This is a genomic window from Hymenobacter norwichensis DSM 15439 (assembly GCF_000420705.1).
GTDB lineage: Bacteria > Bacteroidota > Bacteroidia > Cytophagales > Hymenobacteraceae > Hymenobacter > Hymenobacter norwichensis.
The window spans coordinates 1-115,343 of the sequence record NZ_ATVL01000011.1; the positions used below are offsets into that span (position 1 = coordinate 1).

The 115,343-nt window shown below is 56.7% G+C and carries 93 protein-coding genes, 1 rRNA gene and 1 riboswitch; of the genes, 37 read left to right on the plus strand and 57 right to left on the minus strand.

Annotation, left to right across the window (positions count from 1 at the left end):
- Nucleotides 1-302, minus strand: a 16S ribosomal RNA gene (locus tag G536_RS0120665); the annotation flags it as partial.
- A gap of 104 nt (nt 303-406) precedes the next feature.
- On the opposite strand from G536_RS0120665, the gene G536_RS32520 reads away from it, so the two are divergent.
- Nucleotides 407-727 carry a hypothetical protein gene (locus G536_RS32520; RefSeq protein WP_169515136.1) on the plus strand — a complete coding sequence of 107 codons (321 nt, stop codon included), beginning with the start codon at nt 407-409 and terminating at the stop codon, nt 725-727.
- A 298-nt stretch (nt 728-1,025) separates the two neighbouring features.
- On the opposite strand, the gene G536_RS0120670 is transcribed toward G536_RS32520, so the two are convergent.
- From G536_RS0120670 to fdhD, 3 genes are read right to left on the minus strand one after another with little or no spacing between them, the layout of a single operon-like run.
- Nucleotides 1,026-3,602 carry an FdhF/YdeP family oxidoreductase gene (locus tag G536_RS0120670; protein WP_022825510.1) on the minus strand — a complete coding sequence of 859 codons (2,577 nt, stop codon included), beginning with the start codon at nt 3,600-3,602 and terminating at the stop codon, nt 1,026-1,028.
- A gap of 53 nt (nt 3,603-3,655) precedes the next feature.
- Nucleotides 3,656-3,988, minus strand: coding sequence for a DUF7009 family protein (locus G536_RS0120675; RefSeq protein ID WP_022825511.1), 333 nt, complete (start codon nt 3,986-3,988; stop codon nt 3,656-3,658).
- 45 nt (nt 3,989-4,033) lie between these two features.
- Complete coding sequence (fdhD, locus tag G536_RS29160) at nt 4,034-4,912, minus strand: formate dehydrogenase accessory sulfurtransferase FdhD (RefSeq protein ID WP_022825512.1); 879 nt, start codon at nt 4,910-4,912, stop codon at nt 4,034-4,036.
- A gap of 187 nt (nt 4,913-5,099) precedes the next feature.
- Here fdhD and moeB point away from each other — a divergent pair, with 187 nt between their 5' ends.
- Both moeB and G536_RS0120690 read left to right on the plus strand, forming a co-directional pair.
- Nucleotides 5,100-6,206, plus strand: a complete 1,107-nt coding sequence (gene moeB, locus G536_RS29165) for a molybdopterin-synthase adenylyltransferase MoeB (protein WP_033370665.1) — start codon at nt 5,100-5,102, stop codon at nt 6,204-6,206.
- A gap of 40 nt (nt 6,207-6,246) precedes the next feature.
- On the plus strand, nt 6,247-7,413 hold the full coding sequence (locus G536_RS0120690) for a putative sulfate/molybdate transporter (RefSeq protein WP_022825514.1): 1,167 nt from the start codon (nt 6,247-6,249) through the stop codon (nt 7,411-7,413).
- 26 nt (nt 7,414-7,439) lie between these two features.
- Here G536_RS0120690 and moaA read toward each other — a convergent pair whose 3' ends face one another.
- A complete protein-coding gene (gene moaA, locus G536_RS0120695) occupies nt 7,440-8,450 on the minus strand; it encodes a GTP 3',8-cyclase MoaA (RefSeq protein WP_022825515.1) in 1,011 nt (336 codons plus the stop codon).
- A 197-nt stretch (nt 8,451-8,647) separates the two neighbouring features.
- On the opposite strand from moaA, the gene G536_RS0120700 reads away from it, so the two are divergent.
- Entirely contained in the window at nt 8,648-8,890 is a 243-nt protein-coding gene (locus G536_RS0120700; protein ID WP_022825516.1) for a MoaD/ThiS family protein, read from the plus strand.
- Nucleotides 8,891-8,917: 27 nt separating this feature from the next.
- Nucleotides 8,918-9,373 (plus strand): molybdenum cofactor biosynthesis protein MoaE, encoded by a 456-nt coding sequence (locus tag G536_RS0120705; RefSeq protein ID WP_245575871.1) that lies wholly within the window; start codon nt 8,918-8,920, stop codon nt 9,371-9,373.
- Between the two features lie 27 nt (nt 9,374-9,400).
- Here the strand turns inward: G536_RS0120705 and G536_RS32620 are convergent, their stop codons facing one another.
- Together G536_RS32620 and moaC are read right to left on the minus strand one after the other, a co-directional pair.
- On the minus strand, nt 9,401-10,579 hold the full coding sequence (locus G536_RS32620; RefSeq protein WP_022825518.1) for an NTP transferase domain-containing protein: 1,179 nt from the start codon (nt 10,577-10,579) through the stop codon (nt 9,401-9,403).
- Complete coding sequence (gene moaC, locus G536_RS0120715) at nt 10,569-11,057, minus strand: cyclic pyranopterin monophosphate synthase MoaC (RefSeq protein ID WP_022825519.1); 489 nt, start codon at nt 11,055-11,057, stop codon at nt 10,569-10,571. Before moaC ends, G536_RS32620 begins: the two co-directional genes overlap by 11 nt.
- 179 nt (nt 11,058-11,236) lie before the next feature.
- On the opposite strand from moaC, the gene G536_RS0120720 reads away from it, so the two are divergent.
- Complete coding sequence (locus tag G536_RS0120720) at nt 11,237-12,466, plus strand: molybdopterin molybdotransferase MoeA (RefSeq protein WP_022825520.1); 1,230 nt, start codon at nt 11,237-11,239, stop codon at nt 12,464-12,466.
- A gap of 318 nt (nt 12,467-12,784) precedes the next feature.
- Here the strand turns inward: G536_RS0120720 and G536_RS0120725 are convergent, their stop codons facing one another.
- Nucleotides 12,785-13,261, minus strand: a complete 477-nt coding sequence (locus G536_RS0120725) for a hypothetical protein (protein WP_157530823.1) — start codon at nt 13,259-13,261, stop codon at nt 12,785-12,787.
- Nucleotides 13,262-13,738: 477 nt separating this feature from the next.
- Between G536_RS0120725 and G536_RS0120730 the strand changes: the two genes are divergently transcribed.
- From G536_RS0120730 to G536_RS29170, 3 genes are all read left to right on the plus strand, one after another.
- The gene (locus G536_RS0120730) at nt 13,739-16,090 is read left to right on the plus strand and encodes a PQQ-dependent sugar dehydrogenase (RefSeq protein ID WP_084708745.1); all 2,352 of its coding nucleotides are present in this window, start codon (nt 13,739-13,741) and stop codon (nt 16,088-16,090) included.
- Between the two features lie 247 nt (nt 16,091-16,337).
- Nucleotides 16,338-17,417, plus strand: a complete 1,080-nt coding sequence (locus tag G536_RS0120735) for an acyltransferase family protein (RefSeq protein ID WP_022825523.1) — start codon at nt 16,338-16,340, stop codon at nt 17,415-17,417.
- 222 nt (nt 17,418-17,639) lie between these two features.
- Nucleotides 17,640-21,413 carry a LamG-like jellyroll fold domain-containing protein gene (locus G536_RS29170; RefSeq protein WP_084708746.1) on the plus strand — a complete coding sequence of 1,258 codons (3,774 nt, stop codon included), beginning with the start codon at nt 17,640-17,642 and terminating at the stop codon, nt 21,411-21,413.
- Nucleotides 21,414-21,523: 110 nt separating this feature from the next.
- Here G536_RS29170 and G536_RS0120745 read toward each other — a convergent pair whose 3' ends face one another.
- From G536_RS0120745 to metH, 9 genes are all read right to left on the minus strand, one after another.
- A complete protein-coding gene (locus G536_RS0120745; RefSeq protein ID WP_022825525.1) occupies nt 21,524-21,937 on the minus strand; it encodes a putative signal transducing protein in 414 nt (137 codons plus the stop codon).
- 99 nt (nt 21,938-22,036) lie between these two features.
- A complete protein-coding gene (locus G536_RS32525; RefSeq protein WP_022825526.1) occupies nt 22,037-22,180 on the minus strand; it encodes an MFS transporter small subunit in 144 nt (47 codons plus the stop codon).
- 35 nt (nt 22,181-22,215) lie between these two features.
- Entirely contained in the window at nt 22,216-23,619 is a 1,404-nt protein-coding gene (locus G536_RS0120755; RefSeq protein WP_022825527.1) for an L-lactate MFS transporter, read from the minus strand.
- A 284-nt stretch (nt 23,620-23,903) separates the two neighbouring features.
- Nucleotides 23,904-25,433, minus strand: a complete 1,530-nt coding sequence (locus G536_RS29175) for an N-acetylmuramoyl-L-alanine amidase (protein WP_022825528.1) — start codon at nt 25,431-25,433, stop codon at nt 23,904-23,906.
- 78 nt (nt 25,434-25,511) lie between these two features.
- Complete coding sequence (locus G536_RS31015; RefSeq protein ID WP_022825529.1) at nt 25,512-26,051, minus strand: hypothetical protein; 540 nt, start codon at nt 26,049-26,051, stop codon at nt 25,512-25,514.
- A gap of 74 nt (nt 26,052-26,125) precedes the next feature.
- Nucleotides 26,126-26,710 carry an energy transducer TonB gene (locus tag G536_RS31020; RefSeq protein ID WP_022825530.1) on the minus strand — a complete coding sequence of 195 codons (585 nt, stop codon included), beginning with the start codon at nt 26,708-26,710 and terminating at the stop codon, nt 26,126-26,128.
- A gap of 247 nt (nt 26,711-26,957) precedes the next feature.
- On the minus strand, nt 26,958-27,437 hold the full coding sequence (locus G536_RS31025) for a tetratricopeptide repeat protein (RefSeq protein WP_071837793.1): 480 nt from the start codon (nt 27,435-27,437) through the stop codon (nt 26,958-26,960).
- Between the two features lie 149 nt (nt 27,438-27,586).
- Nucleotides 27,587-28,543 (minus strand): methylenetetrahydrofolate reductase [NAD(P)H], encoded by a 957-nt coding sequence (metF, locus tag G536_RS0120780; RefSeq protein ID WP_022825532.1) that lies wholly within the window; start codon nt 28,541-28,543, stop codon nt 27,587-27,589.
- Nucleotides 28,544-28,634: 91 nt separating this feature from the next.
- Nucleotides 28,635-32,348 (minus strand): methionine synthase, encoded by a 3,714-nt coding sequence (gene metH, locus G536_RS0120785; RefSeq protein ID WP_026880436.1) that lies wholly within the window; start codon nt 32,346-32,348, stop codon nt 28,635-28,637.
- Between the two features lie 70 nt (nt 32,349-32,418).
- A riboswitch (SAM riboswitch) is annotated at nt 32,419-32,529 on the minus strand.
- A gap of 413 nt (nt 32,530-32,942) precedes the next feature.
- Here metH and G536_RS31030 point away from each other — a divergent pair.
- The 4 genes from G536_RS31030 to G536_RS0120805 all read left to right on the plus strand — a co-directional run bounded on the left by G536_RS31030 (nt 32,943) and on the right by G536_RS0120805 (nt 38,626).
- Nucleotides 32,943-34,649, plus strand: a complete 1,707-nt coding sequence (locus tag G536_RS31030) for a PA14 domain-containing protein (protein ID WP_084708748.1) — start codon at nt 32,943-32,945, stop codon at nt 34,647-34,649.
- 214 nt (nt 34,650-34,863) lie between these two features.
- Complete coding sequence (locus G536_RS0120795; protein ID WP_051167062.1) at nt 34,864-37,341, plus strand: DUF5686 and carboxypeptidase-like regulatory domain-containing protein; 2,478 nt, start codon at nt 34,864-34,866, stop codon at nt 37,339-37,341.
- Between the two features lie 156 nt (nt 37,342-37,497).
- Entirely contained in the window at nt 37,498-37,770 is a 273-nt protein-coding gene (locus G536_RS0120800; RefSeq protein WP_157530825.1) for a hypothetical protein, read from the plus strand.
- A 283-nt stretch (nt 37,771-38,053) separates the two neighbouring features.
- Nucleotides 38,054-38,626, plus strand: coding sequence for a fasciclin domain-containing protein (locus G536_RS0120805; protein WP_022825536.1), 573 nt, complete (start codon nt 38,054-38,056; stop codon nt 38,624-38,626).
- A 107-nt stretch (nt 38,627-38,733) separates the two neighbouring features.
- Here G536_RS0120805 and G536_RS0120810 read toward each other — a convergent pair whose 3' ends face one another.
- Nucleotides 38,734-39,927 carry a J domain-containing protein gene (locus G536_RS0120810; protein WP_071837790.1) on the minus strand — a complete coding sequence of 398 codons (1,194 nt, stop codon included), beginning with the start codon at nt 39,925-39,927 and terminating at the stop codon, nt 38,734-38,736.
- A 148-nt stretch (nt 39,928-40,075) separates the two neighbouring features.
- Between G536_RS0120810 and G536_RS0120815 the strand changes: the two genes are divergently transcribed.
- From G536_RS0120815 to G536_RS29205, 3 genes are read left to right on the plus strand one after another with little or no spacing between them, the layout of a single operon-like run.
- Nucleotides 40,076-40,462 carry a phage holin family protein gene (locus G536_RS0120815; RefSeq protein WP_022825538.1) on the plus strand — a complete coding sequence of 129 codons (387 nt, stop codon included), beginning with the start codon at nt 40,076-40,078 and terminating at the stop codon, nt 40,460-40,462.
- Between the two features lie 6 nt (nt 40,463-40,468).
- Entirely contained in the window at nt 40,469-41,224 is a 756-nt protein-coding gene (locus tag G536_RS31035; protein WP_022825539.1) for a hypothetical protein, read from the plus strand.
- Nucleotides 41,202-41,966, plus strand: a complete 765-nt coding sequence (locus G536_RS29205) for a phosphoglycerol geranylgeranyltransferase (RefSeq protein ID WP_022825540.1) — start codon at nt 41,202-41,204, stop codon at nt 41,964-41,966. Before G536_RS31035 ends, G536_RS29205 begins: the two co-directional genes overlap by 23 nt.
- Nucleotides 41,967-42,066: 100 nt before the next feature.
- Here the strand turns inward: G536_RS29205 and G536_RS0120830 are convergent, their stop codons facing one another.
- The 7 genes from G536_RS0120830 to panC all read right to left on the minus strand — a co-directional run bounded on the left by G536_RS0120830 (nt 42,067) and on the right by panC (nt 48,274).
- Complete coding sequence (locus G536_RS0120830; RefSeq protein WP_022825541.1) at nt 42,067-42,990, minus strand: helix-turn-helix domain-containing protein; 924 nt, start codon at nt 42,988-42,990, stop codon at nt 42,067-42,069.
- 156 nt (nt 42,991-43,146) lie between these two features.
- Complete coding sequence (locus G536_RS0120835) at nt 43,147-44,307, minus strand: acyl-CoA dehydrogenase (protein WP_022825542.1); 1,161 nt, start codon at nt 44,305-44,307, stop codon at nt 43,147-43,149.
- Nucleotides 44,308-44,553: 246 nt separating this feature from the next.
- Complete coding sequence (locus tag G536_RS0120840; protein ID WP_022825543.1) at nt 44,554-45,252, minus strand: zinc metallopeptidase; 699 nt, start codon at nt 45,250-45,252, stop codon at nt 44,554-44,556.
- Between the two features lie 87 nt (nt 45,253-45,339).
- Nucleotides 45,340-45,822, minus strand: coding sequence for a D-glycero-beta-D-manno-heptose 1-phosphate adenylyltransferase (gene rfaE2, locus G536_RS0120845; protein ID WP_022825544.1), 483 nt, complete (start codon nt 45,820-45,822; stop codon nt 45,340-45,342).
- A complete protein-coding gene (locus tag G536_RS0120850; RefSeq protein WP_022825545.1) occupies nt 45,809-46,861 on the minus strand; it encodes a lysylphosphatidylglycerol synthase transmembrane domain-containing protein in 1,053 nt (350 codons plus the stop codon). Before G536_RS0120850 ends, rfaE2 begins: the two co-directional genes overlap by 14 nt.
- Nucleotides 46,862-46,963: 102 nt before the next feature.
- Nucleotides 46,964-47,311 carry an aspartate 1-decarboxylase gene (gene panD / locus G536_RS0120855; RefSeq protein WP_022825546.1) on the minus strand — a complete coding sequence of 116 codons (348 nt, stop codon included), beginning with the start codon at nt 47,309-47,311 and terminating at the stop codon, nt 46,964-46,966.
- Nucleotides 47,312-47,425: 114 nt separating this feature from the next.
- Nucleotides 47,426-48,274 carry a pantoate--beta-alanine ligase gene (gene panC / locus G536_RS0120860; RefSeq protein ID WP_022825547.1) on the minus strand — a complete coding sequence of 283 codons (849 nt, stop codon included), beginning with the start codon at nt 48,272-48,274 and terminating at the stop codon, nt 47,426-47,428.
- A 121-nt stretch (nt 48,275-48,395) separates the two neighbouring features.
- Here panC and G536_RS0120865 point away from each other — a divergent pair, with 121 nt between their 5' ends.
- The 4 genes from G536_RS0120865 (at nt 48,396) to G536_RS0120880 (ending at nt 54,300) form a co-directional block, all read left to right on the plus strand.
- On the plus strand, nt 48,396-49,214 hold the full coding sequence (locus G536_RS0120865; protein WP_022825548.1) for a glycogen/starch synthase: 819 nt from the start codon (nt 48,396-48,398) through the stop codon (nt 49,212-49,214).
- Nucleotides 49,198-50,772, plus strand: coding sequence for a DUF4270 family protein (locus tag G536_RS0120870; protein WP_084708754.1), 1,575 nt, complete (start codon nt 49,198-49,200; stop codon nt 50,770-50,772). Before G536_RS0120865 ends, G536_RS0120870 begins: the two co-directional genes overlap by 17 nt.
- Nucleotides 50,773-50,879: 107 nt before the next feature.
- Complete coding sequence (gene glmS / locus G536_RS0120875; protein WP_022825550.1) at nt 50,880-52,715, plus strand: glutamine--fructose-6-phosphate transaminase (isomerizing); 1,836 nt, start codon at nt 50,880-50,882, stop codon at nt 52,713-52,715.
- Between the two features lie 208 nt (nt 52,716-52,923).
- Nucleotides 52,924-54,300: a hypothetical protein gene (locus G536_RS0120880; protein ID WP_022825551.1), complete on the plus strand. Its 1,377-nt coding sequence runs from the start codon at nt 52,924-52,926 to the stop codon at nt 54,298-54,300.
- Between the two features lie 5 nt (nt 54,301-54,305).
- Here G536_RS0120880 and G536_RS0120885 read toward each other — a convergent pair whose 3' ends face one another.
- Entirely contained in the window at nt 54,306-54,977 is a 672-nt protein-coding gene (locus G536_RS0120885) for a 3-hydroxyacyl-CoA dehydrogenase family protein (protein ID WP_022825552.1), read from the minus strand.
- A gap of 58 nt (nt 54,978-55,035) precedes the next feature.
- On the opposite strand from G536_RS0120885, the gene G536_RS0120890 reads away from it, so the two are divergent.
- From G536_RS0120890 to G536_RS0120920, 7 genes are all read left to right on the plus strand, one after another.
- Nucleotides 55,036-55,422 carry a RidA family protein gene (locus G536_RS0120890; protein WP_022825553.1) on the plus strand — a complete coding sequence of 129 codons (387 nt, stop codon included), beginning with the start codon at nt 55,036-55,038 and terminating at the stop codon, nt 55,420-55,422.
- An 83-nt stretch (nt 55,423-55,505) separates the two neighbouring features.
- The gene (locus G536_RS0120895) at nt 55,506-55,691 is read left to right on the plus strand and encodes a hypothetical protein (RefSeq protein ID WP_022825554.1); all 186 of its coding nucleotides are present in this window, start codon (nt 55,506-55,508) and stop codon (nt 55,689-55,691) included.
- Entirely contained in the window at nt 55,692-56,306 is a 615-nt protein-coding gene (locus tag G536_RS29210; RefSeq protein ID WP_022825555.1) for a pentapeptide repeat-containing protein, read from the plus strand.
- A gap of 156 nt (nt 56,307-56,462) precedes the next feature.
- Nucleotides 56,463-58,004: a glutamate--tRNA ligase gene (gene gltX / locus G536_RS0120905; RefSeq protein ID WP_022825556.1), complete on the plus strand. Its 1,542-nt coding sequence runs from the start codon at nt 56,463-56,465 to the stop codon at nt 58,002-58,004.
- Nucleotides 58,005-58,184: 180 nt separating this feature from the next.
- On the plus strand, nt 58,185-60,515 hold the full coding sequence (locus G536_RS29215) for a S41 family peptidase (RefSeq protein WP_022825557.1): 2,331 nt from the start codon (nt 58,185-58,187) through the stop codon (nt 60,513-60,515).
- A 136-nt stretch (nt 60,516-60,651) separates the two neighbouring features.
- Nucleotides 60,652-61,029, plus strand: a complete 378-nt coding sequence (locus G536_RS31040; RefSeq protein ID WP_022825558.1) for a hypothetical protein — start codon at nt 60,652-60,654, stop codon at nt 61,027-61,029.
- Between the two features lie 173 nt (nt 61,030-61,202).
- Nucleotides 61,203-61,985 carry a TIGR00266 family protein gene (locus G536_RS0120920; RefSeq protein ID WP_022825559.1) on the plus strand — a complete coding sequence of 261 codons (783 nt, stop codon included), beginning with the start codon at nt 61,203-61,205 and terminating at the stop codon, nt 61,983-61,985.
- Between the two features lie 42 nt (nt 61,986-62,027).
- On the opposite strand, the gene G536_RS29225 is transcribed toward G536_RS0120920, so the two are convergent.
- The 3 genes from G536_RS29225 to lptB all read right to left on the minus strand — a co-directional run bounded on the left by G536_RS29225 (nt 62,028) and on the right by lptB (nt 65,424).
- A complete protein-coding gene (locus G536_RS29225) occupies nt 62,028-62,504 on the minus strand; it encodes a toxin-antitoxin system YwqK family antitoxin (RefSeq protein WP_022825560.1) in 477 nt (158 codons plus the stop codon).
- Between the two features lie 499 nt (nt 62,505-63,003).
- The gene (locus tag G536_RS0120930) at nt 63,004-64,524 is read right to left on the minus strand and encodes a GH3 auxin-responsive promoter family protein (RefSeq protein WP_026880440.1); all 1,521 of its coding nucleotides are present in this window, start codon (nt 64,522-64,524) and stop codon (nt 63,004-63,006) included.
- A 168-nt stretch (nt 64,525-64,692) separates the two neighbouring features.
- Nucleotides 64,693-65,424, minus strand: a complete 732-nt coding sequence (lptB, locus tag G536_RS0120935) for an LPS export ABC transporter ATP-binding protein (protein WP_022825561.1) — start codon at nt 65,422-65,424, stop codon at nt 64,693-64,695.
- A gap of 239 nt (nt 65,425-65,663) precedes the next feature.
- Between lptB and G536_RS0120940 the strand changes: the two genes are divergently transcribed.
- Together G536_RS0120940 and G536_RS0120945 are read left to right on the plus strand one after the other, a co-directional pair.
- Nucleotides 65,664-67,799, plus strand: a complete 2,136-nt coding sequence (locus G536_RS0120940) for a T9SS type B sorting domain-containing protein (protein WP_022825562.1) — start codon at nt 65,664-65,666, stop codon at nt 67,797-67,799.
- 279 nt (nt 67,800-68,078) lie between these two features.
- Nucleotides 68,079-68,450, plus strand: coding sequence for a DoxX family protein (locus G536_RS0120945; RefSeq protein WP_022825563.1), 372 nt, complete (start codon nt 68,079-68,081; stop codon nt 68,448-68,450).
- Nucleotides 68,451-68,530: 80 nt separating this feature from the next.
- Here G536_RS0120945 and recJ read toward each other — a convergent pair whose 3' ends face one another.
- The 12 genes from recJ to pdhA all read right to left on the minus strand — a co-directional run bounded on the left by recJ (nt 68,531) and on the right by pdhA (nt 83,209).
- The gene (gene recJ / locus G536_RS0120950) at nt 68,531-70,252 is read right to left on the minus strand and encodes a single-stranded-DNA-specific exonuclease RecJ (RefSeq protein ID WP_022825564.1); all 1,722 of its coding nucleotides are present in this window, start codon (nt 70,250-70,252) and stop codon (nt 68,531-68,533) included.
- 264 nt (nt 70,253-70,516) lie between these two features.
- Nucleotides 70,517-72,325 carry a tetratricopeptide repeat protein gene (locus G536_RS0120960; protein ID WP_022825566.1) on the minus strand — a complete coding sequence of 603 codons (1,809 nt, stop codon included), beginning with the start codon at nt 72,323-72,325 and terminating at the stop codon, nt 70,517-70,519.
- Between the two features lie 271 nt (nt 72,326-72,596).
- Nucleotides 72,597-74,717, minus strand: a complete 2,121-nt coding sequence (locus G536_RS0120965; RefSeq protein ID WP_022825567.1) for a peptidylprolyl isomerase — start codon at nt 74,715-74,717, stop codon at nt 72,597-72,599.
- Nucleotides 74,718-74,879: 162 nt separating this feature from the next.
- Nucleotides 74,880-75,143, minus strand: a complete 264-nt coding sequence (locus tag G536_RS0120970) for a hypothetical protein (RefSeq protein WP_022825568.1) — start codon at nt 75,141-75,143, stop codon at nt 74,880-74,882.
- Nucleotides 75,143-75,727, minus strand: coding sequence for an LPS export ABC transporter periplasmic protein LptC (gene lptC / locus G536_RS29230; protein ID WP_084708758.1), 585 nt, complete (start codon nt 75,725-75,727; stop codon nt 75,143-75,145). The genes G536_RS0120970 and lptC overlap by 1 nt, the downstream gene beginning before the upstream one ends.
- Before the next feature lie 15 nt (nt 75,728-75,742).
- Nucleotides 75,743-77,068 (minus strand): BamG family beta-barrel-assembly machinery protein, encoded by a 1,326-nt coding sequence (bamG, locus tag G536_RS0120980; RefSeq protein WP_026880441.1) that lies wholly within the window; start codon nt 77,066-77,068, stop codon nt 75,743-75,745.
- Entirely contained in the window at nt 77,055-77,795 is a 741-nt protein-coding gene (locus G536_RS0120985) for a type III pantothenate kinase (protein ID WP_026880442.1), read from the minus strand. The genes bamG and G536_RS0120985 overlap by 14 nt, the downstream gene beginning before the upstream one ends.
- A 107-nt stretch (nt 77,796-77,902) precedes the next feature.
- The gene (locus G536_RS31045; protein WP_022825571.1) at nt 77,903-79,798 is read right to left on the minus strand and encodes a pseudouridine synthase; all 1,896 of its coding nucleotides are present in this window, start codon (nt 79,796-79,798) and stop codon (nt 77,903-77,905) included.
- Between the two features lie 166 nt (nt 79,799-79,964).
- On the minus strand, nt 79,965-80,348 hold the full coding sequence (locus tag G536_RS0120995; RefSeq protein ID WP_026880443.1) for a TraR/DksA family transcriptional regulator: 384 nt from the start codon (nt 80,346-80,348) through the stop codon (nt 79,965-79,967).
- Between the two features lie 246 nt (nt 80,349-80,594).
- Entirely contained in the window at nt 80,595-81,071 is a 477-nt protein-coding gene (gene ribH / locus G536_RS0121000; RefSeq protein ID WP_022825573.1) for a 6,7-dimethyl-8-ribityllumazine synthase, read from the minus strand.
- 123 nt (nt 81,072-81,194) lie between these two features.
- On the minus strand, nt 81,195-81,971 hold the full coding sequence (locus G536_RS0121005; RefSeq protein ID WP_022825574.1) for a tetratricopeptide repeat protein: 777 nt from the start codon (nt 81,969-81,971) through the stop codon (nt 81,195-81,197).
- 59 nt (nt 81,972-82,030) lie between these two features.
- Nucleotides 82,031-83,209: a pyruvate dehydrogenase (acetyl-transferring) E1 component subunit alpha gene (gene pdhA / locus G536_RS0121010; protein WP_022825575.1), complete on the minus strand. Its 1,179-nt coding sequence runs from the start codon at nt 83,207-83,209 to the stop codon at nt 82,031-82,033.
- Nucleotides 83,210-83,275: 66 nt separating this feature from the next.
- On the opposite strand from pdhA, the gene recF reads away from it, so the two are divergent.
- The 3 genes from recF (at nt 83,276) to G536_RS0121025 (ending at nt 85,897) form a co-directional block, all read left to right on the plus strand.
- The gene (recF, locus tag G536_RS0121015) at nt 83,276-84,412 is read left to right on the plus strand and encodes a DNA replication/repair protein RecF (RefSeq protein ID WP_022825576.1); all 1,137 of its coding nucleotides are present in this window, start codon (nt 83,276-83,278) and stop codon (nt 84,410-84,412) included.
- A gap of 71 nt (nt 84,413-84,483) precedes the next feature.
- On the plus strand, nt 84,484-84,801 hold the full coding sequence (locus G536_RS0121020) for a DciA family protein (RefSeq protein ID WP_022825577.1): 318 nt from the start codon (nt 84,484-84,486) through the stop codon (nt 84,799-84,801).
- Between the two features lie 532 nt (nt 84,802-85,333).
- Complete coding sequence (locus G536_RS0121025; protein WP_022825578.1) at nt 85,334-85,897, plus strand: acyl-CoA thioesterase; 564 nt, start codon at nt 85,334-85,336, stop codon at nt 85,895-85,897.
- 179 nt (nt 85,898-86,076) lie between these two features.
- Here the strand turns inward: G536_RS0121025 and G536_RS0121030 are convergent, their stop codons facing one another.
- Nucleotides 86,077-86,463 (minus strand): helix-turn-helix domain-containing protein, encoded by a 387-nt coding sequence (locus G536_RS0121030; RefSeq protein WP_022825579.1) that lies wholly within the window; start codon nt 86,461-86,463, stop codon nt 86,077-86,079.
- A gap of 837 nt (nt 86,464-87,300) precedes the next feature.
- Here G536_RS0121030 and G536_RS0121035 point away from each other — a divergent pair.
- Nucleotides 87,301-87,921: a DUF2939 domain-containing protein gene (locus tag G536_RS0121035; RefSeq protein ID WP_022825580.1), complete on the plus strand. Its 621-nt coding sequence runs from the start codon at nt 87,301-87,303 to the stop codon at nt 87,919-87,921.
- Between the two features lie 81 nt (nt 87,922-88,002).
- Here the strand turns inward: G536_RS0121035 and G536_RS31860 are convergent, their stop codons facing one another.
- The 3 genes from G536_RS31860 to G536_RS0121050 form a co-directional block, all read right to left on the minus strand.
- Nucleotides 88,003-88,293, minus strand: coding sequence for a PLD nuclease N-terminal domain-containing protein (locus G536_RS31860; protein ID WP_022825581.1), 291 nt, complete (start codon nt 88,291-88,293; stop codon nt 88,003-88,005).
- A gap of 93 nt (nt 88,294-88,386) precedes the next feature.
- Entirely contained in the window at nt 88,387-89,040 is a 654-nt protein-coding gene (locus G536_RS0121045) for a rhomboid family intramembrane serine protease (RefSeq protein WP_022825582.1), read from the minus strand.
- 121 nt (nt 89,041-89,161) lie between these two features.
- Entirely contained in the window at nt 89,162-90,133 is a 972-nt protein-coding gene (locus G536_RS0121050; protein WP_022825583.1) for a polyprenyl synthetase family protein, read from the minus strand.
- A gap of 144 nt (nt 90,134-90,277) precedes the next feature.
- On the opposite strand from G536_RS0121050, the gene G536_RS31055 reads away from it, so the two are divergent.
- A complete protein-coding gene (locus G536_RS31055; RefSeq protein WP_084708762.1) occupies nt 90,278-90,784 on the plus strand; it encodes an energy transducer TonB family protein in 507 nt (168 codons plus the stop codon).
- A gap of 94 nt (nt 90,785-90,878) precedes the next feature.
- Here G536_RS31055 and rnr read toward each other — a convergent pair whose 3' ends face one another.
- The 6 genes from rnr to G536_RS0121085 all read right to left on the minus strand — a co-directional run bounded on the left by rnr (nt 90,879) and on the right by G536_RS0121085 (nt 103,526).
- Nucleotides 90,879-93,383, minus strand: coding sequence for a ribonuclease R (gene rnr, locus G536_RS29245; RefSeq protein ID WP_022825585.1), 2,505 nt, complete (start codon nt 93,381-93,383; stop codon nt 90,879-90,881).
- 195 nt (nt 93,384-93,578) lie between these two features.
- The gene (locus tag G536_RS31060; protein ID WP_022825586.1) at nt 93,579-94,325 is read right to left on the minus strand and encodes an ATP-grasp domain-containing protein; all 747 of its coding nucleotides are present in this window, start codon (nt 94,323-94,325) and stop codon (nt 93,579-93,581) included.
- A 43-nt stretch (nt 94,326-94,368) separates the two neighbouring features.
- Nucleotides 94,369-96,375: an ABC transporter ATP-binding protein gene (locus G536_RS0121070; protein WP_022825587.1), complete on the minus strand. Its 2,007-nt coding sequence runs from the start codon at nt 96,373-96,375 to the stop codon at nt 94,369-94,371.
- 237 nt (nt 96,376-96,612) lie between these two features.
- Nucleotides 96,613-97,278, minus strand: a complete 666-nt coding sequence (locus tag G536_RS0121075) for a lipoprotein signal peptidase (RefSeq protein WP_022825588.1) — start codon at nt 97,276-97,278, stop codon at nt 96,613-96,615.
- 260 nt (nt 97,279-97,538) lie between these two features.
- Complete coding sequence (gene ileS / locus G536_RS0121080) at nt 97,539-100,946, minus strand: isoleucine--tRNA ligase (protein WP_022825589.1); 3,408 nt, start codon at nt 100,944-100,946, stop codon at nt 97,539-97,541.
- Between the two features lie 141 nt (nt 100,947-101,087).
- The gene (locus G536_RS0121085) at nt 101,088-103,526 is read right to left on the minus strand and encodes an efflux RND transporter permease subunit (protein WP_022825590.1); all 2,439 of its coding nucleotides are present in this window, start codon (nt 103,524-103,526) and stop codon (nt 101,088-101,090) included.
- A gap of 208 nt (nt 103,527-103,734) precedes the next feature.
- On the opposite strand from G536_RS0121085, the gene G536_RS0121090 reads away from it, so the two are divergent.
- The gene (locus tag G536_RS0121090) at nt 103,735-104,163 is read left to right on the plus strand and encodes a hypothetical protein (protein ID WP_022825591.1); all 429 of its coding nucleotides are present in this window, start codon (nt 103,735-103,737) and stop codon (nt 104,161-104,163) included.
- Between the two features lie 82 nt (nt 104,164-104,245).
- Here the strand turns inward: G536_RS0121090 and G536_RS0121095 are convergent, their stop codons facing one another.
- Nucleotides 104,246-105,766: a glycine--tRNA ligase gene (locus tag G536_RS0121095; RefSeq protein ID WP_022825592.1), complete on the minus strand. Its 1,521-nt coding sequence runs from the start codon at nt 105,764-105,766 to the stop codon at nt 104,246-104,248.
- A 366-nt stretch (nt 105,767-106,132) separates the two neighbouring features.
- On the opposite strand from G536_RS0121095, the gene G536_RS0121100 reads away from it, so the two are divergent.
- A complete protein-coding gene (locus tag G536_RS0121100) occupies nt 106,133-107,536 on the plus strand; it encodes an inorganic phosphate transporter (protein WP_022825593.1) in 1,404 nt (467 codons plus the stop codon).
- Nucleotides 107,537-107,740: 204 nt separating this feature from the next.
- On the opposite strand, the gene G536_RS0121105 is transcribed toward G536_RS0121100, so the two are convergent.
- Together G536_RS0121105 and G536_RS0121110 are read right to left on the minus strand one after the other, a co-directional pair.
- Nucleotides 107,741-108,223, minus strand: a complete 483-nt coding sequence (locus G536_RS0121105) for a hypothetical protein (RefSeq protein WP_022825594.1) — start codon at nt 108,221-108,223, stop codon at nt 107,741-107,743.
- Between the two features lie 146 nt (nt 108,224-108,369).
- The gene (locus G536_RS0121110) at nt 108,370-108,861 is read right to left on the minus strand and encodes a DUF4385 domain-containing protein (protein ID WP_022825595.1); all 492 of its coding nucleotides are present in this window, start codon (nt 108,859-108,861) and stop codon (nt 108,370-108,372) included.
- 1,131 nt (nt 108,862-109,992) lie between these two features.
- On the opposite strand from G536_RS0121110, the gene G536_RS29255 reads away from it, so the two are divergent.
- Nucleotides 109,993-112,488, plus strand: a complete 2,496-nt coding sequence (locus G536_RS29255) for a TonB-dependent receptor (RefSeq protein ID WP_022825596.1) — start codon at nt 109,993-109,995, stop codon at nt 112,486-112,488.
- Nucleotides 112,489-112,530: 42 nt separating this feature from the next.
- Here G536_RS29255 and G536_RS0121120 read toward each other — a convergent pair whose 3' ends face one another.
- The 3 genes from G536_RS0121120 to G536_RS0121130 are packed head-to-tail and all read right to left on the minus strand — an operon-like array spanning nt 112,531 to nt 115,319.
- Nucleotides 112,531-114,153 carry an Ig-like domain-containing domain gene (locus G536_RS0121120; protein WP_022825597.1) on the minus strand — a complete coding sequence of 541 codons (1,623 nt, stop codon included), beginning with the start codon at nt 114,151-114,153 and terminating at the stop codon, nt 112,531-112,533.
- A gap of 35 nt (nt 114,154-114,188) precedes the next feature.
- Nucleotides 114,189-114,419 (minus strand): hypothetical protein, encoded by a 231-nt coding sequence (locus G536_RS0121125; RefSeq protein ID WP_022825598.1) that lies wholly within the window; start codon nt 114,417-114,419, stop codon nt 114,189-114,191.
- A 6-nt stretch (nt 114,420-114,425) separates the two neighbouring features.
- Complete coding sequence (locus tag G536_RS0121130) at nt 114,426-115,319, minus strand: class I SAM-dependent methyltransferase (protein WP_022825599.1); 894 nt, start codon at nt 115,317-115,319, stop codon at nt 114,426-114,428.
- Between the last annotated feature and the right edge of the window lie 24 nt (nt 115,320-115,343).

Here is a 115,343-nt window from a genome sequence, read left to right on the forward strand (position 1 = left end):
TGTGGGGGATCACCCTCTCAGGTCCCCTAAGCATCGTCGCCATGGTGGGCCGTTACCCCGCCATCTAGCTAATGCTACGCAACCCCATCTACAACCAATAAATCTTTCCCAGTTCCCTGATGCCAGGCTGCCGGTATATGCGGTATTAATCCGCCTTTCGGCGGGCTATCCCCCAGTTGTAGGTAGGTTGGTTACGCGTTACGCACCCGTGCGCCACTAATGTATTGCTACACCCGTTCGACTTGCATGTATTAGGCCTGCCGCTAGCGTTCATCCTGAGCCAGGATCAAACTCTCCATTGTATAAATTTTCTAAACCTTGGCGAACCAAGGTCGATGTCGAGTGCTGACCTTGCTCACTATTTGACGTTGCCGTCTTTTAATTCGTGTGCTTGGTTTCTTTGCATTTGCTTGTTGCTCTAGCTAAAGAACACCTCACAAATACTTACCATTTGTTTGTCTCAAACATTCAAAGAACGTATGCCCTTCCCGTTGGAAGAACCGTGTGGCTACTTATTTCAGCGGCCTTTCTTACTGTATTACCGAGCGGCGCTTCGTTCGGGGTTGCAAAGGTAAGAAGCTTTTTTCAGTTTGCAAGAAGCGAGGCAAATATTTTTTTTGATTTCCTACTTCTTGTTTCAATCTCTGTTCCTTTTCTTTTGAAGCGGGGTGCAAAGGTAGCAAACTCTTTTATTGTTTGTCAAGACTTTTTTGAAACTTTTTTTTGAAGACGTTTCTTTCTCGGTTTTGACATCCCCTTCCTTCTGAAGCGGGGTGCAAATATACCTGACGGTTTTCTATCCGCAAGAGTCATTCTTACTTTTTCTGAATATTTTTTAACATAATAAAGCTATTCTACTCTCAGGGAAGAGCTTATCAGCTCATTCTCAGACACTCTTCTAGGATGGACCATATGTAAGGAAGCCTGATACCTTACTTCACTTAGTGAAACGAGCATCAGGCTTCTTATTTGGCTGCTCAGCAGCTACCGGAGGTTACTATACGGACTGTTTATAAGCTGGTACGCTATACTTCAGCGGCTACCAGTTCGGAGCGGCGGACGCTGGGTTGCGTTTTCGCGGCGACTACAGTTACTACTACATACTTGGACGTAGGGGTGTTACTGACTTCTGCTACGCTGGAAATAGGTACCAGCGGGTTGGCTTCAGGGAAATAAGCAGCTACGTTGCCTTTAGGAATGTCGTAGGGAACGGCTATGAACTTCTCGATGGTACGCTGTTCGCCTTCGAAATGGCTGGTTATATCTATGAGGTCTTTGGCCTTGAGACCACGGTCGGCAATATCCTCGGCATTCATGAACAGGACGCGCCGCTCATTATGGATGCCGCGGTACCGGTCGTTGTACTCATAAATAGTGGTATTGAACTGGTCGTGGCTGCGAACGGTCATGAGCACGAGCTGGCCAGGTTCGAGAGTATGCTTGGTTAGGGATGTGGCGGTGAAGTTGGCTTTGCCGGTTTTGGTGGTGAACTTCCGTTCCCGTGGGCCGTTGGGCAAATAGAAGCCCCCAGGACGCCGCAGCTTTTCGTTGAAATGCTCGAAACCGGGGATAACTCGGCTGATATGGTCGCGGATGACGTCGTAATTTTCCGTCATGGCCACCCAATCAGTGGTGGTACGGTCGCCGAGGGTGGTAATGGCAACACCGCTGATGATGGCAACTTCGCTGAGCATCTCGCCGGCCAAAGGAACCAAGGTGCCTTTGTTTTGGCTGACAACCCCCATTGAGTTTTCGCAGGAGGTCATTTGGTGCCCGGCGCGCTGCATATCAATATCCACATGGGTGAAGCACGGGAGCAGCAAGCTGGTTTTGCCGGTGACGAGGTGGCCGCGGTTGAGCTTAGTGCCCACGAATACTGTGAGGTTCTGCTTGCGCATGCCTTCAGCAATCAGTTCGGTGTCGGGGCCGGCGGCCAGTAGGTTGCCGCCAAGGCTGAAGTAGACTTTGGTTTTGCCTTCAACCATAGCCTTGATGCTTTCTACTACATCAAAACCGTCTTCGCGGGGAGCCGAGAACTTAAACTCCTTCTCCAGCGAGTCGAGGAATTCCGCGCTTACTCGCTCCCAGATGCCCATGGTCCGGTCGCCTTGCACGTTGGAGTGGCCACGGACGGGGCAGGTGCCGGCGCCAGGCTTACCGATGGCGCCTTTCATCAATTGCAGATTGACGATTTCCTGAATGGTTTGAACGCCGTTTTTCTGCTGCGTAACGCCCATTGCCCAGCAGGTAACAATTTTCTGCTTGGTGGCTAGCATATTGGCCGCTTCCAGAAGCTGCGCCTGTGAAATGCCGCTTAACTCCTCGATGTCCTCCCAGCTGGTGGCACGGATGTTTTGCTCGAACTCCTCGAAACCAGTGGTGTATTTATCAATAAAGGGCCGGTCTACTACTTGACCGGGGTTGAGATCCTCGGCTTCGAAGAGGTGCTTCATAATGCCACGAAGCAGCGCCATGTCGCCATTCACGCGCACTTGCAGGTACAAATCCGTGATGGGTGTACCGTCGCCCATCAGGGCCCCGAGGGCCCGGAGCGGATTCATGAAGTCTTGGGGGTTCTTGAAGTGGTTGAGGCCGGCTTCAATCAGAGGGTTGATGCTGATGATTTTGGCACCGTTGCGCTTGGCCTTTTGTAGGGCCGTAAGCATGCGCGGATGGTTGGTGCCGGGGTTCTGCCCCATGATGAGGATAACCTCGGCCTCGTGAATATCATTGAGCGTGACGGAGCCTTTACCCAAACCCAAAGTGGGACTGAGCGCGGATCCGCTGCTTTCGTGGCACATATTGGAGCAATCGGGCAGGTTGTTGGTGCCGAACTGCCGGGCGAAAAGCTGGAACAGGAAGGCCGGTTCGTTGGGTACCTTGCCAGAGGTATAGAAAACGGCTTCGTCGGGCGAGGCCAGCGCATTCAGCTCATCGGCCACGATCTGGAAAACCTCGGGCCACTCGATGCGGGTGTAGTAGTCGGAGCCGGGGCGCTTTACCAGGGGGTGCGTGAGGCGGCCGGTGTTGTTTTGGTCCCGGTCGGTGAGGCGGGAAAGCTCGGCCAAGGTGTGCTTGGCAAAGAACTCGGGGCCAGCCGAACGGTCGTCGACATCGGAGGCGGTGGCTTTGGCGCCGTTTTCACAGAACTCGGCTACGGAGCGGTGGTCATCAGGGTCGGGCCAGGCGCAGCTAGAGCAGTCGAAACCATCCTTTTGGTTCATGCCTAGCAACGCCTTAGTGCCCCGGGCCATGCCGCCTTCCGTCCAACTGAACTGCATGGATTTGATAACAGCCGTAACGCCAGCCGCCACTTTGGCTCGGCCTTCCAGCCGCAAACCGGTTAGTTCTTCGGGTGGCTGGGCCAGAATGGGGTGCAGGTATTTGGCGTTGGCCGTATCGGGAGCAGGAATGTGCTGCTTGGGCGCATCGGCGCTGGCTTCGTGCTCGGCCATGGTGGGGTTGTCGGAATTGGTGTGGTAATGGTCGGGAGCAGGCGCCTCGCCTTGGCTGGGCCGCTCACCGCTTTTAGGAGCGTGGCTGGCCTTTTGGGCGTGCTGGTCGTTGGCTTTGCTGGGGTCGGTAACGGGAGAATCTTCCATGGCTTGGTGGGAATAGGGCGGTGGGATTTACAGTACAACAGCAAACCACACAGTTAGTGCTTACAGCCGAGGTCTTTCTCTACTAGGATATGCACAACTTGGTTGTCGGCGACGGGGAATGTGCCGCTCAAACTCACTTCGTTGGAGGTGGTCCAGTCGTCGGCTACTTGGGGCGGGAGGCGCACTACCACTCGGCCAGAGGTATAAGCAACGCTCAACCCGGAATCGGTAGCCGTTTCGTCGCGCTGGAGGGCGTACACCAGCCGGTCGGAGACGGACGGCCCCAGCGGCACTACGGTTTCGAGGCGCCCTTGCTGTTGGAACGCCTCCACTTCTTCGGCGGACAGACGAAGGCGGACGGTGTTGTCTTCGATACGGAGCTTCATAGCACGTATTGGTTTTTATGAACTGACTTTCAGACTACTATTCACTCAGGAAGCCTGGGGTTGAAGGCCTTGCAGGCGCCATTCGTGGCAGTAGACGTTGTAACGATTCTGGCGCACGAAGCCGCAAACCGTCATGCCGAAGCTGCGGGCGGCGGAAACGGCCAGGGAGCTAGGCGCACCAACCGCGGCCAGAATGGGGATGCCCGCCACGGCGGCTTTCTGCACCAGCTCGAAGCTAGCCCGGCCACTGACCAGAATAATGTGCTGGTGCAGCGGCAGCCACTCCTGCAGCAGCGCGGCCCCAATTACTTTGTCTAGCGCGTTGTGCCGGCCTACATCTTCGCGGAGCAGCAGCAGTTCGCCGGTTGGCGAAAACAGGGCCGCTGCGTGCAGGCCGCCGGTTTGCTCGAACAAGGCTTGGGCCGCCCGCTGCTTGGCGGGTAACTGATGAATCAGGTCGGCGGAAACGTAGGGGCCATCGGTAGGCAGCACGGGGCAGGCCGCGGCATTCACGGCCTCGATGCTGGTTTTGCCACACACGCCGCAGCTACTACTAGTATAGAAGTGGCGCTCCAGGCGGGGCAAGTCAGGGGTGGCGGTGGGGGCTAGCTCAGCCCGCACCACGTTTTCGCGCTCCTCTTCTTTCTTCACATCAGGGCAATAAATGACGCCGTGCAGCTCTTGCCGGTTGCGGATGATGCCTTCGGTGAGCAGGAAACCCGCCGCCAGTTCGAAGTCGTGGCCAGGCGTGCGCATGGTGATGGACAATGTGCGGTGCTCACGCTGGCCGCTGGCCCCGTAGCCCACCCTGATTTCCAGGGGTTCTTCTACGGCCAGCACATCCGAGGCGGTGCTGGCCTCGTCGCCCTGCACTTTGTGCACGGTGGTATACTCGTAGCTGGTGGGAGGAAGGAAAACTTTCAAGTCAATTAAATTTTATCAATTGGAAATTGAAAGTGGAGGCCGGTGTTGTTTGTTGAGCGCTTTCGACTTTCATAGGGATGGTTGTTTAACCTTGTGCTATAGATAGAAGTTCTAGCATCAGAATCGGGCGCCTTCTGCTTTCGGGCCCAATTTATTGGTTTTTGCTCCCTCCTTTTCACTTACGCCCGTGCTTACTTCCGAAGAACGCAACCGCTACCGCCGCCATTTGCAGCTCCCCGAAATTGGGGAAGCTGGGCAGCTCCGCCTCAAAAATGCCCGGGTATTGGTGGTAGGCGCCGGCGGGCTGGGGTGCCCGGTGTTGCAATACCTGGCCGCCGCCGGGGTGGGCACGCTGGGCATCGTGGACGCCGACAAGGTGGAAATCAGCAACCTCCAGCGCCAGATTTTGTACGGACCCAGCGACTTAGGCCACTTTAAGGCGGAAGTGGCAGGTCGCGCCGTACGGAAAATCAACCCGCTGGTGCACACCGAAGTACATACCTGCCGCGCCACTCTCGGCAATATCCGGGAGTTGATAACCACTTACGATATAGTGGTGGATGGCTCCGACAATTTCCCGACGCGCTACCTCCTCAACGATGCCTGCGTGAGCTTCAATAAGCCGTTGATATCGGGGGCCATTTACAAGTTTGAGGGGCAGGTTTCGGTGTTCAACTATCAAGGCGGGCCTACGTATCGGTGCTTGTTTCCGCAGCCGCCATCAGCCAAAGAGGCACCCAATTGTGATGCTACCGGCGTGCTGGGCGTATTGCCAGGCCTAGTGGGCACTGCACAGGCGGCCGAAACGCTGAAAGTGGTGCTGGGTATTGGCGAGGTACTCAGTGGCCGGCTTTGGGTGCTTGATGTCTTGTCTTTTCAAACGCGCATTATGAAATTTGCCCGCCGACCCGAGCAAGCTACCATCAATCTATTGAGCGCTGACCCTACCGACTACGCTGACCTGTGCGGAGTGGGCATCAATGCCATTTCAGCGGCTGATTTGTACCAGCAACTCGACTCAGAGCATGCTCCTTTCTTGCTGGACGTGCGCGAACCACACGAGTTTACGGCCGGGCATCTGCCAGGCGCTACGCTGTTGCCGCTGGGTAGCCTGGAGAAAGGAGTAGCCTCTATTCCGCGGCACCATCCGGTGGTGGTGTATTGTCGCTCGGGCCGGCGGAGCGCGCAGGCTATTGAGCGGCTACAAACCGAGTTCGGCTTTGCCAACCTGCTTAACCTGGATGGCGGCATTGAAGCCTGGGACATGCTGAGCGTACGGGAAAACGTAAACTAGCTCCGCCCCTACTTTACTGCCCGCCTGATTTCTTCTTACTATGCCCCTTACTGCCCCGCCCCTACCCCGCCGCCCCCGCCTACGCTTCGACCGGAACGAACTAGCCGGAGCGCTGGGTGACTTAGGCACCGACCTGCCGCTGCTTATTGGGGTGCTGGCCGCGTCGGGCGCTGATAGTGCCGGGGTGCTGGTGATGTTTGGGCTGATGCAGGTGTTTTCGGGAGTGTGGTACGGTATGCCGATGCCGGTGCAACCACTCAAAGCGTTTGCCGCGCTGGTTATTGCCCAGAAAATTCCGGGCCGGGTGATTTATGGTGGCGGTTTGGCTATTGGGGTCAGCATGTTTGTGCTTTCCATCACCGGGCTGATTGATGCGCTGGCCCGGCTGGTGCCCAAGCCCGTAGTGCGCGGCATTCAGTTCGGGCTAGCGTTGCAATTGGCCACGCTGGCGCTCAAAGAGTACGTGCCTTCCGATGGACTACCAGGGTACGTCTTGGCAGTTGTGGGCTTTATTGTAACGGTGGTGCTACTTGGTAACCGCCGGTGGCCGGCCGCGCTGGTAGTTATTGTGCTGGGGGTTAGCTACGGGTTGCTGTTCAAGTTCGATTTCACTACCGCGCAGCAGGCGCTAGGGCTGCACTTTCCTACCTGGCATACGCCTGCCTCAGCCGATATCCTGACGGGCGCCGTACTCTTGGCCCTACCCCAGATTCCGTTGTCGCTCGGCAACTCCATCCTGGCCACCCGCCAAATAGCCCAGGACTATTTCCCAGAGCGCAACCTGACGGTAAAGCAAATCAGCTTCACCTACGCCCTCATGAACTTGGTGAATCCGTTTTTGGGCGGTTTTCCGGTGTGCCACGGTTCGGGCGGCATGGTGGGACACTATGCGTTTGGGGCCCGCACAGGCGGCTCGGTAGTGCTGTATGGACTGCTGTTTCTGGTGCTGGGTCTATTTTTCAGTCAGGGCTTTCAGCAAGTAGTGCAGATATTCCCGCTGCCTATTTTGGGCGTATTACTGCTCTTCGAGTCCCTTACTTTGGCGGCGCTGCTACGCGACATAGCCGCAACTCGTTCCAGCTTGCTACTGGCGCTACTAACGGGCCTACTTTGCGCGGGCTTGCCTTACGGCTACTTAGTAGGTTTGATTACGGGTACGGCGCTGTACTATGCCGTGGAGCGTGGCTGGGTCGGCATTGGCAAATAGTAGCTTACAACGTCGGCAAGCAGCCATTACCCCCCTATCGTGCTCATCGACTCGAAGCTGAGCTGATGCAATGGGCGCTGCTGCTCGGCCTCGAAGCCGTTGGCGGCCCGGTACCGGAAAGCGGAAGTCAAGGCCGCTACGATGTCGGCGTCGGAGGAGCCGCCACGGAGTAGAGCGCGCACGTCAAGCACGCCTTGGTCGTAGAGGCAGGTTTTGAGGCCGCCCTCAGCCGTAAGGCGAATTCGGTTGCAGGTACCGCAGAACGTGCGCGAGTAAGCGGCAATGATGCCAATGTGACCCACGTGCCCGGCTACGGCGTACTCAGAGGCCGTGGCACCGGCCGGCACCGGCAGCGGCATCAGCGCCCCAAAATGCTCTTCCAGGTGCTCCCGAATACGGCGGTGGTTCCAGGGCAGCGTCGCCGGCGTGGCGATGTGGCTGCCGCCGTTGAAGGGCATCTCCTCGATGAAGCGTACTTCCACCGGCAAGTCGCGCGTCAGTTCGGCCAGTGGAATAATGTCCTCGGTGTTCTGGCCGTCCATTACCACCGCATTGATTTTCACTTGTATATCGGCGGCCAGCAGCGCATGAAAAGTGTCCATGACGCGGGGTAGCTCGTCGCGGCGGGTGATACGCGCGAAACGCTCTTGGTCGAGGGTATCGAGGCTGAGGTTGACGGCTTTCACGCCGATGCGGGCCAGTTCCGGCACATAGGGCGCCGTGAGCACACCATTGGTGGTCAGGCTGATATCATCGATACCGGGAATGTCGGCTAAGCGGGCCATGAACGGCACTAGGTCGCGCCGCACGAATGGTTCACCACCGGTAAGGCGCACTTTACGCACGCCTAAGCCAGCCATCAGGGCTACTAGCCGCTCCATTTCCTCGTAGGTTAGGAGCTGCTGCTTGGGCATGTACTTGATGCCTTCTTCGGGCATGCAATAAAAGCAGCGCAGGTTGCAACGGTCCGTCACGGCCAGCCGCACGTACTCTAGCGGACGACCATGGTTATCAAACAAAACAGACGGAGCAGCCATACAAATCAGACAATACGCAAAAGCCAGCGTCAGCGACGCCCGGCTATCCTTAATTTCGTAAAAACAGCCTTTTTTTTGAAGGCTGCGTAATCGAGGCCGAGACCATTCATCTGCTTCGGATCTAAATAACCAGATGCGGACGCCTGCGGTTTCAGAGTTGAACGCTTCAACTCGCAATCCAGCTAAATAGTGGTGATATGAACTTGAAAATAGCTCTTTTTGGCATTGCCAAAGAAATAGTAGGCCAGCCCATGCTGGAAATAACCGCCCCCGCCGACCAGCCCGTGCAGGAATTGCTGGAACAGCTCCGTACGCAGTACCCAGCGCTACGAGGCCTGAGCAGCCTGGCCGTGGCCGTGAACAACGAATATGCCGAGGGCTCTCAGCTGCTCCACGAGCGAGACGAAATTGCCCTCATTCCGCCCGTGGCTGGCGGCTAGGCTATGCCGTAGTTTTTACCGCCGGTTTTGCTTTCTGCTTGTGTACCCCCTGAACTCATTGCTTTGATTACCATCGACCTGACCGACCAGCCCATTGACGTAGCCGCCACCCTAGAACTGGTGCAGTCTGATGGGGCAGGCGCCGTTAACACGTTTATTGGCACGGTGCGCAACAAAAGCACCGGCCGCCCGGTGGTGCGCCTAGAATACGAAGCTTACGACAGCATGGCGCTGCACCAGCTGCGTAAAGTGGCCGACCAAGCCAAAGAACAGTGGCCGATGCTGGAAAAAGTGGCCGTCATTCACCGCAAAGGTACCCTGCAAATCGGCGACGTGGCGGTGGTAGTAGCCGTATCCACGCCGCACCGCGCCGAGAGTTTTGCCGCCTGCCAGTACATTATCGACACGCTGAAGCAAGTGGTAACTATCTGGAAAAAGGAGTTTTATGAGGATGGCGACGTATGGGTAGCCGCCCACCCGTAGGATGTCCGTAGCCCCAAGCCGCAAGTGCTAGGACGACAGTTCTTGCGCCGCGGCGTCGCGCTGCTCGGGAGTATTGATGTTGCGCAGTTCGGCCGGAGAGGGTGCGTGTAGCAACTCGATATCAGAGTTGATGAGCGCCTTACGCGGACATGAGTAGCCATTACCTAAAAAACGCAGCAGTGTACCGTAGCTACTTGGCTCCCAAATGGTAATGAGCGGCTCAGGCCATTCAGTTGAGGGGCTTTGATAGGCGGTTGCCATACGGCCGGCGTGACGGTGCTGCACCAAGTGGGTTAATGTAGTTTCCGACAGAAACGGCAAGTCACAGGCTACTACCAGCCAAGCGGAGTCGGGGTCGAGCTGGAATGCGGAGAGGATGCCGCTCATCGGACCGAGGCCCACAAACACGTCAGGCAAGGGGGCCAGGCCGACGGCTTCCAACTCGAACACCTGCTCGGGCCGACATGATACCAGTACATCTTCGCAAAATGGAGCCAGCAACTCGGCAGCGTAGGCGCGCTGTTCCTGGCCGTGGTAGGCTAGCCGGCCTTTGTCCTGGCCCATACGTTGGCTTTGGCCACCAGCCAGCACCAAGCCCCGGATGGGTGGGCGTTGCTGGCGCCACTCTTGCAGCACCAATGCAGCAATAGCCTCGGTATCAGCTAGTGGCACTATGGGTACATTGGCAGTGGCTAGGTGCTCTTGCAGGTAGTCGGGTACTTCAGTTACGCCGTCGGGCAGCAGCAGCAGGCGGACATCAGTGAGCCGGTCCAGCTTTTTTTGCAGAGGCTTGGCCGGATCAAGGATGGCAATTTGCTGGCGGGCCCGGAAGTGGTTGCCATTTACCAGCACCAAGCTTTGGTGGTGCAGCCACTCCTGCTGCGCAAACTTGTCGAAGCCGCGTTTCAAATCCAGCCGGGTGAACGTGATTTTGTCGGTTAGCTCGGCGCTGGCTCCGGCTTGTAGAATGGCATCTTGGCCACCAGCGCCCCCCTGGGCCGCATCGTCACCGGCAGCGTGGTCGGCATCTACGTAGGCCACGCGCAATACGGGCTCCAGGTGGGGCAACAGGCGCGCTACCAGTTCCTTGATTTTGCCGCAGGGCGCCCCCAAAATAGCCAGCTCGTGGCGGTGAAACTCACCTACGGCGGGGCGGGCCAGTTGAGCGTGCTTGCGGTGCGGGGTGGCGGGAATATTAGTCGGCATGGTGGAAGTCTTGTTTGCCACCCGTTTTGCTGAGCAGCCGGGTTTCCTGAATAACAATGTTGTGCGAGAGGGCCTTACACATGTCATAGATGGTGAGGGCCGCTACCGAAGCGCCAGTCAGGGCCTCCATTTCCACGCCGGTTTTGCCGGTTACGCTGGCGGTGCACTCAATCAACACAGCGTCGGGGGCCTGCACGTCAATGCGTACCTGGCAGTCGTCGAGGCCGAGTGGGTGGCACAAGGGTATCAGTTCAGAAGTACGCTTGGCTCCCATAATGCCCGCCAGAATAGCCGTCTGGAACACGGGACCTTTGCGAGTTGGCAGGTCGCCGTCCTGCACCAAGGCCAGAATTTCGGCCCCGAGTACCACGCGGCTGCGCGCCCGGGCCACGCGGCGGGTGGAGGTTTTGGCACCCACATCCACCATGGCGGGTTGGCCCGCAGCGTTGAGGTGGGTAAGTTTAGAAGAATCAGACATGAGAAGAGAAGATTGCAAGGCTGTAGAGACGCATATTTGCGCCGGGTTGTTGCCGCTCCCCAACAAACCAATAGGTTGCAACTTTGCTTTCTTGGTGGCGGCTTTGCTTGTTGCGTGTGCCACTGAACACCTACCCCGCGCCGCAAGATAGGCGTTGCTTTCCCTGACTTTTCCGCTCTATGCTTTCCGTTGAAGAAGCCACCCGCCGCGTAGCGGCCACTGTCCGCCCGTTGCCCCCCGAGTTTCTGGCGCTGCCGCTGGCAGCAGGCCGTATTCTGCGCGAAAACCTACACGCCGACCGGGATTTTCCGCCTTTCAATAGGGTAGCTATGGATGGTATGGCGGTGTGCTTTGGCGCGCTAGAAGCTGGCCAACGAGAGTTTGCCATTGCCCACACCCAATTTGCCGGCCAGGCCCCTATAGAACTTACCAACCCGCAGGCCGCCGTGGAAATCATGACCGGGGCCATGCTGCCGCCCGGCACCGATACCGTCATCCGCTACGAAGACCTAACCTTCCGCACCGACGACACCACCGGCCAGCGCCTGGCCACGGTGCAGGTAGCGCCGCCGCAAGCCGGTTTCAACGTGCACTCCCGCGCCGCCGACCGGCAACAGGGCGACCTGCTACTCCCGGCCGGCACTCACTTGGGCGCCGCCGAATTGGCCGTAGCAGCCACCGTGGGGGCCAGCACCGTAGCCGTCACGCGCCGCCCGCGGGTGGCCGTAGTTAGCACCGGCGACGAGCTGGTACCCATCAGCCAGCAGCCTCTCCCCCACCAGATTCGGCGCTCCAACGCCTTGATGCTGCAAGCCGCCGCCGATGCCACCGGCGCCACCACCCAGGCGTTTCACTTCAACGACGACGTGGAAGTGCTCCGCCGAGGGCTGCTGCCGCTGCTCACTGACTTCGACGCCGTTATTCTGAGTGGGGGCGTCTCGAAGGGTAAAGCCGACTTTTTGCCGGAGGTGCTGCGCGAATTAGGCGTGGAGCAGGTGTTTCATGAGGTACAGCAGCGGCCGGGCAAGCCGTTTTGGTTTGGGCAGCTGGCGGGCGGCGCGGTGGTGTTTGCGCTGCCCGGCAACCCGGTTTCCACGTTTGTCAACTTCCAGCGCTACGCCCGGCCGTGGCTGCTAGCCGTGCAACACCCTACTGGCACCGCTTTGCTCGAGGCTGGCCCTGTGGCTGCGGCGCTTGCCACTGAAGTCAATTTTCGGCCCAAGCTCACGCATTTCTTGTTGGTGCGCCTGGAGCATTCCGCTGACGGGCAATTGCTGGCGCATCCCGAGCGGGCCGGTGGCTCCGGCGACCTAGCCAGCCTACTGACCAGCAATGCCTTTCTGGAGCTTCCCGCCGAAACCGAGGTTTTCCCGGCTGGGTCGGTGCTGCCCGCTTGGCGGTTTCGGTAGCATTTACACTTATACATACCATAGCCCGGAAGTCGCAGGAAATTCTTGCCGCAATTTGCTCCGCAAGTATCTACTCCAAGTTGCAGATTGCTTGGCAGAGGTCCGCCCGTCAGCCCGTTTTTTCGCGGGCTGACGGGTTGCTGTGTGTTGCCGTTGTTACCCGCTGCTGTTTAGCCATGCAGTGCTGGCAACGACCGATCAACTGGCAAAAAAGTCAGCAGACCGGCAAGAGTTCCGCAAATCGGTATATCTGGTATTGCGCCAACGCGCAGGAACTCGCTTTGCTTGTCTCTTTAGCTCTACCGGGAACGATAGCAGCTAATAGCTCGAAGCGTAGAAAGCAGGCGTGGCCTCGTGCCGATTCGCCCATTCCTTTTCCAAAACCGGCAGCCGTTCTGATCCGTCGGTGAGCCAGTCCATTGCCGAGACTGAGTCGGAGAAGTACTGCGAATCGAATTGGATAGCGGGCTGCACTAAGTCGTGGAGGGCATCGATGGCTAGTTGGTTGTGCACTTGGCTACTAGCAATAACCAGCACCAACCGCTCCAGTGGCAACGCCACTAGCTGAGGCATCCAGTACTCGCCCAGCCACCATTGGTCGGCTACTACCAGCTCGGGTACACTGTTCATATCAATGAGCAGATGACGGACGCGCAGCTCTTTGATGAGCGCCATGAGTTGGGCGGCACTGATACGGAGCCGGTGCATGTCGGTAGCAGCCACCCACTCCACGCGGAGTACGGCCAACGGTTCGTCATACTGCAAGCAGAAATCGGGAATGGTGCGAAAAATCACGGCTGAAAAAGCCAAGGTGTGGTTGGCCAGCAAACCTGAAAAGACAGCTTGTTGGCTGAGGTAGGATAGAACGGTACAGCGTGCTTACATACGACAATAGCGGAGCTTCTGATTTAAGGTATTGCGCTATTCTGCCAGCAGCCAAAGCTGCTTTCAAGTGCCAGGGTAATTCGTACGCTACGTAAGCTGCATATAGCAAATGTACGGGCTGGCAGGCTGCTTTGCCACGAATACTGTTCAGCTTGCTACCTGCATAGGTAGGTCACGGTTTGAAGATATCTTCAAGTGCTTCGGAGTACTTCGGAAATAATCTTGCAGCTGATGCTGTGCTGTAAAATACAGTGTGCCCTCTGCGCTGCCATCAATCAAATTGGTTGGTTAAAACCAATTAATTAATATATAACTATACAAACAAATAATTTACTTTTGCCCATCATTCACATTTATTCTTCTGCTCCCTATTTATCATCTCTGCTCATGAAAACAATCTGTACTTTCCTGTTACTCTTCTGGCTAAGCTTGCCCAGTGGCGCCCAGTCCTTCCAGCGTTCTGAGCTACCAACTACCCTTTCCACTCCGTGGGAAATGACGTATGGCCCCGATGGTTACCTATGGCTTACTGAGTCGGGGGGACGCGTATCCAGGGTGAACCCAACAACTGGAATTAAATCGGTGGTATACACGGCACCCGACTATTTTGGGGGCGCGCCTAGCGAATCTTCTCAGCTGTGCTTTCAGCCAGGCATTGGTGCTGGCACGCTAGGCCTAGCCCTGCATCCCGATTTTTTGAACAGCGCCACGTCGTATATCTACTATGTGTACTCGTACAACCAAGGTACAGTAGCGGCACCAGCTACCCAGTTCAAAATTGTGCGCCTGACTTGGAACGCTACGCAGGAAGCTGTGGTGTCCAGCACTACCCTTGTTGGCAGCCTACCTACTGGCTACGACCATTTGGGGGGCCGCTTGCTGGCCGTTCGGCAGCAGGGCAATGTGTACTTGTACTTCACTACCGGCGACAACGGAATATCTGAAACCAACAGCCCCGACTGCTACAACCCACAAACCACCAATCCCAACAATTTTGCCCAAGATCCTACCACCAAAAACGGAAAGGTCCACCGGTTTAATATCGATGGTAGTGTACCAGCCGATAACCCGCTGCCGGGTAACTCCTTCTTCACTCGGGGGCACCGAAATCCGCAGGGACTGGCATTCAACCCTACCAACGGAGTAGTATACGAAATAGAGCACGGCGACCGGACCGATGATGAAATCAACATACTCACGAAAGGCTTGAACTACGGCTGGAAAAACGTGCGTGGCTACCACGACGGCAACTATCCCGGTGAGTTAGCTTACATTCAGAACTACGTTCCTAATCCTAGCATCCGGTTCGACCGGTTGGAACCTGCCTGGTACGCTTGGGCCACGACTCCGCCACCGAGCACCGCCAACCAGAACGATTGGGAATCGATAGCGCCTTCAGATGGGATCTATTATGGCAGCGCCGGCATTCCAGCTTGGACTAACAGCTTGCTAGTGGTTACGCTCAAAAACGGCACTACCACCGACCAAGAGCTGTATCAGTTCAAGCTAACACCCAACGGGTTGGGCATCGTCAACGGGGCCCCTCAACGCTTTTTTGGCACCGACCAAGCCTTAAATGGACGGCTGCGAGATGTAGCCGTGTCACCGGATGGCACAAAGATTTATGTGGTGAACAACGGTGGCGCTGACCGAGACAAGATTACTGTGTACACCTACGTGCCGTCGTCGGTGGCCTTGAACCTTACCACGCAGATCACCAATGCTTCCTGCGGCCAAGGCGGCGCCATCAACCTAACAGTAAGTGGAGGTACGCCTCCTTACCGCTACGCTTGGACGGGACCGAACAACTTTGCTGCTAGCACCGAAGATATTAGCAGCCTCAGCGCCGGTACCTATTCTGTTACAGTTACGGATGCCGGGCAGAACAGTGCCACCCAACAGGCCACCGTACTGTTAAACGGCCTCGATACCACACCCCCTACTGTTTTGGCGGCGGGCTTTGTAGTTGAGCTGAACAGCAGTGGTATGCGCACTATTGAGGCCGGAGACGTAGACTATGGTAGTACCGATGAGTGCAGCGGCTTGGCCTCAATGACACTGGACAAGGCCACCTTCACCTGCGCCAACGTGGGGCCCAATAATGTGACACTCACTGTTACCGACAACGCTGGTAATTCAGCTTCGCAAACCGTCACAATAATTGTCGTTGACAATACGGCACCGACGGTGCGAGCAGCTGGCTTGGCAGTTGCGTTGATAAATGGCACGCGCACCATTGAGGCGGCCGACATAGATTATGGCAGCTACGATGACTGTGGCAGCATTGCTTCTTTAAGCATCAGCCCCCGCACTTTCACTTGCGCCAATGTGGGCCCCAACCAAGTGACCCTAACAGTAACTGATAATGCTGGCAATGTGGCCACCCAGACCGTAACGGTACTGATAACAGCAGACGCAAGCTGCAACAATACCGCCAGCAGCCTACAACCCGGTACGAGAGTATCAGCCATGAACAGCGGCCAGCTGTTAGAAGCCTATCCAAACCCAGTAACCGAGCAGGCAACCATAGTATTCCGGCCTCTTCGCAATGGCAACGGACAGGTAAAACTATACAACCAACTAGGCACTTTGGTAGCCACGCTATACGAAGCAGTTGTAGAAGGCGGCCGCATGTACAGTGTATCACTTGACAGTCGGCTCCTGCCTAGCGGGGTTTATAATTGCCAGTTTATATCCAACGGCAAAATCAGCAACAAGCGGATACTCGTTACTAAATAGAGCATCAATACCGTTGAAAGCGGGCGGCAGGGCTTTTCCTGCCGCCCGCTTTTGTATGAATGATTGGGAGTAAATTCTGACATGAAGCCGAACCCAAGGCGCTAGACCTTCTTTAGAAATTAATACCTAATGCATAGGTCTGTAAGCTAGCAGCCCTGCTTTGTCTTGATAAATTAAACTGTATCCAAGCCTTAAATTCCTTTCTATCTTCGGCGGCTATATACGGCCAGCAAGACCAGCTATTTCTATGAAAAATGAGTTGCTTGCCCTAACCGGCCTGCGCGGTGTGGCGGCGCTGCTGGTTTTCTGGTTTCACGTTGACTTACGGACCCCGCTCACTTTCCTGTGGCAGTTCGGGCCGCTTTATAACGTGTTTTCCCACGGCGCTTTCGGGGTTACTATCTTCTTCGTGCTATCAGGTTTTGTGCTCACCTACAGCCAGTTGCGCACTAGTACGGCGACTGATTATCCCAGCGCTGGTTCTTATGCAGCGTTTATGCGCAAGCGTTTTGCCCGCATCTATCCGGTGTACTTGGTAGGCATGCTGCTCACGGCGCTGGTATGCACGGTGCAGCACAGCTGGCCCCCGGATATGGGCGTACTGGCCATTACCAACCTCACCATGACGCAGGTGCTTTTCCCCTCCATTTCAATGCTGTGGTACAGCAATGGAGCTTGGTCGGTGGCGGTGGAAGTGTTTTTCTACTTGGTATTTCCTTTCCTACTGCCAAGCCTGCTGCGCATTAAACGCCAAGCAATACTATGGATGGTGCTGGCCGTGGTAGTAGTGGTGGGCGCGCTGGGCGGGGCGGCTTACACCATCTGGCCTCAACACGTTTCGTACGTGCTGATGTACAGCCACCCATTGTTCCGGGTGTCGGAGTTTATCAGTGGTGTGGCGGCAGGCGTATTGGTGTTTCAATTTAACTGGCGGCCCGCGGAATGGAAAGTACTGGTGCTAGTAACGGCGGCCGTGGGGTACATCGTGTTTTTTGGGTCGCAGCTGTTAGGGTTTGTGGTGCACAATTGGTTGGTGGTGCCCGCCATTATAGCGCTGCTGGCTGTGGCCGTACAGCCCGAAAAAACCAAGGTAGTGAAGCTGTTGGCGCATCCGTGGCTGGTGTACGCTGGCCGTATCAGCTACTGCTTTTACGTGGTGCAGCTGCCGTTATTCATGGCCGAAGAGACCTTGCTGGAACGCCACCAGATTGCACCTGGCCATCAATGGTATGGCTTCCCCATTTTCTGCATGGCATTGCTGCTGGCCGTGGCGGTACATAAGTGGGTGGAGCAGCCCGCCTACCGTTTCCTGACGCGTGCCCGCTAGCAGAAACCAGATGGAAGCTTGATAGCAACGAGTCTTATCTACTGCTAACCAATAAGCATACTTGTTAGCTCAGACAGTGCGTTTTCACTTATCCACGAAGTTAGCACTAAGCCTATAAACAACTCATTAACAGGAACAAAGCAGTACGCTACAGGAGAGTAAAGAGTAAGTGAGCCGTTACTTTCAACGTATTACTTCGACTTTCCACCCTTCTATTCCTTTATGAGAACTTTTACTTCTGGTATGGCCCGCCGGCTTGCGGCAGGCCTCGCAGTAAGCCTGGGGCTGCTAACGGCCGCTCACACGCAGGCCCAAACCGTGGCCTTTCCGGGGGCCGGAGGCTTCGGCCGCTTTGCCACCGGGGCCCGCGGAGCCAATGCCCCGCAGGTGTACGTGGTAACCAACCTCAACGACGCCGGCCCCGGCTCGTTCCGCGACGCGGTAAGCCAGCCCGGCCGGTTCGTGACGTTTGCGGTGGGCGGCATCATAACGCTGCAAAGCAACGTGCAGGTAGCACCCAACATCACCATAGCCGGCCAAACTGCCCCCGGCGACGGGGTGGTGTTCTTCAACAAGCGCATCACGTTCACGGGCTCCAACAACACCATCTGCCGCTACCTGCGGGTGCGGCTAGGTGCCACCGGCAACCAAGGCAACGACGCCTCAGGCTTATCTAATGGCTCGAACATCATCATCGACCACATGTCGGTTTCCTGGGGTATGGATGAGGTGTTTTCCATCAACTGGGACGGCAAAGGCACCGCGCCCGACAACATAACGGTACAAAACTCCATTATCGGGCAGGGGCTGCACCGCGCCAACCACTCGGCGGGCGGCCTGATTCAGACGCCCGATGGGGGCAAGGTAAGCTTGGTGGGCAACCTGTACATCAGCAACAAAACGCGCAACCCTAAGGTGAAGGGCGTGAACGAGTTTGTGAACAACGTGGTGTACGACTGGGGCAACGGCAACCGCCTGGGCGACCAAATGAACTACGGCTGGTCGGGCGACGCCTATATCATGGGCGGCTCGGCAGGCGTGTCGGAAGTGAACATCATCAACAACTATTTCGTGGGTGGCCCGCTCACGCCACCCGACAAAACCACCCCGTTTTCGCGCGGCACCGGCACGTTCAACCTGTTCGGCAGCGGCAACTACTTTGACAACAACCGCAACGGCGTGCTCGATGGCACCCTGGTCCCCTACGACACCGTGGGCTACCCTGGCATTGTGGGGCCCGGCTTCCGCAGCCAGCCATTTGCCTACCCCAACGCCGCGCCAGTTCGCACCGCCCTGCAAGCTTACCAACACGTAATCGATAGTGTGGGAGCCGCTTACCCGCGCCGCGACCAGGTGGACGGGTTGATGATTGACGAGGTTGTTTCGCGTGGTACGCAGGGTTATTACGTATTCAACGAGTCGGATTTGCCGTTCACCAACGGTGGCCTCGGCAACGTATTCGGCGCCCCTGCTCCCACCGATACCGACCAGGACGGTATCCCCGACGCTTGGGAAGACGCCCACGGCCTCAATAAAAACAGCCGCGCCGATGCCGTAGCCTATAGCACCACCGCCCCAGCCTACCTGAACATCGAGGTGTATATTAACTCGTTGATGAAGACCCCGCCGCCAGCCTTCGTGAAGCCGCCTTCCAGCGTGTTGCTGTCGGCTACCACCGTGGAGCTACCCACGCCGGCCAGCACCGTGGTACTGAACTGGACTGATAATTCCACCAACGAAACGTATTTCGTGTTGGAGCGCTCCGCCGATGGCGTGGCGTACAGCGCTATTGCCCAGCCGGTTGCCAACGCCACCACCTACACCGACAACGCCGGCCTGCAACCCAATACCACGTACTACTACCGCCTCAAGGCCGTAACGGGCACCGAGGAATCGTCGTTCAGCCAGCCAGTTTCCGTCAAGACGCCAGCCCTGCCCTCGGCTCCGGCGGTGGTAGCCACGCCCACGCCTACCGACGGCCTGCAATACGCCGAGTTGACGGCCGGTGCCCTAACCCTAAAGTGGACGGGCAGCGCCAACACCACCACGTACGGCGTGTATTTTGGCACTTCGCCCACCACGCTCACCAAACGGGCCGATGTACCGTATTCCGCCGCGCCTTCGTACCAGATAACCGGCCTAACCGACACCACTACGTATTACTGGCGCGTGGTTGCCCTCAACAACCGCGGTACTTCCGACGGCCCGGTGTGGTCGTTCCGAACGGCAGGCAACATTCCGCCACAGCTAGTGGGCTACTGGGGCTTCGATGAAACCGTAGCCGACGGCACCCAGATTATCGACCAATCAACGTACGCCAACCACGGGGTGCTGGGCCTCGACGACGACGACCAGAGCATTCGGGTGGTGGGCAAGCTCAACAACGCCCTCGACTTCGCCACCGCCGACCAAAACCGCTACGTGGTGAGCATTCCGCACCAGGACCAGCTCTACCTCGACCAAAGCTCTTTCTCGCTGTCTTTCTGGATGAAAGCCGGGGCCGCGCTGCTGCCGCAAGACAACAACACCAGCGCCTACCTGCTTTGCAAAGGCTCTATCACCCGCAACCCCACCACAGGGGCTACGGGCAAGCGCTTCAACATTGAGTTCAAGAACAAGCAGTTCCGCTTTGCTATTGACGATGACAAGACCAAAGACGAGCTGCAAATTGGCGGCACGCCCTTCTTCACCGGCCAATGGGTGCATGTAGTAGCCCTGCGCAACGTGACTACCAAGAAAATTCAGGTGTACCTGAACGGGGTGATGACCAAGGAAATGGGTACCAAAGCCCTGGGCATCGGCGAAGCCAGTGACCTGATAGTAGGCAACATTGGGGAGCTGGAATTCCTGACTTCCACCAACGCCCCGGCTCCGTACCGCGGTGCCCTCGATGAGCTACGGGTGTACAACTACGCCCTGACTCCAGACGAAATAACCGCCCTGATGAACACCAGCCCGCGGCTCCAGCTCACGGCCGACGTAACCAATACAGCTTGTGGCATCTCTGGCGCTATCAACCTGGCGGTGCAAGGCGGCACCGCCCCCTACCGCTACGCCTGGACTGGCCCGAACAGCTTCACGGCCAGCACCGAAGACCTCAGCAACCTAGCCGCCGGCTCCTACTCGGTAACCGTTACCGACGCTAATCAGGTGACGGCCACGCAGCAATTCACCGTTACGGCCAACACCACCGATACTACGCCGCCAACTGTTCTGGCCGCCGGGTTCATGGTGGGCCTGGAAGCCAACGGCACCCGCACGATTGAAGCCGCCGACGTGGACTATGGCAGCACCGATGCATGCAGTGGCGTGGCCTCCATGACCCTCGACAAAACCCTTTTCACCTGCGCCAACATCGGCCCGAACCAGGTAACGCTAACCGTAACCGACAACGCCGGCAACGTAGCCACCCAAACCGTGACGGTGCTGGTGCTCGACAACACGGCCCCTACTATTCTGGCCAGCGGCTTTGCGGTAAGCTTGGTGAATGGTGCCCGCACGATTGAGGCCAATGACGTAGACTACGGCAGCACCGACAACTGCGGCATTGCGTCCATGACCATCAGCCCCCGCAGCTTCACCTGCGCCAACATAGGCCCCAACCAAGTAACCCTGCGCTGCGTGGACAATTCCGGCAACGTAAGCACCCAAACCGTGACGGTACTGGTAACCGGAGATGCTAGCTGTCAGCCCGCTGCGCGCCAGGCAGCCGGCAGTTCGGTTGCTTCCAGCGACGCAAAAGAGTTGCAGGTGTACCCGAATCCCGCCACCGAACAAGCTACGCTAACCTTTGAAGCCGAGAAAACGGGCCCGACTAAAGTACTGGTCTACAACACCCTGGGCCGCGTGGTAGCCACGCTCTACGAAGGACCAGTGCAGGCCAAGCAGCGCTACCAGTTCACACTCGACAGCCATGCTCTGCCTAGCGGCGTGTATTCGTGCCAGCTACGTGCAGCCGGCGTCACCAAAACCACCCGCCTGCTAATTGTTAAGTAATAAGTCTGTTTGTTGACTTTGAAACCGGAAACGGCCGCTGCACCAATGGTGCAGCGGCCGTTCTATTTAGTCCCTGTGGCTTTTTCGCTATAAGTCATTTGTGCGTTACTCTATCCCTCGAAATCAAGGCCGCAGTGAAAGCAGTGGCACTGAGGCTTTTCGGGGGCTAGCAGCCAGAGGCGGAGTTTGGTAAGGAGCGTGTCGTTAGGCTGGGGCAGCTGGCGGCAGACGATATCAGTGTGGTGGCAGCGGGGGCAGCGCGCTGTGGCAGCAGCTTCTTCGTCGGTGGGTAGGGCCTGCATGGATATCTGGCTGGCGTGCAGCACCTCATGTGCCGCCGCTAAATCCTGTTGCCGTACGTGCAGGCGCACCCCGCCGGAAATTGGGCCGTAGGGTCGGTTCTCGTTGCTCAGAAAGCAGGGAATACCCGCGGCTTCCACCTGGTTTTTGGCCAGATGCGCCGAAATGGAGTTGGCAAAGGAAGCCAGTTGCACAATGGCTTCGTCGGCAGATTCGTGGGACATGGGGCGGCTTGGTTTCCAACCAAACAAAAGAAGCACCTAAATAGGTGCTTCTTTCAAGTAGCAGCAAATTAAAAACCTGTGTTTGTCCAGCTATGGATGCTATTTGAACAAAGCCAACGCCTTGATGAAAGTTTGAGAAACACCCCAGGCCAGCGGAATACCAACGTATAGCCAAGCCAGAACGGTGGAGCCGCCGGTAGTGGGCTCGGGGGCGGGAGTTGCGGAAGTGGGTTTAGTACTCATATATAAGGTGCAGATTTGGAGGTAATAGCCAGCGCCTAATGGCCACCAGCTTCGACGGTTACGAGGCCTTTTTCGTAGTACTGCTCTTTCACCGGTCGCACGGCCAGGTTGGCCAGCAGCCCCAGTACCAGCACGCCGGCCATGGTGTAGAACACGTTCTGGTAGGCTGCCGCCCCGGTGAGGCCTTGCTCTTTGGCGTGCTCGTGCAGGGTGTGCACAATCAGCGGACCCAGCACGCCAGCTGTGCTCCAAGCCGTAAGCAGGCGGCCATGAATAGCGCCCACCTGGTACTTGCCAAACATGTCAGACAGGTAAGCGGGCACGGTAGCAAAACCGCCGCCGTACATGCTGATAATCACGCAGGCCACTACCACAAACAAGGTTAGTTGCAGGCTTTGGCCGAGCGTAGGAATCAGGGCGTACAGCAGAATGCCCAGCCCGAAATAAATAGCATACGTCACCTTGCGGCCCAACTTGTCGGAAGCCGACGACCAGAAAAAGCGGCCTAGCAAGTTGAACAGGCTCAGCAGCCCCACAAAACCCGCCGCCGCCGCCGCCGTTACGCCGCGGCCCGCGCCCATGGCCCCATCCGAGAAGGTTTCCTGAATCAGCGGCGAGGCAGTTTCAAGTACCCCGATACCGGCCGTCACGTTGGTAAGTAGCACCACCCACAACAGCCAAAACTGCGGCGTTTTGATGGCGTTGTCGGCCGATACGTTGGCGGTGGTTATCATATCGTTCTGCACGGTGCTAGGCACGTAGCCGGCTGGTTTCCAATCATCGGCTGGCACCCGGATGGTCCACACGCCAAATTGCATGAATAGCAGATAAATAATGCCCATCACAATGAAGGTAGGCGCTACGCCCAGCGGGGCCGAATCCTTGAATTGACCCATCAGGTTGTTGGCCAGCGGCGAGCCAATCATGGCGCCACCGCCAAAGCCCATGATGGCCATGCCGGTAGCCACGCCTTTGCGGTCAGGAAACCACTTGATGAGCGTACTCACCGGCGAAATGTACCCGATACCCAGCCCAATACCCCCCACGAAACCGTAGCCGAAATACAGCAGGTATATGTTATGCAGGTGAATCCCGAGTGAGCCAATCAGGAAGCCGCCCCCGAAACACAACGACGCGGCTAACATGGCCTTGCGCGGTCCCACCCGTTCCAGCCACTTCCCAAAAATAGCCGCCGACAACCCCAGCAGCACAATGGCAATGGAGAAGGTGATGCCGATTTGGGTGGGCGTCCAGTCTTCGGGGGCCGGGTTGTTTACGTCGCCGCTGATGAGGGCGCCTAGGGGTTTGTTGAACACGCTGAATGCGTAGGCCTGGCCAATGGCCAAGTGAATGGCCAGCGCCGCGGGCGGTACCAGCCAGCGGTTGTAGCCCGGACCAGCAACGGTGCGGCTGCGGTCGAGAAAGGAGTTGTTTGCCATGCGTAAACGGGGAATTGGGTAGGAAAAAGAGCGAAGCAGCCAATTACGTTGCCTGAACCGTACTAATTGGCTGCCAGTAAGGTAGAAGCCTGTCCAATGCTTTCAAGAACCGGCGACAACTATTTTTTGCTAACATGCTATAGCTTGAAAGCCAGCAGCTACTACCCCATAAACGTTACTTCCAGAATAAAGGCTGTAGGTACATTCCTTTTCCTGTTCTGGCCTTATCATCGCTAGGGCGTGTAGATAGCAGAAGGGTTTCCAACAGCACAGCCGCAACCAGCCTAGTCTTGCGCCGGCTGTTTCAGTAGCCAGCCCCGCGGCCCTTTGGCACGGGTGGCTTTCAGGAAATCCCTGATGCCCCGGGTCATGGCCTGGGCCATTTGCTGCTGTGCAGCCGGGCTGGTGAGGCGCTGCTCGTCTTGGAGGTTGGACACAAAGGCCGTTTCCACCAAGGCATTCGGGAATTCCGTGGGCCCATTCAGGCCGAAGTTGAAGCTGCCCACTAGGCCCCAGCCAGCCAGGCCGGTGCCCTGCATCTGCTGATACAGCGCCTCCGCCAGGGGCCGAAACGCCACGTACCGGTAAAAGGCACTGGTACCCTGCACTGCGGTATTACCCGCCGAATTGACGTGGATACTCACCAACAGCGCCGGCCGACGCTGCCGCAGCAGATTTACCCGCTCACTAATTTCTAGGGTGGCATCGGTTTCCCGGGTCATCACTACGCGGGCCCCAGCTTTCTTCAGTTCCTGTTGCAGCTTTTGGGCAATGGCTAGGGTCAAGTCTTTTTCGCGGGCGCCGCTGGCCCCGGCGGCTCCCACGTTGGTACCGCCGTGCCCGGCATCCACGGCTACCAACAGGCCCCGCAGCCGTAGCTTGGCCGGTGGCCGTGCCACTTGCACTATCAGCGTATTGCCTTGGTAGCGTATGTGGTACCCCCAGCTTTGGCGGTGACGCAGCGGCAGCACCAGCCGGAATATGTCAGGCTGGGGCTGCTCGTAGTACACGGCGCCCAGCTCTTGCAGTCCGGTGCGCTGAGTTATCCAATTGGTGTTGGATGTGGCCCCGAAAACGTCTACCACCAGCCGCGCCGGATTCTGTAATAACTGGGAGCAGTACGGCAGCCGCTCGGTCAGGGGCACGCGCACATAGTCGTAAAGCGAGTCGCCGGATACGCTCCAGGAGCCAGTGAGCGAGGTAGGCACGAAGCCCCCGGGCGGCAGCATCCGAATTACTTCCTGCGGCACCCAGGCCACTTGCCCGGCTGCCAACTGCACTCGGTACTTATCCCCTACCCGGCCCGTGAGGTGCAGCACCACCAACGAGTCGAGGTAGCCGAGCTTGGCCCCACCCAGCCGGTCTTCGCCTAGCCCGTAGTTGAGGTAGGCCAGCGCAGTGCGTGTGCGAGCCAACTCGGGCTGGTTAGGGTTCAGAAAGCGCACTTTGTTTTGGGTAAAGCCCACCGACAATACACTATCAGCGGAGAGCAGCTGCACCTCAACGGGCCGGTTGTTGAGCGTGTCGCCGGGCTGCACTACGTAGGTGCCTTGGTACACGCCCTCCTGCCCCTTAGCCTGGGCAGGGGCCAGTTCAGTTAAGGGTTGTCCATTCAGAAACGTAACCCGGGAGTTGGGCTGCCCCACCATCCGTACTTGCAGCCGGTCGCCGGGGCTTAGCCACTGATCAGCGGTGGGCACGGTTTCCACGGCGGAAATGAGCGGCGTGGTTTGGGCATGGGCATCCAGCGCCAGCAAACTCAGGATAGTACTTGTCAGCCCCACCAGTACTAAGTTCTGCAACCGTTTCAGCATAGCATCAGCAAATTTGCCTTCTTAACGCAAAAGCCCCGCACGAAGGCGGGGCTGACAACCAAACGTGTATTGCTGGTACTACTGCTTTTTCATAGCCTGGCCGAGGTCCTTCACGTCGCGGCTGGTTTCCAGGGTCGTGAATTCGGTTTGCAGGGCTCGGATGTGTAGCTCGTCGCGGCCTTTAATGTCCAGGCGCAGGGCACGGAACTGCGCGTTGAGGCGGCGGCTGATGGCAGTGGCGTAGTCCCAGTCGCGCTGGGTCCACGCGCGACGTTTGGCCCGCACTTGCTGCATAAACTGCACAAAGGCTGGCTCGATGGTGGTCGGCGTTAGCTTTTCCACGTCGGCATAGGTGCCGAGCAGTTGGCTAGTGAAAGTGGCGGTAGCAGCTTCATCAAGCGGCTGGCGGGTACGGGCCCGCGAAACCGAATCGAAGCGGGCGGCGCGGCGACCAGCTACGCGTAGCTTGGCAGCCGCCCGGCTGGCAGCAGTATCGAGCTTGCGGGCTTCTTCGCGCACAATTTCCTGCCGCTCACGCGGCGTAGAGTCGCAAGAAGTTAGTAGAAAGGCTGTTAGCGAAGTGACAACCAAGGAGCGGAAAACAAAAGTCGGTTTCATGCCCCCAATGTACGCAACCCCTGCAAGTTGAGGGTACTAGGAAACCCGCCTCGCTTTAAGCGTAGCTGGTGAGCTTAGTTTGGTTTCTGCAACCGGAACGTGAACGGCAGCTCGTACATCACCGGTACGGCCCGGCTACCCAGCCGGGCGGGCACCCATTGCGCCGGGATACCCTGGCAGACTCTCATCGCTTCTTCGTCGCAGCCGCCCCCAATGCTGTTGAGCACTTTGTGCTTGGAAGCCTGACCCAGTGTATCAATCATGAACGTAATCAGCACCTTACCCTGAATGTTGCGGTTCTGGGCGGCCTCCGGGTAGTTCATCTTGCCCATATACCCGGCTAGTAGCGCCTCGCCGCCGATATAGAGCGGAGGCTGCTGCACATTGGTGCGGGTCCATTGGCCGGGCGTCACCTCCACATTGTAAGGCACATCTTCGATGGGCCGGTAATACACCAGCTTGTTGGTGGTGTGGTCGTAGCGCTGCACAAGTACCTGCCGGCCGTCGCGGGTGTGGCTGAAGTATTCCCAAACACCTACTTTCTTGCCTTTCTCCATCATCCCGCTTTCGGTGTCGGTGGTGCGTTGCTTTTGCGCTTGCGCCGCCGGACTCAGCCCCAGCATGGCGCCAAGCACCAGTATTGTATATAAGTGTTTCATAGAAGGTGGGGCCTCTTCTCAGCAACCGTGGGGGGAAACGGACAACGTTACAAAGAGAATTTTTTATTAATTAAATACAATTCTTCCATAATTAGTCTTGATCTGAAAAATCCTGCCTTACAGCATCTTTTTAGCCCTAAAATGACACAAATAAACAAATCAGCGCATTTTTAAGCAGCCAAATCAACGACTAATCTTCGGAAATATACAAATAAGCTATTAAAGTAAAAATATAAATCTCAGCCTGTTAGTCGTCTAACTCGCCCAATTGGTCGCGCACCTCGCGCAACTGCCCCTGTAAACCCGGCCAATGCGGACACAAGGCTTCCAGCCGGAGCAACACGCGCAGCGTACCCCGGTCGTCGGCAATGGCACGGAGCATGTTGGCCCAGCCGGCCAGCGCGCCAAAATGGCGCGGCTCGCGGCGCAAGGTTTCGCGCACATCATCAAGGGAGGCGCGGTACTCACCGCGCAGGTAATAGGCCGTGGCCCGCTTGTTCCAGCCTTCAGCGTAGGTGGGGCGCAGCTCAATCAAGGTAGTGAAATCGGCAATGGCCTGGGTGTAGTTGCCGGCGGCCAGGGCGCGCATACCAGCTTCCAAGTGCTTATCTAGCAGCAAATCATCAGTGGTCAGCCAGATTTGCCAAATACCGTTTTGCAGCGTTTCTATTTCGGTGGGTGTGGTGGCTTCGCGCAGGCGCACGAACAGCTCATCGAGGGTGGTCATATGCAGGTAAATGAAGTGCTTGTAAAACAACAGCATCCGGACTCTGGCAGACCTTTTACGGAAGCGCGGCGGTTTCTTTCGATTTCCGCCTGCTCAATAAAGATCTTACCAGAATCCGGATGCTGCTCAACCTTCCTAGGGGTACTGCCCTAAAACAGCTCTGATGCTACCCGCCGGATAGATTCGGACTTGCCCATACTATAATAATGCAGGCTAGGCACGCCGTGGGCCATCAACTCCTTGCTCTGGTTGATGCACCACTCAATGCCCACTTGCCGGGCGGCTTCGTTGTCGCGGCACTGGCTGATGGCTTCCACCAGCGGCTCGGGCAGGTCCAGGAAGAACGTGCGCGGCAGCATGGTGAGCTGGCTTTTGGTGGTCAGTGGCTTGAGGCCCGGAATGATGGGCACGGTGATGCCCGCATCGCGGCAGCTTTTCTCGAACTTGAAGAAGTGCTCGTTGTCGAAAAACATCTGGGTTACGATGTAGTCGGCGCCGCGGTCCACTTTGTGTTTGAGGTAACGAATATCGGCGCCGTAGTTGGGCGCTTCGAAGTGCTTTTCGGGGTAGCCGGCCGTGCCAATGCAGAAGTTGGTAGCCCAGGTGTCATCCTGCTTCTCATCGAGGTATTCGCCCTTGTTCAAGGACTTCACCTGCCCAATCAAGTCAGAGGCAAAAGCGTGGCCGTCCTCGTGCGGCTTGAACGTACCCTCTGACTTAATAGGGTCGCCGCGCAACGCCAGCACCGAGTCGATGCCCAGGAAGTGCAGGTCGATGAGGGCGTTTTCGGTTTCCTCTTTCGAGAAGCCACCGCAAATCAAGTGGGGCACGGTGTCCACATCGAAGCGGTTTTTGATGGCCGCGCAAATACCTACCGTGCCGGGCCGCTTGCGCACCGTTTTCTTTTCCAGGAACCCGTTGGGATGCTGGCGGTACACGTACTCCTCGCGGTGGTAGGTCACGTCGATAAACGGCGGCTTGAACTCCATCAGCGGCTCGATATTGCTGAACAGGTTCTGGATATTCTCCCCCTTGCGGGGTGGCAGCACCTCGAAGGAAAACAAGGTTTTCCCCTTGGCGTGCTCTATATGTTCGGTTACTTTCATCAGTGGCGCCAACTGTTAATTGGCGAGTCGTTGAAATTGAAAGGGATACAGCTATAACAAATTGCGTTGGCAAACCGCTGAAACTTGAGCCTTATAACGCCGTGACGGGCACGCTGCTAGGCTCGTAATTTAGGTTGGGCATCAGCCAGCGCTCCAGCTCCGGCAGCGGCATGTGCTTGCGCTCGGCCATGTCAGCTACCTGGTCCTGGCCGATGCGGCCGAGCCCGAAGTAGCGCGAATCGGGGTGGGCGTAGTACAGGCCACTCACCGACGAGGCTGGGTACATGGCCAAGTTTTCGGTGAGGCGGATGCCGGTTTGGTTTTCGGCGTCGAGCAATTCGAACAGGGTGATTTTCTCGGTGTGGTCGGGGCAGCCGGGGTAGCCGGGTGCGGGCCGTACGCCTTTGTATTTCTCCTGAATGAGGTCTTCGTTGGACAGGTTTTCGGCTGGGTCGTAGCCCCAGAACTCCTCCCGTACCCGTTGGTGCAGGCGCTCGGCAAAGGCTTCGGCAAGGCGGTCAGCCAAGGCCTTCATCATGATGCTGGAGTAGTCATCATGCTCAGCCTCAAACTTTTCCAGGTGCTTCTCGATACCAATACCGGCCGTTACGGCAAAGCCCCCGATGTAGTCCTGGCGGCCGGTTTCCAGCGGCGCCACGAAATCGGAGAAGGCGAGGTTAGGCACGCCGGCCGCCTTTTCGCTCTGCTGGCGTAGCGTGAAGAATTCAGTGGCTACTTCTTGGCGGGTGTCGTCTTTGAACACCTGCACGGTGTCGTAGCCGACGGTGTTGGCGGGCCAGAAGCCGATGACAGCACGAGCCGTGAGCAGCTTCTCGTCGATGATGCGCTTGAGCATGGCTTGCGCGTCGTTGAAGAGCTGGGTGGCGGCTTCGCCCACGTTTTCGTCGGTGAGAATGCGCGGGTAGCGGCCTTTCAGCTCCCAGGTCTGGAAGAACGGCGTCCAGTCGATGTAGGCAGCCAGCTCGGCCAAGTCGTAGTCTTCCAGCGCCTTGGTACCCAGGAAGGTTGGCTTCACGATGGGCGTGGTTTCCCAGTTGGCCTTGAACCCATTCTCGCGGGCGGCTTCAATGGTTAGATAGTTTTTGTCGCGTTGGCGGCCGGCGTAGTCCTCGCGGAGCTGGCGGTATTCCTCGCGCACCGTGCGGGCGTATTCCACATCGGCCGAGCCGAGCAGGGCGGCGGCCACCCCTACCGAGCGGGAAGCGTCGTTGACGTGCACGATGGGGCCGCTGTAGTTGGGCGCAATCTTCACGGCGGCGTGCAGGCGCGAGGTGGTAGCCCCGCCGATAAGCAGCGGCGTTTTGAGGCCGCGCTTCTCCATTTCCTGCGCCACGTACACCATTTCGTCCAGACTCGGCGTAATCAGGCCGCTTAGCCCGATGACGTCCACCTGCTGCTTGGCGGCTTCGTCGAGAATACGCTCCAGCGGCACCATCACACCCAGGTCCACAATGTCGAAGTTGTTGCAGGCCAGCACCACGCCCACGATGTTCTTGCCGATGTCGTGCACGTCGCCTTTCACGGTGGCCAGCAGGATTTTGCCAGCGGTTTGCCGGTCGCCGCTCTGCTTGTCAGCCAGCAGGTAAGGCTCCAGGTAGGCCACGGCTTTCTTCATCACCCGCGCCGACTTCACCACTTGAGGCAGGAACATCTTGCCCGCGCCAAACAGGTCACCCACCACGTTCATGCCGGCCATCAGCGGGCCTTCAATCACCTCCAGCGGCCGGCCCACTTGCTGCCGAACCTCCTCGGTATCCTGGTCGATAAACTCAGTGAGGCCTTTTATCAGAGCGTGTTGCAGGCGCTCCTTCACCGGGAGGCTGCGCCAGGCATCAGCCACCACTTCCACCTTGTCTTTCTGCTTCACCGTGTCGGCAAAGTCCACGAGGCGCTCGGTGGCATCGGGGCGGCGGTTGAGCAGCACGTCTTCCACCAGTTCCAGCAAGTCCTTGGGCACCTCGTCGTACACGGCCAGTTGGCTGGGGTTCACGATGCCCATATCCAGGCCGGCCCGGATGGCGTGATAGAGGAACGACGAGTGCATGGCCTCGCGCACCACGTCATTGCCGCGGTACGAGAAGCTGATGTTGCTGACGCCGCCGCTGGTGAGGGCGCCGGGCAGGTTCTGCTTGATCCAGCGGACGGCCTCGATGAAGTCCAGCGCATAGTTGCGGTGTTCTTCCATGCCGGTGCCCACGGTTAGGATGTTGGGGTCGAAGATGATGTCCTCGGCCGGGAAACCGACTTCATTCACCAGAATGTCGTAGCTGCGCTGGCAGATTTCGATGCGCTTCTCGTAGCTGTCGGCCTGGCCGTTTTCGTCGAAGGCCATGACCACCATGGCCGCACCGTACTGGCGCACGGTGCGGGCGCGCTGCTTGAACACTTCCTCGCCTTCCTTGAGGGAAATCGAGTTGACGATGCTCTTGCCTTGCACGCATTTCAGGCCGGCTTCGAGCACGCTCCACTTCGAGGAGTCAATCATAATCGGCACCCGCGAAATGTCGGGTTCCGAAGCAATGAGGTTGAGGAACGTAGTCATGGCCTGCTCCGAGTCGAGCATGCCTTCGTCCATGTTCACGTCAATCACCTGGGCGCCACCTTCCACCTGGTCGCGGGCCACTTGCAGGGCTTGCTCGTAGGCACCAGTGCGGATGAGGCGGGCGAAGGCGCGGCTGCCGGTTACGTTGCACCGCTCGCCTACGTTCACGAATAGGCTTTCCCCAGTAATTCCGAACGGCTCCAAACCGCTCAAGCGAGTGGCCTGGGGTACTGCTGGCAACGGGCGCGGCTCATATTTCTCGGCCAGCCGACTCAGCTCGGCAATGTGCTGGGGCGTGGTGCCGCAACAGCCGCCTACCACCGTCACGAGGCGGTCGGAGAGGTAGCCTTCCACCAGCGCGGCAAATTCCTGCGCCGACTCGTCGTAGCCACCGAAAGCGTTGGGCAAACCGGCGTTGGGATAGGCCGAAATGTGCACGTCGGCAATGCGGCTCAGCTCCTTCACGTATACCTTGAGCTGGTCGGCCCCGAGGGCGCAGTTCAGGCCCACGCTCAGCAGCGGCAGGTGGCGGATGGAGTTCCAGAAGGCCTCCACCGTCTGCCCCGAAAGCGTACGGCCCGAAGCATCGGTAATAGTACCCGAAATCATAACGGGCACCACCCGGCCGCCTTCGTCGAAGAACTTCTGCACTGCGTACAGCGCGGCTTTGGCGTTGAGCGTGTCGAAGATGGTTTCGATGAGCAGCGCGTCGGAGCCGCCGTCAATCAGGCCGCGCACCTGCTCGTGGTAGGCAGTGGCGAGTTCATCGAAGGTCACGGCGCGAAAGCCGGGCCGGTTCACGTCGGGTGAGAGGGAAGCCGTGCGGTTGGTAGGCCCAATGGCACCGGCTACGAAGCGCGGCTTGGCCGGATTCTGGGTGGTAAACTCGTCAGCAGCTTCCTTGGCCAGGCGCGCCGACTCGTAGTTCAGCTCATACACCACGTGCTCCAGGGCGTAGTCGGCCTGGGCAATGGTGGTGCCGCTGAACGTGTTGGTTTCCACCATGTCGGCCCCGGCGGCGAAGTACTCGGCGTGGATGCCCTTGATGATGTCGGGACGGGTGAGGCTGAGTAGGTCGTTGTTGCCGCGCAAGGGGTGCGAGTGGTCGGCGAAACGGGTGCCCCGGAAGTCTTCCTCGGTCAGCGGGTGCCGCTGAATCATGGTGCCCATGGCGCCATCCAGGATGAGCAGGCGGCGGTCCAGAATATCGTAGAGGGGCGAGTCGGGGCGGTGCGTTTTCATGGTTTCTCCTTCGGAATGCGGGCGTTGAACTAGCTCATCCAGAAAGAGAAAACTGCGGGCGCAGGTTCCGTACTTATCTTCTTTCGCGGCTGCATTAGCGGCGAAATGGGAGTTGGCACCTGTTTTACTCAGGTTGCCAAGACGTCGTAGGGCCCAATCCCTCGGTCTTTCTGGATAAGTAACAGCGAAGATACAGCAGGAAACTCCGAATTTCAATTCCATCCTTGAATGCTACCATATAGTCAGTACAGATTCCCGCCTTGCTGCTTGACTGCATGGTAAGCATTAGGCTATGTGGAGAGTAAATAAACTACAGCAGATTATAACGAAGGGCCGTCATGCAGAGCGCAGCGAAGCATCTCGCGTGCTGACGTAGGATTACTAACCTAGTATCAGCACGCGAGATGCTTCGCTGCGCTCTGCATGACGCGCTTGGTTAGGCTGCTGTCCACACAGCCTAAGTGAGTTTCACTTATATAGCCGGCGCAGAATAGTTCGTTGAAGCATAGCCGCCTGCTCGTTGAATAAAGTTTGTGTAGTGCTTATTCGCTTTGATCTTGCAGCAAGCAACGTGAATGATTCTTGCCTACTCCTATGAAAACGCCTGCTACTTATAGAACTTTCTGCCTCATGTGCTTGCTGCTGCTCACCCACCTAGCTGGAGCGCAGCAGAAGCCCGTTACGCTCGGCACGGGCTTGCGGGCGCAGTATTATGAAGATGTATACCTCAAGAAGCTGGTGCTGACCCGCACCGACCCGACCATTGATTTCAACTGGACTATTGGGCCGGATGGCAACCACTTTGTGTCGCCGGGGCCAGGTGTGCCGGGCGAGTATTTCTCGGTGCGCTGGTCGGGCCACATCTACGCCCCGGTGACGGGCGCTTACAAATTTCAGATTACCACCGACGATGGTATGCGGGTGTGGGTGGGCGGTCAGCGCATCTTGAATTCCTGGCAGGACCAACAGGTCAGTCAGTCCACGGCACATATAGTCCTGACGGCGGGGCGCTACTACCCCATCCGGGTGGAGTATTATCAGGCTAGCCGGGACACCAAAGCCCTGCTGACGTGGCAGATGCCTGAAACCAGCGACGAACTAGCACCCATTCCTACGTCGTACCTCTACACCAGCTTGCCAGCTACAGCCAAGCCGCTACCCGTCGCTGCCAAGCCCGCAGCAGCTCCGAAGCAGGCTGCCGCCTCGATAGGCATTGTGCCGGGAACTGCTCCTCCCAAACCGGTGCCGATGCGCATCAAGTTGCCCGATAACGTGAAGGAAGCCGTAGCCGCCTCGGCCGTAGCAACCACCGAACCCGGCATAGGCTTGCGGGCCACCTACTTCGCAGGACTTGATAAAGGCGCGGGAGTGCTGACCCGCATTGAGCCCGTGGTGCAGGTAACGTGGCAGCAGAAGCCACCCGTACCGCAAGTACCTGCGCAAGGCTTCAGCGTGCGGTGGACGGGCTACGTGCAGGCTCCAGAAAGCGGGGTGTATGTGTTCCACACCGAGTTTGACGATGCCCACGACGTGACCTTTGCCAGCGACAATGTGCTGAGCGTAGCCGAGTTCGATAAAGAATTCTTCAACGTGACGCCCGTACCGCTCGACTTCGCGCAGCGCCTAACGGCCGGCCGCTGGTACAAAGTGAGCATCACCTACCGCCAGATTGAAGGCCCTTCCCGCGCCGTGTTTTCCTGGACGATTCCCGGCGCCACCAACCGCAACCCAGTGGTAGTACCCCAGCGCTATTTGCGCCCTGACTTGCCTACGCCGCCCCCTGCCGTGGTAGTGGCGCCACCAGTAGCCACCGTTCGTACCCAGCCAGCGGCAGCCCGGCCCGTCACTCCCCGACCAGCCACAGTGCGCCCCGTAGCCCCAGCCACCCGGCGCCCCACCCCAGCACCACCCACCGCCCCCGACACGGCACCTGCTCTGCCGGATTTCCGGGCGCTGGCCCGTGGGGCGGCTGTCACGCTGCCCAACCTATATTTCACCCAGAGCACTGCTAGTTTGCTGCCCACCTCACGCCCCGTGCTGAACTCCCTGGCCCAGACGCTCCGCCAGCAGCCCACTCTGCGCCTGGAAATAGCCGGCCACACCGACAACATCGGCGACGCCGCTCTGAACCTGCGCCTCTCCGAGCAACGGGCCCGCGTGGTGCGGCAATACCTGGTACAGCAGGGTATCGACTCGGTGCGGCTGGTAGCGCGCGGCTACGGCGGCACCCGGCCCGTGGCCGACAACCGCGACTTGCAACAACGGGCCCGCAACCGCCGGGTGGAAGTGGTGGTGCAGTAGAACAAAGGAGGCAATCTGCCGGGCCGTTGGCAACCTTCCGAGAGCTTCTTGAACTCTCCGGATTAAATTAGGCTTATCGGCTCAACCTGTTGCCGGGGCCCGCTCGTATGCTGTATCTTACGGCTTCGCGCTCTGCTTTCCTCTGATTTTTACGTGCTTATCCATTTCTGAACTCTTGCAATTTCCGCTCAGATATCTACTGTTACCTATCTTATTGCTGGTTGCTACGCAGCTGAGTCAGGCGCAACAACTGCTGGTAAAGGGCCAGGTCACGGCGGCGGCTAGTGGCAAGCCTGTGCCGTTTGCGTCCATCTTTGTGCCGGGCACCACGGCCGGTACCACCGCCGACGATGCCGGCCGCTACACCCTCAGCACTGCCCCCGCCGACTCCATTGTGGCGTCGGCTATGGGGTTCAAGCCCATCAAAAAAGCTCTGAACCGCCAGCCCCCGCAGCAGACTCTCAACTTTGCGCTGGGTGCTGGCGGCGTAGCGCTGAGCGAAGTGGTGGTGCGCCCCACCGAAAACCCGGCCTACGCCATTATGCGCCGGGTGCAGCAGAACAAGCCCCGCAACGACAAGCAGCGCCTCGATTCCTTCGAGTTCGATAGTTACAACCGTACCGAAATCAGCCTCAACAACTTACCCGCGCAGGTAAGCAACCGCAAAGTACTGCGCCAGATGACGGCCGTGGCTGACAGCCTGGGCCTAGAACGCGGAGCCGATGGCAAGCCCGTGGTGCCCATTTTCGCCTCCGAAATGCTGTCGAGGTACTACGCGCACCATCGGCCCTTGCGCCGCCGGGAGGAAATCAAGCGCAACCAAATGCGCGGTATGGCCCCCCGTGAGGGCTCGGTGGTGTCGCAGATTATGGGCTCCTCGTTTCAGGATTGGGACTTCTACCCGAACTGGCAACAGCTGTTGGGCAAAGACTTCATTTCGCCTATTGCCGACGGCTGGAAGTTCACCTACGAGTATGAGTTGCAGGATTCGGTGTACATCGGCAAGGATTTCTGCTACCAACTGGCCGTTACGCCGCGCCGCCCGCAGGATCTGGCCTTCACTGGCACCATCTGGATTACCAAGGACGGGTACGCCCTGCGCCGCCTCGACCTAGCCGTTAGCCCCGAAGCCAACCTTAACTTCGTGGACAAGATTAAGGTGTGGCAGGAACTAACGCCGACTGCCGCCGGGCCGTGGCTGCCGCTGCGCACCCGCGTGATGGTGAGCGTGCGGCCGAGCGCCAAAAGTACCGGTGTAGTAGCCCGCTTCACTACCGTCAACTCCAACTTCGAGCCCGGCAAGTATCACCCGCTGGAGTTCTACGACGTGCCCATGGAAACGGCCGCCGATGCCTTCAAGGGCGACGCGGACTATTTCGATAAAAACCGCCCCGATTCGCTGTCGGTGCAGGAGCAAACCACCCTCGCGGTACTCGATTCGGTGCGGCAGCTGCCTTCCGTGCGCTCGTTGCTCGAGGTGGCTGACGTGCTGGTGAATGGCTATTACCGGGTGGGCAAGATTGATGTGGGGCCGGTACTGGCGACGTTGGGCTACAACAACATTGAAGGGTTGCGGCCGCGCATTGGCTTCCGAACCACCCCCGAAATCAGCCGCAACTGGACGGCGCGGGTATACCTGGCCTATGGGCTGCGTGATGGCCGCTTCAAGTATGGCCTGCGCGGCACCCGCATCCTGGACCGCCGTACTTGGACCACCATCGGCGTCGAGCACCGCCACGACATCGACCAAGTGGCCCTGCTCGACAACGACTACGCGCTGGAAAACCCGCTGTTCGAGGCCTCGGCCCGCATTGGCAACATTACCAGCGGCCGGCCTCTTATGCGGGATTTAACGTCGGTATCATTCCAAACCGACTTCTTCCGGGGCTTCACCCAGCGCGTAACCGTGCGGCAGCAGCAGTTCCGGCCGCTCTACGACTTTGCCTACTACACCGACCAGCCCCAACCCGGCGCCCCCACCGACGATAATTTCAGCGTATCGGAAGTGGTGCTAGAGTCGCGCTACGCGCCCGATGAGGTGCTGGTGCAAAGCCAAAACCAGAACTACCGCTCGGCTATCGGCCTGAAGCGGCTGCCTGTGTTTACGGTGCGCTACACGCTGGGCCTCAACAAGTTTCTGGGCGGCGACTTTCAGTACCACAAGTTCAACCTGCTGATTACGCAGAGCGTGCGCCTAGGCCAGTTCGGCCGCACCGACTATACGCTAGATGCCGGCTACATCCCGAGTACGGTGCCCTATCCGGTGCTCAAGGCTCACCTCGGTAACCAGTCGCCGTTCTACAACGGCGGGGCGTATAATTTGATGCGCTACTTCGAGTTTGTGAGTGACCGGTACGTGGGCTTGCGCTTCGACCATCATTTCGAAGGCTTTCTGCTGAACTCGGTACCGGCCCTGAAGAAGCTGAACTGGCGCTTAGTAGCCACTGGCAATGTGCTCTACGGCAGCGTTGCGCAAGCCAACGACGCTATTATTCCGGAGTTGGACCCCGAGAGTGGGGAGCCGCTGCCCCGCTTTCAGCCCTTGGGCCGGCGACCTTACGCTGAGGTTGGCTATGGCGTGGAAAATATCTTCCGGATAGTACGGGTCGATTTTCTGCACCGGCTCACGTATCGCAACTCGCCAGGAGCCAGCAACTTCGGCGTGAAATTTAGTTTTCAATTTAAACTTTGATTTCGTAAACTGCCAACTTGTGAGTGCTCGGCTGGCCCCAGAAGTTCACCTATCCAGGCACATTTCCACGGCCTACTTGGTTTACTTGTTGCAACTACCCGGTAGCTTTCCGGCTCGTTCCTGAATCAAATCTTGTCGCTTTTTGTAGAAGAGACTATGGCATACGAAGTAGATAACCTGACCCTCGCCGAAGCCACTCGGCACGCCCCATTCGTTGATTACGCCCGCTGCGTAGACAACAGCCAGCGCCCGTTCAACCACGTAGGCGACTGGCCCGAGCAAGACCAGCTCTACCCCGTGCGCGTGGTTGACTCGCGCACCGAAGGCATTGCCTTGGTACACGTGCTGGGCTTTCAGGGTGAAGCGCCCTTTTACAACGCCTTCGCGCCGCACCGTTTTGAAGTGCTGCTTACTGTTTGGCTGAACTAGTCTCCCGAATTTCAAGGTTGAAAGCTGAAAGCGCCCGGTCTGACATGAGCAGACCGGGCGCTTTTGCTTCAACTGATTTACAGCTATAAGCTGCTAGGTTAGCGGAGGAAGTCGTTGACGGTCAGTGGCCCTTTCTACCTCGTCTGTATGGTATTCAGGCCAGTGGCATATTGTTTAGAATGGCTAACACAAAATATTTTTTAGGTACAATAAATCCAGTTGAGTGAGTGGCGGCGTAGATGCCATCAAATAACTTCACTACCCTCCTCCTCTCAACTTAGTCATGAAGAAAAACCTGCTTTCTTTCGCCCTGATGGCCCTTTTGGGTGCAGCTTCTGTTTCTACTGCTTCGGCTCAGGCCAAAATGACGCCCGGCACGGTGCAAGTAGGTGGCCAAGCCATGTACCCGAATAAGAATATTGTGGAAAATGCTATTAACTCGGCCGACCACACTACACTGGTAGCCGCCGTGAAAGCTGCTGGCCTCGTAGAAACCTTGCAAGGCAAAGGTCCCTTCACGGTATTCGCTCCTACCAATGCTGCTTTCAATGCCCTACCAGCTGGCACCGTTGACAACTTGGTGAAGCCCGAAAACAAAGCCACGCTCACCAAAATTCTGACCTACCACGTGGTAGCCGGCAACATGACTGCCGACAAAATTATGGCTGCCATTAAAGCCGGCAAAGGCACCGCTACCCTGAAAACCGTAAGTGGCGGCACTTTGAAAGCCATGATGAACGGCCCGAAAAACGTGGTGCTCGTGGATGAGAAAGGCGGCGTATCGACCATCTCCACTTACGATGTCATCCAGAGCAACGGTGTGATTCACGTAATCGACAAAGTATTGATGCCATAGTTGGCATCTGCACTCTAACCCTGTACTACTTCACCACGGCCAAAAAGCGCCTTCCCAAATGGGAAGGCGCTTTTTCTTTCTCTGGAGGCTACTATATAGCCTCCCCGTTATTTCAGTAATTTCTCTTCTGGGCGAAGCTCTACTACGGGTGGCTCTACGGTAGGCGGGCAGTTCTGCTGTTGGGCGGCGGCGGCGTATAAGTACCCAAACCGCAACGCACGCTGAAAAAACTCACAGGCGGCGGGGGCGTTGCCTTCCCGCTGCGCTATTCGCCCCAGCAGAAAGTGCACTTGCCCGTTATTCGGGCTTGCTTCCAGTACCTGCCGATAGTCTTGGCGGGCTAACAGCAGTTCATCGAGCTTGTAGTACGCCAGCCCCCGATACGTGAGGTATTTCACCGGCAGCGGCTTGCCGGCGGTGGTGCGTTGGCGCAGCCCCACCGAAAGATCGTGAATGGCCTTCTCAAACTGCTGCTGCTCAAACAGCCGCAGGGCCCCGCGCGTCAGCCAGGCACCGCTTTGTGTGGAGTCTATTGTGACCGAGGAAGTTAGGCTCCGCTCGGCATTGGCAATCTGCCCCATTTCCGACTGACATTGTCCTAGTCGATACAGCAAGGTGGCTTGGTCTGGTTTCGACTCGGTTTCGCGCAGGGCGGCGGTGTAATCGAGGGTAGCTTGCTCGTAGTTGCGGTTGACTAGCTGCTCAATCTCGCCGCGCCGCGTTAGGGCTTCTTTGTACGTGGCTTTGAAATGCAGGGCTTCCGAGAAATAGGCGTGGGCCGTTTCCCACTTTCGGCGGCTGTAGGCCCGTAGGCCATCCTCATAGTTGCTTACGGCCGTTACGTGGTCCATCACCACTTTTACGGTTCCCATGAAGAGCAGCAGCGCCGCCAAGAACCCAAAGGTCAGCAGGTAGTCGCGCCGCGTAAACCGGCGTTGTTTCGGGATATTGCGGTAGTACCGCTCGGCCGAGCCAGCAGGGCGACGGGTGCGTAGCGGAGCCGGGGGCGGCATGGGCACGCCGTAGATGTGCTGGCCCTGGGGCCGGTACTCCTGTTGCCGCTGCGCCTCGGCGGCACGCTGCTCGGCTTGCCGCAGCTGGTAGTCGTAGGCGGCGCGCCGGGCCGGGTCGCCGAGAATCTGATAGGCTACAGCTACGGCTTTGAACCGCTCTTCATATATAGGGCTACCGCCGTGCTTATCCGGATGCAACTGCACCGCCAACTTCTTATATGCTAGCTTGATAGCAAGAGCCGTGGCAGTAGTCGGTACTCCAAGAACTTGATAATGATTCTGACTCAAGGGACGATGATAGTACGTAAAAGTACGGCAGATTTCAGACAAGAAGCTGCCTTTCCCGTATGAATGTGCTAGCCGAAAACTGGGCTCCGGCAGCTGTTTTCGAAACTTACTTTGCTAACACGATTTTCCGCAAATCTTCTCTTTCCATATGAGCCTTTTCAACGACGAAGACGACTCAACGAAAACATCCCGCACCGATAATATCTTCGGCAACCTGAAAGGCTACCTCGATACGCGTATCGATTTGGTGCGCCTGGAGGCCCAGGAAAAAGTGAAAGCCGGCTTCATTGGTACGCTGCACGGCGTGTCGATGGCTGCCATCGGGCTGATGTTTTTTATCTTCCTGAACCTGTTCGTGGCGTTACTGCTCAACGATGTGCTCGACAGCGCGTATTGGGGCTTCGGCATTGTAGCGGCGTTTTATCTGGTGCTGCTTATCATCTTTGCAGTAGGCGTTGATAAGAAGCTGTTCCAAGGCCTGGCCGACAAGATGCTGAACAACACGATTTACAAATCCGATAAACGTCAAGCCTAATCCGACATGGCCGAACCAACGAATCCTTTGTTCGAGGACGAGAAAGAGTTTCTGGAGCGCCAGAAGCTGGAATATGAGCGCGCTTTGCTGGGCGAGGTAGAAGAAATAAAAGAGAAAACCCAGCAGATTGGCAAATACGTGGCCATCGGCGCAGGTGTACTCACTGGGGTCTGGGCCCTGTCCAAACTGTTTGGCGGCAAAAAGAAATACCAGCCCCAACACGACCGAGAATTAGGTCCACGTCGCCGCCGTGCGGCGCGGGCGTTGCGCAAAACCACCGCGCCTGATGCTGACTTAGCCGTGGGCGACGACTTGGGCTTGGGTAGCCACGGCCACCATAACGACCGGGGCGCGCAAGCTGCCGCATCAGAGCGGGCTCATATTGCCCCCGACGTATACCACACCGAAAGTGCCGACCTGGACACCGACCCGTTCCGCCCGCTTGGCTTCGATTCGCCGCGGCCAGTACCGGCCCGTAGCTACCAAAACCAGCAGCAATATGCCCCCAGCGACGATTCCGACAATGCTTCGTCTATCGTAGCTGATGCCTTTCGCTCGTTTTTGCAGTCTGATACTGGCAAGATGCTAGTAGCACAAGCCACGGCTGTATTGATGGCAGTGGTGGCTAAAAAAGTGGGAGAGTATTTGCCGATGTTCAAAAATCCCGACCTTGCAACCACTCCTTCGCAGGAGCCGGAAACCCGGGACATCGACTTCACTTACCACCACGACGACGCGCATGCGCCTCACCAGCCTCTATGATGCTCTAACCGAACGCCGTAAGCACGGGCACAAGTCCTTGGCGGTTCTTCTGGACCCCGATAATCTGGATGAAGCCAGCTGCCAGCACATCGTTGAGTTGAGTGCGCAGCACGTAGTGGATTACTTTTTCGTGGGTGGCAGCTTGGTGATGACTTCTCATCAGGCTGCCCTCATTCGTTTATTGAAGAGCCGTTCGGCGGTGCCAGTGCTGCTTTTCCCGAGCCACAGTTTGCACCTCGATTCGCAGGCTGATGGTATCTTGCTCCTGTCCCTGATTTCGGGTCGCAACCCCGATTTCCTGATTGGTCAGCACGTAGTGGCCGCACCGCTGTTGCGCCAAAGCAACCTGGAGATTCTGCCTACCGGCTACATGCTGGTGGATACTGGCCGCCAGACCACCGCCAGCTACATGAGCGGTACCACACCCCTCCCTCACGACAAGCCTACTATTGCCGCCTGCACGGCTATGGCCGGCGAAATGCTGGGCCTCCGCCTTATGTACCTTGATGGTGGCAGCGGCGCCCAGCACCCCGTTTCACCCGCCATGATTCAGGCCGTGCGGCAAGCCGTAGAAACGCCCATCATCGTCGGCGGCGGCATCAACACCATAGAGAAAGCACACAACGCCCTCATAGCCGGAGCCGACGTAGTGGTTATCGGCAACCAGATTGAAAAAGACCCTGACTTTCTAGGACAGATTTCGAAAGCCGTGCAAAGCTTCAATCAGGTCGGCGTGTTATAAGCCTGTACCCGTAGTAGCACCCGAAAGCAAAAGCCCCGTGCCGCCAGTTAAGGCAGCACGGGGCTTTTCAGTAAGCTGAAGCTAACCCAGCCGAAGCGGATTAGATGTTCATGGCCGACTCACGGCGGCGCATTTTACCAGCCGGAATACCGAACATCATCTTGAAGCGGCGGCAGAAATAAGCGGTGTCTTTGTAGCCCACTTCTTTCCCGATGTCGCGGATGCTTTTCTTGGTGGTGCGCAACAGGAACACGGCGCGCTCCATCCGCTGGTATTCGATGTAGTCTTGGGGGTTGATGCCGGTCAGCATCTTGAAGTACTGACCTACATAGTCCTCGCTCACGTTGGCCACGTTGCTGAGTACTTTGTTGGACAAGTCGCCACCGATGTTCTCCTTAATGTAGTTGAACAGATCGATGAGGCGCGGATCTTTGAAGTAAGTGCTGTTGGTAGCCAGTTGCTCCACGAACATCTTGTTCTTGAGGATATAGCGCACGATTTCCACCACAATATTTTCGGTGTAAATCGTAATCAGCCGCTCGCGGCCGGGCAACTCCTGCAAGCTCTCCTCTACCACCTTAATGATGAGGTTACCCAGCTTGGAGTTGTTGGCAATCAGGAACGCCGGCACGTCCAACGACGCGAAGAAGTTCACCGAATCGAACACTTTAGCTTCGAAGCTCACGAAAGAGTGGCTCTCCTCAGCATCGCCAATTAGGTCGAGGTCGGAGTTGGAATGGAAAAACTTGTCTTTATTACTAATCAGGTCGTCATTGGTGATGACCTTACCTGTTGATCCTCCGTAGTTTACCTTAGTTGCGCGGCCACCAGGAATGAAGAGCATTTCGCCTTCTTCCACTACCTGCTCTTCTTCGCCGAAGGTGATACGGCCCTTGTGCAACAGGATAAGATTGTTGCCTACGTCATAGTTATTGCGAACTGTAAAGGGCTGTTGTAGCACCAGATTCTTCGCTTTGATGTATCTCACACCAAGCGATTCTATCACTTTATTATAATCTTCCATTGGACTAGGGGTGGTTGTGGTCTTAGATTATCCAAGGACGCGGAGCGGCCTAGCTGATGTAATGCAAATTAAGATATAAAAATTCACAAAAACGAAAACCCAGCCAAATATTGACTGGGTTTTGTGCAACAAATCCATCTTTTAGGCTACTCGCGTCTATTTTAGGATTTCCCGCGAGATTACAATTTTCTGAATTTCAGAGGTTCCCTCGTAAATCTGCGTGATTTTGGCGTCACGCATCATGCGCTCCACGTGGTACTCCTTTACAAAGCCGTAGCCCCCATGAATCTGGACGGCTTCTACGGCGGTATCCATGGCTACTTTGGAAGCAAACAGCTTGGCCATGGCGCCTGATTTGGCATAATCCTGGTGCATGTCTTTATCATACGCGGCTTGCAGGCATAGCAAGCGGGCGGCGTCAATGTTAGTTGCCATATCGGCCAGCTTGAACTGGATGGCCTGATGCTGCGAAATCGGCACCCCAAACGCCTTGCGCTCTTTGGCGTACTTCAACGACAACTCATAGGCGCCGGAGGCAATACCTAGCGCCTGCGAGGCAATACCAATGCGGCCACCGGCCAGCACCTGCATAGCAAACTTGAACCCGAAGCCGTCTTCGCCGATGCGGTTCTCTTTGGGCACCTTCACATCGTTGAACATCAACGAGCAAGTATCAGAACCCCGAATGCCTAGCTTGTTTTCCTTGGGGCCAGTCTGGAAACCATCCATGCCTTTCTCTACAATCAGCACGTTGATGCCGCGGTGCTTAAGTTCGGGGTTGGTTTGGGCAATAACTAGGTACACCGAAGCCGTAGTACCGTTAGTAATCCAGTTTTTGGTACCATTCAGCAGGTAATAGTCGCCTTTGTCTTCGGCGGTGGTGCGCTGGCTGGTAGCATCCGAACCGGCTTCCGGCTCCGACAGGGCAAAAGCGCCGATAATGGCTCCCGACGTCAGGCCGGGCAGATACTTCTGCTTCTGCTCTTCGGTGCCGTACTTCTCCAGGCCCCAGCAAACCAACGAGTTGTTTACTGACATAATAACCGAGCAGGAAGCATCTACCTTGGAAATTTCTTCCATAGCCAGCACGTAGCTTACGGTGTCCATGCCGCCGCCACCATATTCGGGGCTCACCATCATGCCCATAAAGCCCAGCTCGCCCATCTTCTTAACCTGCTCGGCTGGAAACTTCTGGTGTTCGTCCCGCTCGATTACACCAGCCCAAAGTTCGGACTGCGCAAAGTCGCGCGCGGCGGCCTGCACGGCCAGTTGCTCTTCAGTGAGCTGGAAAATAGAGGATTGGGTGGTAGTGAGCATGAGAGTGGGAATTTGCCAGTTGCCTGGGATGGAACGGTGGTAATTTTTGCACGAATTTACGCGGCATACAGCATAGATTCGTGGAAGCCATTATTTTTTATCGGAACCTGTAATTGCAGATTTACCTATCAGCAGGTTAAGCGAAAAAGTGGCCGGAACGTTTCAAACAATGCGCAGTACCCAACAAAAAAGCCGCCGCTCCAACTTGAAGCGGCGGCTTTTCTGAGAAAGTACTTGCAGAGACTACTAGCGCCGGTCGCGGCTACCCATGAAGATGCTCACATAGTACAGCAGCGTGGCCAAGGAGCTAAGCGCCGCTACAACATACGTCATGGCAGCCCACCACAGTGCGTCTTTGGCCATGGCGTGCTCCTGCGGCGTTACAATACCACGCTTGTCTATCCAGGCTAGAGCGCGCTTGGAGGCATCAAACTCAACGGGCAGCGTGACGAATGAGAAAATAGTAGTGAGCGAGAACAGCACGATACCAACTCCCAGTGGAATCAGAGTGGTTTTAATCATCAGCACACCCGCCAGCAGAATCCAGGGCATGAAGCGCGACACGTTGCTCAAGGCCGGCACCATAGCCGACCGGAATTGCAGCGCGGCATAGGCCGTGGCGTGCTGCACAGCGTGGCCGCACTCGTGAGCGGCCACAGCAGCAGCTGAAGCACTGCGCTCGGCATACACCGATTCGCTGAGATTCACGGTTTTGTCGGCGGGGTTGTAGTGGTCGGTCAGGCGGCCTTCGGTGCTGATAACCCGCACGTCGGTAATTCCGTGGTCGGCCAGCATTAGCTCAGCAATCTGCTTGCCCGACAGGTTGGACTGCAAGCCGATCTGCGAATACTTCTCGAACTTGCTGCGCAAGCGCCACTGAATGAACCAACTAACCAGCATCGCCAAGATGACGATGAAGTAAATGGGACTCGAATTGTAGTACATGGACGTTTCTGGTTTTTAGTTTCTGGCGGCTGCTTGTCCTGCCTCCGGAAGTGCGGCCTTTGCAGGCAACAAACCAGAAACAGGTAGCTAGCCTCCCTTGAGAATACGCTCGACGATGCGCGTGGTGCTGTAGCCGGTCACCAATGGTACGGTTAGCACCTGCCCACCGTTCTGTAACACCACTTCGTGGCCCACAATTCCACTGATTGCGTAGTCGTCGCCTTTCACTAGGATGTCGGGCACGGTGACTTCAATCAGTGCGAGCGGGGTTTGTTCATCGAAGAGCACTACGGCATCCACAAACAAAAGAGAGGCCAGAATTCGGGTGCGTGACACTTCGTCCTGCAAGGGTCGGCCGGGCTTGAGGCAGCTCACCGAAGCGTCAGTATTCACACCTACCACCAGCACGTCGCCGAGGTGCCGGGCCTTCTCTAGGTAGTCTACGTGGCCAAGGTGTAGCAAATCAAAGCAGCCGTTGGTGAACACCACTTTGCGGCCCTCGGCTTTCCAGGCGGCTACCTGCGTCACCAAGGCAGGCCGGTCGTAAATCTTGTCTTTACTCCACTGCATCGTTGGACATCGAAACGGCCATCGGGCTTAGGTCCAGCTGGCCTTTGCGGCCCGAGTTGGCCATGCTTACTAGAAAGCTGATGCCGCCCATCAGCACGACCAGCAGGGTTTGGGCGCCATGCACCACCAGCGCGTAGGCAATACCGGCTTCCATACTCACTCCATATGCCAGCAGCGTGGCCTGCACCATCACGTGAAACGGCCCAATGCCGCCAGCTACCGGCGCGGCCATACCAAAGGCCCCAAAGGTGAGTACAGCCAGCGCGGCCCGCAGGCCTAAGTCGTAGGTTTCAGGGAAGCAAAAGAAGGCTAGGTAATCCATGAGGTAGTATACCAGCCACGTGAAGAACGTGTGGAACAGGAACAAGCCCTTGTTTTCCATTTTCAGCACGCTGAACACGCCTGCCAGCAAGCCTTTCACCAGCGCCACAAACTTGTTGAACAGCTCGTTTTGCCGCAGCCGCTCCAGGTTGCGAAAAATCGTGTAGGCCACGCCCAGCAGTAGCAGCAACGCAATACCACCAGCAATAAGTAGCGGCGTGCGGTTGCGGGCCAGTGCGTCGTATTGCCCGCCTAGCATCTTGTCGGTCACGAACGTCCAAAACCGGTTGAAGTCGAGCAGCAGCGTAGCGCTTAGTACGCTTAGCAGCACCAGCACGTCAATCACACGCTCGGTTACCACCGTGCCCAATGCTACTTGCACCGGCACTTTACTGCTGCGCTGGAGTACCGAGCACCGGATTACTTCACCCATACGCGGCAACACCAGGTTGGCGAGGTAGCCTACCATCATGGCGTGGTACACGGCCCAATAACTAGGATTGTAGCCAGTAGGAGTAATCTGCATCCGCCAGCGGTAGGCCCGGCTGAAGTAGCCCATGGCCGAAATCAGCACGGTGAGGCCCAGCCACCAATAGTTGGCACTGCGCATGTACTGTCCTACCCGGCTCAGATCCTGTCCCCGCAAGGCATACCACATCAGGAGCCCCGATACAGCAAGCAGCAGGGCGTACTTCAAAACGGTTAGAAGGTGCTTCACGAACGGTAATAATCAGCTGTCTATCGACGGTTGTAAATCCTATTTTTTCCTGAATAGAGGCAATATACAGGCATCAACCGAGAATGACCGCCAAAATGTAAGTTATACCAGGCGGTTGTGCTGGTCGGGGAAAACCAGCGTAGGCTTGTGTGCCCGCGCTTCCGCAAAGTCGATGAGGGCGTAGGAAAAGATGATAACGATGTCGCCGACGGCTACCCGCCGGGCTGCCGGACCGTTCAGGCAGATCATGCCCGAGCCCCGCTCTCCCCGAATGGTGTAGGTTTCGAAACGCTCCCCATTGTTCACGTTCACAATCGTCACCTTCTCGTTTTCCACCATGTTGGCCGCGTCCAGCAGGTCCTCGTCGATGGTGACGCTCCCTACGTAGTGCAGTTCAGCCTGCGTGACCTTCGCCCGGTGAATCTTAGACTTTAAAACCTCGATGTGCATTACAAAAGGGTAGGTTAGATAAGGGCACGAAGATACGTAAGGTGAAATGGTGAGTTGACGTTTTGGTTGCGTGAATAGTCACGTTGGAACGTAAACCCACCATTTCGTACCTCACTATTTCACTACTATATTGTCAATCAGACGCACGCCGTCCAGGTACGCGGCCAGGCACAGCACCACGGCGCGGCTAGGTTGCCAGGCGGCCAGCGACTGAAGCGTGTAAGCATCGGCTACTTCAAAATACTCCAGTTGGAAAGCTGGCTCAGCGGCAATATGCGCTTCGGTGGCTTGCTGCACCTCGGCCGGCGAGTGAGTGCCTTGCCGCACTAACTGGGCAGCCAGGGTCAAGGCTTCGTGTAGACGCGGCGCCACTGCCCGCGCCGCCGCCGACAGCCGCCGGTTCCGCGACGACATAGCCAGCCCGTCCGCTTCGCGCACCGTTGGGAAGGACACCAGCTCCAGGTCGAACGACAAGTCGGCTACCAATTGCCGAACTACCGCTACCTGCTGCCAGTCTTTTTGCCCAAAATAGGCCTGATGCGGCCGGCTCAGGTGAAACAGCTTACTAACTACAACAGCCACCCCGTTGAAATGACCGGGCCGGTGTGCACCTTCCATCACGCGCTCCAACTCCCCAAAATCAAAGCGCAGCACCGCCGGCTGCGGGTACATGGTTTCCACCGTGGGCAGGAAAAGCACCGTGCAACCTGCCGGCTCTAGCAGGGCGGCATCCTCTTCTGGCAGGCGTGGGTACAGCCGAAAATCCTCGGCGTTGTTGAACTGCGTGGGATTAACAAAGATGCTTACTATCACTACGTCGCAGGCCGTAGCGGCGGCGCGTACCAATTGCAGATGCCCTTCGTGCAAGGCGCCCATGGTGGGCACTAGTGCAATGCGCTGGCCAGCGCGACGACAATTTTCTACATACGCTTGCAACGCAGCTGCCGTGTGCAGTATCTCCATAGGTGTATTGGCCCGGCTTAAAGGGGGTTCAGGCGAGTTGGATTGAATTTTCCCTCAAATTTGTTTAATTTTGTGCACCCCAACGCATTGCCTTATCCTAACCACCCTTTTTCCGAGCACTATGTCCTCCTCTAAGTTGAGAATCCTCTACGCGGCCACGGAAATAGATCCGTTTTTGCAAACCACCAAAGTAGCGGAATTTTTGCGGCGCCTGCCGCAGGGCATGCAGGAGATGGGGATGGAAATTCGCATTTTCGTTCCTCGCTTCGGCATCATCAACGAGCGCAAAAACCGCTTGCACGAAGTGGTGCGCCTGTCTGGTATCAACATTGCTGTTGGCGAAGACGAAAAGCCCCTTATCATTAAAGTAGCATCCATTCCCAACGCGAAACTACAAGTTTACTTCATTGATAACGAAGATTACTTCCACCGCAAATCGGTGCTGGTAGATAAAAACGACAAGTTTCACGCCGACAACGACGAGCGCGCCATCTTCTTCTGCAAGGGCGTGCTGGAAACGGTGAAGAAGCTGGGCTGGGCGCCCGACATCGTTCACTGCAACGATTGGATGACCGGCCTGATTCCGATGTACTTGAAAACGACCTACAAAAAGGACCCGATTTTCAAGGATGCCAAATCGGTGTTCACCATCTACAACAACGAGTTCGACTTCAAATTTCAGGGCGACATCATTGAGAAGGCCAAGATGCTGGACATTGATGACGACATGCTGGCCTGCTTGAAAACGGCCGACTTTGGGGGCTTTATCAAAGTGGGCATGGAATATGCCGACGCCGTAGTGAAATCCGACGAAGACTTCAGCGACAACCTGAATCTGTTGTTCACGGAGTATTCGCGCAGCAAACAACTCGGGCAAGTAGGCGCCGACGAAAACCTACTGACTTCTTACTACGCGCTCTATAATGAATTGGCCAACTAGCGCCCGCCGACTGGCTTCGGCTTCTTTGCTTTCTACCGTTCTTCTCGTAGCTACTAGCTGTGATGTGGATGATGCCAGCGACCTAGGGGTAGAACTGCCCGGCACTACCGCTACCAGCACCGAGTACCGCGACTTTCCGGTAACGGCTTCCACGGTGTTGCAGGACTCGATAAGCACTCTGAAAGCCAGCAGCTACCTAGTGGGCCGGGTGCGCGACAATGCCCTGGGTACCACCACAGCCAAAGGGTATTTCAACCTGAAAATCAGTCCCAGTGCCGCTGATACGTTACCAGCAAATGTAAAGGGCACGACTCCCAATCCGCAGTTAGATTCGGTGGTGTTGGTGATGCCGTTTGCGGCGGTGTACGGCTCAGCGGCCAGCCCCCTGCGCGTTGATGTATATCCGCTGACCACCCGGCTCGACGATCAGGCCGTTTACAACTCGGCTTCCACTGCCGCCACCGATGTGGCAGGCGTGCTGGGTGCGGGATTAACGGCTCGGCTCAATGGGACTAGGACGGTACGGCAGCGTAACGACCCAACTAGCAGCACCGATACCACTACCTTCAAACGGTCGGAGCCGAACCGGACCGTGCGTCTTAAGCTGAATGCCAGCAACAGCTTGCTGACCACCATGTTCGGGCTATTGAAAGCTACTACTTTCAGCCAGTCGCAGTTGGATGCCACTTGGAAAGGCTTGGTTATCCAGCCGACCAGCAGCTTCAACGGCGCCGTAGTAAATTTCTCTGCCAATAGCGTATCGAGTGCGGTATTCTACTATCACTACAACAAGAAAGTAGGCACCGGCACTTTGAAAGGCACCTATAGCATTCCGTTTGGTACATTGGCACAGACTGTATATGGCCCCAACCCGGTTAATGCACCACGCTACTTTACAAGCATCGTTACGGAGGCCGCCGCGCCATTCAACCAGCTTCAGGGAGCCAGTAATTCGGCCCGTTCCATCCCCTCTAGTGCCACCGGGGATGTAGCATACATGCAGGCCGGTACGGGCTTCGTTACCAAGCTGGAAATTCCGGGTTTGGCGGAACTGAAGCAGCAAGCTCAGCCACAGGCCGCGGGCGGCAGCCCATCCATTGCCATCAACCGCGCAGAATTGCAAATTCCAGTTCAGGCTTCCTCCAACCTGCTGTTTGCCACTCCTGGCAATGGGTATCTGTATGAAGCAAATGCCAGCAACGAGCCATTAAAACGTGTCTTGTTCAATAGCCGCGTAGAAAGTATTATACTCAAGGATGGAGTGAGTCAGTTGGGTGTAGGACTGACATCTATTGAGGATGATCTTCAGCGGGGAACAGGCTACTATCAAAATGCAGCTAATGCAACGCGTCTGGCTTTATCTGATGTCAATCAGTACTACGGGCTGCTGATGACCGGCTACACGCAAGCCTATGTGTACGACAAGTTAAGCGGTCCTACGCCAGCTGCCTTTCTATTCTCTCCAACCCTCCGCAATTCGGGGGCATTAGGCTTGGAAAGAGCCGCACTCGACGGTAAAAACATCCGGCTGCGCGTTTACTATTCCAAGTTGCGTTAAACTTGCATTTCCATTAAGTCATTGCGTCGAAAGCCGCGGTACGGCATTTGCCATAGCCGCGGCTTATCGGTTTTTTCACGAAATTCATTTTTGCCTTCCTTACTACTATGTGCGGAATTGTTGCTTATATCGGTTACCGGGAAGCTTGTCCCATCATTCTTAAGGGCCTGCACCGGCTGGAGTACCGAGGTTACGACTCGGCAGGAGTAGCGCTGCTCAACGGCGACCTGAACGTATACAAGAAGAAGGGCAAGGTTTCTGAACTGGAAAACTTCATTGCCGAAAAAGACACCCACGCCCACGTAGGCATGGGTCACACCCGCTGGGCCACCCACGGTGAGCCCAACGATACCAACGCCCACCCGCACTATTCCACCTCTGAGCGGATTGCCATTATTCACAATGGCATCATCGAGAACTACGCGGCGCTGAAGCAGCACCTCACCCAGCAGGGCCACGTATTTCACTCCGATACGGACACGGAAGTATTCGTGAACCTGATTGAGGAAATCCAGAAGCAGAACCATTGCACGCTGGAAGAAGCCGTGCGGCTAGCCTTGCACGAAGTGGTAGGTGCCTACGCCATTGTGGTGCTAAGCCGCGACGAGCCCAACCAACTGATTGCTGCTCGCAAAGGTTCGCCGATGGTAATTGGTGTAGGCAAAGACGAGTTTTTTATTGCCTCCGATGCTACGCCCATCATTGAGTATACCAACGAAGTGGTGTACGTGAATGACTACGAAATTGCTATTATCCGCGACGGTAAGCTCGACATTCGCAGCAAAGAAGACGTGCACCAGACCCCTTACATTCAGCACCTGGAAATGGAGCTGGACAGCATCGAGAAAGGTGGCTACGAACACTTCATGCTCAAGGAGATTTTCGAGCAGCCTCGCTCCATCCTCGACTCCATGCGCGGCCGTTTGGAGCTGGAAGCCGGCCACCTCAACATGGGCGGTATCCGGGCCTATGAGCGGAAGTTTATGAATGCCGACCGGATTGTGATTGTAGCCTGCGGCACCTCCTGGCACGCTGGTCTGGTGGCTGAGTACCTGCTGGAAGACCTAGCCCGTATTCCGGTGGAAGTGGAGTACGCCTCGGAATTCCGCTACCGCAACCCGGTAATCACGGAGCGCGACATTGTAATTGCTATTTCGCAGAGTGGCGAAACGGCTGATACGCTGGCCGCTATTGAGTTGGCTAAGAGTAAGGGCGCTACTATTTTCGGTATCTGCAACGTGGTAGGCAGCAGCATTGCGCGGGCTACTGATGCGGGTGCTTACACCCACGCCGGCCCCGAAATTGGGGTGGCTAGCACCAAAGCCTTCACCGCTCAGGTAACTGTCCTAACCATTCTGGCCATGATTGTAGGCCATAAGCGCGGCACCCTTTCCGATACCCGCCTGCGTGAACTGATGGTGGAGCTAAACAGCATTCCAGCAAAAGTGGAAAAAGCGTTGCTGCTCAACGACGAAATAGAGGTAATTGCCCAAACGTTCAAAGACGTACCAAACTTCCTGTATTTGGGCCGGGGCTACAATTTCCCAGTGGCCTTGGAAGGCGCGTTGAAGCTTAAGGAAATCAGCTACATCCACGCCGAAGGCTACCCCGCGGCTGAAATGAAGCACGGTCCTATTGCCCTCATCGATGAGAACATGCCGGTGGTGGTTATTGCCACCAAAGACAGCTCGTACGAAAAAGTGGTGAGCAATATTCAGGAGGTGAAAGCCCGCAAAGGCCGCATCATTGCCGTAGTAACGGAAGGAGACACGGTGATTCCACAAATGGCTGAATTTGTAATTGAAGTGCCTGCTACCTCAGAAGTATTGGTGCCACTGGTATCGGTGGTGCCGTTGCAGCTGCTTTCCTACCACATTGCCGTCCTGCGTGGCTGCAACGTCGACCAGCCCCGGAACTTGGCTAAGTCAGTGACGGTGGAGTAAGCTGCGCGCCGTGTAATAGTCTATTTTATAAGAAGCGCCATGCAGGTCATGGCGCTTCTTTTTGTTTAGTGTTACGTCGTTTCTTCGATTTCATTGCTACCAACTAGCCCCGGCAACTATTTTCCATTCAAGGCCTATGCTCAACCGTCGTGTTATTTGGCTTGCAGTTATACTACGGCTAGGACTGTATGTGTTTCTGCATTTCTCAATGGGTATTGCAACCAGTGGCACCGGTCTGATTGGCAAACGTGGTGGAGACACCGTTGCTTACTTTCAAGCAATTGAAAACCTACTGACGCATGGACACTACACACACATTCTGAACTACCTGCCGGCCTACGCCGGTCGAATGCCGGGCTATGGTGCTGTCTATGGTTTATTTCGGCTATTTCTCTCCCCTACTCTGGCCTATGATGCGGTAATACTAGCCCAAATGGTGCTGGCGTTGGTAGCCCTATACTACTTGGGGCTTCTAACGTACCAACTAACCAAACGTCGGTTAGTGGCTTACGCAATAATGCTGCTGCATGCTATAAGTCCGTACGGGGCACAAGCCGACCTATTTCTGCTAACCGAAAGCTTTGCGGCCAGCGCCTTGGTTATCGGCACTTACTATTGCTTGCTAGGAGTCATGGCACCCACCCGCCAAAACATGCTACTAGCGGGTAGCTGGCTGGCTTGGGTGGTATTTTTGAGGCCGTACATGGCGCCGTTGCTAGGGCTATGGCCGTCGGTACATATCTACCACAGCTATCGGCAACAGTCGTGGCGCCAGTTACTGCAACCTAGTGTTCTGCTGATCTTACCTTTTCTGGTGGTTGACTGCGCTTGGACTGCCCGCAACTGGTTGGTTAGTCAGCAGTTCGTTCCGCTTCAGACAGCGTATGCGGGCATTCCTTTTCCCGACGACTATTTGGCCGCCCGGCGCTTTGCGGCGGCCTTGGGCGAAGACCCGGTGGAATGGAATTCCACTTCCCTAATGTCATGGCTGATTCGGCCGATTACTGCACCGCAAACAGCTCCCCAGTCGTGGCAACTCACTCAGCACGGTACCTACGATTCGTTGCGGTGGGTGCGGCAACAGCTACAAGCCCCCCCCCCCAAGGTACTGCTCTCCACTGATCCGCATATTAGAGGCAACCAGCAGGCGGCGGCAGCGTTGCGGCGGTTTCACGATGCTGTAGTGAGGGAGAAGCCGTGGCTGTATTACGTTGTAGCGCCGGTGCGCTTAACATATTATCTGGTGCTAACCGGCGGTGGCAACTCTATTTTTGCTTGGCCATTCAGTGAGTTAGCAATCTGGCAGAAGGTCATTCGGTTACTATTCACATGCACGCATTGGCTGCTCATGGGCGCCAGTTTGTGCAGTTATATATGGTGGCCCCAACGAGCTTCAACTGGCTGGCTATTGGTTCGGGTGCCACCTATCTTTCTAATTTTGCTCTTTGTGGTGATTCTTCGGTATGTGGAGGCGCGCTATTTTATCGTGGTTTATCCGTTGGCATTATTGAGCGGCACGGTGTGGCTTATCCACTTAGCTGAACATATTGCCCCTCGATTGTTCATGGCACAGAAACCGGAATAGCACACCTACACCAGAAATTTCTCACCGCGCAAATACATAGCTTTCAGCAACGGACAGGCTTTGTACCGTGCTTCATGCGTGTCCTGCCACATAGCTTCCAGCGTTTCATAGATACGCGCTATACCAATTTGGTTTGCCCATCCGAATGGCCCATAGGCGTGCTGGGCGTTCAACCGCAAAGTAACATCAAGCTCCCGAGCGGAGGCGCTGCCTTCCTGTAGAGCATAGCAGGCCTCGTTGATTAGCACACAGATAAGGCGTGGCGTTACCAACCCTACCCGGTCCGGCACGATACCATACTTGGTGCCCAGCGCGGCGCATACGGTGGCTAATGCCTCGGCGTCCTTGGGGTGGTTGAGGCTGGTTTCCAGCACCTCCCGTTCCAGCAACGTTGGGAAGGCGCAGAGCCCGAATACGGGGCCGAAAGGGGCCGCTTCGTTGTGAAACAGGGCCGCTAGGGAAACACGGGTGGTATCGTAGAACAGGGGCTGGCGGGGCTGCTCGTAGTGCAGCTCGGGCCAGGCGCGCAGGTCGAAGGCAACGTCGGCCGCTCCGAGGCGGGTGAGGAGGTCGGGAGCGGTGGCGGTGGCGGGGCAGAAGTCGTAGGTGTGCGTGGGGCCGAATTTGCGGCGTAGTTCCGCTTCTGTGTGGGCGCCTCCAACGATGAGCAAGTGCATAAATTCCGCTTACTTTAGCCTAAAGATAGATTTACCGCTCACACTTCGCTGTTCTTCCATGCCCAATTCCGTCGTTTATTCAGCCCAGGCCCCCGCTCCTATCGGCCCTTACAGCCAAGCCATCCAGGCCGGCAATACTCTGTACGTTTCCGGCCAGATTGCCCTTGATTCTCAGACCGGCCAACTTGTCGGTAACGGGGATGTGGCGCAGGAAACCCACCAGGTGATGCGCAACCTGCAAGCGGTACTGGAAGCAGCGGGCCTCACGCTGCGCGACGTAGTGAAGTGCAGCATCTTCGTGAAAGACCTCGGCAACTTCAGTGTTATCAACGACATCTATGGCAGCTACTTCACCGCCGATTATGCTCCGGCCCGCGAAACAGTGGAAGTCAGCCGCCTCCCCAAGGATGTACAGGTGGAAATTTCCTGCATTGCCGTGAAGTAACGAATCGTGCACTGGTGAAATATAGATTCTATTGAATCGTTATCAAGCCATTTCACAACTCTACCACTTCATTATTCCGCTTTATGAAAGAACTTGGACTCGGCCTACTCATCCTTGGGCTCCTATCGTTGGTGCTGCCTTTCGTGGGCATGAAATCGATGCTATTGACCTGGATTGACCAGTGGGGCCCTACCGTGGCGTGGCTGATTCGAGGGGGTATTACGTTGCTGGGGCTGGTGCTCTGGCTGAGTTTCCGCAACCGAGACTAGATGCGCCGACCTACTGCTGCTCGCAAACCACCCAAAGCCCTGGCGAAACCCACGTATTTCCCGGCGGAAAACGTGCTGGAACGCTCCCTACCGCCTACTTTGGTTGGGCAGTTGGAATTCGAGAACTACCACTTCCGCAACTTCGACCTCACCCAGGCCAACCTAACTAGCCGCGTGTTCCGGGAGTGTCTGTTCGAGAACTGCAACTTGGCCGGGGCTACTATTCAGAACGCCGCGTTGCAGAATGTGGCCTTTGACGGCTGTAAGCTGCTAGGTCTCCAGTTCTACTCGTGCCGCGACATGCTATTCGACGTGCACTTCGACCGGTGCCAACTCGATTATGCGTCCTTCTCAGGCCGCCGCATGCCTAACACCCGCTTCGTGGGTTGTTCTTTGCAGGAGGTTGATTTCCGGCAAGCCGACCTCACGGCCGCCGTATTCGAGGACTGCAACCTGCTGCGCGCCCTGTTTGCCGATACCCGCCTCGTGGGTGCCGACTTCACCACCGCTCTAGGCGTAGAACTAGACCCCGAGTTGAACGAGCTGCAACAAGCCCGCTTCACCAAAGAAAGCTTGCCCGGCCTGCTCACCAAGTATAACCTGATTATACAGTGAGATGGTGAGCTTGTGAAATAGTGAGTTTGCTGTGCTGATGGGACAAGTGGCGCAAACAGCACAGCAAACTCACCATTTCACAAATTCACCATCTCACCTTTCGTATCTTTGCGGCGCGTTTTTCCCTCCTGAGAGGCGCTGCGAACCGACTGACTTATGGAAAGAGAAGTACGGGTGCGTTTTGCGCCCAGCCCCACGGGGCCGCTGCACATCGGCGGCGTGCGCACAGCGCTGTATAACTATCTGCTGGCCCGCAAGTTGGGCGGCAAAATGCTGCTCCGCATCGAAGACACCGATCAAAACCGCTTCGTGCCCGGTGCCGAGCAGTACATCATGGACTCGTTGCGCTGGTGCGGTATCGTGATTGACGAAGGCATTGAGCAGGGCGGTCCACACGCGCCATACCGGCAGAGCGAGCGGAAGCCTATGTACCGCCAATATGCCCAGCAGCTCATCGACAGCGGCCACGCCTACTACGCCTTCGATACGCCTGAGGAGTTGGACGCTATGCGTGCCCGCTTGCAGGCCGCCAAAGTGCCCAACCCGCAATACAACAGCATCACCCGCGCCCAGATGCGCAACTCCCTCACCCTCCCCGAGGACGAGGTGAAGCAACTGCTGGACAGCGACACGCCCTACGTAATCCGGTTGAAGGTGCCGCGCAAAGAGGAAATCCGCTTCAACGACCTGATTCGGGGTTGGGTGGTGGTGCACTCCTCGGCCGTGGATGACAAGGTGCTGATGAAGTCGGATGGCATGCCGACTTACCACCTAGCCAACATCGTGGACGACCACCTCATGGAAATCACCCACGTAATTCGGGGTGAGGAATGGCTGCCGTCGGCGCCGCTGCACGTGCTGCTCTACCGCTATTTGGGCTGGGAAAGCACCATGCCGCAGTTTGCCCACTTGCCCCTGCTGCTCAAGCCCGATGGCACCGGCAAGCTCAGCAAGCGCGACGGCGACAAGCTTGGTTTCCCGGTGTTCCCGCTGGAATTCCACGGCACCGATGCCGATGGTCAGCCGACGGTGAGCAGCGGCTACCGCGAAAGTGGCTACCTGCCCGAGGCGTTCATCAACTTCCTGGCTTTCCTGGGCTGGAACCCCGGCACCCAGCAGGAGTTGTTCACGATGGACGAGCTGATTGAGCACTTCTCGATTGACCGGGTAAGCAAGTCGCCGGCCCGCTTCGACCAGAACAAGGTGCGCTGGTACAACGAGCAGTACCTGCGTGCCAAGCCCGACGCCGAGCTGGCCCAGTACCTCATCCACGACCTCGAAGCGCAAGGCCTGAACGTGCCGACCGATAAGGCGGTACAGATTGCTGGCCTCGTGAAAGAGCGTGCCACCTTCCCCGCCGATTTGGCTAAGGAAGCGCAGCTATTCTTTGAGCGCCCTACCTCCTACGACGAGCAGGTAATCAGCAAGAAGTGGAACGCCCAGGTAGCCACTGGCCTAGCCGCTTTTGCGCAGGAATTGCCCACCTCTTCCGACGTTACGCCCGATGGCATCAAGGCGCTGCTGACCCGCGTGATGGAGCAGCAGGGCATCAAGCTCGGGCAGGTGTTGCAGGCGCTGCGTGTAGCTGTAACTGGCGCCGCCGCTGGCCCCGACCTGATGGCTATTATTAGCATTCTGGGCCCGCAGGAAACGGCGGAGCGCATTGAAGCCGCCGTTAGTAAGCTGGCCGTGGCATAGTTGCGGCGGCAAATAGCCGATTACTAGAACTTTCTTTGAGAAGCGCCCGGCAGTGATGCCGGGCGCTTTTTTGTTTCAGCGCAGATAAACGCCATAGCAAGAGTGCAACCTATTCCCTAAAAAACAGCATCTTCATTGCAGTTAATGGCATAGCATTCCCCTCTTATCTAGCTGATTTATATGCGTCTACCTCACCTTGTAGCTCCGCTCCTGCTGGCTACGCTTACCGCCACTGCCCAAGCACCCACGCCCCGCACGGTGCAGAACCTGGAAACCTTTGCCCGGCTCTACGGCTATGTGCGCTATTTCCACCCTTCTGATGAGGCGGCTGCCACCAACTGGGACAAGTTTGCCGTCTTGGGCGTGGAGCAGGTGGCAACGGCCCAAACCGATGCCGAGTTGCAGAAGACGCTGTTGGCCCTATTCCAGCCGATTGCGCCTACGTTGCAGCTAGTGCCCGCCAGCAAATCGGTGGTATTCAAGGTGAAGACTATTACACCGCCCAACCCCAAAAACTACGAGGTAATCAGTTGGCAGCACCAAGGCATGGGGCAAGGCAACAAGCAGAGCCCCTACTATAGCTACCGCCTCAATAGGGCGGTGCCGGAGGTTGTGGATGAGGTGCGCGGAGCGGCTTTTGGCTCCCTGACTCGGGCGGTAGATGCTAAGCCGTACCGGGGCCAGGAGTTTCGCTATACGGCATTCGTGCGCAACGCCAAGCCTACGCACGGCCACGGCGCGCTCTGGGCCCGCGTAGACTGCGAGAATCAAAAAATGGGGTTCTTCGACAACATGGGCGACCGGCCCATCGTGAGCGGCAAGTGGCAGGAGTATGAAATTCAAGGCCGCATTGATGCCAAAGCCACCCAGTTGTTCTTCGGGACCATGCTGCTCGACAGTGGCCAAGTGCAGGTAGATGAAATGCGAGTAGCCGTGCGGGAAAACGACACTTGGAAAACCGTGTTTACTACCGGCTTCGAAGACGATAAGCCCGGCCACTTTCCTAGCAGCATCAGCGCCAAAGCCAACCCTGGCACTGCCACCAGCCGATATTCCTACCTGGTGAGTGAAACCGATGCTGCCGCCGGCAGCCGGTACGTAAACATCAACTACACTCGACCCCAATCCAAGGCGCCTGCTTCAACGTCTGTACGGGCCCCACTATTTGCCAAGCAGGCGGCCATTGGGGAAGTGGTGCAGGAAGACATTGGCAGTAACCTCCGTTGCGTGCTGCCGCTGGCGCTCTACGGCACTAAAACCGCCACCTACCCTGCTGCCGACACCGCAGTTCACAGAGCCTTGCAACGGCAGATACGGCAGCTCCCAATGGGCGACGTTTTGTCGAGCGACAGCCGCGCGGCGCACCTAGCCGCCGTGGTTATCACTTGGAACATCTTCCAGCATTTCTACCCCTACTTTGCCGTCACGAATTCCAACTGGGCGGCGGCTCTGCCCGAAGCCTTACGCTCGGCCTACCCTGAGCAATCGGGCACCGATTTTCTGCTGACACTACAGCGCCTCACCGCCCAGCTTCACGATGGGCATGTGCGAGTAGGCAGCTATAGGAACCCGCTGGTTGGCGCGTACCGCCTGCCCATAGAATGGGAGTGGGTGCAGAACCAACTGGTTGTTACGCGGATAGCCGGCGACACGCTGGCCATAAAGCGCGGCGACATTGTAACGACCATCAACGGGCAGCCGGCCGCCGCTCACTTCCGCAACGCCGAGCAGTACATTTCGGCCGCTACGCCGGGTTGGCTGCACTACCGCTCGGCCACCGAAACGACGATGGGCCCCCGAGGCCAGGCAATGCAGTTACAAGTACAGGACGCCGCGGGCCAGAGCCGGGCCGTTACGCTACGCCACAGTTTGCAGTACAATCAGTTCAACACCAGTGAGCCTACGCCGGAAACGTTTCGACTTCTTTCGCCGGGGGTGTACTATCTGAATCTGGACCAGCTGCCGATGGAGGAAGTGAACAAGCACATGGCCGAGCTAACCCAGGCCAAAACCATCATCTGCGACCTGCGCGGCTACCCCAAAAGCAACCACATGCTTATCAGCCACTTACTTTCCAAACCCGACACAGCCGGGCACTGGATGCGGGTTCCGCAGTTCATCTACCCCGATCAGAAGAACGTGGCGGGTTACGCCAACATGGGTTGGAATATGAAGCCCAGCAAGCCGCACCTCACGGCTCGTGTTATCTTCATCACCGATGGCCGGGCCATCAGCTACGCCGAAAGCTATATGGGCTTTATCGAAGGCTACAAGCTGGCCACCATCATCGGGCAGCCCACAGCCGGCACTAACGGCAACATCAACCCCTTCACGGTACCCGGTAGCTACCGTATTTCTTGGACCGGAATGGAAGTACGCAAGCACGACGGCAGCCAGCACCACGGCGTGGGCATCAAGCCGAATATCTACCTGGAAAAAACCATTCAGGGTGTACGAGAAGGGCGCGACGAGTTTCTGGAAAAAGCTATTGAGCTAGCCAAGGCACCTTGAGGTAGCCTATTTAGTCCGGCAGTTTACTAAGGCAGCGGCGCTATATTCGGCTAACCCCCTGTGCCGCCGCTTCGTACTACGGGGCTACGGGTGCCTTGCGCGGCTCCCGCTTCTATCCGGCCTTAGCAGTTAGATCATGGCGAAGAAACCCGTTAACCCCAAAAAGAAAAACGACCCCGAAAAGAAAGCTCGTGTGCATAAAGAGCTGGAAGGGTTTGAAATAAAAGTGAATCCGTTGGGCGAAATCACATCCAACTATTCCATCGAGGACATCAACACCTTCCTGAATCGCCACGTGCGCGACAAGAAATTGGTGAACCGCGACGGACAGTTTGGGGAGAAAGACGACGAAGATTTCCCATTGGAAGAAGGTGCTCAGGAACCCGAAGAGTCCGACGAGGATTTCATGCGTCGCACCAGCCGTGAAACCAAGAAGAAAGGCACCAAAGCCGACGACCCTGATGCCGCTTCTGAAGCCGCTGATACCCGCGCCGAACTACCCGACGAAGGCTAGCTAACTATTTCGTTTCGAGAAATATAGCCATTATCGCTCTATTTCTGTAAGCCTCTGATGCTCGCGCATCGGGGGCTTATTGTATTTATAGCTTGGCAACCAAGACCCCATATTTGGGGCAATAAGTGCGCTTTTGCTATACTTGGGGCCTTTCACCTTCATTACATAAGCACATGCAGTCCCACGACGTTGATTACAAGATTCTCGGCAATGATATTCAGGTATTAGAGGTCGAGCTGGACCCCAACGAAACTGTTATTGCCGAAGCTGGCGCCATGGTGTACATGGACGAGGCTATAGCTTTTGAAACCAAAATGGGCGACGGCTCGGAGCCCGACCAAGGCCTGATGGGCAAACTGTTTTCGGCGGGTACCCGCTTGATTACTGGCGAGTCATTGTTTATGACGCACTTCACCCACCGCGGCGGCTACGGCAAGAGCCGGGTAGCGTTTTCGGCGCCTTATCCGGGTACCATTATCCCGCTTGATTTGGGAGTGCTGCCCAACGGCCTGATTGTGCAGAAAGACGGGTTTCTGGCGGCGGCCCGCGGCACCAAAATCAGCATTCATTTCAACCAGAAGCTAGGCGCCGGCTTTTTTGGCGGCGAAGGCTTTATTCTGCAAAAGCTAACCGGCGACGGCAAGGCATTTATTCACGCGGGCGGCACCGTCATTGAGAAGCGCCTCAACAATGAGTTGCTGCGCGTTGATACCGGCTGCGTAGTTGCCTTCGAGCCAGGCATCGACTTCAGTATTGCGCGGGCGGGCGGCCTCAAATCCATGATTTTTGGCGGTGAGGGACTATTACTGGCCACCTTGCGCGGCACTGGCCGCGTGTGGCTCCAATCGATGCCGGTGAAGAAGCTGATTCAGGCGCTGGCACCCACGGGCGGCAATGCGGGTAAGGAAAGTGGCAGCGTGCTAGGCAAGCTGGCCGGCGGCCTCTTCGACGAGTAAAGCAATACCCCAACGTGTACTATAGTGTGCGTTGGGGTACTACTACCGGTTGGTGAGGTTGACTTTAAGGAGTTCCGTACCGCGCAACACTCCATTCTCGTAGTGTTCTGTGGCAACTGGCCGGCCTTCTGCGTCAAACACCTGCCAGTCGCCAAACCAGTAGAAGTGAATTTCGTGAGGCTCATCTACAATGCGGGCCTGGCCTTGGCGCTTCTTCTTACCACTACTCTGGTACTCAGTCATGGTGATGAGCCCATACGGACGGCGGGCAAATCGTTCGGTGCGCTCTAATTCGCCTGTGGGAGCATAATACCGCCAACGGCCGGTGTAGCGGCCGTGCCGGTAGCGCCCAAGAGCCATTGGGTGCTTCTTGGCATCGTCGTAGTAGGTAGGCCAAGGACCGTGCTGGCGCAACTGCGCATCATAGCGCTTACTCGACCAGAAGCCGATGGGACCGTGCTTGGCAGTCGAGCAACTCATTAGCACCAGCAAAGCGGGCAGGTATAGAATAAGGCGCATACAGGCAATAGAATAAGAAGGGTAGCTGCTGCTCAAGTAGCATAAGGTAGCCAAGAAGAAGCCATTTCCTTGGAAAAGCTGGCCTTTTCTTTATCCCAATCATTATCTGCTGAAGCCTCACCGGCGCACACCTACGGCAGCCAAGCTAACCTCATCGACTGACTTGCGCCTGCGTTACAACCGGCTGTGTGGAAGTATTAGCCAAGCTTGTAGGCTCGGCACCCAGCAACTGCGAGGCAATAACACCGAGGCTAACTACCAAAGTCACAACCAGCAATCCAATCAAAACAAATAAAGAACGGTCGGTGAGGGCCGAATCATTGGAGAATAGGCGACGTTTCCGGCGAGAAACGTAGGGGCGGGAGGGAGAGGGAGCAATAGGAGGCACGGAGGGGGCGGCTGAGCGTCAAACAATCCTCCAATATAAAAATTAACTTTTCAATATCATTTAAATTTTACCTGATTTTTCAGAAAATTATCCTATCCAAAATTCTAATAATTACGTGACTGTTAGTATTTCATCCAGCATGTCACGCGAGTTGCTAAGCCGGGGTACTTTATGTTGTCCGCCTAGCTTACCGCGCCGTGCCAGCCACCGTTCAAACTGCCCTGGCGCGGCCACCGTTAGCACAGGCGGCAGCAACGCTAGGTCGCGGTGGCGCTTGGCATCGTAGTCGGAGTTCAGTTGGCGCAAGGTATCATCAAGCACTGCCGTGAAATGGGCCGGATCTTGGGGCGGCTGCGTGAACTCAATCAGCCACTGGTGCCCGCCACGAGAATTGTCGGCGGCCCCGGTGAAGTAGATGGGTGCTGCTGTGAAATCACGCACGGTAGTATTGGTGGCTTGGCAAGCAGCCGCCACAGCCGCTTCGGCATTTTCAATTACCACTTCCTCCCCGAAGGCATTAAGGAAATGCTTGGTGCGGCCCGTAATTCGGATGCGGTACGGCGCTAGGCTAGTGAAGCGCACCGTATCGCCAATTTTGTAGCGCCACAAGCCGGCATTGGTGCTGATGACCACAGCGTAGCGCTTGCCCAATTCCACCGCTTCGAGCGGCACGGCACGGGGCGCGGGCACATCCCACTGGTCGGCGGGCAGAAACTCATAGTAGATACCGTGGTCGAGTAGCAGCAGCAAGTCCTCGGAATTGGGTTCGTCCTGGAGGGCCAGGTAGCCTTCGGAGGCATTATAAACCTCCTGGTAGTGCATGTGGGCCGACGGAATCAGCTGCCGAAACAGTGCCCGGTATGGCCCAAAGGCCACTGCTCCGTGCAGAAATAGCCCTAGCCGGGGCCACACGTCCAGGATGTTGTCAGTGCCGGCCAGTTCCATTACGCGGCGCAATAGCACAATCATCCAGGTGGGTACGCCAGCCAATACGCGCACGTCGGCATGCAGCACGTGGCGGGCAATACGCTCAATCTTTTCTTCCCACTCGTCCAGCAACGCTAGTTCCAGCGGCGGGGTCCGCACGTATTCGGCCCAGGCGGGCAGGTTCTGCATGATAACCGCTGATACATCCCCAACCCGGGAAGCGGCATCGTGCGGCCGCAAGGGGTTGGGACCGTGCGTACCACCCAACGACAGGGTTTTGCCAGCCAGTATTTGCACCTCGGGGTAGTGCATCGTGGCCAGGGCCGTCATGTCGCGACCGGCGCGGTAGTGGCCGTCGTGCAAGGATTCGCGCGTGACCGGAATGAACTTACTGCGGGCGTTGGTGGTGCCACTGCTCTTGGCAAACCACTGCACCCGGCCCGGCCATAGCACATCGGCCTCGCCTTGCAGCACCCGTTCCAGCAACGGATACAGCTCTTCGTAGCTGCTCACCGGCACCCGCTCGGCAAATTCGCGGCCGGAGATATTATCAGCAAACCCGTACTGCCGACCTACTTCTGTGTGGCGGGCCGTATGCAGCAAGCTTTGGTGCAGGCGGCGCTGCACCTCATGCGGGTGCTGCCGAAAATGCTCGATAGAAGCTAGACGCCGCTGTACGGCCCACGTAAGAATACTGTCAAGCACAGAAACGGGAATTATAGAAGCAGAACGAGGAAACCTATAAGCAGCCTTGTTATCGTTGGCAACTTATAAAAGTTGCCGCAAACCCGAATCTAGGCGCTTACCTGGCTCCTATTTGTGTGCGTAGAACCGCTACCAAATTGCCGCCTTTTCAGCTTTTGGCCCCTGCCTTTACAGCTTCCGTTTCAGCTCGAAGTTCTTGCCCAGATACACGCGGCGGACCATCTCATCGGCGGCTAGCTCCTCGGCGGTACCGGCTTTCAGCAGCTTGCCCTCGAAGAGCAAGTAGGCCCGGTCTACGATGGCCAGGGTGGAATTTACGTCGTGGTCGGTGATGAGGATGCCGATGTTCTTGTGCTTGAGCTTGGCCACAATTCCCTGAATTTCTTCGGTGGCAATGGGGTCGACGCCTGCAAACGGCTCATCGAGCAGCACGAATTTGGGGTCGACGGCCAGGGCGCGGGCAATTTCGGTGCGCCGCCGCTCGCCGCCGCTCAGCACCCGGCCCAGGTTTTTGCGCACGTGCGTGAGGCTGAACTCATTGAGCAGTTCCTCCACTTTGTCGAGCTGCGCCTGCTTGGACATGTCGGTCATTTCTAGCACCGCCAGAATGTTTTCTTCCACGCTCAGGTCGCGGAACACGCTGGCTTCCTGCGCCAGATACCCGATACCGAGGCGCGCGCGCTGGTAAATGGGCATCTTAGTGATTTCCCGGTCGTCGAGGTACACACGGCCCCCGTCGGGCTTCACCATGCCCACTGTCATGTAGAACGAGGTGGTTTTGCCGGCCCCGTTCGGCCCCAGCAACCCCACAATTTCGCCCTGCTCCACCAGCAACGACATGTCGTTGACGACAGTGCGGGATTTGTATTTCTTGACTAGGTTATCGGCTCGAAGAATCATACGGCGCAAAGGTAACGGAACGAGCGGGGATAGTAGGATCTGACAGCTAACGCGCCGCTTGGCGGTCTAGTACGGAGCCAAGTGGGTACGAAGTCACCTTTTCCTTAGTAAGTTAGCCAGCTACCGCGCTATCTGCGCGGCAGAGCTATAACCCTACTCCTATTCGATTCCTATCCTGCTACTGCATGCGACAACCTTTACAAATACAACAACTGCTTCCTCGCCTGGTGGTCTTGCTTATGGGAGCAGTACTGCCCATTCTGGCACATGCCCAGAGCGAAACCAACAATTGGTATTTCGGCAACCGATGCGCCTTGCACTTCACGACGGGGCAACCTCAGCGCCTGTTAAGCAATCCAGCCCACTCGGAAGACGGGTGGGCCACCATTTCGGATAGTACTGGCCAACTGCTGTTCTACTTCAACAACTCGTTTGTATACGACCGTACGCATACGGTCATGCCACAAAGCCAAATACGGGCATTCGGGGGCACTGGTGTGGTTATAGGAGGCATCGGTACGCTTGGCAACAGCAACTATGCTGCCGACTGCATCGTGTTGCCTTGGCCGCAGCGCCCGGGCCAGTATTTTGTTTTTTCTTCCAATATCTATTCGGGTACGGGAGGGTTAAGTGATTCAGCAGACGTTGTCTTTTCGCGGGTGGACCTAAGCTTGCGTGGTGGGCTCGGCGACGTGGATGCGGGCAGCCGACGGCAGGTATTGCACGAAAATGCCCTGACGATGGTACAAGCGGCCCGGCACCCCAATGGCCGCGACTATTGGGTTATCACCCACGAAGCCGAAACAGCCAACTACCGGGCCTACGCCGTCACTCCGGCCGGCGTTAGTGCCACCCCCGTCATTAGCACGGCGGGCAACGTTACGTACCGCACCTCCGGTGGCACCGCCACGCTAGCGCCCACCAGCCGCCTGATTGCCTACAGCAATAATTTCAACCTACCCGATGGTACCGTGGTAGAAGATGTGGACCTAGTGCGGTTCAACCCAGCCACCGGCCAATGCAGCTCTTACCTGACGCTACCTGGCGCCGGCGGCACATATCTTGCCTTTTCGCTCGATAGTAAGTTGCTCTACGTATCGGGGCAATTCAATAGAGCAGCCTCACGCATTCAGCTGAAGCAGTATGACTTAGTAGCTGGCTCCGTAGCGGCTATTCAGGCGTCGGGGCAGTGGCTGGGGCCAGTCCGGCCCCGCAATGACATGGTGTTCATGGGCCAGATGCAGTTTGGGCCCGATGGCCGCTTGTATATAGGCCGCCAGGATACCGACACGCTAGCCTACATTGAACGGCCGAACCGCCGCGGCCTGGCCTGCGACCTGCGCCTGAGTGGCTTATGGACGGGACCTCCGACACTCGGCCCCTCCGGAAACAGGATTCCGCGCACTTGCTTTCGCCTGCCAACTTTCGTGAGCAGCTTTCTGTACTTGGCCGACTTCACGGCCGCTGGCAGTTGCTTGGGCGACAGTGTGCACCTGCGGCTGCGCAACCCCCAACGCCTTGACTCTGTGCGCTGGCGCTTCAACGACCCGGCGGTGCGCGGCGGGGGCACCAGCACCCGCAAACCCAGTGTAGCCTACCAGTACGCCCAGCCTGGTACCTACCGTGTGCACGCTCAAGTATACTACGACGATTTCTCTACCGACACGCTTTCCCAACTCGTTACAGTCCGGCCCCGGCCCACCGTACGCTTGCCTGCCGATACTATTATATGTGGTGCGGCCACAGTGCTGGTACCACACGGCTTGAGCGCGGGCATCAGTGCCTACCGCTGGAATACGGGCGCCACTACCCCCACACTCACCGTCACACAGCCTGGTTCCTACTCCCTTACCGTCACGGCTGGCGGCTGCACAAGTACGGCTACCACCCAGGTGCGCACCGCCGCTCTACCCATCCTGCGCCTACCCGCCGATACCTTGCTGTGCTTAGATACGGAGCTGCGCCTGAACGGGGCCGCTCCTGGGGTGGCGGCCGTGCGCTGGCCCGACGGCAGCACCGGCCCCAGCTATGTGGTACGCCAGCCGGGCCCCGTACGTGTGCAATTCACTACCACCGCGGGTTGCCAGCTCACACGCACCGTGCAGGTATATAGCCAAGAGTGCCCCAACCAGTTCATTATTCCCAACATCATCACCCCCAACGCCGACGGCAAAAACGACGGCTTCCAGATTACGGGCCTCGAGCCCGGTGCGTGGCGGCTGGAGGTCTACAACCGCTGGGGCCGGCAGGTATATAACCGGGCAAGCTACCACAGCGGCGAGTGGAGGGCTTTAGAGCAGCCTGCTGGCGTGTATTATTACCGCCTTTCTCGTTCTGGGCAGCAGTTCAAGGGTTGGGTAGAAGTAGTGCGTTGAAGACTATGAACCACCGTATCCGAGGCGTCAGGTAGAGGATAAATAGGCTCAATTGCTTAAAATAATGGCAGGAAGTAACAGGGCTGTAGATGGCAGCACCCTACTCTACACCGTTGCGAAGGGCCCAACGCAGATCATGTTGCTAACAGCCCGAAGCCTTCACTTCTCGTATCATAAGCAAGATTTCTACTTATCGTCGCCGGTACGCGCAGCAAAGGATTCGCGCTACTGCTTACACCGCCCTCATAGTCAGGCCGACCTTCCCTTTTACTCTAGCCTATGCTTCGCAGCTTTAGCCGGGGCCTGCTCGCCTTACTGTTTATTGGGGCTGGGGTGCTGCATTTCGTAGCACCTGCAACGTATATACGCATTATGCCACCTTACTTGCCCGAGCCATTGCTGCTGGTGTACGTGAGTGGAGTTGCCGAAATAGTGGGCGGCGTAGGGTTACTGTTGCCAGCTACGCGGAGACTAGCCGGTTTGGGGCTTATCCTGCTGTTACTAGCGGTGTTTCCGGCCAACGTGTACATGCTGCAAACTCATGGCGCAGGAATGGCAGTGCCATTGTGGGCGCTATGGATCCGGCTGCCATTGCAAGCGGTGCTGATAGTTTGGGTGTGGTGGAGCGCGCGGGGTGAGAAGGTGAACTAGTGAACTGGTGAGTTTGACGTTCTACTTGCGCGGACTACACCGTATGCACCGACAAAATATCAAATTCACTGGTTCACCATTTATTCCCAGCGGATATCTTTCACGCGCAGCTGCAAGGTTTTCACGCCGCGGTACTCGTTGATTTCTACCGTGTAGCACACGCTGAACGGCTGGCCCTGCTGAATCTGCGGCAGGTGTTCACCCAGCCCGAATCCAATGGCATCGAGCACGTGGTGGCCGTCTTGGGTGAGGGCCAGCTTGAGGTGCGACTGACCGACCACCCGCGCCGAGTTGGGCGCCGCGTACACGTTGCGCGCCATAAAGGTAGGGTTGGCATTGCCCGGCCCGAACGGCTCCATCTGCCGGAGCAGGCTATAGAAGCCATTGGTAATGTCGCTCAGGTTGAGTTCGGTGTCGATATCAACCGGCGGAATCATCTGCTCGGGTAGGATGCGGCCTGCCACCACCTGCTCGAACTTTGCCCGAAACGCCGGTAGGTTTTCCACGGGCAGCGTGAGACCAGCCGCGTACATGTGGCCGCCGTACTGGTCCAGCAAATCGGCGCATTCCTCAATGGCTTGGTGCACATCGAAGCCCGCCACCGAACGGGCCGAGCCGGTGGCTTTGCCGTTGCTGTGCGTCAGGATGATGGTGGGGCGGTAGTACTTGTCGAGGCAACGCGAGGCCACAATGCCTACCACGCCTTTGTGCCAGTCTTCCTTGTAGAGCACCGTGGTATGCGCGTCCTGAAACAGCGCGTCAGCCTCAATCATGTCCAGGGCTTCCTTGGTGATGCTGGTATCGAAGCCGCGACGCTCCTGGTTGGTTTTGTCTACCACTGAGGCCTTCTCGAAAGCTTCCTCCTTGGTGGCGGCCAGCAGCATAGCCACCGAGCGTTTAGCGTCGCCCATGCGGCCAGCGGCGTTGATGCGCGGCGAGAAGCCAAACACCAGGCTGCTGATGTTCAGTTCAGTTACCTGCATACCCGCCAGCTCGCGCAAGGCCACAATACCGGCGCGCTGGGGCCGAGCGGGGTCGTTGAGCAGGCGCAGGCCGTGGTAAGCCAGCGTGCGGTTCTCCCCCATAATGGGCACGATGTCGGCGGCAATGCTCACGGCTACTAAATCCAGCAAATCGTAGAGCGGCGCTTCGTTAAGGCCCTGGTCTTCGGTGAAAGCCTGCATCAGCTTGAAACCTACGCCGCAGCCGCTCAATTCTTTGAATGGGTACGGGCAACCGGGCCGCTTGGGGTCGAGAACGGCTACGGCAGCGGGCAGTTCGGTGCCGGGTAAGTGGTGGTCACAGATGATGAAGTCCACGCCCCGCTCATTGGCGTACTCCACCTTGTCCACCGATTTCACGCCGCAGTCGAGGGCAATAATGAGGGCAAAGCCGTTGTCCGCCGCGAAGTCGATGCCGGCCTCCGATACGCCGTAACCCTCCTTATAGCGGTCCGGAATGTAGTAGTCGATTCGCTCCTCCCCGAAAAAGCGCAGCAGATAGCTGTACACCAGCGCCACCGACGTGGTACCGTCCACGTCGTAGTCGCCGAAGACCAGCACCTTTTGGCCGGCATGCAGGGCCAGAGTGAGGCGGGCTACGGCGCGGTCCATGTCCAGCATGAGCAGCGGGTTGGGCAGCTCACCCAGGCTGGGCCGGAAGTAGGCGCGGGCCTCCTCGAAGGTACATACGTCGCGCTGGCAGAGCAAAGCCACGATGGTTTCCTTAACGCGTAATGCGTCGGCCAAAAGCCGGACTTTTTCAGGGTCGGGCGCGGGCTTGCGAATCCATCGTTTTTCCATAACTATAGCTAAAGGCGGGTCAGCGGTATCTTCAAAAGTACGAAGAAAAGCCTGCGTAGCCAGCCGTTATTCCGGCCGCACGCTCCGAAATGCGTAGGTTTGCCGCATGTCCAACGTTCGGGAGTTTCTGCGCAAATACGGTCAGTACATCATCTCCGACGGCCTGATGTACCTGGTTTTCATCGTGGTGCTGGGGCTGATGTTTCTGTTCTTCAGGTAGCAGTATAGCGCGGAGTAGAAACCACAGAATTTTCGTGCTTCCCCTTACAGATTGTCGCCGCGGAGCTTACGGAACCGCTTGCGGGCTTCAGCTACATAAATGCTGCCGGGATATTTCACCAGGAACTGGTTGTAGAGCGTTTTGGCTTGTTCTTTATCCTGTATATTTTCTTCCTGAATGCTAGCTAGCAGAAACATAGCGTCGTCGCTGAGCACGTCGTACTTGGGGTTGCTGGTGATTTTCTCGAGCGTGGCTACAGCACCGCGGTAGTCGGCGGTGCGGCGCTGAAGCTGGGCTTTTAGGTACCACGCATCATCTTGCAAGGCGTGGCCGGGGTATTTTTGCAGCAGCGCATCAAGACCCTTCAAGGCTTCCGGCAGCTTGTTCTGGAACACCAGTTGCTCCACGGCGGCGTAGTCGCGCAGGGCTACGCCGGCGGTGTCCATCGCCGTGTTGTCGGTTATCAGCAAGCTGAGCTGCATGGCGTCGTTGGCAATTTCGCGGGTGGTAGCTTCTTTCAGAATGTCCAGGTGACTTTTGGCCAGCTTGAAGTCGCCAGCAAAATAGCTGAGGCGGGCGTTGCGCAGCTTGGCCTCGTAGCCCAGCGGAGAGTCCTTGTGCGACTTCTCCACCTGCGAGTACAGCAGCGTAGCTTCCCAGGGCTCCCCGCGCAGCAGATAAATATCGGCCAGGTTGATTTTGGCTTCATCCACTACATCAAGGCTGGCACGAGGCATGTCAATCACCTGCTGAAGCAGCTTCATGGCCTGGGGCTTCTCATCGAGTTGGAAGGCGTGCAGCACGGCCATGTTGCGCAGGATGGAAGCCGTTTGGGGTGTGGTACCTAGCTCGGTCAGCACCTGCTGATACTCGGTGATGAGGCCCCGGATTTTGGCGGGGTCTACGGGGTAGGTTTCGCGCACCTGCGCCTCGCGGGTTTGCACCAGCCGCTGCCGAGCCGCCGCGTAGAATGGACCGCCCTTGTACTCGCGCAAAATGTACTCGTAGCCGCTGATGGCGCTTTCGTAGTCTTTGTTGTACTGTGCAATGCCGGCAATGTCCATCACCCGGCTGCCTTCGGTGCGGCCTCGCCTGTCCAGAGCCTTAGCCTGCACCAGCGCCCCGGTAAAGTCGCGGCGCTGCACTTGCAGCCACAGCAACAGTTCGCTATACACGCCTCGCTCCGGGTATTTCTGCACATTAGTGAGCAGCTGGCGCTCCAGCGTATCAAAGTCCTTTTCGTCGTGCAGGCTGTTTTGCAGCATGTTACGCACGAAGGGCAGCTGCTGCTCGTCTTCCACTAGCCGTAGCGTTTCAGCCAGCAGCCGTTCGGTGTTGCCACTTTGGGTGTAGAGTTGCACCAACTGCGGGCTGAAGTCGGTTTCGCTTTTCGAGAGTTGCCGGCCGCGCAGGTAGGTTTTCTCGGCCCAGTCGGGCAGGTTGCGGCCAATGAACTCGGCGGCTACGGGCAGAACCTGAGCAGTGGTGAGCTGGCTAAGGAGCTTGTCGTATTGCTTGGTGGCGGCAGCTTGGTCGCCGGCGGTGGTGTATAGGCTGCCCAGCGCCACCCCGTAGCCAGCTTCTTCGGGGTGCTGCCTGATGGCGCGTTTCAGCAGCTTTTCGGCGTCCTTGTAGCGCTTCAGCCCCTGCAATGCTGTTAGGTAGTCGGGCAAGATGTTGGGAGCCGTTTGGGCGTCAGTAGATAATTTGCTGAATAGGAACGCCGCCTTTTCATGCTCGCCTTTGCGGGTGTACTCTTTGGCCAAGGTCACATTGCTGACCTCCTGCTGCGCCTGAAGCGGAGCAGCCGAGAGCAGCAGAAAAGAGAACAGCAGCGGACGAACGTAGCGCATAGAGGATGATTGCTTGATTGTTGTTAGCTGATTGTTGGCTGCTCATGAAAAGAACAAGCTCATCAACCGCTACAAGTAAGTGTACCAACGCAAACGGCGCTGCCAACAGATTCATTTCAAGATAAGCAAGAAATCCGGGGGCTCGGAAATCTGGTTAAAGCACTTGTCGGTCTGAGTTTGCATAGAACAGCAGGTGTCAGGCAACAGAACTTCACTGGCACAAAAAAAGCCGCTCCCAGAGAAGCGGCTTTCTGTTCAATGAAATTTGCTCTTAGAAGAACTTGTTCCGCTCGTCTTTCACGTTGGCGTTGTTTTTCACGGCTTCGTAAATCAGGCCATCGGTGCGGCCGGTGCGCTGGGTGGTTAGCTGCTTGCGTACAGCAGCTAAATCGGTGGGGGTGGTTGGCTTCTGCACACTCACTGGCTCCACAATCAACACGCCCTGCTCACCCTGAATCGGGGCCGACTTCTGACCAGGCTTCAGCCCGAAAGCTTTACCCAAAGCCAGCGGCTCGGTACCCAACCCTGGAATTGAACCGGTTCCCAGCACGGCGCCATCCGCCGTTTTCACTTGCGCAGTAGAACCATAGGCAGCGGCAATCTGCTCCAGCGTGCCAGTTTTGCCGTTCAGCTTGGCTATAATCTGCTTGGCTTTCTCTTCGTTACGCACGGCGGCGGTCAGTTCGGGCTTGAGACCGGCTACGTCGGCTACGCCTTTGCTCCGCTCACCGGTCAGGACGGCTACCACGTACTGGTCGTTCACATCAAACACTTCCGACACGTCACCTACTTTGGTGGTTTTGCCACCCGTACCGTAAGCCCACCGCACGATTTCGCGGGCGCCTTGCAGGTTGTTCACAGCTTGGTCGCCTCGGCCAAGGCCACGGGCTTCTTGCTTTTGTAGGGTCTTGTCTTTGGCTACAGCTTTGCGCAACGATTCCAGATCCGTTATCTGTCCTTTCAGCTCCTGCGCTTTGGCATATGCCGCGTCGCGGGTGGCATCGGATGGCTCAATCTTCTTCTGCACGGCCGCCAGCTGGTAGGTCTGGTTGGTTTTAGGTGCCGTGATTTTGATGATGTGGTAGCCGAATGACGTTTTCACGGGAGCGGGCAGCAAACCAGTAGCCGAAGCGCCGAAGATGGCCTTCTCGAACTCCGGCACCATACGGCCTTGCTGGAACCAACCCAGGTCGCCGCCGGTGCTTACCGTACCGTCGGTGCCGTACTGACGGGCCATAGCCGCGAAGTCGGCGCCGCCTTTGATTTTGTTGAGTACCTCGGTGGCTTTTGCTTTAGCAGCAGCATCTGCTTCCGGCGTGGTGCCCTCGGGCTTGATGAGGATATGGCTGGCGCGGGCCGCGTAAGCGGTACCGGCTTTCTGGCCGGTCACTTTGAACAGGCTAGTGGTGCCATTCTCGGCATACGGGCCGTACACTTTGCCTACCGTGAGGGGCAGTTGCTGGCGCAGCTTCTCGGGCATATCAGCCGGCGACAGATACGCGCCATTGTAAGGCTGATCGGAATTAAGCTTCACGAATAGCGAGTCGTTGGGAGCCGATGCGAACTGCACGGCCAGCTGAGCCACATTCTGGCGCACGGCGGCGCTGTCTTCCTTGGAGGCTACCACTGGCACGGTCACGTACTCAATAGAGCGGCCATCTTCCACTTTGTAGCGGCCCTTGTTCTTGTCGAGGTAAGCTTGCAACTGGTCATCGGTTACTTTCACCGCCGAATCGGAGATGGAGAAGTATGGGATGAATAGGTAGCGCAGGCTAGCCTTGGTGTTCTGGTCCTCGTCGAAGCGCTTAGCCTCGGCGGTGGTTACGTAGGTGCTGAGCTTGATGAGGTTGTTGTACTTCTGGCCCGCGCGCTCGGGCGCGAGATTGGCTTCGAAGTTCAACCAAGCAGCCTGAGCGTCAGGTGGCAGCTTGTCGAGGCCTTGCAGGTACTGGATAATCTTGCTCCGGTCGAATTGGCCGGTTTGCTGATCGGTGAAGGCCTGCCGGATGCTGGGGTGAATGTTCTTACCCTGCACCATGTCGGTCAGTTCGTTTTCCGAAACGGTGAGGCCCAGCTTATCAAACTCCTTCTGAAAGGCAATCTTGTAAATGGTCTGGTTCCAAGCTTGGTCGCGCAGGTAACCCATGGCTTGCTCATCGGGGGCGCGGCCCTGCTGCTGCTGAAACGACTGCTTGGCTTGCTCCAAGGCGGCGTTGAAATCGTTTAGCTCGATCTTCTGGCCGGCTACTTCGCCCACCACATTCTCGTTGCCGCCGAACAGCTTGTTCTTCCCTCCTATCAGGTCGCCGCCCACGATGAAGAGCAGCATGCCGATGGCCACGGTGCCCACGGCCCAGCCTGATTTTTCCCGAATCGTGTTGATTAATGCCATTTACTTGAAAAAAAGCTCAGTAGGTAAGTCGTAAAGAGTCGCAAAATAATCAGAAAAAGCGAGGCAGTGGCAGTAGTGAAATGGTGAAGTGGTGAAATTGTGAGTTTGCGTTCTGCCAGCGCCTTCACATGACGCAAGCAGAACGCAAACTCACAATTTCACCTATCCGCGGCGCTTGTTGCGGGGTACGGGCTTGGTGTTGCTAGCGGGCTGCTTAGGCTTAGGAGCGGGTTTCACTTCCTCTTCCGGCTTGAGGTACCGAAACAGCAGCACGCACACAAACGAAATCATGAACAGCCAGTAATTATCGCGCAGAGCATTTTCGTTGTTTTGCAGCACCGTCTGGTAGGTACCAATCACAAAGGATACCACGGCCACAGAAAACAAGATGGTGCGAAACAGCGACTTATCGAACTGTAGCTTCATTAGGGCGTACCAACTGATTTTTCAACAATGAAGACGCCAGTGGGCTTTCTAAACTTATAGTGGCCGGTCGTCATATTATAGTTCAGGCCGTAGCCCGTCAGCGAATCGGTGGGCGTTACGAGTTGCGCAAACATGGCCGAATCGGTGTACACCACGCTGCGCTGCTTGTCGTAGAACAGCTCCTCGGTGTACATACGCTGCTGCTTTTCCTGGTTGCGCACCCGCACGTCGCCCCGCATAGTGTAGAGGTTTTTCACTTTATCGTAGCGGGCAAACTTGCCGGTTAGTGTGTTCACCACCTGCTGGCCGCTCTTGTCGTAGAACTGCACCTTCACGCCTTTCGAGTATAGCTGGTCACCGTTTTCGAACTGCTGTTCCAGCGGGGCCGTATACCGCACTTGCAGCTTGGCCGAGTCGCTGTACAGAGTCAGCACGTTGGTGGTTTCCAGCAACGGCCCTTTGTACTGCACAGGCTTCACAGCTTCGGGGCCCGACTTTTTGCAGCCAAAGGCCAACGTGCCCGCCAGCAACCACAGAAGCGTGGTACGGGTGGGCAAGAAGGATGACAACGAAATACGATTCATGATACGCACAACCGCTTACTCAATCCGGCGCTTGATAAACCACCGATTGTTGAGCGAAATTCCCAACTGGGCCCGGATGTATTCCTCTTTGATGTTACGCTCTGTGCTGGTACCAACTGTGCGCACATCGGTGTTGCCCCGCTGCCCATAGGTGAAGGATAGGTTGACAGTGGACGACTCCAGCGGCGAAGCCGACACTGGCAATGAGAAGCCCCAGCTCACTGACCGGTCGTAGAGGGCCTGCCCGCCGGGACGGTAGGGCATTTGGGCCACGGCCACCCCAGCCCGGTAGCTTACCCGCTTGAAGTAGTTGTCAACCGAAGTAGGGTCGGGCACGAACTCACCGCCTGCCGACACGCGCAGCGTGTTGCTGAGCGGTATGCCAACTAATCCACCCCGTTCACTGAAAGACTGAAACTTCGACCATTGCTGCTGCGAGGCATCGATGTTGAAAGACCAGTTCTTGTTGTTGTCGATGCTAATACCAACCTGCGCTAAAGAGGGCACCACCGCGTAGCCCGTTTCGTCGGCTAGGGTGTCGCTGGCCACGCCACCTACTGTGCTACCATTGGCTGCCTGGGTTTCTTGGGTAAGCAGCCGCTCGCCGTTCAGCTTGGTTTGAAAGCCGTATACGCCACCGATGTTGTAGTTCAGCTTATCGCTAAACTTACCCCGGTAGTGAAGACCTGCCCGAAATTTGAAGTCTGAATAGTGAGTATGGTCGAGCAGCACCAACTGGTTTTGAGTGCTGTTGCTTAGCTGCGTCCGGCTGGTAAAGTCGTTGCTTCCGAAGATGTATGATGCCGTAAGGCCAACCGACAATCCTTTGGCCAGGCGAATACCTTGCGCGAAGTACGCTTCTGATAAATCCCCCTGGCCCTGGTAGCGGTTTATCACCGGGGTGGTGGGGTCGTTCTGAACTGTTCCGGTTTCAACCGATTCAAAATCAACGGCGCTATATGGCTTCAAACCAATAGCAGCTCCCCAGCGGGTGGAAAGTGGTACGGCCAGCGCGAAGTAGCCCAGGGTGGCGCTACCCGTTTTCTGCGACTGTACGTTGTTCTGCACCGTCTTGTACTGCCCATTCACCGCCACTTCCCACGTAGTACGGTTCATGTAGTAAAGCAGTGCTGGGTTCAGGTCGTTTACCTGCACACCATTGGGCGCGGCTATACCAGTACCGCCCATACCGGCCTGCCGGATGCCGCCCGTGTTAGCGTAAGTGTCGCCGAGGCCTAACCGGGAATAAGGCGAGTTGCCGAGTCGTTGCGCTTGGCTGTGGGTAGCGGCCCCGAGGCTCAGTAGGGTCAGCCCCAGCCCGGCGTATTTAGAGTTCAACATTGTAGGCTAATATGCGGTGGAGCCCTAATAAAACGAGTTCCGGTATGGCAAAGATAGCGCCTTTCAACCGGGGTTGGAAAAATGCCGCGTCGCCTCCGGCTAATACCACTCCTAGTTCCGGAAATTGCTCCCGATATCTGTCAATCAAGCCGTTCACTTCGGCAGCCGCGCCGTTCAGTACGCCGCTCTCAATGGCGGTCTGGGTACTGTCGCCGGTGAGCGGCACGGCGGCTTCCAAATCGGTGGGCAACTCCACCAACGGCAGGCGGCCCGTAAACGTATGCAGCGCCTGAAACCGCAGCCGCAGCCCCGGCGCGATACTACCACCCCGGAACGTGTGCCCGCCCTCCACTAAGTCGCACTTAATGGCGGTGCCAGCATCCACAATTAAGGTATCCTGATTGGGCCGTTGCCAGGCCGCCCCCACAGCCGCAGCCAACCGGTCGGCGCCTAGGGTGTGCGGGGTAGCGTAGGTGTTCTGGATTGGCAGTGGCGTAATAGCAGCTTTGAATTCCAGTACCAACCCCGGTACGTTGTGCAAAACTGCCAGCCATGCTTCCGCCGACACTATCACCGAAGCCACAATAGCGTGCTGGGGCTTCAGTTGCCGCACTACTCCCTGTAGCTGTTCCGGCGTACCCACGGAATCCATTTCCAGTAGTTCGTCGTTTTCAAAGCAGCCGTATTTCACAGCCGTGTTGCCAATATCAAGAGCGAGCGTACGCACAAGCGGAATGAGAGTAGGTTGGCGGTGGCGAAGGTGGATAAACCAGAACGTCATCCCGCCTGCGGTGTCTTGCAGGTAGGATGACGTTCCGATAGATAAGGTTGCGTCTACATAAAATACTTCAAGCGAATCACTTCCTTCTCATTAAGGAAGCGCCACTTGCCACGCGGCAAATCCTTCTTGGTGAGGCCCGCATACTGCACCCGGTCCAGCGACACGACATCGTAGCCTAAGTGCTCGAAAATGCGGCGCACAATCCGGTTGCGGCCAATATGAATCTCAATACCTACAAAATGTGCGTTGCCGGCTACCACTGCTACATCGTCTACTTCGGCTTTACCATCTTCCAAGTCGAGGCCAGCAGCAATCTGCTTGAGGTGCTCTTCCGTTAGCGGCTTGTCCAGTTCTACCTGGTAGATTTTCTTGTTGCGGTGCGACGGGTGCGAGAGTTTTTGAGCCACTTCACCATCGTTGGTGAACAGCAGCAGGCCAGTGGTATTCCGGTCTAGGCGGCCCACTGGGAATACCCGCTCCTTCGATGCTTCTTTGATAAGCTCCATCACCGTACGACGACCTTCCGGGTCATCGGTTGTCGTGATAAAGTCTTTGGGCTTATTGAGCAGCACGTACACTAGCTTCTCGCGGTTGAGGTTGGTTTTCCCGTACTGCACCGTGTCGTTGGGCTGCACTTTGTAGCCCATTTCCGTCACTACCTGGCCATTCACCTTTATTTCGCCGGCGGCAATCAGCGCATCGGCATCCCGGCGCGAGCAAATACCTGCATTGGCGATGTAGCGGTTCAAGCGTACTTCGCCGCCAGCTTCCTCTTCTTCTTCTCGGCGGCGCTTGTTGCCACGGGTTTTGTCGGCTTCGTAGTGTTTAAGGTTTTTGTAGTCGGGCGCCTGACCGGCCACTTCGCCACGCTTCAGCTTATCAGCGCGGTTTGGGGTCGAGGCATCCCGCCCTTTGCGCGTATCGGGGCGCAAAGTACGCTCGGTACGCTCCGGCCGGTCGCCGTACGGGCGAGCGGGGCGCTCTTCCCGCTCGCCATATGGGCGGGGGGCTGGGCGGCTACCGAAGCTACGCTCTTGAGAAGCACCCCCAGTGCGGTTGCCCCCAAAGTTACCTTCCCGACGCTCACCAAAATTACGGCTACCGAAGCCGCTCCGTTCGCCGGCGCTGCTGCCAAAGCTGGCGTCGCGCCGCTCACCGTAGTTGCTACGCGGCCGTTCGGTTTGGTTTTCCTCACGCTGAGCTGGACGTGGGCTAGCTTCTTCGTTGAAACCCTCAGGGCGGCCACGGAAATCAAATGGGCGGGCCGGCCGAATAGCGCGGTCTGGTCCTAGGTTTTCGTCGGCACTAGGCATGGGGGCGCTGTATGGTTGCGGTGCAGGCGTCTCCTTGAAATTCGGGTCAGCCTTCACAAACTTCCGGTTCCGCTCTCCGGCCCCACCACGCGGTACAGCAGGCTTGCCTTCCTGGCGGTACGGCTGTCCCTGCCAAGTTTTCTTGGGCTCAAACGGACGAGCCGGACGCTCATCGTTGCCGCGTGAGGTGAAACCTCCGGAACGACGGTCATCATCGCGGCGTGGCGCGGCGCGGTCGAATGAGCGGTTGCCTTCCCCTTGGCGGTTACCATAAGGCCGGCTGTTGCTGTCATTGTCGCGGTTCCGGTAGCCACCACCAAAGCCACTGTCGCCGCCCCGGTTGAAGCTGCTGCCAGCTGGCTTGTTGAAACCACCTGAACTGGCTCCAAATTTCTTTGGCCCCCCAAAGCTGGTTGGCCGGTCGCCGGTGCTGCGGCCAAAGCCTGAACGCGGCGCTGAACTGCCTTCGCGACCACTGCCACCACCAAAGCGAGGCGATTCGTCGCGGCCGCCCCGGTCGGTGCTTGGCCTTGGGGCATTGAACTTTTGATAAAAGCCCGATCCGCTTGCGCTAGAAGGACGGTCTGTGCGGCCTTTGCGGCCTGGCGTATCGCCGGAGTTATGCTTCTTGCCCATGGTTGCAAGGATGCGTGCCGTATCGCTACGGTACAGGTTGAAATTCAGAATTACTGGTAACTGGCCCCAACAAATAGCGCCAGAAAACAGTGCCCGGACTAGCAGCCTGTCCTCCACTGGTGGAGAAGCCGGCCGGTAGTCCGGGCATCGTGTATGTTGTTAGGTGTTAGTCGCGACGCGCCATTTTGGCTTCGATGGAGTGCTGGGTGTGCGGCACAGCCCGTAGACGCTCCTTCGGAATCAGCTTGCCGGTGCCAATGCATACGCCGTAGGTGCTATTCTTGATGCGAACAAGCGCGTTTTCGAGCTGCTGGATGAACTTCATTTGGCGCGAGGCCAACTGGTTCAGGCTTTCCTTCTCGGCAGTATCAGCACCATCTTCCAATACCTTCGACGACGAGGCGGTGTTGTCGGTGCCAGAATCATTTTTGCGGCTTAGCGTCTCTTTAATGAATGCCACTTCTTTACGGGCGGCAGTCAGCTTGTCCTGGATGATTTGCTCGAATTCAGCCAAATCTTCCCTGGAATAGCGTATGGTTTCGTCACTCATGTCGGGTAAGAAAAAGTAAACTTGGATTAATAGAGAAGAGGCTGCCGGCATGGCCCATCAGATTCTTCAGGATGAGGCCTCAACAGCATTACGGCCAAATTAGTTTAGGCCTTTCAGCTGTCATAACCTCCTTTCATCCAAACCCGACCTGATTGGCGCGGCTTTTCCGGGCGCAAAGCTACGCTTTTGTGCGAGAATTACCTGCGTTGCCTATAAGCATAACACGTCTTATCCTAAGGTTGAGCTTTAAAAACCAAGCATTTGAATGGCAGCCACTGCGCCTTCCACTCCCTTGTTGCCATGCTTACCACCGGCCCGGTCCCAGGCTTGCTCCAGCGTGTTGGTAGTAACCAGCCCAAAGATGACCGGCTTGTTGAACTTCAAGCCTACGTTGGTAATACCATTGGCCACAGCATTGCAGATGTAGTCGTCGTGCTTGGTTTCGCCTTTAATGACCACCCCGAGGCAGATTACGGCATCTATTTCCTCGTGCTGGGCCAGCAGTTGTGCACCCAAGGTTAGCTCAAAGCTACCGGGTACTGTGTTACGGAAGATGTTCTCTTCCTTGGCGCCGTGCTTGAGCAACGTGTCGTAAGCACCTTTAGCCAGGGTGTCGGTTATCTCGCGGTTCCATTCAGCTACCACTAGCCCAAAGCGTTTTTCGGAAATGTCGATGAACTGGTCGGAGGTGTAGTCGCTCAGGTTTTTGAGGGAGGTTGCCATATAAGTTGGTACGGATGAGTTGAGAGACAATAACAGGCGCGGATACATTTATGCCAACGCCTCTAAAAGCAAGTGGCACTCCCCTGCTTAGGAGAGTGCCACTTGTTGCAATGGAAACAGCATCTATTTGCTAGCTGTCATCCCTTCGGCGCGCGACTTGTACTGGCGCGCCTCCCCTGATTCAAAAGAATTGGGATAGTCATTTATGATCCGGTCGTAGGCCTTCACGGCTCCATCGTAATCTTTGCTCAGCTCGAGTGCCGTAGCTTGCTTCATCAAGTAGCCGGGCGTGAACTGCTCGTTGGCGTTGTGGTCGGCAGCTTTAGCGTAGAACTCGGCAGCTTCCTTGTATTTGTTCTGCTCCAAGTTGGCATCTCCTAGCAGCGCATAGGCCCGAGCCTGCACCAGCAAATCATCCGAAGAGAAATCCTCTAGGTAATCGGCGGCGGCTTTGTATTGGCCTTGCTTGAGGGCTGCTACCCCGGCGTAGAAGTTGGCTAGGTTGCCAGCCTTCGTGCCGCTGTACTCATTGGCAATTGATTCCAGACCCACGTACTGTCCGTCGCCCTTCATGGCCTTCTTCAAGGAGTCGGCTTCCCAATAATTCACTGCCTGAAACATGGCAGCCTGGGCTTTCTCATCCTGCGAAGAACGCCACGTATAGAAGGCAAAAGCTCCTACAACGGCGGCCACCACTACGGCCAGTAAGCCTAGCAGAATACCCTTCTTACGACGCAGGAAATCCTCCGTCTCCACTAGGCGAGTAGCCAGCGCATCGGGGTCTTCCAGCAACGGATGCTCTGGGCTGTAGCTTTCAGTGGCTTGTAGCGGGTCGGCCGAAACAGGTTGTTGAGGCTGACGGGCGCCAGGGGTTTTGCCCGTATATGGAATCTTTGACATGATGTACTTTCTGGGAAATCAGCGGCCGAAACCGGATGAGGTTCCGCGTGGGGATAAAGCTAGTCGCGGATGTAAGGATAGTCCTGCTGCACGTAAACGTCCTTGTACAGCTCGTCGGCAGTTGGGTACGGAGACGACTCCGCGAAATCAACTGACTCTTGCACCCGTGCCTTGATGTTCTCATCAATGGCAGTCAACTCCTCCTCGGTAGCCATGTTGTGGGTGAGGATGGTGTGACGCACCGATTCGATGGAGTCGCGGGAACGGTAGTCTTCCAGTTCTTCCTTGGTGCGGTACTTAGCCGGGTCGCTCATCGAGTGTCCCTTGTAGCGATAGGTTTTAAACTCCAAGAACGTTGGGCCTTCGCCAGCACGAGCACGCTCGGCAGCGCGAGCTACGGCGTTGTGTACGTCCTCTACGTTCATAGCATTCACTGGCTCCGAAGGCATGTCGTACGACTCACCCATGGTGTAGAGCTCCGTTACGTTGGAAGTACGCTGCACCGAGGTACCCATGGCGTAGCCGTTGTTCTCCACTACGAAGATGACGGGTAGCTTCCACAGCATGGCCATGTTGAAGGCTTCGTGCAAGGCACCTTGGCGAACAGCACCGTCGCCCATGTAGCAGATGCACAGGTTGCCGGTCTTGTTGTACTTCTCGGCAAATGCTAGGCCGGCACCCATTGGCACCTGCCCACCCACGATGCCGTGGCCACCTACGAAGTTCACTTCCTTATCGAAGATGTGCATCGAACCACCTTTGCCTTTCGAGCAGCCGGTAGCTTTAGCAAACAGCTCGGCCATGATGGCGTTAGGCGACGTACCGAGAGCCAGGGGGTGCGCATGGTCACGGTACGCGGTGATATACTTGTCGCCCTTTTGGAGGGCCGACACGGCACCAGCTACGCAGGCTTCTTGCCCAATGTAGAGGTGACAGAAACCCTTAATCTTCTGCTGACCGTACAGCTGACCAGCCTTCTCTTCAAACTTGCGCATGAGCTGCATTTGCTCATACCAGGTCAGATAAGTCTCCTTCGGAAACTCCGGCTGGGCTGGGCTGCTAGCCTTCGGAGCCCCGGTGGCTTCTTTGGCCTCGGGGTTGGAAGGGGGCAACATTGAATCGGGCTGCCGTACCGGCTCGGCCGCAGCTTCTTTGGGCTTGGATGCGGCCTTCGTCGTCGACGATTTCTTCGCCGAATTGGAAGCCTTAGGGGCAGCCTTTACTTTCGTCTCCGCCATCTTACTTTCAGTTGTTCGCGTTTGGGATGCGAAAGTACGTAAAAGGATTTCAATTACGAACCTCGCATGATTCTAGAAACCTTGCATTTATTGTTCTTCAAAAACTATAGCGAGGCGAACCTGCGCCTATCGCCGCGCATCAATTGCTTTGTGGGCGACAATGGCAGCGGCAAGACTAATTTACTGGATGCAATCCATTACCTCTCGTTAACGAAGAGTGCTTTTACCACTTCTGATGCTCAAAGCATCAAGCAGGAGGAAGAATTCTTTGTGGTCAAGGGCCGCTTTCAGTCGGAACAGACCTCCTTGGAAGAACCCGAGCCAGCAGCTGCTTCCGAGGTTATTCAGGTGAGCTTGCGCGCAGGTCAGAAGAAAGCAGTCACTCATGATAAGCAGGCTTACGAGCGAATATCCGATCATATTGGTCGCTACCCGGCTGTGCTTATCTCGCCCTACGATACCGACCTTATCCGGCATGGCAGCGAAGAGCGGCGGCGGTATTTCGACAGCCTCATCTCGCAGCTCGACCACGACTATCTGGAACTGCTTATTACGTACAACCATGTGTTGCGCCAGCGCAACTCTCTGCTGAAGCTGGCCGCCGAGCGCCAGGGGGGCTACGACCGGGACTACCTCTTAGTATTGGATGAGCAACTGGTGCCGGCCGGGCAAAAGATTATGGAAGCACGGCAGCAGTTCCTAGAGGAATTCACGCCGGTGTTCCAGCGCCATTACCAACAGCTAGCGGATAGCCGGGAAGTGGTTACCCTCGACTACAAGACGCAACTCTTGGAAGCTGACTTCGCGAAACTATTGCGCGTGAACGAGCGGAAGGACCTGACCTTGCAGCGAACTACCACCGGTCCGCACAAAGACGACTTCGTTTTCCTGATGGATGGCTTGCCAGTCAAAGGCTACGGCTCCCAGGGCCAGCAGAAGTCGTATGTAATTTCCTTGAAGCTGGCGCAGTTCGAGATGCTAGCCACCCGCAAGCAGCACAAGCCCCTACTCCTGCTTGATGACATCTTTGACCGGCTTGATGAGAAGCGCATCACCCGCCTACTCCAACTCGTAGCTGACCATACCTTCGGGCAAGTATTCCTTACCGACACTCACCTAGACCGTACCGACCGAGCCCTAGCGGATCTGTCGGAACAAGTGAGCCGTTTCCGAGTGGAAAAAGGAACGGTAGTGGAGTTGTAGCGGGTATCTTTGTACGCACTGTTAACGCGTCTCTTGCGCTGTTGACTCGCGCGCTATTTTACTTTATTGCCTTGAAAAAACCTAGCACCTCCGCAAACTCACGTCAGGGCGATATAGTATCCTTGAAGGACAGCATTACGGCATTGCTGAAAGCGTATAGATTGCAAGGCAAGCTCAACGAGGTAACTGTAGTAGCTAGCTGGGAGAAGGTAATGGGCAAGGCCGTAGCATTGAAGACTAAGGAAGTTTATGTGAGCAACAGTAAGCTATTTGTTCGCCTGACCTCAGCGCCTCTGAAACACGAGCTGGTAATGGCCAAGACGCGAGTAATGGAACTCATCAATTCCGAGGTGGGTGAGGCAATCATAAAAGAGGTAGTGTTCCTATAGTCTCCGGTCTACAAGCTTCTCTGTAGAGCCACAACTAATTTATCTAGTTAGGGCAGCAAGCAACAGATAAAGCATCCATTGCGACGTTACCTATTGCCGTTCCTACTTTGCTTTTTGCAGAAGGCATTCTCTTTATAGGCAACAATCGTTGAGCAAGCAACAGATGGTACTATTCTGTAGTAGCAGCTGCAGCGCTATTTATAAATTAATCAGCGGCAGCGGTAGTTATTGTTTTGTCTGCCTAAGCCAATGCGCTCTGCCTTGTATCTAGAACAGGAAGTGTGGTGCTAACCATTCTGCTGTCTTTAGTCTAGTAGTACTTGAGTGACGATTAAATGGAGAGTCCATCAAGGGATTCTCCACCTAATCGACCTTCCAAGTTCACTATTGATTCTACACTCAGGTAGAAACACGATTATTGTCCTGCCCCAAGCTTGTCTGCAATTCTATTGTGAGATGGTTGCTAGGCTGTGCCATATTGCCGAAGCTGAGTACCTATTCTGCTTTCTTTCTTCGACACGCATCCTACTCTATGACCTCCTCTCCCCTACCCGACTTTCGGCCGGTATCGTATTCACGCGTCACTCTTACTGAACTCATGATACCGTCGTACGCCAACTTCGGAGGCAAGATCCACGGCGGGATCTTGCTTTCTCTGATGGACAAGGTGGCCTACGCTGCGGCCTCTAAACATGCTGGCAATTACTGCGTGACGGTCAGTGTCGATGGTGTGAACTTTCTGCAACCAGTGGAAGTGGGTGAACTGGTGTCCTTGTTGGCCTCGGTCAATTACGTGGGTCGTACCTCCCTGCTAGTCGGCATCAAGGTCATTGCCGAAGATGTTCGTACCGGAACCGTCAAGCACACCAACACCTCTTACTTCACGATGGTGGCCAAGGACGACGACGGCAAACCGACATTGGTACCAGGCCTTCAACTAGACACCCCCGAAGATGCCCGCCGTTTTCTGGAGGCCATTAAGCGCCGAGAATTCAACGCCCAACACAGACGCGAATTCGACAATGCACTTACCTCGCTGGCAGTCGAACATCAGCTCCCGTTACTAAAGAAAGAACGGTGCCAGATAACGTATTAAAGCTAGCAAGTAACTTACCTCGTCTAGCAAGTTGTACAACGCAAAGCGGCCTCCCTCCTACCCTTATCTGGTAGTGGGGAGGCCACTCTATTTAAGTCAAATCACATGCGCTTGGCAAGCTGATTGGAACGACGCGTATTAGCTCAGTGAACAAAAATGTTTCACGTGGAACGTTTTTGTTACCTGGGGCCGTACACTTTCAATAGCAATTCATTGTAGGCCTCTAGAAGCGCAATATACTTCGTCTGGAGCGCCATTAGCTGCTTTGCATAATCCTGTTCGGCAATAGGCGGTGTTACACTTTTAGATGTTACAGGCTGCAAATGCGTGGGTGTAACAGCTGGTATTACAAATGGAAGAACAGATTGTTGTAACGACGTAAAATCGTTGGAAAAATCATGTCCTATTATTTCTCCAACACGTGTTACAAATGCGTAATCAAGTGTCTCATCCTTGAATTTACGATATATGGTAGGGCGTGTAATACCTAGTTCATCCACGATACGAGTGATGGAAATACCGCTGTTTTTGATGGCTTCTTGCAGTATTTGACCCTGGTGTGGCATAGGGATGCTTATGTAAAACGATAGTGTAAATATGACACTTGTGTACGGAACAACAAAACACTTTCTGTAAATAACACCATGTAACGTAACATTGTAAATTAACACGTTGTGTTACATTGTTACACCTTTTACAAAACGTACAAACATTACACATGATACACATAGGTAGCATACGCCTGTATCATATGTTGTAATAAACACTAGTTTACACCACTAGAGGCCTTTTTAACTGTTTACGACGCTGTAGAGGATTGTAGCATGACTAAGGTTCAGGATAAAGCACGCAGTACGTAGAGTGCGGAGTGTCGGCGCGTTTCAGAACTCACAGCGTTGCTGCCACTGTTACGCAGGCATCGGATTAGCCAGTGGAACAATTACGAGCCTTATGTAGTGGCTGGGATATTCTCTCACTCTCATAATAGCCCAGTCCTCCGGCCATCAGTCTATCACGAAGGGTACAAGGCGTAGGCTTTGCTGGCACTCTCGGAAGCAGCAGGTTTTAGGATTTGCTACTTGTCTACGTGCATGCGTAAGTGTACCTCCTCCGAGAAGGCAGAGGATGTGGGTCAAGTTGAATTGGTGCTTTGAAGAACCGCGTGTCTTGGCTGCCAGATGGTGCAGGTCTTAACTTTCTACACATCACCTAAGCCATCAGATTCTTTTCAAGTGGTGATAATCTCAAGCCTTGACAGCTACTGTTCACGACATGTGCAGGTGTGTACTTGCAGCTTAAAGTGGTGCAGTTCATACGTAATGAAAATGTGGCTCTCCCCGAATCAGAGAACGACAGCAACTGGTATTTTAGGGCCACTAACATTTCAACCTTCATCCATTACAATGAAACGAATCATTTTGCTGCTGTTGCTGGCAGCGGTAACTGTAGGGGGCTATTTCTATTATCAGAGTCTGAAAGCCGGGCCGAAGTATGCGCTGGTGCAAGCCGCCAACGCTGCCCGCACCCACGACATGCCTACGTTTGAGCGGTACGTTGACGTGAGCAGTGTAACAGGTAACCTGGTAGATCAGGTAACCAGCCAAGGTTCGACGCTGGGCTTACTGAATCCAGGAGGCTTTGCCTTTAAAGGCGCGTTGCGTATGCTGAAACCGCAGCTAGCACAGGTAGCGCGCAAAGAAGTGCAGCAGTACATCGAAACCGGTTCATTGGAGGGCGCTGCCACTGCTGCCCGTTCCAAAGGAGTAATGAACATCTCGCTGGCCGGCCTAGTAGGCAAAGTGGCCAGTGCTGACAGTAAGTTCAAGGATGTGAAATATGTGAACGAAGAAGGGGAGCAGGCTTTGGTTGGTCTGGAGTTTACCCAACCGAAATACGATACTACCATGGTAGTGGAATTAAAGATGCTCAACCGCGGCGACCATTGGCAGGTAACGGAAATTACCAACACCGGCGACTTACTCAAGCACGTAGCACGGCTGGAAAAGCAACGACTGCTCAAGTAGATTTCACAAGCACCCTTTCAACAATAAAAAGCCCTGACACCACGAGGTGTCAGGGCTTTTTATTGTTAGGCTAGCAGTTGGCTACACGATACCTGTGTTGGATTTGCCACGGCCCGCAAATAGCCAGTATATGATCAGACCGACGAAGGGAAAGAAGAAAATAATGGCTGTCCACAGGATCTTCTTACCAATAGTCCAGGGCTGACGGAATACATCGAAGAGAGCCAAAACATCAAGAGCTAGCAGCACATAGCCCCAGGTAGCCAAGCTGCCATCGGCGTTGAAGCGGGCACAAGACGAAACAAGAAGCGTAAGTACCAGCAGAGACATAGCAGCCGGTAGGCGGTTGGCGAAAGTGTGAAGTTTGCTCATGAGCGTAGGGAGTGAGTTAGTTCTGCCGGTTTTCTACGCACATCTTTCAGAATAGATATAAAACATCAGCTATTTTAAATATAAACTCCTGATTTACAATATGTTAGTTAAATAAACCCGAACCTGATCAATAAAGGTTAACCCAGCCTGGGGCACTAGCGCCAAAGCCACTAGTATTCCGAACAACGCACCGTAGAAATGGGCATCGTGGTTGATATTGTCGCCCCGGCGGCGGCCCTGGTAGTAGGAATACGCCAGGTACAGGAAGCCGAATAGAAACGGCTGGATAGGAATGGGCAATGGGAAGATGATAATACCGCCACCATCAGCTGCCACTGGATAAAACAGAATGCTGGCAAACAGCACCGACGATACTCCACCCGAGGCACCCAGGCTGCGGTAGCTAGGGTCGTGGCGGTGACGGAAGTAGGTGGGAATATCCGACACAATGATGCCGCCGATGTATAGCAGTAAGAAGGCCGCAATACCTCCTTGCATGCCGTAGGCGGCAGCAAACTCGCTCAACACAGCCGGGCTGAACGAGTAGAAGGCAAACAAATTGAAGCCTAGATGCATGAAGTCGGCATGGAGGAAGCCGGAGGTGAGGAACCGGTACCACTGGCCGCGCTGCGACACGAGGTAGGGGCTGAAGATCCATTTCTCCATCAGTTCCCGGTTCGACCAGGCATACATGGAGATGCCCGCCGTCAGGGCAATCAGGAGGAGGGCAGGATTAAGGAAGGGCATTGAGTGAAGATTAGAAATAAGAAGTGGGCGCTTAGCAGAGAGCAGGAAGAAGGGCTACGGCGGGGTTCCTGCTCATCGAGCGAAGGAAACCTGCCGTAGCCCTTTCTTGTTTGGCGCTTTTCTACTGCTCCCGCTCTAGGAGTTGCAGGGCGAGTTGCAGCAACGGCTCTTTACGCGCTGCGGAGGCCTCTACGCGCTCCAAGTGCTGGAGGGCGTCCTGGAAGTAGTTGTTGATGAGAGCTTCGGTCTGAGGGCGGATTTCGAGCTCATCGTACAGGGTACGGATGGCGTGCACCTTCACCTCAGCGCTCAGCACTGGCTGGCCGATGTGCCGGGCCAGCACAGCTTGCTGGCTAGCGTTGGCCTGGGCCTGGGCAGTGAGCAGCAGAAAGGTCTTCTTATCCGATACAATGTCGCCGCCGACGCGCTTGCCAAAGGTGGCCGCGTCGCCGTACACATCCAACAAATCGTCGCGGAGTTGGAAGGCCAAACCGATGCCCACGCCGAATTGGCGAAGGTGGTCAGCATCGGTGGCACTGGCCCCGCCGAGCAGGGCACCTAGCTCCAGTGCGAAGCCCAGGAGCACGGCTGTTTTTAGCCGGATCATGTCCAGGTATTGGTCGATGCTGACCTCGGTTTCGGTTTCGAAGTTCATGTCCCACTGCTGGCCCTCGCACACCTCGGCGGCCGTTTGGCTGAAGCGGCGCAGGATGGTGGGCAGCAGAGCAGCGGGCACATCAAAGAACAGCTCATAGGCCCGCACCAGCATCACGTCGCCGCTCAGGATGGCCACGTTGGCATTCCACTTCTCGTGCACCGTGGGCTGGCCGCGCCGCAGTGGGGCCTGGTCCATGATGTCGTCGTGGAGCAGGGTGAAGTTGTGGAAGACCTCTACGCCCAGCGCCGGCTTGAGCACGGGGTCGAGGTTGTCGGTGAAGACGTGGGCGCCGAGCAGCGCCAGCAGCGGCCGGATACGCTTGCCCCCAAGGGCCATGATGTAGCGGATGGGCTCGTAGAGCGCCGTGGGCTGGTCGCCGTAGTGCAGACTATCGAGGCCAGTGGTAAGCTTGTTGCTGAAGTAAGAAAGGTCCACGGAAAAGCGGGTACGGTTCAGTTGGAAAGGTACGGAGGAATCAGCAGGCCGTTTGCTGGGCTTGCCGCACGGCAGTGAAGTAACAGGATACTGTAGCTGCTAACGCAAGCGTTGGGTAGTAAGCTGCTTTCTAACGGCCTTGCTATGCTAACAAGAATACACCGGTGGATGATTGGATGCGCTATACTGCTGCCGGGAGTTGCCGCGGCGCAGAACTCCTACAACCGCTGGGATGCGCAGCCGCCCGCCCCCATCAAAACGCCCACGCGGGCTGCCACCAAACCAGAAGATAAGCCGGCTGCCCACGTTGTAATTGCACCTACTGACTCGCTAGCGGAGCTTGCTACGCCTCGCGTAACCGTTGAGCAAATGCCTGTGTTTCCGGGTGGGCCGGAAGCCTTCGCGCAGTACATCAAGTCCCGAATGAAACGACCGAAAGGAGCTCGTGCTACAGGTACGCTCTACGTCACCTTCACGTTGCTGCCAACAGGCGCTACCTCGAACGTGCAGGTGGCGCCGGGCCGTGGTATAAGCCCTAGCTACGATGCTGCAGTGGTGGAGCTGATAAGGGGAATCAGCAACTTCAGTCCGGGCAAACGCAACGGGCAGCCGGCCGCTATGGAAGTCACAGTGCCTATCCGCTTCGACTAGACCTACGCAAAAAAAGCCCCTAACACCAGTACGGATGTCAGGGGCTTTCACTTATTAAGAGCTACAAAACCGTAGCACCGTTGTGGCCGATTCTCTACCGGCGACGCTTGCCTTTGTCACCGCCGCCGGGGCGGCCGCCGCTCCGCTCGGGGCGGTAGCCGCGGGGCTTGCTGTTCTCACGGCGCTGCTGCAACTCCCGTTGCTTCACCGAGTCGGGGCGGTTGTCTACCAGCTCGAAGTCGATAGTGCGGTCGAGCAGATTGGCGGCTTTCACTACCACTTGCAGCTCGTCGCCGAACTGGATGATGCGCTTGCTGCTACGGCCCACAATACGGTAGTTGTCTTTGTCGAGCTCGAACGTATCGCCGGGAATCTCGCTCAGGCGGATCATACCTTCGCACTTATTCTCCTCGATTTCCACGTACATGCCACGCTCCGTGAGGCCCGATACCACGCCGGTGAACGTCTCGCCAATCACCTCGGACATGAACTCCACCTGCTTGTATTTGATGCTGGCCCGCTCGGCGGAAGCGGCTAGTTTCTCACGCTCCGAGGAGTGCTTACACTCTTCTTCCACGGGGGCCACTTCCACGTTCTTACCACCTTCGAGGTAGTGTTCCAGCAGGCGATGCGCCATCATATCTGGATAGCGCCGAATGGGCGAGGTGAAGTGCGAGTAGTGCTCGAACGCCAGACCAAAATGGCCCAGCGGCTCGGTGGTATAAATGGCCTTGCTCATGGTCCGCACAGCCAGCGTCTGGATGACGTTCTGCTCGGGCCGCCCCATTACTTCGGTAGACAAATCATTGAGCTCGGTACTGAGTTTTTTGGGGTTACTCAGGTCGAGGTCGTGGCCGAATTTCTTGGCGAAGAGGGCGAAGGTTTGCAGCCGGTCCGGGTCGGGGGCTTCGTGCACGCGGTACACCATAGTATAGCGCGGCTTACGGCTTTTCAGCTTGAACACGAACTCGGCCACCTTGCGGTTAGCCAGCAGCATGAACTCCTCAATCATCTTGTGGGCGTCCTTGCGCTCCTTCACGTACACGCCCAGCGGCTTGCCTTCCTCGTCCAGCTTGAACTTCACCTCCTGCGTCTCGAAACTGATAGCACCCTGCTTGAAGCGTTTTGCGCACAGCTTTTTGGCGATGTTGTTCATCAGCTGAATCTCGGCGGTGTAGTCGCTCTCCAGCCCTTCGATCCGCTCCTGGGCTTCTTCGTAGGCGAAGCGCCGGTCGGAGTGAATGATGGTTTTGCCGAACCACGAATCGAAGAGCTTGCCGCTTTCGTCGAGCTCGAACACAGCCGAGAAAGTCAGTTTGTCTTCGTTGGGGCGCAGGGAGCAGAGGCCGTTGGAGAGGCGCTCGGGCAGCATCGGAATCACGCGGTCCACGAGGTAAACCGACGTGGCGCGGTGCTTGGCTTCGCGCTCCAGTTCGGTGCCGGGCTTCACGTAATGGGTCACGTCGGCAATGTGCACGCCAATTTCCCAGTGGCCGTTTTCCAGCTTCTCAATGCTCAGGGCATCGTCGAAGTCTTTGGCATCGGCGGGGTCAATGGTGAAGGTGGTGATGTTGCGGAAGTCACGGCGGCGGCTGATTTCGTCCTCGGAAATCCGGTCGGATATAGCCTCCGATTCCACCTCCACTTCGTGCGGAAACTCGAACGGCAAACCGAACTCCGCCATGATGGCGTTTATCTCGGCCTCGTTGCCACCGGCCTGTCCGAAGCTACGAACCACCTCGCCTACCGGGGAGCGGCCGGCGTCATTCTCCGGAAACTCGGTGATGCGGACCAGCACCTTTTCGCCGTTGTTAGCACCGTGCAGATTCTCGAACGGCACGAACACATCGAAGTACATCTTGCGGTTGTCGGGCTTCACAAAACCGATGCCGCCCTGCACTTGCAGGCGGCCCACCACCTCAGGGCGCACCCGGTTCAGCACTTCCACCACGTCGCCGACAGGGCGGCCGTCGCGGGTACCGCGCAGGCGCAAGCTCACTGTGTCGCCGTGCATAGCAAACTTCAGCCGGTCGGTGAACACGCGCACGTCGCTCTCACTTTCCTCGCTGATGACGAAGGCAAACTTGTCGGTAGCCAGGGCCACGGTGCCAGTGATTACCTCACCACCGCTGTCCTGCCGATGCCGGGTTTCGGGCCGCAGCTCATCCGAAGGAAAGTCGAAGCCAGCACCACGGCGACGGTGCACTACCGGGTCGTTACCGAACTCGGCTTGCACCGAGCGGCTGGGCTTGGCGGGTACGGGGGTGTTGTCGTCGTGGCGACGCTTCTTGCTGCTGGCGGGTGCCGTGGCGGCCAGCATAGCAGTGGGGTCGGTTAGGCGGTACTCGTCGTTGGTCACGAGCGTCAGTACTCCCGATTTCTTGAAAAAGCGCAGGTGTTCAAACACTTCTTCGCGCTGCTCTTTGGTGGTGACGCCAAGCCGGCGGGAAAGCTGCCGATAGGCAATCACATCCGTTGGCTTGTCGGTAAAAATGCGCAGAACCTGTTCTTTGGTTATCGTTGCGGGGGCGGCTTGGTCGCCGCTGGCAGCCTTCGCGCGAGGGGCGCGGGGGGCGGCAGAGTCTTCTTTTCTTTTCATCAGAAAATGAGGGCCGCCAGGGGTTGTCTTTTTCTCAGGCGGCGGGATTGATAGTAAGGAAAGCCGGCTTTGGTAGTGGCGTTCCAAGGTGAATGTTAGTAGCCCGATGCGGGCGGTGCCGGCCGCTTAGCCGGGCTTCAGGTAGATAATACGAAATATATCCGCGAATATCTATTTCTGGTAGCAAATGCCAGATTACGGATTTGCTATAGTCAACCTCTTTAACACCGATTCGACAAAATCAGTTACATCCCACTCTTTTAAATCTGATACCTGCCCGTCGCCGACTTCCACCACCACGTATTCGCCCGACATGAATTGCACCACATCCAACGAGTAGAAAAGGCGCGGTGCAAGCCGAGCCAAGACTGGGTTCAGCTCGGCAGGCAGCTCAGTCCGTTCCGCTCCATACGCCACTCCCGCCACCACGAAAAACCGGCGTTCTGATTCTGGTTTCAGCTCCGCAAATTCTCGCACGAATAGCACCTCGTTTGGGGGCACCTGATGCTTCGCCAGCAGCTGAGTGTACTGCGCTTCTGAAGCCACTACCGAGTCGGGCCCGAACGATTTCACTAGGCCTTTCACAAAGTAGCGCTGGCCAGACGTGAAATCCAGCGGGGCGGCCGCCGGTTGAAAGCAGCTCGAAAAGGTGTACTCCGCTATCTGGCTGTACCACCCCGAAGCCTGATGGGATGCTTGGTATTGCGCGGTATCAACCCGCAATGGCGTCAGCCGTCCTAAGGCTTCGTACTCCGCGGCTGACAGCATCCAGCCACGGTAAAGCGCAGCAGTGGCAGATGGCTGGCGGGGAAATAGCCGGCCAGTTTCCACATCGAAAAGCGTAACCTCTACCCCGTTGCTACGCGCCCACTGATACTCCGGCTCCCACAAAGGGTCGATGGTTTGAGGCTCGTAGGGAAGAGACGGATAAACGATGCGCATAGAGAATAACGTAGCAGTCGGCTTCGAGCTTACCCTGTGCAGCCTACGCCCGGCTGGCCACGGCGGCGCGGATGTCGGCGGGTTCGTCTTTGGGAATGGCGGCCAGCAGTTGGCGGGTGTACTCGTGCTGCGGATGGGCGTAGAGGTCGGCGGCAGGGCCACTTTCCACAATCTGTCCCTGGCGCATCACCAGCAGCCGATCCGACATAAAGCGGGCCACCGACAGGTCGTGGGTGATGAAAAGGTAGGTGATGTTGAACTCGCGCTTGAGGTCGTTGAGCAGGTTGAGCACCTGCGCCTGCACCGATACATCGAGGGCCGAAACGGACTCGTCGCAGATGATGCATTTGGGTTGCAGGGCCAGGGCGCGGGCAATGCAGATACGCTGGCGCTGGCCGCCGCTGAACTCGTGCGGGTAGCGCTGGTACTGGGCTTCGGTGAGGCCGACGGTCCGGAGTAGCTCCAGCACGCGGGCCTTCTGTTGCTGCTTGGTGCCGCCTACATTGTGCACCTGCATGGGTTCCAGGATGGCTTCACCCACGGTCATCATCGGGTTGAGGGCGGCGTAGGGGTCTTGGAAAACCATCTGAAACTCGCGGCGGCGGCGGCGCAGCTCCCCGGTGGGCAGCTTAGCTAGGTCCACGCCCTCGAACAGGATGCTGCCTGACGTGGGCTCTACCAGCCGGAGCAGCGCCCGGCCCAGCGTGGTCTTGCCGCAGCCCGACTCCCCTACCAGCCCCACCGTTTCGCCCGGATAAATGTTGAAGCTGACCCCATCCACGGCCCGCACCACTTCGGGCTTGCGGTTGAAGAAACCCTTGCGAATTGGGAAGTGCACGTTCAGGTTTTCCACTTGCAGGATGGGAGCTTGGGAACCTGTGAGCTTAGGTGCCTGAATGGTCGTTGCCTCCCGAAGTTGAATCGGCTCTGTATCCGCAGTAATAACCAACTCAGATGCCAACGGTGCACCTACTTCAATGGTATCAACGGCCGGCAACAACTGCCCTGATTCGCTGGCAGGAGCGTCTTCCACGCCAAAAAATGGCACTCTCGGGTGTGGAACATCCTGATGTTCCACGGGGAACGTTTTGGTAGTTTCGATTCCATTTTTAGGGGAATCAATTGCTAGTTCATTGTTTTCACTAGCAAGCAGTTGCGCTGGCACCCCATCGAGAGCAATAAAGCCTCCATCGGCCGTTTCACGCATGAAATCGGCCACTACGGGAAGTTTTTTTCGCCCTACCGATAATTTTGGGCGGCATGCCAGCAGGCCTTTGGTGTAGGGGTGCTGGGGGTTGGTAAAGATGTCGAGGACGGGCCCCTGCTCTACTACGCGGCCCCGGTACATGACCAGAATCCGGTCGGCTATTTCGGCCACCACGCCCAAGTCGTGGGTGATGAAGAGGACGGCGGTGTTGTGCTGGCGGCGGAGCTGGTCGATGAGTTGGAGCATGCGGGCCTGCACCGTTACGTCGAGGGCGGTGGTGGGCTCGTCGGCAATGAGGATGGCGGGGTTGCAGGCCATGGCCATGGCAATCATCACGCGCTGCTTCTGGCCGCCGCTGATTTCGTGCGGGTAGCTCTTGAAGATTTTCTCGGGCCGGGGCAGTTGCGCCATGGTGAATAGTTCCACAGTGCGGGCTTCGGCCTGCTTAGCGTCTAAGTTGGTGTGCAGGCGCAGTGCTTCCACTACCTGGCTGCCGCAGGTGTACACCGGGTTCAGCGAGGTCATGGGCTCCTGGAAGATCATGCTGATGTCGTTGCCGCGCACCTGTTGCAGCTCTTTGTCGGTTAGCTTCAGCAAATCCACCTCGCCCAACGCCTCGGAGTGGAAGCGGGCCTCCCCTGTTGTAATGCGGCCCGGCGGCAGCGGAATCAGGCCCATCAAGGCCAGCGACGTCACCGATTTGCCCGAGCCCGACTCACCCACAATAGCCAGCGTTTCGCCCCGCCGCAGGTCGAACGACACGTCCGATACGGCCCGCGTGTTACCGCGGTGACTGGCAAAGTCGATGGTCAGATTACGGACGGAGAGAATGGGTTCGGACACAGTAGAAGGCGTTAATCACGTATAGGCGGCATCAGTAAAGATACAGCAAGTACCCGCAGATGCCGAGACGCTAACCTTGGCGTCTCGTTGTTGCTGAGATTGGTCGCTATGGTGCCGCTCTAGGTGAATCGTTCCGATGGGAGACGCCAAGTATCACGTCTCTACAGCATTAATCTACATAAAAACGGCCCGCTGGACTATTCCAGCGGGCCGTTTTAGGCTTCTAAAATCTATTGTTTACACTACCTCCCGAGCTTCCGCGTCGCGGCGGGACTGGGCAGCTTCGGTGTCTTCGGCGGCTAGGGGCTTGGCTTCCTCGTACTGATGCCCATAGAAACGGGTTTGGTTGAGCAGGATGAGCGCCACGCCGATGAAGATAGACGAGTCAGCAATGTTGAAAATGGGGAAGTCAGGAATGACCTTGCCCCCCACCAGCGGCCAAGACGACGGGAAGAAACCGTCGGGAAAATCTACAAACAGCATATCAATCACCTGCCCGTGCAGCCAAGGCGTAGGCGCACCGTACACCGTGAGTGCCGGGCCGTATACCACACCATAGAAGATGGAATCGACCAAGTTGCCGATGGCGCCACCCAAAATGAGGGCAATGCACACCAGTAGTCCGGCCGGGGCACGGTGCTTCCACAGCCGATAGATGTAGTAAGTGATGCCACTCACAGCTATCAACCGGAACACCGTCAGCACAATCTTACCGTACGGCGGCGGCAGCTCGAAGCCAAAAGCCATGCCCGGATTGGTGGTGTAGTGCAGCTTAAACCAGTCACCAAACACGGGAACTTCGCCCCCCATGCCGGGCTGCATATAGTGGTGCACGGCCCACTTCGAGAGCTGATCAATGAGGATGACCAGCAGCGCCACCAGGTAATATTTCCAGTATTTCATTTCGTAAAGCTGAGAGGTGAGAAGCGAGAAGTGGGCTGTAGCCTGACATGCTGTCAGGCCGGGGCTTCCCTCCTCTCCTAGCACAAAGTGACGCAGAATTTTGGACTTCGCTGCCCAAGGGTCCTACCTTTCTTCTGTGCCGTTGGTATTTATTTCGAGCGGGCTTTGTGCTGTTTTGAGCTGATTTTGCGGGGTTGCAATACACTTTGTGCGCCGGTATGCCAACCGCCGTTTTCAAGGCGGCGGTTGGCACCTGAGTGTTAGCCGTTTGCGACTTCCAGCTGCACGGGCACGTTGTACTCATCAAATTCCAGCACCGAACCGCCGCTGATTTCGGGTGCGAAATCCAGGGCCAGGGCTTGCACTTCCTCGCGGATGTAGCTACCAAACGACTGCACGGCGGCTTCCAGCTCAGGCTGCACGCCCAGCGTTACCCGGATTTTGTCCTGCACTTCCAGGCCGCTGTCTTTGCGCAGGTTCTGGAGGCGGTTTACCAGTTCGCGGGCCACACCTTCCTGGCGCAGCTCGTCGGTCAGGGTCACGTCGAGAGCTACGGTGAGGGGGCCGTCGGTGGCTACCAGCCAGCCGGGCAAATCCTGGGTGCGGATTTCCACGTCGTCGGGAGCCAGGGTGTAGGCTTCCCCTTCGATTTCCACGGCCAGCTGACCGGTCTTTTCGAGGGTGCTGATTTCCTCAGCACTCATCTGCTGGATGCGGGCACCCACGGCTTTCAGCTTGGCACCGTATTGCTGGCCCAGGCGCTTGAAGTTGGGCTTCACTGACTTCACCAGCACCCCGCTGGTATCGTCGAGGAACTCCACATGCTTCACGTTCACCTCGGCGCAAATCAGGTCTTCTACCAGCCCTACTTGCTCCCGTGTGGTGTCGTTGAACACCGGCACCAGGATGCGCTGCAACGGCTGGCGCACCTTCAGCACCGACTTCTTGCGCATGGAGTGCGTGAGCGAAGAAATGCGCTGAGCCAGTTCCATCCGCTCTTCCAGGGCCTTGTCGATGCGGGTTTGGTCGGCTTCTACGAGCAGCGTGAGGTGCACCGATTCGGGGGCCAGGGGCGTGTTCTTAGCTACAGCTTCTTCGCGCATGCCGCCCGTCATGTTTTGGTAGAGCCACTCGCCAAAGAAGGGCGCAATCGGAGCCATGAGCTGCGCTACTACCACGAGGCATTCCTGCAAGGTTTCGTAGGCTGCCTTTTTATCGGCGGTCAGCTCACCCTTCCAGAAACGACGACGTGAGAGACGGACGTGCCAGTTGGAAAGCTGGTCGGTCACGAAATCCTGGATGGCTCGGGCAGCCTTGGTAGGGTCGTAGCCGTCGTAATAGCCGCGCACTTCCACAATCAGCGACTGGAGCTTGCTCAGAATCCAGCGGTCCAGCTCGCTCAGTTCGGCGTACGGCACCCGGTCGAATTCGCGGGCCTGGAAGCCATCAAGGTTGGCGTAGAGGGCGTAGAACGAGTAGGTGTTGAAGAGCGTGCCGAAGAAGCGGCGCTGCACTTCCGTGATGCCGTTCAGGTCGAACTTGAGGTTGTCCCAAGGCTGGGCGTTGGCAATCATGTACCAGCGCGTAGCGTCGGGGCCGAACTGGGTGATGGTCGTGAACGGGTCGATGGCGTTGCCGAGGCGCTTGCTCATCTTGTTGCCGTTCTTGTCCAGCACCAAGCCGTTGGCCATTACGTTTTTGTAGGCCACCGAGTCTTCCAACATCACCGCCAGGGCGTGTAGCGTGAAGAACCAACCGCGGGTTTGGTCCACGCCTTCGGCAATGAAATCAGCGGGGAAATTCTTCTCGAACTGCGCCTTGTTTTCAAGCGGGTAGTGCCACTGCGCGTAGGGCATAGCTCCGCTGTCGAACCACACGTCGATGAGGTCGGTTTCGCGGTACATGGGCTGGCCGCTGGTGCTTACCAGAAATACATCGTCCACGTAGGGGCGGTGCAAATCCTTCATTTCGCCGGTGGCAATGGGGTTGTGCGTCATCACCTCGGCCGCTACGGCCTTGTCGATTTCGGCGCTCAGCTCGGCAATGCTACCGATGCAGATTTCCTCGGTGCCATCCTGCGTGCGCCAGATGGGCAAGGGCGTGCCCCAGTAGCGTGAGCGGCTCAGGTTCCAGTCCACCAGGTTTTCCAGCCAGTTGCCGAAGCGCCCAGTGCCGGTGCTGGCAGGCTGCCAGTTGATGGTTTTATTGAGCTCGATGAGCCGATCTTTCACCGCCGTGGTCTTGATAAACCAGGAGTCCAGCGGGTAGTAGAGCACGGGCTTATCGGTGCGCCAGCAGTGCGGGTAGGTGTGCTCGTACTTCTCCACTTTGAAGGCCGTGCCGTCGCCTTTCATGCGGATGGCAATGCTTTCGTCGAGGGTTTTGTAGTCGGCGCCGCTTTGGTCGTGCCCGTCGTAGTTCTTCACCCAGCGGCCACCAAACTCGCCCATTTCGGCTACATAACGGCCGGTCCGGTCCACTACAGGTACTTTCTTGTTAGGATCATCCTTATCGGGCACAAGCAGCGCAGGTACGTTAGCCAGTTGAGCGGCCTTGAAGTCGTCGGCGCCGAAGGTGGGCGAGATGTGCACAATGCCGGTACCGTCTTCGGTGGTCACGAAGTCGCCGGAAATTACGCGGAAGGCGCGCTCCTCCCCTTCAAAAGCCGGGAAGCCTTTGTCTTGACCGAACAGCCGCTCGTAGTTGATGCCGACGAGGTCAGACCCTTTAAAGGAATTTTCGATGCGCCACGGCAGCACTTTGTCGCCGGCTTTAAAGTCTTCCAGCGAGGCATCTTTCCCCTTCTCGGTAAAGTACTTGCCAACCAACGCCTCGGCCAATACCACCCGAACGGGCGCGTAGGTGTAGGGGTTGAAGGTGCGTACCAGCACGTAGCTGATGTTCTTGCCCACGGCCAAACCCGTGTTGGCCGGCAACGTCCAAGGCGTAGTCGTCCAGGCCAGGATGTACAGCGGGGCATCATCACCGGCGGCAAACAGCTTCTCGGATTTCTCGTCTTGCTTCACCTTGAACTGGGCCACGATGGTCGTGTCCTTTACGTCCTTGTAGGTGCCGGGCTGGTTCAGCTCGTGCGACGACAGACCGGTGCCGGCGGCCGGGGAGTAAGGCTGGATGGTGTAGCCTTTGTAGAGGTAGCCTTTGTCGTAGAGCTTCTTGAGCAGGGCCCAGCAGCTCTCGATGTACTCGGGCTCGAAGGTGATGTAGGGGTCGTCGAGGTCCACCCAATAGCCCATTTTCTCGGTGAGGTCGTCCCACTGGGCCTTGAAGCGCATCACGGTTTCGCGGCAGCGCTGGTTGTATTCCTCGATGCTGATTTTCTTGCCGATATCCTCCTTGGTGATACCCAGCTCCTTCTCCACTTGCAGCTCGATGGGCAGGCCGTGGGTGTCCCAGCCGCCCTTGCGGTTCACTTGCTTGCCTAGCAAGGTCTGGTAGCGGCAGAAGATGTCCTTCACCGTCCGGGCCATGACGTGGTGGATACCGGGGGCACCATTGGCCGACGGTGGGCCTTCATAAAACACGAACGTGGGCTGCCCTTCGCGGGAACTCACGCTCTTCTCAAAGATGCCGTTCTGCTTCCACCACGCCAAGATATCGGTACCGACCTGGCCGTAGTTGAGCGGTTGCTTGTATTCGGGGTAGTTCATTGTTGGGAAAGTCGTTGTATCAGAACGTCATGCTTGATCTGGCGTCCACTTGCCGAAGCATCTCGCGTGCTGATGTTAAGTTGGTAATCCTGTGTCAGCAAGCGCGATACTTCGCTACGCTCAGCATGACGTTCTTTTATGTTAACCGTTCAGTTTAGGCTGCACCTGCATCCGGTTCAGATTCAGCTCGAAATCGTCGTCTTCCTCGTGGTATTCGTCGTCATAGTGGCGAATGGAGGACTGGTCGATGGTTTCGTCTTTACCGTGCTCGAAGGTAACCAGCAACGCAGGCAGCAGAATCAGGTTCGAGAAGTTGGTAATCAGCAAGCTGGCCGACATCAGGAGCCCTAGCGCTTTAGTGCCGCCAAACTCTGAGAAGGCAAACACCGAAAAGCCTAGAAACAGCACAATGCTGGTGTAGATCATGCTGGTACCGGCTTCCGACAGCGTGGTGCTGATGGCGGCTTGTACCCGTTGGCCGTTGATGGCCATTTCCTGCCGGAACTTGGCAATCAGGTGGATGCTATTGTCGCCATCAATACCCAGCGCAATGCTAAAAATGAGGGCCGTGCTAGGCTTAAGCGGGATACCGAAGTAGCCCATAATACCGCCCGTGAGCAGCAGCGTGAAGAAGTTGGGTAGCAGCGTGAAAAACACCGCCCGGATGCTGCGGAACAGAATGAGCACCACCAGGCCCACCAGCCCGAAGGCAATCAGCAGGCTTTCTTTGAGCATACCAATCAGGTATTCGTTGCCTTTGGTGAACAGGATGGTGGTGCCAGTTAGCTTCACATCCATGCCCGTACCGTTGAAAATCTGCTTGATTTCGGGCTGGATTTTCTTGGCCAGCAGGGTATCCAAGTTGTGGGAGCCGATGTCGGCAATCTTCAAAGAAATACGGGCCCGTTGGCCGGTAGAATCAGTGAAGGACCGAAGCAGCTTCTGCATCATCTCGCCGTTGCCCCCGTTGTTGGCCGACTGGGAGCGGGCTAGGTAGCTGAGCACGTAGTTTTTCTCGGAATTGTCGGGCAGGCGATAATACTCGGGGTTGCCGTTGTAGAAGGCCTGGGTGCTGGCTTTCAAGGCCGTGACAATACTAACGGGCGTGGTGAGTTCGGGCTGGGTGCGCAGGAACTTCTCAAGCCGGTCAATCTTCTCCAGGTTTTTCAGCTTCAGAATGCCTTTGGGCTTGCCGGTATCTACCACCATTTCCAGCGGCATCACCCCATTAAAGTGCTGCTCGAAGAACTTGAGGTCGGAATTCACCGACGAATCCTTGGGCAAATCGTCCACCATGTACGACACCGACTGCACCTTGCTCACCCCGAACGAGGCCAGCACAATCAGCACGCCGGCCGTGATGTACACTGTCTGGCGGCGCTCCAATACTAGGTAGTCAAAGAACTCCAACAGCTTGGTAAGCGGCTTGGCTTCGAGGTGTTGCAGTTGATTAGCCGTGGGCGGCGGCAGGTAGGTGAACACAATCGGCATCAAAATAAACGACATGGCAAACGCCACGAAGATGTTGATGGTGGCCACCGCCCCGAACTGGAACAGAATGGCAATGTTGGTGAAGCAGAACACCACGAAGCCAATGGCCGTGGTGGTGTTGTTCATCAACGTCACGAGGCCGATTTTGCGCACCACCCGCGCCATTGCCAGCACCTGGTTGCCGGATTTGCGGTAGTCGTAGTGGTAGCGGCTGAGCAGATAGGTGCAGTTCGGGATGCCGATTACAATGATAATGCTCGGAATCAGGCCGGTGAGCAGGTTGATTTTGTAGCCCATGAGTACCATCGTACCCAGGCACCACACCACCACCACCAGCACAATCAGCAACGGAAACACCACCGCCGACCACGTGCGGAAGAACATGTACAGCGTGACGGCCATCATCAGCACCGTGAGGCCCACGAAGAGCTTCATTTCGGCAGCTACTTTGGTGGTCATGGTGGCGCGCACGTAGGGCAGGCCGGCGTAGTGCATTTTGATGCCGGTTTTCGTCTGGAACCGGTCGGCGTGGCCCAGGATTTCCTGCATCACCCCTTCCCGCTTGCTGGAGTTCAGAAACTTGGGGTCCATGGTGAGGGCCAGCAGCGTGGCACCAGTGGTGGGGCTAATGAGCTGGCCTTTGTAGAACTCCTGCGCATTCACCACCCGCATCAGCGAATCAAGTTCCACCTGGCTTTGGGGCGCGCGGCGGAAGATGGGCAGCGCCCGGAAGGTGCTGGTGGCGGTGTCTTTTTCCAGCTTGGGTAGGCGCGTTACACTCAGCACCCCACTCACGCCTTCCACCTTGCTCAGAGTGTCGGTGAGGGCGCGTAGTTCGTTGAAGTTACCCAGCTTGTACACGCTGCTATCCTGCATGCCCAGCACGAGCACGTTGCCGTCTTCGCCGAAGGTGCGCTTGAACTGCTGGAAATACACCATGTCCGGGTCGTCGGGGCTGACCACCTGGGCAAAGTCGTAGGTCATTTCCACTTTGCGTGCTTGCCAGCCCATGAACACCGTCAGGGCGGCCAGCAGCAGAATCAGAATCCGCCGGTTCTTGATGACGAATAGGGCTAGTTTGCTCCACATAGGCTGCTAAAATGCAGCAAAGGTACGCAACCCGCCGCAGCTTGGCGGACTCCTTTCCTTGGCAAATTGGCGGGCGCACTACGCTTGAGGTCAGATAGTTTGCTGGAACTGGAAATTAATTTGCGTTTGAAAGCAACTTTTTGACACTATAAAATCGTAAGACACGTTATTTCAGCACATTGCAAATGCATTGCATTGCATTTTGCTGATGAAAACGTACCACTTATTCTGGATGACCTTGTTTCAAACGCCGGAAGCGTTGCTTGCTTATCACCCTGCTTCCGATATGCTACACCTTAGCTACAGCGCCGCCCGGCTCTCGGCTTCGTTCAAGACTGCCTACCAGCAGGCCTTGGATAAAATGGTGCAAAACAATGTGGATAAGCTGCTGCTGGACCTGAAACGCAACGCTCCTCCTACCGACGATACTGAGCAGATTCTTCTGCCTCTGACCGAGGCTTTGCTGGCACACCCGCACCGCTCCTTATTTGTGGCGGCGGTGGTGTCGGAAAGCCAATACGAGTACCAAGTGGGCAACATGCTGGCGGCGTCGGCTATGGCATTGCCGCCGGCCCAGGTGGAGTTCAACTACTTCACCTCGCGCCACGAAGCCACTCATTGGCTCAGCAGTCAGTAAGCAACCCTGAATTTTCAACCACCAACTAAAAAGGGCCTCGGATAACTCCAAGGCCCTTTCTGTTTTTGGCAACTTAACGACACTACAGCTTCTCGAAAATGCGAGCGAAGCTCACGGCCTGCCCGATGTAGGCGTGCAGCTCGGAGATGGGCATGCGGGTTTGCTCGCGCGAGTCGCGGTGCCGGACGGTGACGGTGTTGTCTTCCAAAGTTTGGCCATCCACTACTATGCAGAACGGCGTACCGATGAGGTCCTGGCGGGTGTAGCGCTTGCCAATGGCGTCCTTTTCTTCCAACACCAACCGGAAATCGTGGCGCAGGGCGTTGAATATCTCAGTGGCTTTTTCGGGCATACCGTCCTTACGCACCAGTGGGAAGATGGCCGCCTTCACGGGCGCCACGGCGGGGTGCAGCTTCAGGAACTTGCGGGTTTTGGTTTTTTGCTCCTCCCCTTCGCCTTCAGTAATGGTTTCCTCCTGAAACGCCTGGCAGAGCGTGGCCAAAAATAGCCGGTCGGCCCCCACCGAGGTTTCCACCACGAAAGGCACGTAGTTGCCGTAGGCTTTGCCGGTTTCGGGGTTGATGTCGTTGTCGAAGTAGTTCTGCTTTTTGCGGCTCAGGGCTTGGTGCTGGCTCAGGTCGAAGTCGGAACGCGAGTGGATACCTTCAATTTCCTTGAAACCAAACGGAAATTCATACTCGATGTCCACTGCCGCCTTGGCGTAGTGGGCCAGTTTATCGTGGTCATGGAAGCGCAGCTTGTTGGTAGGGATACCCATAGCCTCGTGCCAGGCACGGCGGGTGGCTTTCCAGTGCTCGTACCATTCGCCTTCGGTGCCAGGGCGCACAAAGAATTGCATCTCCATCTGCTCGAACTCCCGCATGCGGAAAATGAACTGCCGGGCCACAATTTCGTTGCGGAACGCCTTGCCGATTTGCGCAATACCGAACGGAATGTTCATGCGGGCCGACTTCTGCACGTTCAGGAAGTTCACAAAAATGCCTTGCGCAGTTTCGGGCCGCAGGTAAATCTTGCTGGAGTCGTCGGCCACGGCGCCTACCTGGGTGCTGAACATCAGGTTGAACTGGCGCACATCGGTCCAGTTGCCGGTTTTGGAAACCGGACACAGAATTTTCTCTTCGATGATGAGTTGCTTGACGCCAGCCAAATCTTCGGCCGTCAGCAAGCGGCCCATTTCCGCCAGCAAGGCATCGGCGCGGGGTTTATCACCGGCGTTTTCGTATTCGGCGGCCTTGTCTTCGAGCAGTACATCGGCGCGGTAGCGCTTCTTGCTGTCGAGGTTATCAATCATGGGGTCCGAGAAACCATCCACGTGGCCGGAGGCTTTCCAGGTGAGCGGGTGCATGAAAATAGCCGCGTCAATACCCACCACGTTTTGGTTGAGCTGGGTCATGGCCTGCCACCAGAGCTGCTTGAGGTTGTTTTTCAGCTCCACGCCCATTGGGCCGTAGTCGTACACGGCAGATAGGCCGTCGTATATTTCACTGGATGGAAAAACGAAGCCGTACTCTTTGGCGTGCGAAACAATTTCGGCCAGGGTACCCTCGGTAGTAGGGGCAGCTTTCTGCGGGGCGTTGCTCATGCTATTTATTACAGTAATTAGTAGTCAGGATTGGGTGATGAGTGGGCGCTCAGACCTACACGAACTTGTGTTGTCCGATGAACGCGCTGTACTCACTCCGGAATGCTTGCCGGCAAAAGTAGTGGAAGCTACGTAGGTGGCGAAGCGCACCGGGCTGCCAGCCTATATAAATATCAACTCCGGAACCAGCATCCTGCATTTGCCTGCCGTTCAGGCACCTTCATTTACTCACTGCTTTTTTCTGCCTGTAGCGGCTTCGTACGAGGGTGCCAACGGTTCTTACTTAACAATTTCATAATCTTGCCTCCCTTACGGGTAAGTCTACCTTTGATTGTTGAAAACTGAATTTCCATTAATCCTACCTGTATGTTTGGCTTAGAGCCTCATGTGCTACTGCTGCTGCTGGCCTGTCTGGTGGCGGCATGTGCCTTCGAATTTGTCAACGGTTTCCACGACACGGCCAACGCCGTGGCCACGGTTATCTACACCAATGCGTTGCGGCCCTGGGTGGCCGTTATCTGGTCGGGGTTCTGGAACTTCATCGGGGTTCTGACCGGGGGCATTGGCGTGGCCATGGGCATTGTGTACCTGCTGCCCGTGGAAAGCCTCGTCGACCAAAACGTGTACCATGGCATTGCCATGGTGGGTGCCCTCATTGTGGCGGCCATCATCTGGAACGTGGGCACCTGGTACTACGGCCTACCCTCGTCGTCGTCGCACGCGCTTATCGGCTCCATTTTGGGGGTAGGTATTGCCTTCAGCCTGCTCTCCGATGGTCAGGGCGCGGCCGTGAACTGGGGCAAAGCCGGCGAAACTGGTTTGGCTCTGCTAATTAGCCCGCTGTTCGGCTTCTCGCTCACCATCATTATGATGTTTTTGCTGAAGCGCTTCGTGCCCAACAAGGCCATCTTTAAGGAACCGCACAAGCGCAAGCCGCCACCGCTTTGGATCCGGCTGATTCTGGTGGCTACCTGTACGCTGGTAAGCTACTTCCACGGCTCCAACGACGGCCAGAAAGGTGTGGGCCTGATTATGCTGATTCTGATTGGCATCGTACCCATTCACTTCGCCCTCAATCAAAAGCTGAATCCGCTGGACATGCGCAGCTCGCTGGCCAAAGTGGAAACTGTAATGGGCAAGGTGGACCCCACCACGCTCAGCGCCGCCGACAGCAAGCTGCTGGCGGAAATCAAAGCTCAGACCAATACCCTCGACCAGATTTTCGCCGGCAAAACCGACGTGAAGCAACTGCCCGAGCAAGCCCGCTTTGAAATCCGCAAAGCCATTCTGCTATTGCAAAACCGGGCCAAGAAATTTACGGCCAGCGAGAAGGTACCGCTGAGCACCGTTGACCGCAAAACCTATGAAGACAGCATCACCCAGCTGCGCACCTTCACCGACTACGCCCCGTGGGAAGTGTCGTTTATGGTGGCGCTGTCGTTGGGTATTGGTACGATGGTGGGCTGGAAACGCATTGTAAAAACCATTGGGGAGCGAATTGGTAAGGAGCACCTGACCTACGCACAGGGCGCCTCTTCGGAGCTGGTAGCCGCCGCCATGATTGGGGTTACCACTGGCTACGGGTTGCCGTCCAGCACTACGCACGTACTCTCGTCGGCCATTGCAGGCTCGATGGTAGCCAACCGTGGCATCAAGAATCTGAACCCTCAGATGGTGCGTAACATTGCGCTGGCTTGGGTGCTCACGCTGCCGGTTACCATGGTGCTGTCGGGTGGGTTGTTCCTGCTGTTCCGCGCTATTGCCGACTAAGCCGAGCCCGGTACCCACCGCAGCTAAACACAAAAGCCGCTCCCGTTGGGAGCGGCTTTTTCTATGTCCTTGATTCTCAAACCGAGAAACTATTACCTGGTGAAATGAGGTGCCTTACACATATTTAAAGCTAAATACTTAATAAATAAGGCAGTTATCCACTTATCCACAGGCAAAAACGGATATTTTGTGGATAAGTCTGGGTTAGGCAGGCCACTGCACGTCCAAGTCCTCCGAAATGAAGACGCCAAAGTTCACAAACTGGAGCTCGTCTTCATCGAAGTACAAGTCAATCATTTCCTTCTCGTACGATACGCGGGTTTCGCCGGTATCCATCTTTTCCACTTCGCTGGCTTCGAGGCCCTGCTTGCGCATCAGCTCCTGAATCTGCTCCGGCGACTGACCATGAATCAGCTCCCCAAACAGGCGCATGCCGGGGTGGTCGGTTTCGATGCAGCTCAGGCGGTAATCGTCTTCCCGGTCGAAGTACAGGGAGTAGCCTTCTTCGAGGTAGTTCCAGGCTTGGTGCTCGAACTCGTCTTCCTCTTCTGATTCCTCTATTTCTTCGGGCTCACCCATGAGGGCACGCACTTCATCCATGGTAGCGCCGAAGCGCAACGGGCCCATGCCCGTACCCAGAATGATTTCGTTTTCTTCGGTGCTGGAAGGTTGTGGATTGGTGCTCATAGTGGAAGCAGTGGTTGTGGTGGTGGAGTGGTAAAGATACGGCTACTCGTTGTGTGTGCTGATTGATAATTGTTGATATGTTGCTTGTTGGTGCGCTGCTTTACGGAGATGATGCACTACCAATCAACATATCAACAGGTAGCACCTCATTTCCCGTAGCGGGCTTGAAAGTCGGTGCGTTGTTGTACGTAGTCGGGGTGCTGCTTGGCTTCGTCCCACTTCCGCTTGAAAATAGCAGCGGCTTCGGCCTTTTCCGGGTCTTCGGGGGCGCGGGGCAGTTCGGGGCGGCCATGGGCACCACTCTGGCCTTTTTTGTCGTCGGGCACCGGGCCGTCGTACTTTTTGCCGCCGCGGTGGTTAGCGTAGCGCCGGGACCTAGTGAAGCCCATTTGCAAAAACTTGCGGGCCATGTCGGCGCCCACAAAGTCGTTGGCTTTTAAATAAGCCTCAAACAAGCCGTAGATGGTATCAGCCGACTCCTGTGCCACCTCGGGGGTACGGAAGCGCCAGTGGGGCAGAATCTCGCCTTTATAGGGCTGTACCAGCAGCACGCCCTGCTCGCCTTTGCCCACGCGGTATAGTTCGGGGTGTTCCCGGAAATCGAGGGTGTGGAAATCGAGGGTGTAATCGAAGGGCATGAGGGGGTCCGGCTAACGGAACGATGTATACGCGCCCCTGTGGAATTGGGTGGCGCCCGGCGCACGCAGTTTCGGCACCTCTTCGGGAGTGGTTGGTGGTGGAGCGGGGGCTCGGGCCCCAAGCACCCGGCGGAAGCCACCCGCATTTTTTTTGAGGCCGGCCAACTTGTCCACACAGTTAATAACTTTTTAAAAGAAGAAATTTTAAGAAATCTTTTTTATCCCTGTCGTTAGGGGTGTTTATAAGTGGACAACAATTGAGAGTAATCCACACCGCGGATAACTTGTGCATAGCTCGGGAGTTATACACCGTCTATCAACAGGGTGTGTGCATATCATTGGATTGATTTACAGATAATTAACAGGCTTATTCACTATCCACATAGCTTGTCCACGTATCCACAATCCACATAAATCCACAGTGTGGATTAGGTGTAAAAGCCGGTGAAGTTATCCACCCTTATCCACCATGGGGTGGTGCATAAAGTGCCCTGCTAAACCGTTGACGCACGCAAAAAAACTTATCCTTTATTTCTACACGCGTTATCCCCAGGTTTCCCCCGCATTATCCACAGGTTACGCCCCAACGGCCTCGGGCAGTGGATAAACCTGTGGATTTGGTGTGGATAAGCGCCTGGAAATGGCCTCAGTAACTGGAAATGGCTATGAGGCCTGTGGAAAGCTGCCTGCCAACAAAGTAAACAGCCTCAATTTTCACTAAACAGTAGGGGTAGCTACTGGCCGCTTCAGAACTGCCAATCACTAGAAAGGGCTTTTGGAGGCTGAAAACCGTATTTTTAGTTACTGGAAGTTACTTCCAGTATCCGTAGAAAACTCCTGCTGACCGGTTTCCAAGAGGCGGGCTATAAAAAAAGTAGCCTACAGCTGTAACGTTCAGCGGAAGCGGCGGTATTCCGTTCAACTTCCCGCAAAACTCACCAGCCGGCTCGTTGAGCGCCACGGAAGCCGCTACTACTACCTGCTGCCCGCCAGCGGCCGGTCTTACCGGGCTGCATTATACGCCCCGCGCGCAGGCTTTTTCCGCTTTCTGACTTTCCTGCTCACTGCCGGCTATGCTGGCGGCTACTCCTGCGCGTGCCTTCCTCCGTCTGTTTTCTAAGCCAACGCCCTATGAAATTTGTACTTGCTGTATCCGTATTACTCGGGCTAGGCCGGCCGGTAGCCGCACAGCTCCCCTCCCCTACCGTGGGGGCTGCCACCGTAGCTACTGGCCGCCTGACCGGCACCGTGCTGCACGCTACCACCCGGCAGCCCGTAGAATTTGCCACGGTGAGCTTGTTGGCACCGGGTACCAGCAAGCTGATAGCCAGTACCGTGTGCGACACAAAAGGTGAATTTGCGTTGTTGAAATTGCCCGCCGGCAGCTACCAGCTGAGCGTGAGTTTTGTGGGGTTTGAAACCCAAACCCTGGCCCACGTACCGGTAAGCGCCACCACGCTCAGCCAAACCCTACTACTGGTACCTACTGCGCAGCAGCTAGGCGAAGTGAAAGTGATGGGGCAGCGGGAGCTGATTGAAAATCAAGCCGACCGGCTGGTATACAACGCCGAGAAAGACCAGAGCAACACCGGTGGTACGGCCGCCGATGTACTCAAAAAAGTGCCCATGCTCAGCCTCGACCCCGATGGCAACCCCGAACTACGCGGCTCCACCAGCGTGCGGGTGCTTGTGAATGGTAAGCCCAGCGGCATGCTGGCCAACAACCTCGCCGACGCCCTGCGCCGCCTGCCCGCCGACCAGATTAAGAGCGTGGAAGTGATTACCAGCCCCTCGGCTAAGTACGACGCCGAGGGCTCGGGCGGCATCATCAACATCGTCCTGAAAAAGAATGCTGCGTTGGGGACTACCGGCTCGGTGAGTGCCACCACCGGCAACCAGAACAATAGCCTCAATGCTAGCCTCAACAAGCAAAGTGGCAAACTGACAGTAGCCTCGGAGCTGGGCGTGGCAGCATACTACAACCGCTACCGCAGCGCAATACGCCGCACCGACGTGCTGGCCCCCGGCGAGCTGGCCGAACTGAACCAGCGCACTGCCACTCGCAACTACAACCAGGGCCTGACTGGCCGCCTGAATTTCGACTACGACCTCACCAAGCAGGATGCCCTTACGCTGGGCGCCAACACCGAGCTGTTTCGCTACCACAGCACCCGTAGCATCAGTTCCAGCTACTTCGCCCCTACCCTTCCCGATGATGTGTACCGCCGCCAAATTGATTGGCCTTTTGCGAATAACCACTTCCCCAGCCTTGATGTGAATGCCGGCTATACGCACACCGCCCGCCGGTCGCGCCAGGAGCTGAGTGTGCTGGGTTTGCTGAGCACCAGTTCGGGCCGGCAGGCGTATGAACTCGACCAGACCCGGGGCGAAGGATTGGACTACCGCGAAACCAACGTCAACGTAAGCCGCAACCGGGAGCTAACCTTCCAGATGGACTACGCCCAACCCACCGACAGCACCGGGCTGCTGGAACTGGGTGCGAAAACCATCCTGCGCCGCGCCGGCAGCGACTACACTATTGCCGCCGACAGCCTCAACGGCCGTGGCCTGGTACTGGTACCCGCCCGCTCCAACGAGTTCGACTATCAGCAGAACGTGTACGCCGGCTACCTTTCCTACGGCTTCAATTTGAAACCGGGCTACAGCTTCAAGGCCGGCACCCGCGTAGAGCACACCCGCGTGTTCGGCGACTTTGCCAATACTACTACCACGGTGCGCCAGCAGTACACCAACGTTATTCCGAACGTGCTAGTCACCCGAGATTTTGGGCCCGATAAGGAGCAGAAAGTCAAGTTGAGCTACACCCGCCGCATCCAGCGCCCCGACATCTGGCTGCTCAACCCCTACCTGAACGTGAACAACGGCCGGCAGGCCTCGTCGGGCAACCCCAACCTGCGCGCCGAACTAACCGATGCCTACGAACTGGGCTACAGCACCAGCCACAAATCCAGCACGCTTAACCTGTCGGGCTACTGGCGGCAAACCAACAACGCTATCCAGCAGGTATGGTCACGGGTGCCGGCCCGTAGCATTTTTCCTGATGATACCACCAACTCCAGTGTGCTCTACAGCACGTTCGAGAATGTGGGCCGCCGCGCCACGTATGGGCTGAGCGTAACGGGCTCGGCGAAGCCTACCCCCGCTTGGACCCTCAATGCTACCGTAAACGCCTTTTACTTGGATATAGAAAGCCCGGCCCTGAACCTGCGCAACCAGGGCCTGATGTATAACGCCAACTTCTCGGCGGGCCGGACGCTGGACCACGGCTACAGTCTGCAAGGCTCGGTGTACATCAACTCGCGGCGGATTCTGTTGCAGGGCGACGCCAGCGGGTTTTACACTCATTCGCTGTCGGTGAAAAAGGAGCTATTCGACAAGAAAGGCAGCCTCACGCTCAACCTCGAAAACCCCTTCAACCGCACCATGCTCTTCCGTGCCGACATAGTAGCGCCCGACAGCTACAACCTGCGCAGCGACACGTACGCCTACAACCGGGCGGTGCGCGTAAGCTTCAACTACCAGTTCGGCTCCACCACCGATACCCCCGCCCGCCAGCACAAAAGCATCCGCAACGACGATCAGAAAAAAGGTGAAAACGGCGGCTAATAAGTAGCATGGAACGGATTAACGTGCTACCCTCTTCTTACCCTAGAAAGCCAACCGAATATCCTCTATTTCAAAGTTGGCGCGCACTTGCTCGGGCTTAGGATGCAGATACACGGGCTCGGCGGGTAGTAGCAGGTTCGGGTCGCCGCCGCGCCATTTGCCGTCACCATCGGCATCAATCAGTACCCGGAACGTATAGGTGGCCGGGAGAAGCCTGTCGAAACGGAAGGTATTTTTGGGGCTGTCGAGGCTGGCTACCACTTTGTTTTGCTGATCGAGCAGCTGGATTTCGTAGCGCTTGTATTTGGTGGTAATGGTGCCGGCTAGGCTGCCGTAGGTGGCTTGGTCCGTCACGCGCAGGCGCAGGGGCCGGGCGCCTAGCCGCTGGCCGGTTACGGTGGTCAGGTTCAGAGTATCGAGGCGGAGCGTAACGGTTTTCTGGGCTTTGGTATCCAGCAATATCGTCAGCAGAGTTCGGTCGGGGCTGAGGATGCCATTGGTAGGCAGTACCAACGGGCGGCGGGCCGAGGTGGAGTCTTCCTGCAAGGTGGCAAAGGGCTTGCCGGGTGCTACTCGCACCGGTTCGGTAAACGAAAACTTCACTTCACCCTGCCGGTACACGTCGCGTGGGGCGCCTTCCACGCTGTACACCGCTGGCCGGCGGGTGGGTGCGGTGCCGGGGAATTTCACGTTCAGCGTGTCGCGGCTAGTGTTGCCGGCGCTGTCGGTAGCGGCCAGCAAGTAGCGGTTCTCTCCTAGTGCCGGTGTGCGGTAGAGCACTACGGTTCGGCCCTGCTCGGTAAGCTGCACGGCCTCGTTTAGCTGGGGCGTAGCTGGGCTGCCTAGCGGCGTAAGCGCCACCGTTTGCAGCCCCTCACCATAGCTGATGCGAAACTGGCTGAACGAACCCTGCCGGCTGCTGGCTGTAGGCCGGCGCGAATCAGGCCGCACCAGCACCAGGTTCACCGAGTCGGGCCGGGGCCCAATGGTAATCAGGTCGGGTAGGTAGGCTATTTTTTCGCCTTCGTCGTAGCGGGTGTTGTTGTTTTTGTCGGCCAGCGCATAGATGCGGTAGCGGCCCGCTTTCAGGTTGCGGAGGCTGTAGCTGCCGTCTTTTTCGGTGCGGGCCAGGTAGTAGGGTTTGCCGCGGCGCACTCCTGCCGTATCAGCTTCCGGGTACAGTAGCACCGGGGCGGCATCAGCAGGTTTGTTGCTGAGCAAGTCGCGCACGGTGCCACGCACCGCTCCCGAGTCAAGCACCGCGCCTGTGCTAAAGCTTACTGCTACGTTAACGGCTGGGTTACTTTCGGTGATGTCGGTTACGGCGTTGCCGAAGTTGAACGAGTAGGTGGTATTGGCTTCAAGCGGCTTATCAAACAGCAGCGAAACGGAAGAACGGTCTTCGCGCAGCTTATAAGGGTTGTCCTCGGGTAGCGCCGGCGAGATGATGAGGTTCTTGGTCAGGTCTTTCAGCTGCACCGACTCGGAAAACACCAGCCGCACTACCTGGCCCTTGTAATTGCGGGTGCCATCGGCGGGGATGGAGCTAACCAGCTTTGGCGGGATAATGTCCTTCTCACCGCCAGTGGGCGAGCTGATGGAAGCACAGCCTGCCAAGCCGGCCCCGGCAGCAAGCAACACAAAAAGATTAGCGCGAACGGACATTATACAGCAGCAGCGTGGAAACAGTCAGCACGGCACTAGCCAGCGCTGTCAATGAAGTGGTTTTGCAGGGTGGTTTCGCCTTCGGTATCAGGCACTACTGCAGAGCATTGGGTGGTGTTAGGCCGGCCCGAAGCAGCAACGCCCGCGCCTACCTGCGCCGTATGTGAAGCCAGCGTAAGAAGTACAAAGGACACCCCATCAGCCCGCCCCGGAACTGCCCACAACACCAGCAGAATTCCCAAAGCGTAAACGACTGGCGTGGGCATGATTACTCAGCGTTTAGCGGCCACGTAAATCAGACTGGAATACTGCCCTTCGTGCCGGGCCGCGTACTGATTGGACGCATAGCCGGCCTTCAACACCGATACAATTCCGCCGCCCCGCTCGGCGCGGTGCTTCTCGCTGAGCATACTCACATAGTAGGCATCCAGCGCCATAGGCAGTGTTTTCAAGACCGTCAGCTTGTGCTTTTTAAGCAGCTGGGTCATGGTTTTTAGATTGAAATGATATAAGTGGCGCGGCACATCATAGGCGGCCCAATCCTGCCGGTAATGTTGGGCATCGAGGCTATCCACGTTGGGCACGGCAATGAGTAGCACCCCATCGGGCTTGAGCAGGCTAATGAGCTGCTGGAGCGTTTCGTTGAGTTCATGCACATGCTCGAGCACATGCCAGAGCGTAATGGCATCAAAGCTGCCTTTCTCAAACGAGGTCAGGTTTTCGGTGCCGATGGGCTGGCCGGCCCGTTCTGAGGCTTCTTGTTGGGCGCGGGCGTTGGGCTCCCAACCGGCAATCTGCCAGCCGTCGGTTTTGGCCGCGGCCAGAAAGTGGCCCGTGCCGCACCCATAGTCGAGCAGCCGACCTTTGCGCGGGGCTAGCTTATTAATGAGGCCCACCTTGCGGCGCAGCGTGAAAAACCGCGCCACTTTGTACGCCTGGTTGATAACGCCCGCCGCCCCGCTGTTGTGCGATACATAATCGTCGGACTCGTAATAACGGCCAATGTGGGCGGCATCGGGCCGGGGGTTGGTGAACTGAAAGCTGCACGCCTCGCACTGCTGAATGGCGAAGCTCTCCTTGCTCACCGATTTGTCTTCCACTATCAGCTTGTTGCGAAACTCTGTTTTGCCGCAAACCGGGCACTTCTCCAATCGTTCGTACGACACTGTTTTCTTAATTAGAAGAGAGAA

Coding starts and splice junctions, on each gene's coding strand:
- G536_RS0120670 (WP_022825510.1), bottom strand. CDS start 3,602: ATGGAAGATTCTCCCGTTACCGACCCCAGCAAAGCCAACGACCAGCAC.
- G536_RS0120675 (WP_022825511.1), bottom strand. CDS start 3,988: ATGAAGCTCCGTATCGAAGACAACACCGTCCGCCTTCGTCTGTCCGCC.
- G536_RS0120690 (WP_022825514.1), top strand. CDS start 6,247: ATGCCCCTTACTGCCCCGCCCCTACCCCGCCGCCCCCGCCTACGCTTC.
- moaA (WP_022825515.1), bottom strand. CDS start 8,450: ATGGCTGCTCCGTCTGTTTTGTTTGATAACCATGGTCGTCCGCTAGAG.
- G536_RS0120700 (WP_022825516.1), top strand. CDS start 8,648: ATGAACTTGAAAATAGCTCTTTTTGGCATTGCCAAAGAAATAGTAGGC.
- G536_RS32620 (WP_022825518.1), bottom strand. CDS start 10,579: ATGCCGACTAATATTCCCGCCACCCCGCACCGCAAGCACGCTCAACTG.
- moaC (WP_022825519.1), bottom strand. CDS start 11,057: ATGTCTGATTCTTCTAAACTTACCCACCTCAACGCTGCGGGCCAACCC.
- G536_RS0120720 (WP_022825520.1), top strand. CDS start 11,237: ATGCTTTCCGTTGAAGAAGCCACCCGCCGCGTAGCGGCCACTGTCCGC.
- G536_RS0120730 (WP_084708745.1), top strand. CDS start 13,739: ATGAAAACAATCTGTACTTTCCTGTTACTCTTCTGGCTAAGCTTGCCC.
- G536_RS0120735 (WP_022825523.1), top strand. CDS start 16,338: ATGAAAAATGAGTTGCTTGCCCTAACCGGCCTGCGCGGTGTGGCGGCG.
- G536_RS29170 (WP_084708746.1), top strand. CDS start 17,640: ATGAGAACTTTTACTTCTGGTATGGCCCGCCGGCTTGCGGCAGGCCTC.
- G536_RS0120745 (WP_022825525.1), bottom strand. CDS start 21,937: ATGTCCCACGAATCTGCCGACGAAGCCATTGTGCAACTGGCTTCCTTT.
- G536_RS32525 (WP_022825526.1), bottom strand. CDS start 22,180: ATGAGTACTAAACCCACTTCCGCAACTCCCGCCCCCGAGCCCACTACC.
- G536_RS0120755 (WP_022825527.1), bottom strand. CDS start 23,619: ATGGCAAACAACTCCTTTCTCGACCGCAGCCGCACCGTTGCTGGTCCG.
- G536_RS29175 (WP_022825528.1), bottom strand. CDS start 25,433: ATGCTGAAACGGTTGCAGAACTTAGTACTGGTGGGGCTGACAAGTACT.
- G536_RS31015 (WP_022825529.1), bottom strand. CDS start 26,051: ATGAAACCGACTTTTGTTTTCCGCTCCTTGGTTGTCACTTCGCTAACA.
- G536_RS31020 (WP_022825530.1), bottom strand. CDS start 26,710: ATGAAACACTTATATACAATACTGGTGCTTGGCGCCATGCTGGGGCTG.
- G536_RS31025 (WP_071837793.1), bottom strand. CDS start 27,437: ATGACCACCCTCGATGAGCTGTTCGTGCGCCTGCGCGAAGCCACCACA.
- metF (WP_022825532.1), bottom strand. CDS start 28,543: ATGAAAGTAACCGAACATATAGAGCACGCCAAGGGGAAAACCTTGTTT.
- metH (WP_026880436.1), bottom strand. CDS start 32,348: ATGAAAACGCACCGCCCCGACTCGCCCCTCTACGATATTCTGGACCGC.
- G536_RS31030 (WP_084708748.1), top strand. CDS start 32,943: ATGAAAACGCCTGCTACTTATAGAACTTTCTGCCTCATGTGCTTGCTG.
- G536_RS0120800 (WP_157530825.1), top strand. CDS start 37,498: ATGGCATACGAAGTAGATAACCTGACCCTCGCCGAAGCCACTCGGCAC.
- G536_RS0120805 (WP_022825536.1), top strand. CDS start 38,054: ATGAAGAAAAACCTGCTTTCTTTCGCCCTGATGGCCCTTTTGGGTGCA.
- G536_RS0120815 (WP_022825538.1), top strand. CDS start 40,076: ATGAGCCTTTTCAACGACGAAGACGACTCAACGAAAACATCCCGCACC.
- G536_RS31035 (WP_022825539.1), top strand. CDS start 40,469: ATGGCCGAACCAACGAATCCTTTGTTCGAGGACGAGAAAGAGTTTCTG.
- G536_RS29205 (WP_022825540.1), top strand. CDS start 41,202: ATGCGCCTCACCAGCCTCTATGATGCTCTAACCGAACGCCGTAAGCAC.
- G536_RS0120830 (WP_022825541.1), bottom strand. CDS start 42,990: ATGGAAGATTATAATAAAGTGATAGAATCGCTTGGTGTGAGATACATC.
- G536_RS0120835 (WP_022825542.1), bottom strand. CDS start 44,307: ATGCTCACTACCACCCAATCCTCTATTTTCCAGCTCACTGAAGAGCAA.
- G536_RS0120840 (WP_022825543.1), bottom strand. CDS start 45,252: ATGTACTACAATTCGAGTCCCATTTACTTCATCGTCATCTTGGCGATG.
- rfaE2 (WP_022825544.1), bottom strand. CDS start 45,822: ATGCAGTGGAGTAAAGACAAGATTTACGACCGGCCTGCCTTGGTGACG.
- panD (WP_022825546.1), bottom strand. CDS start 47,311: ATGCACATCGAGGTTTTAAAGTCTAAGATTCACCGGGCGAAGGTCACG.
- panC (WP_022825547.1), bottom strand. CDS start 48,274: ATGGAGATACTGCACACGGCAGCTGCGTTGCAAGCGTATGTAGAAAAT.
- G536_RS0120865 (WP_022825548.1), top strand. CDS start 48,396: ATGTCCTCCTCTAAGTTGAGAATCCTCTACGCGGCCACGGAAATAGAT.
- G536_RS0120870 (WP_084708754.1), top strand. CDS start 49,198: ATGAATTGGCCAACTAGCGCCCGCCGACTGGCTTCGGCTTCTTTGCTT.
- glmS (WP_022825550.1), top strand. CDS start 50,880: ATGTGCGGAATTGTTGCTTATATCGGTTACCGGGAAGCTTGTCCCATC.
- G536_RS0120880 (WP_022825551.1), top strand. CDS start 52,924: ATGGGTATTGCAACCAGTGGCACCGGTCTGATTGGCAAACGTGGTGGA.
- G536_RS0120885 (WP_022825552.1), bottom strand. CDS start 54,977: ATGCACTTGCTCATCGTTGGAGGCGCCCACACAGAAGCGGAACTACGC.
- G536_RS0120890 (WP_022825553.1), top strand. CDS start 55,036: ATGCCCAATTCCGTCGTTTATTCAGCCCAGGCCCCCGCTCCTATCGGC.
- G536_RS0120895 (WP_022825554.1), top strand. CDS start 55,506: ATGAAAGAACTTGGACTCGGCCTACTCATCCTTGGGCTCCTATCGTTG.
- G536_RS29210 (WP_022825555.1), top strand. CDS start 55,692: ATGCGCCGACCTACTGCTGCTCGCAAACCACCCAAAGCCCTGGCGAAA.
- gltX (WP_022825556.1), top strand. CDS start 56,463: ATGGAAAGAGAAGTACGGGTGCGTTTTGCGCCCAGCCCCACGGGGCCG.
- G536_RS29215 (WP_022825557.1), top strand. CDS start 58,185: ATGCGTCTACCTCACCTTGTAGCTCCGCTCCTGCTGGCTACGCTTACC.
- G536_RS31040 (WP_022825558.1), top strand. CDS start 60,652: ATGGCGAAGAAACCCGTTAACCCCAAAAAGAAAAACGACCCCGAAAAG.
- G536_RS0120920 (WP_022825559.1), top strand. CDS start 61,203: ATGCAGTCCCACGACGTTGATTACAAGATTCTCGGCAATGATATTCAG.
- G536_RS29225 (WP_022825560.1), bottom strand. CDS start 62,504: ATGCGCCTTATTCTATACCTGCCCGCTTTGCTGGTGCTAATGAGTTGC.
- lptB (WP_022825561.1), bottom strand. CDS start 65,424: ATGATTCTTCGAGCCGATAACCTAGTCAAGAAATACAAATCCCGCACT.
- G536_RS0120940 (WP_022825562.1), top strand. CDS start 65,664: ATGGGAGCAGTACTGCCCATTCTGGCACATGCCCAGAGCGAAACCAAC.
- G536_RS0120945 (WP_022825563.1), top strand. CDS start 68,079: ATGCTTCGCAGCTTTAGCCGGGGCCTGCTCGCCTTACTGTTTATTGGG.
- recJ (WP_022825564.1), bottom strand. CDS start 70,252: ATGGAAAAACGATGGATTCGCAAGCCCGCGCCCGACCCTGAAAAAGTC.
- G536_RS0120960 (WP_022825566.1), bottom strand. CDS start 72,325: ATGCGCTACGTTCGTCCGCTGCTGTTCTCTTTTCTGCTGCTCTCGGCT.
- G536_RS0120965 (WP_022825567.1), bottom strand. CDS start 74,717: ATGGCATTAATCAACACGATTCGGGAAAAATCAGGCTGGGCCGTGGGC.
- G536_RS0120970 (WP_022825568.1), bottom strand. CDS start 75,143: ATGAAGCTACAGTTCGATAAGTCGCTGTTTCGCACCATCTTGTTTTCT.
- lptC (WP_084708758.1), bottom strand. CDS start 75,727: ATGAATCGTATTTCGTTGTCATCCTTCTTGCCCACCCGTACCACGCTT.
- bamG (WP_026880441.1), bottom strand. CDS start 77,068: ATGTTGAACTCTAAATACGCCGGGCTGGGGCTGACCCTACTGAGCCTC.
- G536_RS31045 (WP_022825571.1), bottom strand. CDS start 79,798: ATGGGCAAGAAGCATAACTCCGGCGATACGCCAGGCCGCAAAGGCCGC.
- G536_RS0120995 (WP_026880443.1), bottom strand. CDS start 80,348: ATGAGTGACGAAACCATACGCTATTCCAGGGAAGATTTGGCTGAATTC.
- ribH (WP_022825573.1), bottom strand. CDS start 81,071: ATGGCAACCTCCCTCAAAAACCTGAGCGACTACACCTCCGACCAGTTC.
- G536_RS0121005 (WP_022825574.1), bottom strand. CDS start 81,971: ATGTCAAAGATTCCATATACGGGCAAAACCCCTGGCGCCCGTCAGCCT.
- pdhA (WP_022825575.1), bottom strand. CDS start 83,209: ATGGCGGAGACGAAAGTAAAGGCTGCCCCTAAGGCTTCCAATTCGGCG.
- recF (WP_022825576.1), top strand. CDS start 83,276: ATGATTCTAGAAACCTTGCATTTATTGTTCTTCAAAAACTATAGCGAG.
- G536_RS0121025 (WP_022825578.1), top strand. CDS start 85,334: ATGACCTCCTCTCCCCTACCCGACTTTCGGCCGGTATCGTATTCACGC.
- G536_RS0121030 (WP_022825579.1), bottom strand. CDS start 86,463: ATGCCACACCAGGGTCAAATACTGCAAGAAGCCATCAAAAACAGCGGT.
- G536_RS0121035 (WP_022825580.1), top strand. CDS start 87,301: ATGAAACGAATCATTTTGCTGCTGTTGCTGGCAGCGGTAACTGTAGGG.
- G536_RS31860 (WP_022825581.1), bottom strand. CDS start 88,293: ATGAGCAAACTTCACACTTTCGCCAACCGCCTACCGGCTGCTATGTCT.
- G536_RS0121045 (WP_022825582.1), bottom strand. CDS start 89,040: ATGCCCTTCCTTAATCCTGCCCTCCTCCTGATTGCCCTGACGGCGGGC.
- G536_RS31055 (WP_084708762.1), top strand. CDS start 90,278: ATGCTAACAAGAATACACCGGTGGATGATTGGATGCGCTATACTGCTG.
- rnr (WP_022825585.1), bottom strand. CDS start 93,383: ATGAAAAGAAAAGAAGACTCTGCCGCCCCCCGCGCCCCTCGCGCGAAG.
- G536_RS31060 (WP_022825586.1), bottom strand. CDS start 94,325: ATGCGCATCGTTTATCCGTCTCTTCCCTACGAGCCTCAAACCATCGAC.
- G536_RS0121075 (WP_022825588.1), bottom strand. CDS start 97,278: ATGAAATACTGGAAATATTACCTGGTGGCGCTGCTGGTCATCCTCATT.
- ileS (WP_022825589.1), bottom strand. CDS start 100,946: ATGAACTACCCCGAATACAAGCAACCGCTCAACTACGGCCAGGTCGGT.
- G536_RS0121085 (WP_022825590.1), bottom strand. CDS start 103,526: ATGTGGAGCAAACTAGCCCTATTCGTCATCAAGAACCGGCGGATTCTG.
- G536_RS0121090 (WP_022825591.1), top strand. CDS start 103,735: ATGAAAACGTACCACTTATTCTGGATGACCTTGTTTCAAACGCCGGAA.
- G536_RS0121095 (WP_022825592.1), bottom strand. CDS start 105,766: ATGAGCAACGCCCCGCAGAAAGCTGCCCCTACTACCGAGGGTACCCTG.
- G536_RS0121100 (WP_022825593.1), top strand. CDS start 106,133: ATGTTTGGCTTAGAGCCTCATGTGCTACTGCTGCTGCTGGCCTGTCTG.
- G536_RS0121105 (WP_022825594.1), bottom strand. CDS start 108,223: ATGAGCACCAATCCACAACCTTCCAGCACCGAAGAAAACGAAATCATT.
- G536_RS0121110 (WP_022825595.1), bottom strand. CDS start 108,861: ATGCCCTTCGATTACACCCTCGATTTCCACACCCTCGATTTCCGGGAA.
- G536_RS29255 (WP_022825596.1), top strand. CDS start 109,993: ATGAAATTTGTACTTGCTGTATCCGTATTACTCGGGCTAGGCCGGCCG.
- G536_RS0121120 (WP_022825597.1), bottom strand. CDS start 114,153: ATGTCCGTTCGCGCTAATCTTTTTGTGTTGCTTGCTGCCGGGGCCGGC.
- G536_RS0121125 (WP_022825598.1), bottom strand. CDS start 114,419: ATGCCCACGCCAGTCGTTTACGCTTTGGGAATTCTGCTGGTGTTGTGG.